Annotated in this window: 116 protein-coding genes, 1 pseudogene and 2 riboswitches (2 of these 119 only partly in view); of the genes and pseudogenes, 62 read left to right on the forward strand and 55 right to left on the reverse strand. The window is 62.8% G+C overall.

The features are described 5' to 3' along the window. A protein-coding gene (locus ASE60_RS25055) for an MBL fold metallo-hydrolase (RefSeq protein ID WP_057254016.1) crosses the window boundary here: on the forward strand, positions 1 to 408 show its 3' end. The gene continues 558 nt to the left of window position 1, outside the view; only the last 408 of its 966 coding nucleotides appear in the window; its start codon lies beyond the left edge, outside the window; its stop codon occupies positions 406 to 408. Positions 409 to 487: 79 nt separating this feature from the next. On the opposite strand, the gene ASE60_RS25060 is transcribed toward ASE60_RS25055, so the two are convergent. Genes ASE60_RS25060 through ASE60_RS25070 form a run of 3 tightly spaced genes read right to left on the reverse strand, consistent with a single transcriptional unit; the run spans position 488 to position 2,428 of the window. Continuing rightward, positions 488 to 1,600, reverse strand: coding sequence for an NADH:flavin oxidoreductase (locus ASE60_RS25060; RefSeq protein WP_057254018.1), 1,113 nt, complete (start codon positions 1,598 to 1,600; stop codon positions 488 to 490). Position 1,601: 1 nt separating this feature from the next. Further along, complete coding sequence (locus tag ASE60_RS25065) at positions 1,602 to 1,994, reverse strand: RidA family protein (RefSeq protein WP_057254020.1); 393 nt, start codon at positions 1,992 to 1,994, stop codon at positions 1,602 to 1,604. Between the two features lie 41 nt (positions 1,995 to 2,035). Further along, complete coding sequence (locus tag ASE60_RS25070; protein ID WP_057254022.1) at positions 2,036 to 2,428, reverse strand: RidA family protein; 393 nt, start codon at positions 2,426 to 2,428, stop codon at positions 2,036 to 2,038. A gap of 141 nt (positions 2,429 to 2,569) precedes the next feature. On the opposite strand from ASE60_RS25070, the gene ASE60_RS25075 reads away from it, so the two are divergent. Next, positions 2,570 to 3,478, forward strand: a complete 909-nt coding sequence (locus ASE60_RS25075; protein ID WP_057254024.1) for a LysR substrate-binding domain-containing protein — start codon at positions 2,570 to 2,572, stop codon at positions 3,476 to 3,478. Positions 3,479 to 3,495: 17 nt separating this feature from the next. Here the strand turns inward: ASE60_RS25075 and ASE60_RS25080 are convergent, their stop codons facing one another. Further along, the gene (locus ASE60_RS25080) at positions 3,496 to 3,792 is read right to left on the reverse strand and encodes a hypothetical protein (RefSeq protein WP_057254026.1); all 297 of its coding nucleotides are present in this window, start codon (positions 3,790 to 3,792) and stop codon (positions 3,496 to 3,498) included. A 483-nt stretch (positions 3,793 to 4,275) separates the two neighbouring features. On the opposite strand from ASE60_RS25080, the gene ASE60_RS25085 reads away from it, so the two are divergent. Further along, positions 4,276 to 6,051: an SLC13 family permease gene (locus tag ASE60_RS25085; protein WP_057254028.1), complete on the forward strand. Its 1,776-nt coding sequence runs from the start codon at positions 4,276 to 4,278 to the stop codon at positions 6,049 to 6,051. Positions 6,052 to 6,132: 81 nt separating this feature from the next. Here the strand turns inward: ASE60_RS25085 and aspT (ASE60_RS25090) are convergent, their stop codons facing one another. The 4 genes from aspT (ASE60_RS25090) to ASE60_RS25105 all read right to left on the reverse strand — a co-directional run bounded on the left by aspT (ASE60_RS25090) (position 6,133) and on the right by ASE60_RS25105 (position 12,296). After that, positions 6,133 to 7,812 carry an aspartate-alanine antiporter gene (aspT, locus tag ASE60_RS25090; protein ID WP_057254030.1) on the reverse strand — a complete coding sequence of 560 codons (1,680 nt, stop codon included), beginning with the start codon at positions 7,810 to 7,812 and terminating at the stop codon, positions 6,133 to 6,135. A gap of 268 nt (positions 7,813 to 8,080) precedes the next feature. Further along, positions 8,081 to 9,733, reverse strand: a complete 1,653-nt coding sequence (locus ASE60_RS25095; protein WP_057254032.1) for a bifunctional aspartate transaminase/aspartate 4-decarboxylase — start codon at positions 9,731 to 9,733, stop codon at positions 8,081 to 8,083. 60 nt (positions 9,734 to 9,793) lie between these two features. Beyond that, positions 9,794 to 11,482 (reverse strand): aspartate-alanine antiporter, encoded by a 1,689-nt coding sequence (gene aspT / locus ASE60_RS25100; protein ID WP_244495700.1) that lies wholly within the window; start codon positions 11,480 to 11,482, stop codon positions 9,794 to 9,796. A gap of 520 nt (positions 11,483 to 12,002) precedes the next feature. Beyond that, positions 12,003 to 12,296 (reverse strand): DUF1330 domain-containing protein, encoded by a 294-nt coding sequence (locus tag ASE60_RS25105; protein WP_057254033.1) that lies wholly within the window; start codon positions 12,294 to 12,296, stop codon positions 12,003 to 12,005. A 215-nt stretch (positions 12,297 to 12,511) separates the two neighbouring features. Next, a riboswitch (cobalamin riboswitch) is annotated at positions 12,512 to 12,728 on the forward strand. Positions 12,729 to 12,832: 104 nt separating this feature from the next. Here ASE60_RS25105 and ASE60_RS25110 point away from each other — a divergent pair. From ASE60_RS25110 to ASE60_RS25150, 9 genes are all read left to right on the forward strand, one after another. Then, complete coding sequence (locus ASE60_RS25110; protein ID WP_057254035.1) at positions 12,833 to 13,246, forward strand: DUF1636 domain-containing protein; 414 nt, start codon at positions 12,833 to 12,835, stop codon at positions 13,244 to 13,246. Positions 13,247 to 13,322: 76 nt separating this feature from the next. Continuing rightward, positions 13,323 to 14,129, forward strand: a complete 807-nt coding sequence (locus tag ASE60_RS25115) for an ABC transporter ATP-binding protein (RefSeq protein ID WP_057254451.1) — start codon at positions 13,323 to 13,325, stop codon at positions 14,127 to 14,129. Then, a complete protein-coding gene (locus ASE60_RS25120) occupies positions 14,126 to 15,079 on the forward strand; it encodes an ABC transporter substrate-binding protein (protein ID WP_057254037.1) in 954 nt (317 codons plus the stop codon). The genes ASE60_RS25115 and ASE60_RS25120 overlap by 4 nt, the downstream gene beginning before the upstream one ends. A gap of 3 nt (positions 15,080 to 15,082) precedes the next feature. Continuing rightward, on the forward strand, positions 15,083 to 16,150 hold the full coding sequence (locus tag ASE60_RS25125; protein ID WP_082616066.1) for an iron ABC transporter permease: 1,068 nt from the start codon (positions 15,083 to 15,085) through the stop codon (positions 16,148 to 16,150). 229 nt (positions 16,151 to 16,379) lie between these two features. Next, positions 16,380 to 16,940, forward strand: coding sequence for a DUF924 family protein (locus tag ASE60_RS25130; protein ID WP_057254039.1), 561 nt, complete (start codon positions 16,380 to 16,382; stop codon positions 16,938 to 16,940). A gap of 201 nt (positions 16,941 to 17,141) precedes the next feature. After that, entirely contained in the window at positions 17,142 to 19,880 is a 2,739-nt protein-coding gene (locus ASE60_RS25135; RefSeq protein WP_082616118.1) for a mechanosensitive ion channel domain-containing protein, read from the forward strand. Between the two features lie 167 nt (positions 19,881 to 20,047). Continuing rightward, entirely contained in the window at positions 20,048 to 20,326 is a 279-nt protein-coding gene (locus tag ASE60_RS25140; RefSeq protein ID WP_057254041.1) for a hypothetical protein, read from the forward strand. 451 nt (positions 20,327 to 20,777) lie between these two features. Beyond that, positions 20,778 to 22,334, forward strand: coding sequence for a caspase family protein (locus ASE60_RS25145; protein ID WP_057254043.1), 1,557 nt, complete (start codon positions 20,778 to 20,780; stop codon positions 22,332 to 22,334). A 190-nt stretch (positions 22,335 to 22,524) separates the two neighbouring features. Then, positions 22,525 to 23,286, forward strand: a complete 762-nt coding sequence (locus tag ASE60_RS25150; protein ID WP_057254045.1) for an MBL fold metallo-hydrolase — start codon at positions 22,525 to 22,527, stop codon at positions 23,284 to 23,286. Positions 23,287 to 23,496: 210 nt separating this feature from the next. On the opposite strand, the gene ASE60_RS25155 is transcribed toward ASE60_RS25150, so the two are convergent. The 4 genes from ASE60_RS25155 to ASE60_RS25170 form a co-directional block, all read right to left on the reverse strand. Further along, the gene (locus tag ASE60_RS25155) at positions 23,497 to 24,726 is read right to left on the reverse strand and encodes a sigma-70 family RNA polymerase sigma factor (RefSeq protein WP_082616068.1); all 1,230 of its coding nucleotides are present in this window, start codon (positions 24,724 to 24,726) and stop codon (positions 23,497 to 23,499) included. Continuing rightward, positions 24,723 to 25,070, reverse strand: coding sequence for a YciI family protein (locus tag ASE60_RS25160; protein WP_057254047.1), 348 nt, complete (start codon positions 25,068 to 25,070; stop codon positions 24,723 to 24,725). The genes ASE60_RS25155 and ASE60_RS25160 overlap by 4 nt, the downstream gene beginning before the upstream one ends. A 284-nt stretch (positions 25,071 to 25,354) precedes the next feature. Further along, on the reverse strand, positions 25,355 to 26,764 hold the full coding sequence (locus tag ASE60_RS25165) for an adenylate/guanylate cyclase domain-containing protein (RefSeq protein WP_057254049.1): 1,410 nt from the start codon (positions 26,762 to 26,764) through the stop codon (positions 25,355 to 25,357). Positions 26,765 to 26,920: 156 nt separating this feature from the next. Beyond that, positions 26,921 to 27,337: a nuclear transport factor 2 family protein gene (locus tag ASE60_RS25170; RefSeq protein ID WP_057254051.1), complete on the reverse strand. Its 417-nt coding sequence runs from the start codon at positions 27,335 to 27,337 to the stop codon at positions 26,921 to 26,923. Positions 27,338 to 27,526: 189 nt separating this feature from the next. Here ASE60_RS25170 and ASE60_RS25175 point away from each other — a divergent pair, with 189 nt between their 5' ends. From ASE60_RS25175 to ASE60_RS25200, 6 genes are all read left to right on the forward strand, one after another. Further along, complete coding sequence (locus ASE60_RS25175) at positions 27,527 to 27,937, forward strand: GFA family protein (protein WP_057254052.1); 411 nt, start codon at positions 27,527 to 27,529, stop codon at positions 27,935 to 27,937. A gap of 141 nt (positions 27,938 to 28,078) precedes the next feature. Beyond that, positions 28,079 to 29,152, forward strand: a complete 1,074-nt coding sequence (locus ASE60_RS25180) for a cyclic nucleotide-gated ion channel (protein ID WP_057254054.1) — start codon at positions 28,079 to 28,081, stop codon at positions 29,150 to 29,152. Between the two features lie 185 nt (positions 29,153 to 29,337). Continuing rightward, complete coding sequence (locus tag ASE60_RS25185) at positions 29,338 to 30,183, forward strand: response regulator (protein ID WP_057254056.1); 846 nt, start codon at positions 29,338 to 29,340, stop codon at positions 30,181 to 30,183. Between the two features lie 306 nt (positions 30,184 to 30,489). Continuing rightward, positions 30,490 to 31,758 carry a diguanylate cyclase gene (locus ASE60_RS25190; protein WP_093234663.1) on the forward strand — a complete coding sequence of 423 codons (1,269 nt, stop codon included), beginning with the start codon at positions 30,490 to 30,492 and terminating at the stop codon, positions 31,756 to 31,758. 123 nt (positions 31,759 to 31,881) lie between these two features. Beyond that, positions 31,882 to 32,358, forward strand: a complete 477-nt coding sequence (locus ASE60_RS25195; RefSeq protein ID WP_057254061.1) for a VOC family protein — start codon at positions 31,882 to 31,884, stop codon at positions 32,356 to 32,358. 226 nt (positions 32,359 to 32,584) lie between these two features. After that, a complete protein-coding gene (locus ASE60_RS25200; RefSeq protein ID WP_057254064.1) occupies positions 32,585 to 32,992 on the forward strand; it encodes a DUF805 domain-containing protein in 408 nt (135 codons plus the stop codon). A gap of 36 nt (positions 32,993 to 33,028) precedes the next feature. Here the strand turns inward: ASE60_RS25200 and ASE60_RS25205 are convergent, their stop codons facing one another. Both ASE60_RS25205 and ASE60_RS25210 read right to left on the reverse strand, forming a co-directional pair. Beyond that, positions 33,029 to 33,628 carry a YdeI/OmpD-associated family protein gene (locus tag ASE60_RS25205; RefSeq protein ID WP_057254066.1) on the reverse strand — a complete coding sequence of 200 codons (600 nt, stop codon included), beginning with the start codon at positions 33,626 to 33,628 and terminating at the stop codon, positions 33,029 to 33,031. 150 nt (positions 33,629 to 33,778) lie between these two features. Next, the gene (locus tag ASE60_RS25210; protein ID WP_057254457.1) at positions 33,779 to 34,783 is read right to left on the reverse strand and encodes a GlxA family transcriptional regulator; all 1,005 of its coding nucleotides are present in this window, start codon (positions 34,781 to 34,783) and stop codon (positions 33,779 to 33,781) included. Positions 34,784 to 35,285: 502 nt separating this feature from the next. On the opposite strand from ASE60_RS25210, the gene ASE60_RS25215 reads away from it, so the two are divergent. Beyond that, positions 35,286 to 36,041 carry a hypothetical protein gene (locus ASE60_RS25215; protein ID WP_156414720.1) on the forward strand — a complete coding sequence of 252 codons (756 nt, stop codon included), beginning with the start codon at positions 35,286 to 35,288 and terminating at the stop codon, positions 36,039 to 36,041. 129 nt (positions 36,042 to 36,170) lie between these two features. On the opposite strand, the gene ASE60_RS25220 is transcribed toward ASE60_RS25215, so the two are convergent. Together ASE60_RS25220 and ASE60_RS25225 are read right to left on the reverse strand one after the other, a co-directional pair. Continuing rightward, positions 36,171 to 36,374 carry a hypothetical protein gene (locus ASE60_RS25220; protein ID WP_057254070.1) on the reverse strand — a complete coding sequence of 68 codons (204 nt, stop codon included), beginning with the start codon at positions 36,372 to 36,374 and terminating at the stop codon, positions 36,171 to 36,173. Positions 36,375 to 36,473: 99 nt separating this feature from the next. Beyond that, positions 36,474 to 36,752: a hypothetical protein gene (locus tag ASE60_RS25225; protein WP_057254072.1), complete on the reverse strand. Its 279-nt coding sequence runs from the start codon at positions 36,750 to 36,752 to the stop codon at positions 36,474 to 36,476. 112 nt (positions 36,753 to 36,864) lie between these two features. Between ASE60_RS25225 and ASE60_RS25230 the strand changes: the two genes are divergently transcribed. The 4 genes from ASE60_RS25230 (at position 36,865) to ASE60_RS25245 (ending at position 39,613) form a co-directional block, all read left to right on the forward strand. Further along, the gene (locus ASE60_RS25230) at positions 36,865 to 37,755 is read left to right on the forward strand and encodes a LysR substrate-binding domain-containing protein (RefSeq protein WP_057254074.1); all 891 of its coding nucleotides are present in this window, start codon (positions 36,865 to 36,867) and stop codon (positions 37,753 to 37,755) included. A 74-nt stretch (positions 37,756 to 37,829) separates the two neighbouring features. Next, positions 37,830 to 38,477, forward strand: coding sequence for a VIT1/CCC1 transporter family protein (locus tag ASE60_RS25235; RefSeq protein WP_057254076.1), 648 nt, complete (start codon positions 37,830 to 37,832; stop codon positions 38,475 to 38,477). 164 nt (positions 38,478 to 38,641) lie between these two features. Continuing rightward, positions 38,642 to 38,998: a VOC family protein gene (locus ASE60_RS25240; RefSeq protein WP_244495701.1), complete on the forward strand. Its 357-nt coding sequence runs from the start codon at positions 38,642 to 38,644 to the stop codon at positions 38,996 to 38,998. Positions 38,999 to 39,376: 378 nt separating this feature from the next. Continuing rightward, positions 39,377 to 39,613, forward strand: a complete 237-nt coding sequence (locus tag ASE60_RS25245) for a hypothetical protein (protein ID WP_082616074.1) — start codon at positions 39,377 to 39,379, stop codon at positions 39,611 to 39,613. Between the two features lie 252 nt (positions 39,614 to 39,865). On the opposite strand, the gene ASE60_RS25250 is transcribed toward ASE60_RS25245, so the two are convergent. Together ASE60_RS25250 and ASE60_RS25255 are read right to left on the reverse strand one after the other, a co-directional pair. Continuing rightward, positions 39,866 to 40,105, reverse strand: coding sequence for a hypothetical protein (locus ASE60_RS25250; RefSeq protein WP_156414721.1), 240 nt, complete (start codon positions 40,103 to 40,105; stop codon positions 39,866 to 39,868). Positions 40,106 to 40,326: 221 nt separating this feature from the next. Then, complete coding sequence (locus ASE60_RS25255; RefSeq protein ID WP_057254082.1) at positions 40,327 to 40,983, reverse strand: GntR family transcriptional regulator; 657 nt, start codon at positions 40,981 to 40,983, stop codon at positions 40,327 to 40,329. Positions 40,984 to 41,281: 298 nt separating this feature from the next. Between ASE60_RS25255 and ASE60_RS25260 the strand changes: the two genes are divergently transcribed. From ASE60_RS25260 to ASE60_RS34140, 8 genes are all read left to right on the forward strand, one after another. Continuing rightward, a complete protein-coding gene (locus ASE60_RS25260) occupies positions 41,282 to 42,706 on the forward strand; it encodes a M20 family metallopeptidase (RefSeq protein WP_057254084.1) in 1,425 nt (474 codons plus the stop codon). 33 nt (positions 42,707 to 42,739) lie between these two features. Further along, a complete protein-coding gene (locus tag ASE60_RS25265) occupies positions 42,740 to 43,459 on the forward strand; it encodes an ABC transporter permease subunit (protein WP_057254087.1) in 720 nt (239 codons plus the stop codon). After that, positions 43,459 to 44,181 carry an ABC transporter permease gene (locus tag ASE60_RS25270; protein WP_057254089.1) on the forward strand — a complete coding sequence of 241 codons (723 nt, stop codon included), beginning with the start codon at positions 43,459 to 43,461 and terminating at the stop codon, positions 44,179 to 44,181. The genes ASE60_RS25265 and ASE60_RS25270 overlap by 1 nt, the downstream gene beginning before the upstream one ends. A 2-nt stretch (positions 44,182 to 44,183) precedes the next feature. Further along, the gene (locus ASE60_RS25275) at positions 44,184 to 44,960 is read left to right on the forward strand and encodes an ATP-binding cassette domain-containing protein (protein WP_057254091.1); all 777 of its coding nucleotides are present in this window, start codon (positions 44,184 to 44,186) and stop codon (positions 44,958 to 44,960) included. 131 nt (positions 44,961 to 45,091) lie between these two features. Further along, the gene (locus tag ASE60_RS25280) at positions 45,092 to 45,949 is read left to right on the forward strand and encodes a transporter substrate-binding domain-containing protein (RefSeq protein ID WP_057254093.1); all 858 of its coding nucleotides are present in this window, start codon (positions 45,092 to 45,094) and stop codon (positions 45,947 to 45,949) included. Positions 45,950 to 46,063: 114 nt separating this feature from the next. Continuing rightward, positions 46,064 to 46,402 (forward strand): metalloregulator ArsR/SmtB family transcription factor, encoded by a 339-nt coding sequence (locus tag ASE60_RS25285; RefSeq protein ID WP_057254095.1) that lies wholly within the window; start codon positions 46,064 to 46,066, stop codon positions 46,400 to 46,402. A 64-nt stretch (positions 46,403 to 46,466) separates the two neighbouring features. Continuing rightward, positions 46,467 to 46,934, forward strand: a complete 468-nt coding sequence (locus ASE60_RS25290; protein WP_057254097.1) for an SRPBCC family protein — start codon at positions 46,467 to 46,469, stop codon at positions 46,932 to 46,934. A 376-nt stretch (positions 46,935 to 47,310) separates the two neighbouring features. Beyond that, complete coding sequence (locus ASE60_RS34140; protein WP_082616076.1) at positions 47,311 to 47,796, forward strand: BA14K family protein; 486 nt, start codon at positions 47,311 to 47,313, stop codon at positions 47,794 to 47,796. Between the two features lie 217 nt (positions 47,797 to 48,013). On the opposite strand, the gene ASE60_RS25295 is transcribed toward ASE60_RS34140, so the two are convergent. Then, complete coding sequence (locus ASE60_RS25295) at positions 48,014 to 48,325, reverse strand: hypothetical protein (RefSeq protein WP_057254099.1); 312 nt, start codon at positions 48,323 to 48,325, stop codon at positions 48,014 to 48,016. A gap of 148 nt (positions 48,326 to 48,473) precedes the next feature. Between ASE60_RS25295 and ASE60_RS25300 the strand changes: the two genes are divergently transcribed. Continuing rightward, complete coding sequence (locus ASE60_RS25300) at positions 48,474 to 48,929, forward strand: hypothetical protein (RefSeq protein ID WP_244495702.1); 456 nt, start codon at positions 48,474 to 48,476, stop codon at positions 48,927 to 48,929. Positions 48,930 to 48,961: 32 nt separating this feature from the next. On the opposite strand, the gene ASE60_RS25305 is transcribed toward ASE60_RS25300, so the two are convergent. From ASE60_RS25305 to ASE60_RS25345, 9 genes are all read right to left on the reverse strand, one after another. Beyond that, positions 48,962 to 51,034 (reverse strand): ASKHA domain-containing protein, encoded by a 2,073-nt coding sequence (locus ASE60_RS25305; protein WP_057254101.1) that lies wholly within the window; start codon positions 51,032 to 51,034, stop codon positions 48,962 to 48,964. Positions 51,035 to 51,188: 154 nt separating this feature from the next. After that, a complete protein-coding gene (locus ASE60_RS25310; protein WP_057254103.1) occupies positions 51,189 to 51,521 on the reverse strand; it encodes a hypothetical protein in 333 nt (110 codons plus the stop codon). A gap of 47 nt (positions 51,522 to 51,568) precedes the next feature. After that, entirely contained in the window at positions 51,569 to 51,709 is a 141-nt protein-coding gene (locus tag ASE60_RS35075) for a hypothetical protein (protein WP_162261326.1), read from the reverse strand. Positions 51,710 to 51,911: 202 nt separating this feature from the next. Then, a complete protein-coding gene (locus ASE60_RS25320) occupies positions 51,912 to 52,874 on the reverse strand; it encodes a methyltetrahydrofolate cobalamin methyltransferase (RefSeq protein ID WP_057254106.1) in 963 nt (320 codons plus the stop codon). A 98-nt stretch (positions 52,875 to 52,972) separates the two neighbouring features. Further along, positions 52,973 to 54,064, reverse strand: coding sequence for a methylenetetrahydrofolate reductase (locus tag ASE60_RS25325; RefSeq protein ID WP_057254108.1), 1,092 nt, complete (start codon positions 54,062 to 54,064; stop codon positions 52,973 to 52,975). After that, complete coding sequence (locus tag ASE60_RS25330; protein WP_112995614.1) at positions 54,061 to 54,627, reverse strand: methylenetetrahydrofolate reductase C-terminal domain-containing protein; 567 nt, start codon at positions 54,625 to 54,627, stop codon at positions 54,061 to 54,063. The genes ASE60_RS25325 and ASE60_RS25330 overlap by 4 nt, the downstream gene beginning before the upstream one ends. A 28-nt stretch (positions 54,628 to 54,655) precedes the next feature. After that, positions 54,656 to 54,958, reverse strand: coding sequence for a virulence factor (locus ASE60_RS25335; protein WP_057254112.1), 303 nt, complete (start codon positions 54,956 to 54,958; stop codon positions 54,656 to 54,658). A 340-nt stretch (positions 54,959 to 55,298) separates the two neighbouring features. Further along, the gene (locus ASE60_RS25340) at positions 55,299 to 56,102 is read right to left on the reverse strand and encodes a formyl transferase (protein ID WP_057254113.1); all 804 of its coding nucleotides are present in this window, start codon (positions 56,100 to 56,102) and stop codon (positions 55,299 to 55,301) included. Positions 56,103 to 56,147: 45 nt separating this feature from the next. Beyond that, positions 56,148 to 56,327 (reverse strand): hypothetical protein, encoded by a 180-nt coding sequence (locus ASE60_RS25345; protein WP_057254115.1) that lies wholly within the window; start codon positions 56,325 to 56,327, stop codon positions 56,148 to 56,150. 203 nt (positions 56,328 to 56,530) lie between these two features. On the opposite strand from ASE60_RS25345, the gene ASE60_RS25350 reads away from it, so the two are divergent. Then, entirely contained in the window at positions 56,531 to 56,956 is a 426-nt protein-coding gene (locus tag ASE60_RS25350; protein ID WP_057254117.1) for a pyridoxamine 5'-phosphate oxidase family protein, read from the forward strand. 19 nt (positions 56,957 to 56,975) lie between these two features. Here the strand turns inward: ASE60_RS25350 and ASE60_RS25355 are convergent, their stop codons facing one another. From ASE60_RS25355 to ASE60_RS25365, 4 genes are all read right to left on the reverse strand, one after another. Beyond that, complete coding sequence (locus ASE60_RS25355; protein ID WP_057254119.1) at positions 56,976 to 57,749, reverse strand: pyrroline-5-carboxylate reductase; 774 nt, start codon at positions 57,747 to 57,749, stop codon at positions 56,976 to 56,978. A 313-nt stretch (positions 57,750 to 58,062) separates the two neighbouring features. After that, positions 58,063 to 58,326, reverse strand: coding sequence for a DUF1488 domain-containing protein (locus ASE60_RS25360; protein WP_057254121.1), 264 nt, complete (start codon positions 58,324 to 58,326; stop codon positions 58,063 to 58,065). Between the two features lie 92 nt (positions 58,327 to 58,418). Beyond that, the gene (locus tag ASE60_RS36090) at positions 58,419 to 58,541 is read right to left on the reverse strand and encodes a hypothetical protein (RefSeq protein ID WP_093234627.1); all 123 of its coding nucleotides are present in this window, start codon (positions 58,539 to 58,541) and stop codon (positions 58,419 to 58,421) included. 45 nt (positions 58,542 to 58,586) lie between these two features. Continuing rightward, entirely contained in the window at positions 58,587 to 58,892 is a 306-nt protein-coding gene (locus ASE60_RS25365) for a hypothetical protein (protein WP_082616078.1), read from the reverse strand. A gap of 550 nt (positions 58,893 to 59,442) precedes the next feature. On the opposite strand from ASE60_RS25365, the gene ASE60_RS34860 reads away from it, so the two are divergent. Further along, entirely contained in the window at positions 59,443 to 59,601 is a 159-nt protein-coding gene (locus ASE60_RS34860; RefSeq protein ID WP_156414722.1) for a hypothetical protein, read from the forward strand. A gap of 12 nt (positions 59,602 to 59,613) precedes the next feature. Here the strand turns inward: ASE60_RS34860 and ASE60_RS34865 are convergent, their stop codons facing one another. Further along, positions 59,614 to 59,868 (reverse strand): hypothetical protein, encoded by a 255-nt coding sequence (locus tag ASE60_RS34865; protein ID WP_143032969.1) that lies wholly within the window; start codon positions 59,866 to 59,868, stop codon positions 59,614 to 59,616. Positions 59,869 to 60,004: 136 nt separating this feature from the next. Between ASE60_RS34865 and ASE60_RS25375 the strand changes: the two genes are divergently transcribed. Next, positions 60,005 to 60,376, forward strand: a complete 372-nt coding sequence (locus tag ASE60_RS25375) for a hypothetical protein (RefSeq protein ID WP_057254125.1) — start codon at positions 60,005 to 60,007, stop codon at positions 60,374 to 60,376. 493 nt (positions 60,377 to 60,869) lie between these two features. Further along, a complete protein-coding gene (locus tag ASE60_RS25380) occupies positions 60,870 to 61,982 on the forward strand; it encodes an AI-2E family transporter (RefSeq protein WP_057254127.1) in 1,113 nt (370 codons plus the stop codon). 259 nt (positions 61,983 to 62,241) lie between these two features. Here the strand turns inward: ASE60_RS25380 and ASE60_RS25385 are convergent, their stop codons facing one another. The 8 genes and pseudogenes from ASE60_RS25385 to ASE60_RS25420 form a co-directional block, all read right to left on the reverse strand. Further along, positions 62,242 to 62,517 carry a metal/formaldehyde-sensitive transcriptional repressor gene (locus ASE60_RS25385; RefSeq protein WP_043619696.1) on the reverse strand — a complete coding sequence of 92 codons (276 nt, stop codon included), beginning with the start codon at positions 62,515 to 62,517 and terminating at the stop codon, positions 62,242 to 62,244. A 27-nt stretch (positions 62,518 to 62,544) separates the two neighbouring features. Then, the gene (gene dmeF, locus ASE60_RS25390; RefSeq protein WP_082616080.1) at positions 62,545 to 63,534 is read right to left on the reverse strand and encodes a CDF family Co(II)/Ni(II) efflux transporter DmeF; all 990 of its coding nucleotides are present in this window, start codon (positions 63,532 to 63,534) and stop codon (positions 62,545 to 62,547) included. A gap of 137 nt (positions 63,535 to 63,671) precedes the next feature. Beyond that, entirely contained in the window at positions 63,672 to 64,265 is a 594-nt protein-coding gene (locus tag ASE60_RS25395; RefSeq protein WP_057254131.1) for a hypothetical protein, read from the reverse strand. A gap of 197 nt (positions 64,266 to 64,462) precedes the next feature. Next, positions 64,463 to 64,839, reverse strand: a pseudogene (locus ASE60_RS25400) (DUF1638 domain-containing protein); the annotation flags it as partial. A 46-nt stretch (positions 64,840 to 64,885) separates the two neighbouring features. Then, positions 64,886 to 65,389, reverse strand: coding sequence for a DUF892 family protein (locus ASE60_RS25405; RefSeq protein ID WP_057254133.1), 504 nt, complete (start codon positions 65,387 to 65,389; stop codon positions 64,886 to 64,888). Between the two features lie 173 nt (positions 65,390 to 65,562). Continuing rightward, positions 65,563 to 65,856 (reverse strand): hypothetical protein, encoded by a 294-nt coding sequence (locus ASE60_RS25410; protein WP_057254136.1) that lies wholly within the window; start codon positions 65,854 to 65,856, stop codon positions 65,563 to 65,565. Between the two features lie 62 nt (positions 65,857 to 65,918). Then, positions 65,919 to 66,236 (reverse strand): hypothetical protein, encoded by a 318-nt coding sequence (locus ASE60_RS34870; RefSeq protein WP_057254138.1) that lies wholly within the window; start codon positions 66,234 to 66,236, stop codon positions 65,919 to 65,921. 118 nt (positions 66,237 to 66,354) lie between these two features. Next, the gene (locus ASE60_RS25420; protein WP_057254139.1) at positions 66,355 to 66,573 is read right to left on the reverse strand and encodes a hypothetical protein; all 219 of its coding nucleotides are present in this window, start codon (positions 66,571 to 66,573) and stop codon (positions 66,355 to 66,357) included. A gap of 357 nt (positions 66,574 to 66,930) precedes the next feature. Between ASE60_RS25420 and ASE60_RS36095 the strand changes: the two genes are divergently transcribed. Both ASE60_RS36095 and ASE60_RS36100 read left to right on the forward strand, forming a co-directional pair. Then, entirely contained in the window at positions 66,931 to 67,173 is a 243-nt protein-coding gene (locus ASE60_RS36095; RefSeq protein WP_280137726.1) for a LysE family transporter, read from the forward strand. A 17-nt stretch (positions 67,174 to 67,190) separates the two neighbouring features. After that, positions 67,191 to 67,538, forward strand: coding sequence for a LysE family transporter (locus tag ASE60_RS36100; RefSeq protein WP_280137727.1), 348 nt, complete (start codon positions 67,191 to 67,193; stop codon positions 67,536 to 67,538). A 31-nt stretch (positions 67,539 to 67,569) separates the two neighbouring features. On the opposite strand, the gene ASE60_RS25430 is transcribed toward ASE60_RS36100, so the two are convergent. Then, positions 67,570 to 68,190 carry a DUF1638 domain-containing protein gene (locus ASE60_RS25430; protein ID WP_057254141.1) on the reverse strand — a complete coding sequence of 207 codons (621 nt, stop codon included), beginning with the start codon at positions 68,188 to 68,190 and terminating at the stop codon, positions 67,570 to 67,572. A gap of 39 nt (positions 68,191 to 68,229) precedes the next feature. Between ASE60_RS25430 and ASE60_RS25435 the strand changes: the two genes are divergently transcribed. After that, a complete protein-coding gene (locus ASE60_RS25435; RefSeq protein ID WP_057254143.1) occupies positions 68,230 to 68,388 on the forward strand; it encodes a hypothetical protein in 159 nt (52 codons plus the stop codon). 120 nt (positions 68,389 to 68,508) lie between these two features. Here ASE60_RS25435 and ASE60_RS25440 read toward each other — a convergent pair whose 3' ends face one another. Then, positions 68,509 to 69,207, reverse strand: a complete 699-nt coding sequence (locus ASE60_RS25440; RefSeq protein ID WP_057254147.1) for a B12-binding domain-containing protein — start codon at positions 69,205 to 69,207, stop codon at positions 68,509 to 68,511. A gap of 334 nt (positions 69,208 to 69,541) precedes the next feature. Between ASE60_RS25440 and ASE60_RS25445 the strand changes: the two genes are divergently transcribed. The 6 genes from ASE60_RS25445 to ASE60_RS25470 all read left to right on the forward strand — a co-directional run bounded on the left by ASE60_RS25445 (position 69,542) and on the right by ASE60_RS25470 (position 76,717). Further along, the gene (locus ASE60_RS25445; RefSeq protein ID WP_057254149.1) at positions 69,542 to 71,116 is read left to right on the forward strand and encodes a trimethylamine methyltransferase family protein; all 1,575 of its coding nucleotides are present in this window, start codon (positions 69,542 to 69,544) and stop codon (positions 71,114 to 71,116) included. Between the two features lie 107 nt (positions 71,117 to 71,223). Beyond that, positions 71,224 to 71,925 carry a 4Fe-4S dicluster domain-containing protein gene (locus ASE60_RS25450; RefSeq protein ID WP_057254151.1) on the forward strand — a complete coding sequence of 234 codons (702 nt, stop codon included), beginning with the start codon at positions 71,224 to 71,226 and terminating at the stop codon, positions 71,923 to 71,925. A gap of 262 nt (positions 71,926 to 72,187) precedes the next feature. Then, the gene (locus tag ASE60_RS25455; protein WP_156414723.1) at positions 72,188 to 72,715 is read left to right on the forward strand and encodes a hypothetical protein; all 528 of its coding nucleotides are present in this window, start codon (positions 72,188 to 72,190) and stop codon (positions 72,713 to 72,715) included. A gap of 548 nt (positions 72,716 to 73,263) precedes the next feature. Next, positions 73,264 to 74,013, forward strand: coding sequence for a phosphodiester glycosidase family protein (locus tag ASE60_RS25460; protein WP_057254462.1), 750 nt, complete (start codon positions 73,264 to 73,266; stop codon positions 74,011 to 74,013). Between the two features lie 137 nt (positions 74,014 to 74,150). After that, positions 74,151 to 74,678 carry an RNA polymerase sigma factor gene (locus ASE60_RS25465; RefSeq protein WP_057254155.1) on the forward strand — a complete coding sequence of 176 codons (528 nt, stop codon included), beginning with the start codon at positions 74,151 to 74,153 and terminating at the stop codon, positions 74,676 to 74,678. Beyond that, positions 74,675 to 76,717, forward strand: a complete 2,043-nt coding sequence (locus ASE60_RS25470) for a VWA domain-containing protein (RefSeq protein WP_057254157.1) — start codon at positions 74,675 to 74,677, stop codon at positions 76,715 to 76,717. The genes ASE60_RS25465 and ASE60_RS25470 overlap by 4 nt, the downstream gene beginning before the upstream one ends. Positions 76,718 to 77,023: 306 nt before the next feature. Here ASE60_RS25470 and ASE60_RS25475 read toward each other — a convergent pair whose 3' ends face one another. Beyond that, complete coding sequence (locus tag ASE60_RS25475; protein WP_057254159.1) at positions 77,024 to 77,371, reverse strand: hypothetical protein; 348 nt, start codon at positions 77,369 to 77,371, stop codon at positions 77,024 to 77,026. A gap of 241 nt (positions 77,372 to 77,612) precedes the next feature. On the opposite strand from ASE60_RS25475, the gene ASE60_RS25480 reads away from it, so the two are divergent. The 3 genes from ASE60_RS25480 (at position 77,613) to ASE60_RS25490 (ending at position 81,648) form a co-directional block, all read left to right on the forward strand. Next, entirely contained in the window at positions 77,613 to 78,248 is a 636-nt protein-coding gene (locus ASE60_RS25480) for a PAS domain-containing protein (protein WP_057254161.1), read from the forward strand. 106 nt (positions 78,249 to 78,354) lie between these two features. Next, entirely contained in the window at positions 78,355 to 79,500 is a 1,146-nt protein-coding gene (locus ASE60_RS25485) for a pyridoxal phosphate-dependent aminotransferase (RefSeq protein WP_057254163.1), read from the forward strand. 177 nt (positions 79,501 to 79,677) lie between these two features. Beyond that, the gene (locus ASE60_RS25490) at positions 79,678 to 81,648 is read left to right on the forward strand and encodes an acyltransferase family protein (protein ID WP_057254165.1); all 1,971 of its coding nucleotides are present in this window, start codon (positions 79,678 to 79,680) and stop codon (positions 81,646 to 81,648) included. 103 nt (positions 81,649 to 81,751) lie between these two features. On the opposite strand, the gene bmt is transcribed toward ASE60_RS25490, so the two are convergent. Next, on the reverse strand, positions 81,752 to 82,768 hold the full coding sequence (bmt, locus tag ASE60_RS25495; protein ID WP_057254167.1) for a betaine--homocysteine S-methyltransferase: 1,017 nt from the start codon (positions 82,766 to 82,768) through the stop codon (positions 81,752 to 81,754). A 65-nt stretch (positions 82,769 to 82,833) separates the two neighbouring features. Beyond that, a complete protein-coding gene (locus tag ASE60_RS25500) occupies positions 82,834 to 84,192 on the reverse strand; it encodes an O-antigen ligase (protein WP_082616082.1) in 1,359 nt (452 codons plus the stop codon). 371 nt (positions 84,193 to 84,563) lie between these two features. Here ASE60_RS25500 and ASE60_RS25505 point away from each other — a divergent pair, with 371 nt between their 5' ends. Beyond that, positions 84,564 to 85,433 carry a D-alanyl-D-alanine carboxypeptidase family protein gene (locus ASE60_RS25505; RefSeq protein ID WP_057254171.1) on the forward strand — a complete coding sequence of 290 codons (870 nt, stop codon included), beginning with the start codon at positions 84,564 to 84,566 and terminating at the stop codon, positions 85,431 to 85,433. A 325-nt stretch (positions 85,434 to 85,758) separates the two neighbouring features. On the opposite strand, the gene ASE60_RS25510 is transcribed toward ASE60_RS25505, so the two are convergent. From ASE60_RS25510 to ASE60_RS35305, 5 genes are all read right to left on the reverse strand, one after another. Beyond that, positions 85,759 to 86,805: a glycine betaine/L-proline ABC transporter ATP-binding protein gene (locus ASE60_RS25510; protein WP_057254173.1), complete on the reverse strand. Its 1,047-nt coding sequence runs from the start codon at positions 86,803 to 86,805 to the stop codon at positions 85,759 to 85,761. Further along, complete coding sequence (locus ASE60_RS25515) at positions 86,798 to 87,709, reverse strand: proline/glycine betaine ABC transporter permease (RefSeq protein WP_057254175.1); 912 nt, start codon at positions 87,707 to 87,709, stop codon at positions 86,798 to 86,800. The genes ASE60_RS25510 and ASE60_RS25515 overlap by 8 nt, the downstream gene beginning before the upstream one ends. A gap of 294 nt (positions 87,710 to 88,003) precedes the next feature. Further along, on the reverse strand, positions 88,004 to 89,002 hold the full coding sequence (locus ASE60_RS25520) for an ABC transporter substrate-binding protein (protein ID WP_057254177.1): 999 nt from the start codon (positions 89,000 to 89,002) through the stop codon (positions 88,004 to 88,006). Positions 89,003 to 89,342: 340 nt separating this feature from the next. Continuing rightward, entirely contained in the window at positions 89,343 to 89,603 is a 261-nt protein-coding gene (locus ASE60_RS34875) for a hypothetical protein (protein ID WP_210178392.1), read from the reverse strand. 188 nt (positions 89,604 to 89,791) lie between these two features. Beyond that, positions 89,792 to 89,935 carry a hypothetical protein gene (locus ASE60_RS35305; protein ID WP_093234608.1) on the reverse strand — a complete coding sequence of 48 codons (144 nt, stop codon included), beginning with the start codon at positions 89,933 to 89,935 and terminating at the stop codon, positions 89,792 to 89,794. 252 nt (positions 89,936 to 90,187) lie between these two features. Here ASE60_RS35305 and ASE60_RS25525 point away from each other — a divergent pair, with 252 nt between their 5' ends. Then, positions 90,188 to 91,645, forward strand: coding sequence for a cobyric acid synthase (locus ASE60_RS25525; RefSeq protein WP_057254464.1), 1,458 nt, complete (start codon positions 90,188 to 90,190; stop codon positions 91,643 to 91,645). Between the two features lie 152 nt (positions 91,646 to 91,797). Next, positions 91,798 to 92,424, forward strand: a complete 627-nt coding sequence (locus ASE60_RS25530) for a class I SAM-dependent methyltransferase (RefSeq protein ID WP_057254179.1) — start codon at positions 91,798 to 91,800, stop codon at positions 92,422 to 92,424. 40 nt (positions 92,425 to 92,464) lie between these two features. Here ASE60_RS25530 and ASE60_RS25535 read toward each other — a convergent pair whose 3' ends face one another. Beyond that, complete coding sequence (locus ASE60_RS25535) at positions 92,465 to 94,696, reverse strand: adenylate/guanylate cyclase domain-containing protein (RefSeq protein ID WP_057254181.1); 2,232 nt, start codon at positions 94,694 to 94,696, stop codon at positions 92,465 to 92,467. Between the two features lie 243 nt (positions 94,697 to 94,939). Then, positions 94,940 to 95,397: riboswitch (cobalamin riboswitch) on the forward strand. Between the two features lie 127 nt (positions 95,398 to 95,524). On the opposite strand from ASE60_RS25535, the gene cobU reads away from it, so the two are divergent. The 5 genes from cobU (at position 95,525) to ASE60_RS25560 (ending at position 102,209) form a co-directional block, all read left to right on the forward strand. Beyond that, complete coding sequence (gene cobU, locus ASE60_RS25540; RefSeq protein WP_057254183.1) at positions 95,525 to 96,049, forward strand: bifunctional adenosylcobinamide kinase/adenosylcobinamide-phosphate guanylyltransferase; 525 nt, start codon at positions 95,525 to 95,527, stop codon at positions 96,047 to 96,049. 3 nt (positions 96,050 to 96,052) lie between these two features. After that, positions 96,053 to 97,117 (forward strand): cobalamin biosynthesis protein CobW, encoded by a 1,065-nt coding sequence (cobW, locus tag ASE60_RS25545; RefSeq protein ID WP_057254185.1) that lies wholly within the window; start codon positions 96,053 to 96,055, stop codon positions 97,115 to 97,117. 101 nt (positions 97,118 to 97,218) lie between these two features. Beyond that, positions 97,219 to 100,986, forward strand: coding sequence for a cobaltochelatase subunit CobN (cobN, locus tag ASE60_RS25550; protein WP_057254186.1), 3,768 nt, complete (start codon positions 97,219 to 97,221; stop codon positions 100,984 to 100,986). A 153-nt stretch (positions 100,987 to 101,139) separates the two neighbouring features. Then, on the forward strand, positions 101,140 to 101,784 hold the full coding sequence (gene cobO, locus ASE60_RS25555; RefSeq protein ID WP_057254188.1) for a cob(I)yrinic acid a,c-diamide adenosyltransferase: 645 nt from the start codon (positions 101,140 to 101,142) through the stop codon (positions 101,782 to 101,784). After that, entirely contained in the window at positions 101,784 to 102,209 is a 426-nt protein-coding gene (locus ASE60_RS25560; protein ID WP_057254189.1) for an EamA family transporter, read from the forward strand. Before cobO ends, ASE60_RS25560 begins: the two co-directional genes overlap by 1 nt. Positions 102,210 to 102,254: 45 nt before the next feature. Here the strand turns inward: ASE60_RS25560 and ASE60_RS25565 are convergent, their stop codons facing one another. The 3 genes from ASE60_RS25565 to ASE60_RS25570 all read right to left on the reverse strand — a co-directional run bounded on the left by ASE60_RS25565 (position 102,255) and on the right by ASE60_RS25570 (position 104,832). Beyond that, positions 102,255 to 102,848: an isoprenylcysteine carboxylmethyltransferase family protein gene (locus tag ASE60_RS25565; protein ID WP_057254191.1), complete on the reverse strand. Its 594-nt coding sequence runs from the start codon at positions 102,846 to 102,848 to the stop codon at positions 102,255 to 102,257. 345 nt (positions 102,849 to 103,193) lie between these two features. Further along, positions 103,194 to 103,316: a hypothetical protein gene (locus ASE60_RS36105; RefSeq protein ID WP_280137728.1), complete on the reverse strand. Its 123-nt coding sequence runs from the start codon at positions 103,314 to 103,316 to the stop codon at positions 103,194 to 103,196. A gap of 730 nt (positions 103,317 to 104,046) precedes the next feature. After that, on the reverse strand, positions 104,047 to 104,832 hold the full coding sequence (locus ASE60_RS25570) for a TSUP family transporter (protein WP_057254193.1): 786 nt from the start codon (positions 104,830 to 104,832) through the stop codon (positions 104,047 to 104,049). A 550-nt stretch (positions 104,833 to 105,382) separates the two neighbouring features. Between ASE60_RS25570 and ASE60_RS25575 the strand changes: the two genes are divergently transcribed. From ASE60_RS25575 to ASE60_RS25600, 6 genes are all read left to right on the forward strand, one after another. Continuing rightward, positions 105,383 to 105,817 (forward strand): cobalamin biosynthesis protein, encoded by a 435-nt coding sequence (locus ASE60_RS25575; RefSeq protein ID WP_057254195.1) that lies wholly within the window; start codon positions 105,383 to 105,385, stop codon positions 105,815 to 105,817. A 127-nt stretch (positions 105,818 to 105,944) separates the two neighbouring features. After that, positions 105,945 to 106,787 carry a uroporphyrinogen-III C-methyltransferase gene (gene cobA, locus ASE60_RS25580; protein ID WP_057254198.1) on the forward strand — a complete coding sequence of 281 codons (843 nt, stop codon included), beginning with the start codon at positions 105,945 to 105,947 and terminating at the stop codon, positions 106,785 to 106,787. Then, a complete protein-coding gene (locus ASE60_RS25585) occupies positions 106,784 to 108,085 on the forward strand; it encodes a cobyrinate a,c-diamide synthase (RefSeq protein WP_057254199.1) in 1,302 nt (433 codons plus the stop codon). Before cobA ends, ASE60_RS25585 begins: the two co-directional genes overlap by 4 nt. Continuing rightward, positions 108,082 to 109,101 (forward strand): threonine-phosphate decarboxylase CobD, encoded by a 1,020-nt coding sequence (gene cobD, locus ASE60_RS25590; RefSeq protein ID WP_057254202.1) that lies wholly within the window; start codon positions 108,082 to 108,084, stop codon positions 109,099 to 109,101. Before ASE60_RS25585 ends, cobD begins: the two co-directional genes overlap by 4 nt. Then, positions 109,102 to 110,073, forward strand: a complete 972-nt coding sequence (cbiB, locus tag ASE60_RS25595) for an adenosylcobinamide-phosphate synthase CbiB (RefSeq protein WP_057254204.1) — start codon at positions 109,102 to 109,104, stop codon at positions 110,071 to 110,073. Between the two features lie 148 nt (positions 110,074 to 110,221). Then, positions 110,222 to 110,592, forward strand: partial view of a L,D-transpeptidase gene (locus tag ASE60_RS25600; protein WP_057254207.1) — the 5' portion only. It continues 58 nt past the right edge of the window; only the first 371 of its 429 coding nucleotides appear in the window; it begins with the start codon at positions 110,222 to 110,224; its stop codon lies off the right edge, out of view.

The following is a 110,592-nucleotide window of genomic DNA, read 5'->3' on the forward strand; positions in this document are numbered from 1 at the left end:
GCGTTGCATGGCTTTGCCAAGGGCGCGCAGCGCGATCTTTTCGCGGTGCAAGATCGTCTGACCCTGGTCAAGCCCGGCGACGAGATCGTCAGCGGCATGCAGGTGCTCGATACGCGCGGCCATACGCCCGGCCACATCTCGCTTCAGCTTGCCGGTGGCGACGGCGCCGGGCATGAGGGCATGGTGATAACGGGCGATGCGGTGACCAGCAATGCCGTCTTTTTCGAACATCCCGACTGGCATTTCGGCTTCGACACGGATGCGGAACTGGCCTTGAAGAACCGCAAGGCCCTGATCGACAGGGCGGCATCGGAGCGGCTGGCGTTGCTTGGCTATCACTGGGCCTATCCGGGGATCGGGCGCGCCGAGCGGAACGGCTCAGCCTATCGTTTCGTCGCGGCCTCGTAACCGCGGAGAGCAGTCTTCAACGAGCGCGAGCGACGCAACCGACGGGCGCCTTCTCAAGCGCCCGTCGGTCCTTTCTTTCTCAGAGAGCGAGTTCGCTGGCCTTGATGTCGCTGATCGGCGCGAGGAACGGCAGGTCGAACGGGCGAAGATCGTTGCGTTCGACTGTCAGCCGCGGCCAGTCGGGATTGACAAGCGCGCCGCGGCCAAGCGCGATCATGTCGGCTCCGGCTTCCATCACCTCCTCTGCGCGTGCGAGATCGTGCAGACTGCCATTGGCGATGAGGAACAGGCGCGGCGCGTGGCGATGGGCAAGCGCCACGAGCGAGGCGTCGCCGCCGTCGAAGGCCGGCTTCCAAGCTTCGAACTCGGTCACGTGAACGAAATCGGCCGGACTTTCGGCCAGCGTCTTGAACACGCGCGCTGCACCCGGTTCGCGTTCGGCCCATTTGTGCCTGAAGTCGTTGACCTTGCCCTGGGAGAGGCGCAGTCCGAGCGGGACGTTGGGGCCTATCGCCGCGCGCACAGCCTTCAGCACCTCGAGCGACAGACCGAGCCGCTGCACGATATCGCCGCCCCAGCGGTCTGTCCGCCGGTTCGAGAAATCGGTGAAGAACTGATCGAGCAGGTAGCCGTTGGCGCCGTGGATCTCGATGCCGTCGAAGCCGGCGACCTCGATGGCCAAGCGAGCGGCATTAGCGAAGCCCTCGATCGCTTCGGCAATCTCGACCTCGCTGATCTCGCGCGGCAAAGGATAGGGGCCGTCGCCATGGTAGCCGGTCATCTGGGTGCCCTTCGGACGTATGGCCGAGGGGCCTACCGTATCCGGGCGGTAGGGGTTGCCCTGTGCCAATGCGCCGCCATGCATGAGCTGCGCGAAGATGCGGCCACCAGCGGCGTGGACTGTATCGACGACGCGGCGCCAGGCAGCCGCCTGTTCCCTGTCGGTCAGGCCGGGCTGGTCCCTGTAGGTCTGGGAATAGGCATTGTCGGTGTAGATGCCTTCGGTCGTGATCAGGCTGAAGCCGCCGCGGGCGAAGCGTTCGTAGTAGTGCTGCATGCGTTCGCCTGGAACGCCTGCAGCCGAAGCGCTGATGCGGGTCATCGGCGCGACCGACAGGCGGTTGGTGAAATCGAGCCCCTTGAGGGTGATGCCAGTGAAAACGGGAGATGGAAGGATCTGTGGCGCGTTCATCTCAGCGGTCTCCGTCAAGCGCGATCGCTTCGATCTCGATCAGTACATCGGGTGAATAGAGAGAAGAAACCTCGATCATGCTTTCAGCCGGGTAGGGTGCCGAAAGCCACTTGCGGCGAAGGTCGACCATCTTTCCCGCGTTCTCGGTGGAACGCAGGAAGATCGTGGTCTTGACGACCTTGTCGAGCCCGGAGCCGGCCGACTTCAAGGCGCGGTCGAGATTGCGAAAAGCCTGGTTGGCCTGGCGGTCGAAATCGCCAATGCCGACGATTTCGCCGTCGTCACCGATTGCCGCCTGGCCGGAGACAAAGACGAAGCCATTGGCCCCGATTGCCTGGGAGAGCAGGAACGGCGCGTAGGGATCCGGCGTGGTGACGACCTGTTCAAGATGCATGGAATGTCCTTTCGATGCCGGAACGATTTCCGGCGCTCATCTCAACGGCCTGCGTCGAGCGCGATCGCCTCGATCTCGATCAGCGCGTCAGGCGAGTAGAGCGAGGAGACCTCGATGATGCTGTCGGCGGGGTAGGGTGCCGAAAACCATTTGCGACGGAGTTCGATGATCTTCCCGAAATTCTCCATGGAGCGCAGGAAGATCGTAACCTTGACGATCTTGTCGAGGCCGGAACCGGCGGCCTTCAGGGCCCGGTCGAGGTTGCGGAAGGCCTGTTCGGCCTGGCGGTCGAAATCGCCTTCGCCGACGAGCTCGCCGTCATCGCCGATCGCCGCCTGCCCTGAGACGAAGACGAAGCCGTTGGCCTTGATCGCCTGGGAAAGCAGGAAGGGCGCGTAAGGATCCGGCTTGGTGATGACCTGTTCGAGAGACATGCTTTGTCCTTTCATGCTTGAGTTTTTCTCAGCTTGGCGCTGTTGCCTTGGCTGTTGAACTCAATATGCTGAGGAGATAGCAGGCTGACAAAGAGTGATTTCTCAGCTGATAGATGAGATGAATTCTTCCATGAGGATGCGATGAGGAAGCTGCCGCCGCTCGGCGCCTTGCGGGTCTTCGAAGCGGCCGCCCGCCGACTGAGCTTCAAGCATGCGGCGGAAGAGCTGAACGTTTCGGCGACCGCCGTCAGCCACCAGATCCGGCAGCTGGAGGAGATGCTGGAGGTCAAGCTCTTCGAGCGCGAGACGCGACAGGTGCATCTGACGGCTGCCGGCAAGGCGCTGTTTCCGGTGCTGCGCGATGGTCTCGATCGCTTCGAGCAGGCGATTGCCGACGTGCGCCGCCAGCAGGGGAGCAAGGTCGCGCGGCTGACCTCCACCGTCGCCTTCGTCGCCAAGCGTCTGGCGCCGCTCGCCGGCTCGTTTCGCGAAGCCTATCCGGACTGGACGCTGAGGCTCGACGCTTCCAACCGGACGATCGACCTGGAGGCGGACGCGGACGCCGCAATCCGTCTCGGTGGCGGACACTACCCGGGTCTCATAACCGAGCCGCTCTTTGCCGATCGTTTCGCCCCGGTCTGCGCGCCGCGACTGGTGCCGGCAAGTGCTGCGGATCTCAAACGCTCAACGCTCATTCATTTCGATTGGGGTGTGGCGCGCCGAGACGAGCCGCGTGCGCCGGTCTGGCGGCAATGGCTGGAGCGGGCTGGCATCGCAGATGTCGATGCGAACGCGGGTCTTTCGTTTACCGATGAAATCCATGCCGTTCAGGCCGCCGTAGCCGGGCAGGGCATCGGCCTTTTGAGCCTGACGCTGGTCGCCGAGGAACTCGCCTCGGGCATTCTCGTCCAGCCTTTTCCTGTGACGCTCGAAAGCGACCGCTACGATCTCGTCTATAGCCCACGGATGGCAGATCGACCGGCGACGCAGTTGTTGCGCGATTGGGTGATCGCGCAATTCGGCAGCGGCGACTGCCGCTCGCTCCCATAGTCGCCCCACGAAATGCGTCAGTCAAAATCGAAAATATCATCCGGCTGCCAGCGCCGGCTGGTGAGGCGCAACGACCGGTCCGGCTCGATGATATAGGTTTCGTAGACCTTGCGGCCGTACTGGTCGATGAACTGGTGCGGCACGATGCTGCCGACAGGCGACTTCGTGAGCTTGGTGCGCGGCTGGCCGCCATAGGTGATGCTGCCGGGGATCGGCTCGAGGTTCGACGAATAGCCGTAATAGCTTGAGCCGCCGCTTGCGGTACAGCCGCTCAGAAGCAGAACGACGGAGAGGGCGGCAAGGGCGTTTTTCATGTCGGCGATCCTCGGTTACGGGTGCGCTTGGTAGGGGAGGCGCAGTCAGGTTCCTCGCCTTCAAATGGACTACGGAACGCGCTGCAACACTTTGATCTATTGTACAATTTCCTGATGCAAATCCAAGGGCTCGCAATTATCTAGGCAAGCCTAGCGCCTGCTTCGAGCAAGCCTGGGGCGACGCGGTGGAGGAAGCAGATGGTCCGCTGGCACCGGCGGCAAAAGCGGCGGCCAAGGCGCTCCAACACCCTTTGCTAAAGTGTAGGGCGGCAACGGTGTTTTCCAAGTCGGCAACGTCGCGTGAATGCCTTGCGGTCGCTGGAGAATTTCGCCTTCGTACCCAGATTTGTCGCTGAGCCGGATTCCGGTGCGGAGAAAGATGCGTTACTTCTCTCGTGAACGTTCCGGCGGATCGCGCGTTTCGGCCTTGCGCCAACTGCACGTTCCGTCCCGCCCAGTCCTTTCGCCGAACCCGGGTATTGCATGACCGCCGAACAGTCTCTCGCGTTTATCGTCATCGGCGCCATGATGGTCTTCTTCATCTGGGGGCGGTTTCGATACGACGTGATCGCCTGTTCTGCGCTGATGCTGGCGGTGGCCGTCGGCATCGTGCCTTACGATCATGCCTTCGACGGTTTCAGCGACGACATCGTCATCATCGTCGGCAGTGCCTTGATCGTCAGCGCCGGCGTGGCGCGCTCAGGCGTGGTGGATGCGGCGATCCAGCGCTTCCTGCCCAATATCTCGTCGGTCCGGGCCCAGCTTGCGCTGCTGGTCATCACGGTGACGGTGCTTTCCGCCTTCATCAAGAATATCGGGGCGCTGGCGATCATGCTGCCGGTCGCCTTCCAGTTCGCCCGGCGGTCGAATGTCCAGCCTTCGGTCTTCCTGATGCCGATGGCCTTCGGTTCGCTGATTGGCGGGCTGATGACGCAGGTCGGCACCTCGCCGAATATCGTCGTGTCGCGCGTGCGTCAGGAACTGACCGGCGAGAGTTTTACGATGTTCGACTTCACGCCCGTCGGCGCGACCTTGGCGCTGGTCGGCTGCATCTTCCTGCTCTTTGCCTACAAGCTCGTGCCGCAACGGACCAGCAGCCAAGTTTCGGTTCATTCGGCGATCGAGATTACCGACTATACGTCGGAGGCCGTCGTTGCTGCCGGATCTCCCGCGATTGGCAAGTCACTCAGCGCTCTGGTCAAGCTCGGCGATGGCGGTGCCGTCGTCATCGCCATTTTTCGCCGCGGCCTGCATCTGGCGCCGCTGCCCGACATCACGCTTGAAGCCGACGACATCCTGCTGCTTGAAGGCGGGCCGGGGGCGCTCGATCGGATTGTCTCGCAGGCCAAGCTGAAGATCGCCGGAGACCGCTCGCCGGGTAGCCGCGAGAAGGCAGGGTCCGAAATCGAGGCGGTGGAGGCGGTCGTCGGCAGCGGTTCGCCGATCGAAGGCATGTCGGCGCAGCGCCTGGCGCTGTTCAACACCCACAATATCAACCTGCTCGCCGTCAGCCGCCAGGGCGAAAGGCTGAAGCAGCGGCTCGGCAGCATTCGTCTGAGAGCCGGCGACGTCATTGTGTTGCAAGGCGCGCGGCGCGAATTGACGTCTTTTCTGCAGGACTTCGGCTGCCTGCCGCTCGCGCAGCGCGAGATCCTGCTCGGCACCACGCGCAAAGCGCCGTTGCCGCTTCTGGTCCTGGCCGCCGCCATGGGCTCGACGGCAGTCGGCCTCGTGCCGGTGCCGATCGCCTTTTTCGCAGCGGCCCTTGCCATGGTCATCTTCCGCATTATTCCGTTGCGCGACGTCTACCGTTCCGTCGACGGGCCGATCCTCGTGATGCTGGCGGCGCTGATCCCGGTCAGTGATTCCCTGCGCACGACCGGGGGGACGGAAGTCATTGCAGGGTGGCTCGGTACGGTTGCCGCCGGCTTGCCGCCGGCAGGCGCGCTGACCATCATCCTGATTGCGGCAATGGCGGTCACACCGTTCCTCAACAACGCCGCGACCGTGCTGGTCATGGCGCCGATCGCCGCGAGCTTTGCCGGTGCGCTCGGCTATCGGCCGGAAGCCTTCCTGATGGCGACCGCCATCGGCGCCGGCTGCGATTTCCTGACGCCGATCGGCCACCAGTGCAACACGCTGGTCATGGGTCCGGGCGGCTACCGGTTCAGCGACTATCCGCGCCTCGGCCTGCCGCTCTCGCTCGTGATTGTCATCGTCAGCATACCGACGCTGATGGTGGTCTGGCCGCTGCGGTAGTTTCCTGACCTAAAGTCAGGCCGCTCCGTGCATGACGCAGCAATCGGCCGGCACGGCATGCTGACGTCGGCGGTTTAGACGCTACCCAAGAACCGTGACAAGCACAGCCCCCCAGAGCGCCAGGAGCACGTTGCCGATCGCATAGCCAAGGCCGTAGCCGAGGGTTGGCACTGGGCTGCCGGCAGCCTCCTGCACGGCGGCGAGCGCCGGCGCCGAGGTTCCAGCGCCGCAGCAGGTGCCGGCGAGCACGCCTTCGTTCATGCGGAAGACCCAACGGCCAAGCGCAAGTGCTGCGAGGTGCGAAATCAGGCAGATCAGCAGACTGGCGATCACGAGCGCCGGACCGGACTGAACGAGGCCCGTGACGAAGCTCGGGCCGGCCGAGATGCCGACGCAGGCGATGAAGGCGCAGAGCCCGACGCTGTCGAAGAACCAGAGGGTTGCCTCCGGCACGAAGCCGAAGGTGCGCCGGACCGAGCGCAGCCAGCCGGCGACGAGACCCGCGATCAGGACGCCGACCGCAACGCCGAGGCCGATTTCAAGGGCTCCGAGTTTCAGCGCGGGTATGCCGATGAGGCCGCCGAGGAAAATGAAGACGCCGACATAGACCATGTCGGTCGCCGTCGTCTTGCGATCCGCATAGCCGAGCCGGGCAGCGACATCCTCCACATGGCGCCTGGCACCGGCGATCGACATCACGTCACCCCGGCGGATTGTCAGCCCGGGGAAAATCGGGATCGGCTGGCCGGCACGCAGGATGCCGCGCAGGAAGACCGAGCGCGCCTCGGGCTGCTGCTTGAGCTGCCAAAGGCGTTTGCCGGCGACGTCCTTGTTGGTCACCACCACGTCGAGAATTTCGACCGGAATGTCGAGAAGCTCGCGGTCATCGATCTCGGTGCCGATCCGGCTGGCATATTCCACCAGGAAACCGCGAAGCCCGGCGACCGCAATAATGTCCCCGGCCTGCAGTCGCTCTTGCGGGGCGGGGGAGATGATCTCATTGCCCCTGCGAATCTGCTCGATATAGGCCTTCTGATGCTCCGGGACTCGCGCCTCCGCTTCCGCCACGGTCAGGCCGACCAGATTATCGGCGATCTCAAAGGCGCGCGCTTCGATCTCGCGGCGGGCGGTATCGCCGCTGTTCTCCGGGGCGATGTTGAGTTCGGCTTCGAGCTCGGCGCAGGCTTCCTTCAGGCTGCGGCCGAACATGCGCGGTGCGAGCTGCGACTGGACGAGGATCGCGGTGACGACGCCGACGAGATAGGCGACCGCAAAGCCGGTGGCCACGGCGGATTCGAATTGGGTGACGGCTTCGGGTGTTGGCGCCGTCTTGCGGAAGGTGTCGATGGCGACGCCGACGGTCGCCGATTCCGTTGCCCCGCCCGCAAGGACGCCTGCGGCCGTGCCGAGATCGAAACCGAACAGGATCGAAAGAAGGATCGCCGCCGCGAGCGCCGCGACGCAGAGCGTCACCGTGACGGCGATCTGGGGCAGGGCATCGGCATTGAGGCTCTGGAAGAATTGCGGGCCGGTGCGGTAGCCGATGGCGAAGAGGAACAGCAGGAAGAACGCCTGCTTCACGTCGTTCGACAACACGGCGCCCGTCTGTCCGATCAGCACGCCCGCCAGCAGGCAGCCGGTAACGGCGCCGATGGTCACGCCGAAGATGGTGATCTTGCCGACGGCGTAGCCGATGCCGAGCGCGAGGAAGAGGGCGAGCTCCGGATGCGCTCTGAGGATGCCGAACAGGTGATCGATCACGCCGCTTTACTCCCAACTCCATGCCGAAGGGGCGCCTTCAGCCTGATGATGCGCTGCTCACTTGCCGGCAGGACCCTGCCGGAAAATCCGGGGTGGCTGGGTAACAGGGCGTCTGCTCACGCCCTTCTGCATGTGTCCTTCAATCGTCGCCGCTTGAAGGACAAAACATGCAGCATTCGAAAATGCTACAGCGACCGTTGCGCGTCTAATTGGACGCGCGGCGCTGCAGGGGGAGGCGGCCGACGGGTTTGCCGGCCGCTTTGCTCGGCTAGCTGATCTTCAGGCCCTTGGCCGCCTGGTAGGTCTGCACGTAGCCACGCGCCACGGAGCGCACGGCACGGCCGATCTGCGAATAGGCGTCGTCATTGAGGTTGGCGAAGGAAACGCGCGCCGACCAGTTTGGCGCGTCGAAGCCGGAGCCGTTCAAGAGAACGATGCCGTGATCCTCGGCCAGTCGGAAGGGAATGTCGAGCGGATGGATGTTGTCCTTCACCCATTCGACGACATCCTGCCCGACATATTTGCGCAGCCAGAACTCGAAATCGATGATGCCGTAATAGTGGTCGAAATAGATGCCCGGGTTGGACTCGACGCCCATGCCGTTTACGAGGTTCCAGAACCGCTTCGTGCAGATGGCGATGCAGGCCTTCTGGTAGGCCTTCTCGACATCCATCAGCTCGACCAGGCTGAAGAGCGACATCATCACCTGCTGGGGAAGCGACAGGCCGGCGGTGTGGTTCAGCGCCACGTCGCGGCTGTCGGCGACGATGCGGTCGATGAACTTCACCTCGCGCGGCTTCGGCGTCATCGCCTTGTAGCGCTTTTCCAGAAGCTTTTGGATCGGCTCGGGATGCGCCTTGATCCTCTCGTCGAAGATATTGTCCTGGGCAACGGCCACCACGCCGAGGCGCCAGCCGGTGCAGCCGAAGTACTTCGAATAGGAATAGACGCCGATGGTGTTGCGCGGCAGATGGCCGAGCAATGACTGGAACCCCGGGACGAAGGTGCCGTAGACGTCATCGGTAAGGATGATCAGATCGGGACGCTTGTTGTTGACGAGATCGACAAGGCGCTTGATCGAATCCGGATCCATCGCGACGGCGGACGGGTTGCCGGGGTTGACCAGGAACAGCGCCTTCACCTCGGGGTTTTCCAGCGCCTTGATGTCATCGTCGGTGAACTGGAAGCGGTCTTCCTGCTCGGCGCTGACATTGATGGTCTTCAGCGTGTAATCCTCGAGCTGCGGCATCTCGAGATAGGGCGTGAAGATCGGCGTTCCGAGCGCGATCGTGTCGCCGGCGTTGAGGATGCGGGCGTTCTTCAAGGCCTTGAAGATGTAGCACATGGCGGCGGTGCCGCCTTCGACCGGGTAGAGGTCGAATTTCACGCTTGGCCGGTGGCCGGCGCACATCGCCCACATCAGATATTCGTGGGTGATGATCTCGTTGTGATGCAGCGCCCGATCGGGGACCGGATAGTTGTCGCCGATGATCGAGTCGGTCAGCTCATGCACGAATCCATCCGGGTCGAAGCCGAAGGTGTTGATGGCATAGGCGACGGCGTCACCGAGGGTTTTGGCGGCCGGGACGCCTTCGTCTTCCTCGTCCACGGTTTCCGTGCTTTGAAGCTGTTTCTTGATCCACTTCTGGAACCGCGCATGCGCTCCGTCCTGGGGCGGCATGCCGGCGACACCCGCCTTCGGATCGTAGTAGGCGCGTTTCGCCTCCGTCAGGGCGAACTGGCCGAGCAGGAAGAAGGCTTCGCGGGCCCGCGTTGCCGTCCAGTTCGGGTTGCCGCGGCCGGCATTGAGGAAGGCCTTGGCGGATTTCTGCGAGCTCGTCTTGGCGAGCTTGATCAGTTCGTCCTTGATCTCGAACGGGCTGAGATCGGAAATGCTGTCGTAGAATTTTCTGTCCAACATGATCCACACTCCCTGTGATCTATGAAATTGGAACAATGGTCTCGGTTCTGCCTGCCCGCCTCAGGCAAGCATGATGACGATGACGAGGCCGAAGATGGTGAGCAGCGTGTTGCCGATGGCGTAGGGCATGCCGTAGCCGAGTGCCGGCACCTTGCTCTTGGCCGCCTCCTGGATCATGCCGAGTGCGGCCGTCGTGGTTCTGACGCCGGCGCAGGCGCCAAACAGGATCGCCGGGTGGAACTTGAAGACATAGTGGCCGATGAGCACCGAGGCGATCATCGGGATGGAGGTTGCAACGACTCCCCAGATGAACAGCGAAATGCCAACCTCCTGGAGGCCTGCGACGAAGCCCGGTCCGGCGCCGATACCGACCACGGCGATGAAGATGTTGAGGCCGAGCGTGTTCAACAGCCACAGCGCCGGCGACGGGATGCGGCCGAAGGCGGGGTAGGTGGTGCGCAGCCAGCCGAGCACGAGACCGGCAAGCAGGGCGCCGCCTGACGTGGATAGCCCGATCGGAATACCGCCGATCGTTATCGTCAGCGCCCCGATCATCGCGCCGATGAACAGACCCCAGCCGAGGAAGGCGATGTCGGTGGTTTCGACCGGGCGATCGGCAAAGCCGAGAGCCTTGATCGCCGCTTCGACGTGCCTCCTGGCGCCGCCGATGGTGACGATGTCGCCACGCTCGACGGTCGTGCCGGGAAGGACCGGGATCTCGACCAGCGAGCGCACGATCTTGCGGGCATAGACGCCGCGCGCCCAATCCATCGTGCTGACTTCGGCGAGTGTCTTTCCGGCCAGCGCCTTGCTGGTCACGTAGACGTCGACGATCTCGGCCTCCGCGTTCAGAAGCTCCTTGTCCTCGACCTCCGTCAGCTTGCTGTCCAGGTTTTCGACGAGCAGGGCGCGCCTGCCCGAGAAGGCGACGACGTCGCCCGGCTGCAGCACGGTGTTGCCATCCGCTTCGATGATCCGATCGCCTCTTCGCAGGCGCTCGACGAAGACGCGAATGCCGGGAAGCAGGTTCTTGACCGGCGTTCCGGTTAGCCCGCTTGCTTCGTCGATCCGATAGGCCCGAAGGCCGAAATCATGATAGGCGCGGGTGATGCCGGGTTCGCTGCTCTCGGTGCCGCCGCCGAGCTTGGCCTCATACTCCTTGCAGGCCGCCGGAAGATCGATGCCGAGAAGTTTTGGGCCAAGCTGGGCGAGGATGATGGCAGAGCCGATCGTGCCCCAGATGTAGGTGACCGCATAGGCAATCGGAATCTGGTCGGCAAAGGTCTTGGCCTGCTCCGGCGTCAGCCCGAGCGAATTGATCTGGTCCGTGGCAACGCCGATCGCAGCCGAGATCGTCTGCGACCCGGCATACATGCCGGCGCCGTAGCCAAGCGGAAGCCCGGCGATCAGCGCGCAGAGATAGGGAACGATGAGGCACAGCACCAGGACAGACAGCGCAAAGGCAATCTGCTTCGGCCCATCGGTGCTCAAGCCGCGCACGAATTGCGGGCCGACACCGTAGCCGACGGCGAACAGGAAGATCAGGAACAAGGTGGACTTCAGATCACCGGAAACCTGGATGCCCAGCTGCCCGATGAGGACGCCCGCCAGGAGCGTGGCGGTGACGTTTCCGAGATTGAACCCCGCGACCTTGATGGGTCCGATCAGGAAACCGATGCCGAGGGCGAGGAAGACAGCGACCGGAGGATAGGTCCGAAGCGTCTCGACGAAGAAGTCAATTGGATTCACTGCCATCCCCTTTAGAAAGTTGCGTTGCCATCACTTCATTTCGGGACCTGCGCGGCTAAGTTGATTTTATCGGTGGCTTGTCGATGCCCAATCCTAGCTTTGGCAATTGTCGCTTCGGCTGCTGATTTTCTCAACGGCCTTGGGGTTACGTGAGCGTAACGTACGTTAAATTTCCGGCTTTTGCGCGCAGTGGGGGCTGATGAGCGCTGCGCGGCACCGGTCCGAAAGCGTCGGGCCGGGCGGTCGTGCGAAGGCAAGTTCGAGAGGGTGGCGGCGCGCCGGTCGCGATGAAGGTACACGGTCCCACCACGGCGGATTTCGCCGGCTATTCAACTCTGACGTTGTATTTTTATGTTATCGCATAACGGATGGACATGACGAAACGCCGCATGTCGATGGACCCGGAGCACATGCCCCGCAGTTGCTTCATCCGCGCGCCGCGAAGCTTGAAGTGACGGGGGCGCTCATCCGTTCGTTTCACGAGCAAGGCCGGCAATTGCGGCCAGTCTTGCGCTCCGCTTCAGATGGCGACGCCTTCGAGTGCTATGATCCGTGTCCTGGCACAGCGCTCACGGATCGTCTTCAGGCGCTGATACTCCGGCGATTGGTACCAGGAGAGCAAGGCTTGCATGTCCGGGAACTCGAGGATGACGAGCCGGTGCGGTTCCCAGTCGCCTTCAAGCACCCGGGTTGCGCCACCGCGGCCGAGATAGCGCCCGCCATAGCGGGCCTCCGTCGCCGGCACCTCTCTTTTGTATTCCTCGAAGGTCGCTGCATCGGTGATATCGACATCGGCGATCAAATAGGCAGCCATGGCAGAGCTCCTTTCCCGACAAGCCAAGGAGCAAGGATACGCCGGTCGTCGCCGTCAGGCGAGACTCTCGCCCGCGGCGGCCGGCAGGGTGACTTAGGATCATTACCTTGTTGGTTGTTGTTATGTTATGTTATAACAGTCAGTACATGACGAAACGCCGCATGTTGATAGATCCCGGCCGCCCGACCCCATCGGTTGTATCCGCTGCCGATTCATGCGAGGAAGAGCGCGATGGTGCTGCGTCCGCGACAATGCGGAGGCGGCTGAAAAGGGAACACGGAACGGACGACCCTGACGGGACCGAAACCGTGGCTGCCCCCGCAACTGTGAGCGGACAGCGCATTCACACCATGTCACTGGCCAATGGCCGGGAAGACGTGGATGCGCCGCGACCCGCGAGCCAGGAGACCTGCCATCGAACCGATCAACCACAACGGACGGGGTGTTCCGATGGAAAAGAACTGGCTTTCGCGCGACGGTCATCCGTCATCCTGCCGCTTCGCCATCTCTTGCCGTCAGTCCGGCGGAGAGAGAAAATGGCTGAGCCGACTTCCCGACAGCATAAGATAACGGTCTGCACCGATTGCCGTTTTACCGGCGGCCCCTGCATGCCGGGCGCCGAGCTGATAAAGCGTCTTAACCGCAGCATTGCCGCCCTCGGCGCGCCGCTCGATCGTGATTTCTCGATTGCCGGCACGGTCTGCATGGCGGCATGCACGCGCCCCTGCACCATCGCCTTCCAGGCGACGGGCAAGGCGACCTATCTCTTTGGCGACATTTCGCCGGAAGAGGACATCGACGATCTCGTCCGCTTTGCCGCCACCTATGTGGAGCGCGGCGACGGCATGACGCGGGCTGCCGAACGGCCGCGCGGGCTGAAGGGCAAGACGCTCGCCCGCATCCCGGCGGCCATGCTCGTCTCCGAAGACGTTGCGGGCCATTTCCAATGAGCGCGACACGCATGCGCTCAAGCGCGTTTGGTGCGTCGGGGATGGACGCGTGGCGCTGCCGGGGTGGGATCAGACCATGACCTGCACCGCAACAGGAGCCGCCCTTCGCGTTAAGGGGCTTTGCTGGGGGCCGCGCCCGGGGCTGACCCTGGTCGACGACATGGACTTCGCGATCGAGGCGGGCAGCCGGCTTGCGATCCTCGGGCCGAACGGGGCCGGCAAGACCTCGCTCTTACGCTGCCTTTACCGGGCGGTGCAGCCGAATGCGGGCCGCATCGAGGTCGACGGCGTCGACCTGTGGTCGATTTCGGCGCGCGAAGCGGCGAAAACGATCGCCGTCGTGCTTCAGGAAATGCCCGGCGATTTTCCCTTCAGCGTGCGCGACGTGGTGATGATGGGCCGCATCCCGCGGCGGGAGGGGCTCAACGGCTGGACGGACACCGACCGCGAGCGGGTGCAGCATGCACTCTCCCATCTCGATCTCGCCCATCTGGCCGGCCGCCAGTTCTCGACGCTCTCGGGCGGCGAGAAACAGCGGGTGCTGATTGCCCGGGCGCTTGCCCAGGAGCCGCGCATCATCATCCTCGATGAGCCGACCAACCATCTCGACATCCGCCACCAGCTCGAAATCCTCGAGCTGTTGCAGACGTTGAAGCTGACGATCGTATCGACGCTGCACGACATCAATCTCGCCGCCGAATTCGCGACTGACGTGGCGATCGTGACGGCGGGGCGGCTCATCGCCTTTGGCACACCCGACGCGGTGCTGAGCCCGCGGGCGCTGTCCTCCGCCTTCGGTGTCACCGCCACCGCCCACAGCACCGCCGTTGCCGGCACCGCCCGTTTCTCCTTTTCACTTCCTCGACAGGGATCCATTTCATGAAGATCAACATTGCCTCCTCTGCCTTCCTGTTTCTCATCGCCCCTGCTGTGCCGGCGCTCGCCTATCCGGTTACCGTCAAGAGCTGCAACCGCGAGGTGACCTTCGATGCTGCGCCGAAGCGGGCGATCGCCAACGACGTCAATCTGATCGAGATGATGCTGGCGCTGAAGCTGCAGGACCACATGGTCGGCTACACCGGCGTTTCCGGCTGGAAGACGCTGGATGAAAAGCTGCGCGAAGGTGTGAAGGAACTGCCGGAGCTTGCGGAGAAATATCCGACCAAGGAAGTGCTCCTCAACGCCGACGCCGATTTCTTCTTCGCCGGCTGGAACTACGGCATGAAGGTCGGCGGCGAGGTGACGCCCGAGACCTTGGCGCCGTTCAAGATCGGCGTCTACGAACTGACCGAATCCTGCATCCATGTCATGGCCAGGGAAAAGCCTACGATGGACGACATGTTCGTCGATCTCCTCAACCTCGGCCGCATCTTCGGGGTCGAGGATCGCGCCGAGGCGCTGGTCGACGGCTACCGCCGCCAACTGGCCGCGATCACCGAGGCAAATGCCGGCCGTGAAAAGCCGACGCGCGTCTTCGTCTATGATTCCGGCGAGGAAAAGCCCTTCACATCAGGCCGCTTCGGCATCCCGACGGCGATGATCGAGGCGGCCGGTGGCGCCAACATCATGGACGACGTCGACAAGAGCTGGGTGGAGGTCTCCTGGGAGCCGGTGATCGATCGCAATCCGGAGGTCGTGGTGATCGTCAACTACGGCGAGGTGAAAGCCGAGGACAAGATCGCCTTCATGAAGAACAATCCGGCCTTCGCCACTATCGATGCGGTGAAAAACGACCGCTTCGTGGTGCTCGATTATGTCGAGGCGACGCCGGGGCCGCGCAACATCGACGCCATCGCCCGGCTCGCCAAGGTCTTTCACGGCGAGGGCCTGTAACCGATGCTGGCTGAGGATACGTCGCCTGGTCCCGCTGCCGTTTCGCGGGTTGTTCCCGTTCGGGTGATCCGCGGCGGGGTCGGGGTGTTTGCGGCGTTGCTGCTGCTTCTCCTGACCGTGACCGCGGGCGTGTCGCTCGGCTCGGCGCCGATCCCGGTCACCACCGTCTGGTCGATCGTCGCAAGCAAGCTCGCGCCCGGCAGCGTCGAGGCCTTCTGGTCGGCGGGGCGCGAAAGCATCGTCTGGGACGTGCGCCTGCCGCGGGTCATGCTGGCGGGGCTTGTCGGCGCCGGATTGGCGCTGACAGGCGCCGTGCTGCAATCGGTCACGCGCAATCCGCTTGCCGATCCGCATCTGCTCGGCGTCTCCTCGGGCGGCGCGCTCGGGGCGATCGTCGCACTGCTCCACACCGGAATGATCCTCGGTCTTCTCACGGTGCCGCTCTTTGCCTTTGGCGGCGCGCTGCTGGCAACCGTGCTGGTCGCTTTCGTTTCCCGCGCTCTAGGCACCAGTGCCGATCGCCTGGTGCTTGCCGGCGTCGCCGTCGCCTTCGTGCTGACGTCGATCGGCAATCTCATGATCTTCCTGGGGGATCCGCGGGCGACGCACACGGTGATCTTCTGGATGCTCGGCGGCCTGGGTCTCGCGCAATGGCCGCATCTCATCTATCCGGCGCTCGTGCTGTCAGTCTCGCTCGGCTGGCTGGTCGTCCGATCGCGGGAAATCAACGCGCTTGCCATGGGCGACGAGACGGCGATGACGCTCGGCATTCCCGTGCGCCGCTTCCGTCTGACGCTCTTCGTCGTCACCGCGCTCCTGACCGGGGTCATGGTGGCCTTTTCCGGAGCGATCGGCTTCGTCGGGCTGATGGTGCCGCATTTCGTGCGGCTCTTTGCCGGCAGCGACAATGTCCGGGTCATCCCGTTTTCGGCCTTCTTTGGCGCCTTGACGCTGATCATGGCCGACCTCGTGGCCCGCGTCATCATGGCGCCGGAGGACATGCCGATCGGCGTCGTTACCGGCATTGTCGGCGGCATCGCCTTTGTTGCCATCCTCACGCGGCGCGCGTAAGGCGTGCATCGACATTGGGCATGCATGGAAATGGGCCGGTCCGCGCCTATGTCTTAGCGCATGTCTCCTTGAATCGAACTCGATTTAAGGACAAAGACATGCAGAAAATCAAAGTGCTACAGCGACCATTGCGCGTCTGATAAGACGCGCGGCGCTGTAGCGCATGCATGGCTGCCCGATCAGGCCTCGAAAGGGGCAGGACCGGCAGAAGAGCGGTGCGAGGGAGCAAATGACGAACGAAGTTGAAATCTGCACGCCGGATGACGTTTTGAGCTTCTGGTTCGGCGAGCTCACCTATGACGACTGGTTCACGATGAGCGGCGAACTGGATAAGGCCTGCATTCGTCGTTTCCAGGCATCGCACCTGGCGCTTGCCCGCGGGGTCAGCGAGATCTGGCGCGCAACGCCGGAGAACCGGCTGGCGGCGATCATCCTGCTCGACCAGATGCCGCGCAACATGTATCGCGGCACGCCGCTTGCCTTCGCGACCGATTGCCTGGCACTGCACGAGGCGAAGCTTGCCGTCGGCATCGGTGCCGACATGGCGATCAAGCCGGAAGCGCGCGCCTTCGTCTATCTGCCGTTCGAGCATTCGGAAAACCTGACCGACCAGACCATGTCGGTGAAGCTTTTCACCGAACTCGGCGATGCCGACTATCTCGACTATGCCATCCGCCACCGCGAGGTGATCGAACAATTCGGCCGCTTCCCGCACCGAAATGCGCTCCTGGCCCGCGTCTCGACAGACGCCGAGCTTGCCTATCTGGCACAGCCCGGCGCCGGCTTCTGACGAAAAATCCGGCGCTGGAGCGCAATTGGCGGCGTCTTTTGCATCTTTCCGCCGTCTTTCGTATTCACACCGCATTGTGACGACCACTGACGCGATTCCGCACCATGGTCTCAACCTGCAAGGATCATGAAATTGCGTTCTGTCGGAAAATTGCCTGCCATTCTCGTCTGCCTGCTGGCGCTTGCCGCCGCCGGCCCGGTCATGGCGCAAGGCACGACGCAACCGGCACAAGGTACGACCCAGAGCGCAACTCAGCCAGAGCAGAAGGCGACGCCGGCTCAGCCGGCCCAGACCGCAACGCAACCAGCCGGCAAGGCGGCGGCACCCGCGCAGGATGGTGCGCAGCCCGCTGACAAAGGCGCGGCACCCGGCGGCGCGACACCCGGCGCTGCCACCCAGCCGGCCGCGACGGCGGTTCAGCCGGCGCAGACGGCAACCCCGCCGGCCGGCGAGGCGGTTCCGGAGGATGCCACGCCGCCGGCCCAGAGCCAGGCGGCCGATCAGCTTTCCAAGGCCGCCGAGGATCTCAAGCGGCTGACGGACCTCGTCGACAAGGCCAAGGACGACGACATCGTGCTTGCCGACCTCAAGGTTCAGGTCGACGCGCTCGCCAAGCAAATCATCGGCGTGTCGGTCTCGACCCGGCCGCGCCTCGACGAAATCAAGGGGCGGCTCACCGAACTCGGCGATCCGCCGGCCGAGGGACAGCCGCCCGAAGCCGACATCGTGACCGCAGAGCGCAAACGGCTGATGGCCGAGCGCGGCGCCATCAACGCGCTCACCGGCGAGGCCGAGGGTCTTTCGATCCAGGCGACGAAGCTTTCCAACACCATTACCGCGACAAGGCGGGCGCTGTTTTCCAACACGCTGCTGAAGAACACCGAAGTCTCGACCGGCATGTTCGACGACGCTCTGACGGCGACGGCGGACGAAACCCGCGTGCTCTCGCGCAGTGTCGGGAGCTGGCTGAGTTTTGCCTGGAACTACAAGCGCGTGCCGCTTTTGACGGCGCTGTTCCTGTCGCTGCTGGCGGCGCTCGTGTTCCTTGCCGGCAGCCGCAGGCTCTTTCGCCCGCTGATCCAGCATGACATTACCGATGAGGAACCGAGCTACTTCCGCCGCCTGTCGGTCGCCTTCTGGTCCACGCTGATCCCGACGATCGCCTCGGCCGCCTTCGCGATTTCAAGCTTCCTGTTCCTGCGCGGCTTCAACGTGCTGCGCTCCGACATCGCACCGATCATTGCCATTACGCTGGGGGTGGCGGTGGTGGTGTTCTTCGTGACAAGGCTCGCCCAGGCGGTGTTGTCGCCGCGCGATGCGCGCTGGCGGCTCGTCAGGGTTTCCGATCGCGGCGCCAGGATGCTGATGATCGCGATCTTCGCCATGGCGCTGGTCAACGGTCTTGATTACCTGTTCGGCGGCGTCAGCGAGGCGCTCGGCTCGCCGGTGGTGCTGACCGTCGTCAAGAGCTACATCGCCTCCATCGTCATCGGGCTCATCATCATGGCGTCGGCCTGGATCAAGCCGACGCTCAGAAAGGACGAGTCCTTCGATGCTCATGGCCGCGCCTGGCCGCGGCTGGTGTCGTTCGCGCTGCTTGCGACCGGGGCCTTGCTGATCATTGCGGCCGTCTCCGGCTATGTCGGTCTCGCCCGCTTCATCGCCACGCAGATCATCATCACCGGCGCGATCCTGGTGACGATGTATATCGGCATTCTCACCGGCCGGGCCGTGGCCAAGCAGGGTGCGTTTGCCGAGACGGCGGCCGGGCGCTATCTCGAGCGCCGCTACAATCTGGAACAGGTGGCGCTCGACCAGATCGGTCTTGCCGCGGGCCTCAGCATCTATGCCCTGGTCGTGATGGTCTTCATCCCGCTGATCCTCTTGCAGTGGGGCTTCCAGGTCGCCGACATCGAGTCCTGGGCCTACCGGATGGTGACCGAGATCAGGATCGGCTCGATCACCATCTCGCTGGTCGGCATCCTCGCGGGCGTCCTGTTCTTCGCGCTCGGTTTTGCGGTCACCCGCTTCGTGCAGCGCTGGATCGACGGCAACATCATGGCGAGAAGCCGGGTCGATGCCGGCGTGCGCAACTCGATCCGCACCGGCATCGGCTATACCGGCGTCGGCCTTGCGTGCCTCATCGGCCTCTCGGCAGCGGGCATCGATCTCTCGAACCTCGCGCTCGTCGCCGGTGCTCTCTCGCTCGGCGTCGGTTTCGGTCTGCAGAACATCGTTTCGAATTTCGTGTCGGGTCTGATCCTGCTCGTCGAGCGGCCGTTCAAGGTGGGCGACTGGATCGTCAGTGGTACGACGGAAGGCTTCGTCAAGCGCATCTCGGTACGCGCGACCGAGATCGAGACCTTCCAGCATCAGTCGATCATGATGCCGAACTCGCTGCTGATCAACGCCTCGGTCGGCAACTGGACGCACCGCAACAAGCTCGGCCGCTCCGAGATCGCCGTCACCGTCACCTATGCCAGCGATCCGCGCCGGATCATGGAACTGCTGTCCGAGATCGCCGCCGCCCATCCGATGGTCTTGAAAAACCCTTCGCCGACCGTCGGTTTTACCGCCTTTGGCGACGAGCGCATGACCTTCGAGCTCCGGATTTACGTCGCCGACGTCTTGACCGGCGGCGGCGTGCGCAACGACCTGCGCGTGTCGATCTACGAGCGTTTCCGCGACGAGCGGATCGGCGAGCCGTTCCCGGTCAAGATCGAGGACGTGCCGGTCGAGGACCAGACCGGCATCGAAAGCCACCACCCGGAAGAGGTGGGCGAACCGAAGGGCGCCACCTCCGCCGAGGCAAGAGCGTCGGCCAAGGCGACGGCTTCAGGCAAACCGGCTGCTTCCGCAGCGCCGCTCAACGAGGAACGCGAGGCAGAAGAAACGGGCAGTCGCCGAACCGCCAGCCGCCGCGCAAACCCGAACCGCTGATAAACGGAGCGTTCAGCCGCTATTCAGCCGGCGTGCCATAAAAAGCATGCAATTCTTCTGGTGACCGATTACGTTGTCATCGGCTGAAGAGGTGGCCGGCGCAGCGTCGCGAAACCGACGGGGCGGCCGGCTCGGCGAGAGGGCGGCGCTTCGCGCGCCGATGGGCAATGAAGAAATCTGTGATTGCTTTGCTTTCCGGCGTACTGGTGGCCTACGTGCCTATGGCAGGCGCGGCCAGTGCCGCGACGGTCACGAACAAGGACAGCGAGACCGCCGTCCTGGTCGTCGTCGAGGGCGAAAGCCGCATGGAAGTGGCGATCGCCGCAGGCGCCACGGAGATGATCTGCCCGAGCGGCTGTTTCGTGACGGCGCCGAGCGGCGACCGCATCGGCCTGCAGGGCGACGAGAATGTCGAGATCGTCAACGGCAATGTCGTGGTGAAGTAACCGGAAACCAGCCACTGAAGGGCGCGGACTCTTCCGCGCCCCTAGAGCGCCGTGCGTTCAGACGAACGCGCAAAGGACGCTCTAGTACTTTGATCGTAGAGCATCTTTCCGCTTCAAGTGATTCCACTCGGACGCTCTATAGCGCAGCAGTTTCAGACGAACGCACAAAGACGCTCTGGCTCTTGAAGTCGAGAGCAGTTTTCCGCTCTCAATGTTTCCACTTGAGAGCGGAATGCATTGGCGCCCACAGCTAATCACGGCGCGCCAATCCCATTGGATGGCGAATGAACCGGCACTCCCGCCCGTCAATACGACGAGAGACGGGGTGGCCCCGGCGAATGCCTTTGCCATCCCATCGAAGCGCATTGACACGACCCATGCCCGGTAGCACGCTCGGCTGTTCGGCCGACGTTGCTCGCCACGGTCGTTCGCGCATTGCGGGAGGGGAACCATGCCATTCCTTCGCATCGCCTTGGCCGTCCTATTGGTGTTTTGCGCCACGCAAGCGTTTGCCGAGAAGCGCGTGGCGCTGGTCATCGGCAATTCCGCCTATCAGCATGTGGCGGCGTTGCCCAATCCCGGCAATGACGCTGCCGACATGGCGGCCAAGCTCGAAGGGCTCGGCTTCGAGGTGGTGACCGGTGTGGATCTCGACCTCTCGGGCGTGCGGCGCGTATTGCGCGATTTCGTCGACCGTCTCGATGGCGCCGATCTGGCGCTTTTCTACTATGCCGGCCATGGTCTTCAGGTGGACGGCGAAAATTATCTTGCCCCTGTCGACGCCAAGCTCGCCTCCCATGTCGATCTCGATTTCGAGGCGGTGCCGATGAACCTGATCCTGTCGGCGATGGAGCGCAGCACCAGGGTCAATGTCGTGCTGCTTGATGCCTGTCGCGACAATCCGCTCGCGGTCAATCTCGCCCGCTCCATGGGCACCCGATCGGCCTCGGTCGGCCGCGGACTTGCCAAGGTCGGCACCGGCATCGGCACGCTGATCGCCTTTGCCACCCAGCCCGGCAATGTCGCGCTCGACGGCAGCGGGCGAAACTCGCCCTTTACATCGGCGCTGCTCAAGCATCTCGGCCAGCCGGGACGCGACATCACCCGCGAGCTGATCGAGGTGCGCCGCGACGTTCTTGCGGCAACCGGCGGCAAGCAGGTGCCCTGGGACAATTCCTCGCTGACCGGCGAGGTGGTGCTGAAGCCTGCCGATGGCGGCCAACCGGCGTCGGTCAGGGAGCCGGCGACGGACCAGACTGCTGAGCTTGCCTATTGGGAAACGATCAAGGATGGGACGGAGCGCGATCTGTTCGACGCCTATCTGCAGCAATATCCCGATGGTGCTTTCGCATCCCTGGCGAAGGCCAAGATCCGCATCATCGAGCGGGTCTCCGCCCCGGCAACGGAGGGCGTTACCGACGTGCCCGCCGGCCAGGCCGTGGCGGCCGTTGATCCGGCCGCAGCCGCAGCGGGTACCGACGATCGCGCCTTGACCCGATCGATCCAGCAGCAGCTGAACCGGCTCGGCTGTCGGGCCGGCAGCGAGGATGGGCTGTGGGGCGCCGGCAGCCGCAAGGCGCTGGAGGCATTTGCCAGGCACAGCAAGGCTGAACTCGCAACGCTCGAACCTTCCAGCGACGTGCTCGAGCGCCTGAAGGCCGAGAAGGCGCGGATCTGCCCGCTTGCCTGCGCGCGAAACCAGGAGGCAAAAGACGGCCGTTGCGTGACGATCCGGCGCGAGGCCAAACTGCCCGAGCCGAGCGCGACCCAGGGCACCGCCAAGACACCGGCGAAGAGCACCGGCACGCGAGCGATCAGCCCGCCGGCCGAGCTGAAAAAGAAGAGCTTTGCCGGCTGCCCCGACAATGCGGACGTCGCCTTCCGGCAGATGTTTTCCCGCGGCTCTGGCCGCGGCAGGACGACGATAGCCGCCACGCACTCCTGCGGTCGTGCCTTCGCCTGTTACCGGGCGGCAAGGGGCCAGCCGTGGGATTGCGGCTGGCGGTGAGGCTGCGTGTGGCAAGCGGCGATCCGGGCGCTGCGGCGTTAGCTGGAGCGTCTCAGGTCCGCCGGCCGAAAGCCGTCGCGCGCCTTTTGGCGGCGTGGCAGAGGGCAAATTTCGGCTCTTGATTTTACCGCCGCCTCAGCAAGGATCACGGCGACATCCGTCACCGCTTTCCGGCAAGGGAGGACTCCCCATGAAACTCCAGCTTATCCGCAACGCCACGCTCAAGCTCGACTATGCCGGCCATACCGTGCTCATCGATCCCTTTCTCGGGCCGAAAGACAGCCTGCCGTCCTTTGCCGGGCGCTCGCCCAATCCGACGGTCGAGCTGCCGGTCGATATCGACACCATCCTGGCCGGTGTCGAACTCGTCATCATCTCGCATCTGCATGAGGATCACTTCGACGACACCGCCAAGGAGCGGGTGCCGAAGGGGCTGCCGATCCTCTGCCAGCCGGGCGACGAGGAGGCGATCCGCGCCGCCGGCTTTCGCGACGTGACGCCGCTTTCCGACAAGGCCAGCTGGCAGGGGCTGACGCTGACCCGGCGTGACGGCAGCCATGGGCTCGGTCCGGTCGTCCAGGACATGGGGCCTGTCATCGGCTTCAGCCTTGAGGCGAAGGGCGAGCCGACGGTCTACTGGGCCGGCGACACGGTCTTCTATCCAGCAATCGAGAAGACGATCCGCGAAACGAAGCCTGACATCATCGTCACCCATTCCTGCGGAGCGAAGTGGAATGGCGATCTCATCGTCATGGATGCCGAGCAGACGATCAAGGTCTGCGAGATGGCGAAAAACAGCACCGTCATTGCAACGCATATGGAGGCGCTGGATCACGCGACGGTCAGCCGAAGGGAGCTCAGGGCAGCCACCGATGCCCATGGCATCCCCTTGACGAAGCTGGTGATCCCTGATGACGGCGACGTGCTGACGCTGATACCGCCGGTGGTCTGATTTCTTCAGATGGCGCAAGCCCGGAAGAGAGGCGTTTTGTACCTTGGCTGCGGGTCGGTCCGCGGAGGCGCCGGGCGAGCTTACGGGATCGAGAAGATGCTGATCTCGTTGGTGATGCCGCGCAGAGCCACATTGTGCGACTGCGGATTGAGGCCGCGGTCTTTGAGCAGGCTGCCACGCCGCTGCGTCGTTGACGCTTCGCCCTCCGGCTCAATGCTCGAGCGTCGCCAGACATTTCTCCAGCCACAATCGCTCGGCCGACGGCGGGGCGAGCGCGAGCAGGCGCCGATAGGCATCGCGCGCCTCCACCTTCCTTCCCACCTTAGTAAGGAGCGCGGCACGGACGGCGTGGTAGGGGCGAAAGGCTGCGAGTCCAGCGCCGTTTAGCGCTTCGATCTCGGCAAGCGCCGCAGCCGCGCCCATGACCTCGTTGAGGGCCACTGCCCGGTTGAGCCGCACCACGGGATCGTCGCCAAGCGTCAGCAGCGCGTCGTAGAGGCGCAACACGGCCGGCCAGGGCGCCGGTTCTTCCAGGCTGCACCTCGCGCACCAGGCGCTGTGGATGGCGGCATGAAGTGCGCGTGGGCCGGCCGGGTTCAAGCGGGCGGCCTGATGCAGGTAAGCTTCCGCCTCGGCAATCCGCGCCCGGTCAAAGAAGCGCGGATCCTGTTCGGCAAGCGGCACCATCACGCCGCCGTCGTCAAGCCGTGCCGGCCGGCGCGCTTCGGCATAGCGGACCGTTGCGGCGAGCGCGAGCACTTCCGGCTCGCGCGGCAGCAGTTCGGCCAGCACCCGTGTCGCGCCCAGCATCTCCTCGGCATAGGCGGCATGTGGGCCAGCGCCGGCGGCATCCTCATGGGCTTTGGAGTAGGCGATTTCAATTGTCGACAGGACCGCTTCGAGACGCTCAGGCCAGGCATCCGGGCCCGGAATTTCGAAGGGCACTCCGGCTTCGGCGATCTTGCGTTTGGCGCGCACGAGCCGCTGGGCGAGCGTTGCTTCCGTCAGCAGGAACGCCTCGGCGATCTCCAGGGTCGAAAGCCCGCAGACAAGCCGCAGCGTCAACGCGGCGCGCGCCTCGGGCGCCACGGCCGGGTGACAGCAGACGAAGATGAGCCGCAGGCGCTCGTCGGGAATGAGGCTGGCATCGTCCGACATCTCGTCCTCCACGGTCGGCGTCGGTGGCGGCGGGTCCGGCCGCAACCGTTGCCGTACCTGCCGGCGTCGCAGCCAGTCGAGCGCACAGCGCTCTGCGGTCCGGTAGAGCCAGGCGGCGGCATCGCGGGGCGGTTCCTCGCGGCTCCAGGCCCCTGCGGCACGCGCGCAGGCTTCGGCGAAGGCCTCCTCGGCGAGATCGAGATCGCGATAGCGGGCGGCGAGCGCGGCGACGATGCGCCCGCCTGCCTGCCTGACCGCCGCCGCCAGCAGGTCCGCGCTCACGCGCCGCCCAGCAGCGGGCCGATCTCGATCGCGCCGTCCTGCAGCACGGGAACCTTTCGGGCAATGGCGATCGCCGCATCGAGGTCCGGTGCCTCGATCAAGTAGAACCCGCCCAGTTGCTCCTTCGCCTCGGCATAGGGTCCGTCATGGACGCTCTTTGCGCCGTTCTTCGTGCGAATGGTCGTCGCGCTCACCGTGCCCTTCAATCCGGCGCCGCCGATGCGGGCCGAACCGAGTTCCCTGTTGAACGCCATATGGCAACTGACGATCTCCTCCATGGCCGGCCCTGCCTTGTCAGGGCCATAGATTGCTTCGTCTTCATAGATCAGCAACGCATATTGCATCGTCATGCCTCCCGGGAATGATGGCCACGCCCATCGCAGCCATCCGACCACATAGACGCTTGAGCCTCTGCGGAATCGACCATGGCGGAAAAATTACTTCTCGCCGGTATTCGCCCGGCCACGATATCATCAGCGCTCCCCGCGTTTCGAGCGCGAAAAGCAGCAGGTCGTCACTGCTGCATGTGTCCTCAAAAACGGGGTGGAATTGCGCGGTCGCTGGGAAGCGGTGCGGATGGACGCCGCCGGCGGGCGACGGCTGCATGCCGCAAGCAGGTCATGACCGTTCACGGGATCGAGAAGATACTGATCTCGTTGGTGATGCCGCGAAGAGCGACATTGTGCGACTGCGGATTGAGGCCGCGGTCGCTGAGCAGGCCGGAGGTGCGCGGGTCGTCGAGCACGGAGCTGGTGGCGAAGATCTCGCGCGAACTCGCGAGATGCTGGACGCGCGAAGCGATGTTGACCGTCTGGCCGAAATAATCCTGGCGCTCGTTGAGGTTGACGGCGATGCACGGCCCCTCGTGGATGCCGATTTTCAACAGCAGATCCTCGGAGCCCCGGTCCTCGTTGAGCTGTCGCATCGCCTCGCGCATGCGCATGGCCGCCGCAACCGCTCGGTCTGGCGTCGGGAAGGTTGCCATGACCGCGTCGCCGATCGTCTTGACCACGGCGCCCGCCTCGGCGGCAACGATCTCGTTGACTGCGCTGAAATGGGTCTTCACCAGATCGAAGGCTGCGAGATCGCCGACCCGCTCGTAAAGTTCGGTGGAGCCGCGCAGATCCGAGAAGAGGAAGGTGAGGCTGGTGATCTTCAGCCGCTGGTCTACGTCGATCGTGTCGGTGCGGTAGATATCGCGGAAGGTCTGGTTGGAAAGCAGCCGCTTGGCGGTGAGGAACGGACGCCGGCGGCCGAGGATATCGTGCAGGGTGTCATTGGCGATACAGACCGAGGGCAGGGTGCGCACATCCGTATGGTTTTCCACCTGGATGCGCAGCGGACCCGGCTGCATGGTCAACGCCTCGTCGTGCCGGTGGCCGCGATCGAAGACGAGCGACAGCGTCCGCCGCTCCTTGGTCGGCTCGCCCTTGACGTCGATGAATTGCGCGGCATGGGTCACCGGCTCGAAGACGATGATGAATTCCGCCGGCATCTGCAGCGAGATGACCGCCTTTTCGCCGGGCGGCAGTTCGAGCGCCTCGATCATGAAATCGTCGACCTGGGCCTCGTAGTCGTCCTCGGGCAAATCTATGCCGGAGCCCCAGTAGACCTGGCGGAAATATTCGAGCGGCGGCAGCTCGTGCGGGTTGTGGGCCTCGATGTGGCGTACCCGCGGGTTGACGGTGAAGGTCACTTCCACCATCTCGTCGAGCGTCGGCTCATAGCCGGCGGCGCAGAGCGAGCAGGTATAGGTGTCGCTCTGCACGGTCTTCAGCGAGGTATTGCTGTCAAGCACACCGCCGCACCCGGGGCAGAGCACATTCCACGACAGCTCGAAGAGCCCGAGGCGTGAGGCATGCAGGAAGGCGGCGATGACCTTTTCTTCGTCGAGCCGATGCTCGGCGGCAAAGGCGAGCGCATTGACGCGGCAGAGCTTGCGGTCCGGCGCTTCCCGGACAAATCGCTCCAATACGCCGGCGATGTCAGGCTGCACGTTTTGGCGCAGCATGTCGAAGAGAGGCTGAGCGTCACTCATGATTGCATCCTACACCGAAAAGAACCGGCGGGGCAGCCAGTTTGTCGGTGTGGGTTCGCGTGCCGGAGATTGGCCCTAGCCGGCTTTCCCGCCACTTTAATCCGCCTTGGCGACGAGGCTGAAATAGCCTCGCCGCACATGGGTCGATCGCGTGCTCTACGCCGCCTTGCGGTCGCGGCCGAAGGGATCGCCGAGCACCGATTCCGTGTGCAAGGAGGCCAGCCATCCACCGTCCTTGCGGATCCAGGTGGTGGCGTCGGCCGCCTTTATCGTCAAAGGCTCTCCCTCGACTTCCATCTCTTCCGTCACCGTGTAGGCGATGACGGCGACGTCCTCGCGCGGAAAGATGACGCTGACGTCGTCGAGGCGAAACGCGTTGAGCTTCCAGGAACCTTCGGCCTGGTCGGCCATCCTGCGATAGTCATCGCGGGTAAGAATGGCCGCCCCTTGCGCCCCCACGACGATCGACCGTTCGGGCAGCATGGCCACGGACGCCTCGGTATCCTTCTCCAGGATGGTTCGCCAGAATTCCTGTTCGAGATCGATGATCTCCTGTTCGTCGGCATGTGCCATGGTTTGATTCCTCCGTTTACAATTTGCAGAAGCCATGGGACGGACAAAGGTTCCGACCAAAAAGACCTCGCCGCATAGCGCGCATTTTTTGCGCGACCGCGTGAGATCGAAGCCGAACCGCCCCGCGGGAACCCAACACCCGCCTCTGTCGTTTTCCGGATCCAGCAGTTGCGAAGCAGGATGAGACACATGAGGATCTTCTCGGGAAAATGCCTCTGCGGCCAGGTGCAAGTATCGCTTCGTGGCGAACCTCTGCGCGTCGGTATCTGCCACTGCATGGATTGCCGGAAGGAAAGCGGTTCGGCCTTCACCTTCTATGGCATCTGGCCCGCGGATCAATTTGAACGTACCGGCGACACGTCGGAGTTTCAGGGACGGTGTTTCTGTCCCGGTTGCGGGTCGCGGGTTTTTTCGGTCGATGCGCGTGAGGCGGAGGTCAAGCTCGGTATCCTGTCCGACGCGCCGACCTCGCTTAAGCCGAGCTACGAGCTCTGGATCAAGCGGCGCGAGCCATGGCTAAGGCCGGTCGAGGGGGCCGAACAGTACCAGGAGGATCGCGAACGGGCAGCCGACGAAGGGCCGGTCGACACGCGCTACTAGAGCGCGCGTCACTGTCAATCTACCATCCCTTAATTAAGCGTCGATTCATCGATGGAATTGTGCTTAAGATCAAAGCGTTACTGCGCTGCTGGCATGTCGGGCCGAGGTATCGCCTGAGAGCGCGGGTCGCTGGGGGAGTGAATGTCGGCACGGCCTTTCCTGAAAATCTCCGCGCCGCTCAACGGGCTGTTGGCGGCGGCGGGGCTTATTACGGTCGCGGCGCTGACGGCGCGGGATATTGGCCTGACGGCCAAGCTGTCGCTGGAGCTTGTGCTTGCCGGTATCTGGGCCATCTATGTTCTGCAACTGGCCGATACGGTGATCCGGCAGCGGGCGAAGGACGATCGCGGGCGGACGCCCGAACTCATCATCGATCTGCTTGCCGTCGTGGTTCCGCTTGCCGGATTTCTTCTCGCTGGCCCGCGTGACCAGAGCCTTTATTGCGGTATCTGGCTGTTGAAGCCGCTGCGTCATTTCACCTTCTTCCGGCTGCTTGGCCGGGTGGTGGCGCGGGCGGCACCCAATCTCGTCGGTGTCACCTCGGTCTTCGGCATCGTTCTCTTCGGCGCATCGCTTTTTGCCTATCTCATCGAGCGCGATATCCAGCCGGACAAGTTCGGCAGCATTCCCCAGGCCATGTGGTGGGCGGTGGTGACACTTTCGACCACGGGCTATGGCGACGAGATTCCGATGAGCTTTGCCGGTCGGGTGCTGGCGGGCCTCGTCATGATGTGCGGCATTGGCATCTTCGCGCTGTGGGCCGGCATTCTTGCCACCGGCTTCTTCGAGGAGGTGCGCCGCCAGGATTTTGTGCGCAACTGGCAGCTGGTTGCGGCCGTGCCGTTGTTCCAGAAGCTCGGCTCGGCCGCCTTCGTCGAGATCGTGCGGGCACTGCGCCCGCGGGTGGTTCCGGCGGGTGCCATCATCTGCCGCAAGGGCGAGGCGGGCGACCAGATGTTCTTCATCGTCGAGGGCCGCGTCAGCATTACGACCCCTTCGCCGACACCCATCGAACTCGGCCCCGGCAGCTTCTTCGGCGAAATGGCGCTGATCACGGGCGAGCCGCGCTCGGCGACCGTCAGCGCAGCCACGGAGGTCTCGCTGCTGTCGCTCTATGCGGAGGACTTCCAGATGCTGTCGAGCAGCAATCCGGAGATCGCCGAAGTCATCCGCAAGACGGCGGAGGCGCGGCGTGGCGGGACGTCCAGGGATTGACGGGATGGTGGCATCCGGCGGCAAGACGCGCCATGGTGGCACACGACCTCGTTATTTCGCCGGTCGCTCATTAACACCAGAGAAAGCCTTTCTCCTCTAGCATGGCGGCTGCAAGTTACAGTGACTTTGCGGGCACGAAGAACGCTTGGGCGCTGTAGGGGAACACTCTTTCACATAGGCGTTCAATGTCGTTTTTTGGCATTTCCGGAATGTATTATTCCGGCGAATCCCTTGCCCAGCACCGTATCGTGCTCGCCGAGGACTCCAACCTCTTCTCGTCGATGGTTTCGAAGCGGCTGAAAGAGCTGTTCGACATCGATGTCATCGTCTGCCGCGACTATGACGATTTGCAGTTCGCGGTCGAAAACGCGACTTTTCCGGCGTCGCTCGCCATCTCCAACATCAACCTGCCGGGGGCGGAGAACGGCGAGGCGCTCAACTATCTGATCGACATGAGCGTGCCGACCGTCGTCTTTACCGGCTCGTTCCAGGAGTCGACGCGCGAAAAGATCCTCGCCAAGGAGATCGTCGACTACGTTATCAAGGATAGCGTCTTCGCCGTCGACATGTTGGCGGAATCGGTCTGCCGCTTCCTCACCAACCACAAGCACCACGTGCTGATCGTCGACGACAGCCCGACGGCGCGCGCACTTCTGACGACACAGCTGAAGCGCTACAATTTCCGCACCAGCTCGGCCGACAGCGGCGCAGCCGCGCTCGAACTTCTCAAGAGCAATCCCGATATCGGCCTCGTCATCACCGACTACAACATGCCCGATATCGACGGATTCGAGCTGACGCGGCGCATCCGCGGTTCCTACGGGCCGCATCAGCTGCGCATCATCGGCGTCTCGTCCTCCACCAACCGGCTTTTGTCGGCGCGTTTCCTGAAAGCGGGCGGCAACGACTTCATCGTCCGCCCCTTCGTCAATGAGGAATTCTACTGCCGCGTCAACCAGAACCTGGACACACTGACGAAGATCCGCACCCTCAGCGAAAAGGTTAGGGTTCCGGCGCAAGCTTCGGCCTGATACGAGAAATAATCCCCAAAATTTTGTGGCAATCTGCGCGAAATCCCGCGCGCAGGTTGCTCCATTAACGAAATTGCAATCCGATCGGTCTTCAATCCGCCCCAGCAGGAGCGGGGAGCCCGGTCACACCAGACCACGCCGGCCAGTGGGTCGGTGCGGTCAGTGGCAGGTCTATTCATATATTCGGAGCCAGCGTCACCCCCTTCAAGGGAAGCACGCCTGCGGCTCGAGAGGGGTTGCAGGGACGTGAGATTGCGCCGCACGCCAGGCCGGCTGAATTCTGTGCAAAAGCACAGCGACAAGCGCATGCTCCTTGTCGAAGATTCCCGGATGTTCGCGACGGCGCTGAAATACGGGCTCGAGTCCGTCCACGGCATCCGCGTCACCCATTGCAGCTCGCTTGCGGCGCTCAGGGAAACGCTGGAGCAGGCGCCGGAAAGCTTCTCGCTCGCCGTGCTCGACCTCAACCTGCCGGACGCGCCCAATTGCGAGGCGCTCGAATTCGTTCTTGCCCATCAGGTGCCGGCCGTCGTCTTCACCGCAGCCTTCAACGACCAAACGCGCGAAGAGATCCTCGGGCGCGGCGTGCTCGATTGCGTCATCAAGCATCAGCCTGAATCGATCAACCTCCTGATCGGCGCCGTCGACCGTGCGCTGACCAATGGCAAGACGACGGTGCTGCTTGCCGATTCCGATGCCGCCTCGCGCAGCGAGCTTGCCGGCATTCTGAGAAAGCAGCGGATTTCCGTCTGCGAGGTCGCGTCCGCTGCCGATGCGCTGCAGGTGCTCGACAGCGGCGAGGCGGTCGATCTGGTCGTCACCGATCTCGATCTCGCCGACATGACCGGGGCAGCACTTCTTGCCGAAGTGGAACGCCGGCAGGGCGATGGCGCGCTGCCGGTGATCGGGCTTTCCGACAGCGGCGACCGAAGGGCGGGCGCCCGCTTTCTCGAAGCAGGCGGTACCGACTTCATCCAGAAACCGTTCCTCGAAGCGGAGTTCAACGGCCGCATCGCGCAAGCCGCCAGCATCCAGAAGCGCCTGCAGACGCTGCAGCGGCAGGCGGCCAGCGACTATCTCACCGATCTCTACAACCGCCGCCATTTCTTTCTTGCAGGCCCGCGCCTGGTGGAGCAGTGCCTGAGGCGCGGCGAGCCGACGGCGATCGCCATACTCGATATCGACCATTTCAAGCGGCTCAACGACACCTACGGCCACGAGATCGGCGATATCGTGCTGAGACACGTGGCCAAGCGCCTGGCGGTGCTGGTGGGCGAGGAGCACCTGCTTGCCCGCCTGGGCGGCGAGGAGTTCGGCATCCTCTTCAACGGCTGCGATGTGCGCCGCGCCTTCGCCTTCTGCGATGCGCTCAGGCTGGAGCTGGCGAAATCGCGGATCGTCGCCGACGACGAGGAACTGACGATCACCGTGTCGATCGGCCTTGCCACCATCGAGACGTCGGAAGCTTTCGAAAACTACCTGCACGCTGCCGACCAGTTTCTCTATATGGCCAAGCACGCTGGCCGGAACCGGGTGATCTCGGAACTGGCACTGCTCGACGCGCTGGCGTCGTAAGCTCCCGGCCCGAGCCGCAGGCCTGCCTTCAGAAAAAAGATGCGCCACGTGTCGGCTTGGAACGAAGTCGAACGTCCTTTGGTTACCCGCACATGATCAAGCGGTACGAAGAGGAGCCGACAGATGACGAATGTTGTTTCAAATCTCTGGTTTGCGAAGGAAGCGCGCGAGGCGGTCGACTTCTATATTTCCCTCGTTCCCAACTCGGCGATCACGCGCATCACCACCTTGCCGGCGGAAAGCCCGAGCGGACCGCCCGGCAGCGTTCAGGTCATCGAGTTCATGCTTGGCAATCAGCAGTTCATGGCCCTCGAAGCCGGGCCGCTCGACCCGTTCAACCATGCCTTCTCGATCATGATCCAGTGCGACAGCCAGGAGGAAATCGACCGGCTGTGGAGCGGGATCCTCGATAACGGCGGAGAGCCCGAGCAATGCGGCTGGATCCGGGATCGCTGGGGCCTCTGCTGGCAGATCGCGCCACGGGTGCTTGGCGACATGGTCGCCCATTCGGACCGCGAGCGCGCCAAGCGGGCGACGGAGGCGATGCTGGGCATGATCAAACTCGACATCGCCGAACTGGAGCGCGCCTTCCACGGTTAGGGTCGCACTCGTTTGTGGGGCTGGTCCTTGAGCGGAGGGAGCGGAGAGCGAGGCGCTTCCAACGGCTCCGGAGGGCAGCTCCGAGGCGACTTGTTTACGCAACCATGAAGCGCTTTCTGTCGCCATGACATCTACGCGTTTATTAGCGAATCTTCTATATGAGGGGAAGGGCAGGCCAGCGCGGAGGCGCGCCTGGATGCGGAGAAGCCGATGGGGAGGGGACGACGTGAATTCGCAGACTTTTACGAGTTTTGATGGTCGTATCGGACGCCAGACCTGGTGGTTGGCGCAGATCGTTGTCTGGATTGCGACGGTGGCGGCAATGTTCGCCGGAGCGGCGCTGTTGGCGCTTTCGGGCGTCGATAACTATGCGGCGGGCTTCAGCCTCATGCATTCGCTTGTCTTCATTATCCTCATCGCAAACCTCTATTTCAGCTTCACCGTCAACACCAAGCGCTGGCACGACCACGGTCGCTCCGGATGGTGGAACCTTGCGCTGTTTGTCCCGGTCGTCGGGCCGCTCCTGGGCCTTGTGATGCTGGGCTTCCTTGCGGGAGAAGAGGGCGACAACCGCTTCGGTCCGCCGGCCGTCACAGGCGCCGAAGAGCCGAGCCAGCGGTTCGGGCGCGCTTAGCCATAGCGTGAAGTTGGCAGGCGCGGCTGCGGCGTTCTATTTCAGCTTCTGCGGATAGATCGTCTCGCCGCGCTTCAGCATCTCGACGAAGGCCTCGATCTTCTTTTTGCGACCGGCCTCGGTCTTCATGTTGTGGGTGCGGAAGGCGAGCGCGAAGCGGTTCTGGGCGCTGAGCTTGGCGAGCATTTCTTTCGCCTTGGGCTCGGCATCGATCGCCGCCTGCAGGTCGTCGGGGATTTGCATGTCCTTGCCGCTGGCATAGGCCCGATCCCAGCGGCCATCAGCCTTGGCTGCTTCCACCTGGCGCAGGCCAAACTCGGTCATACGGCCTTCTTCGATCAGCCGGGCGACATTGTCGACGTTGATCTTGCTCCAGATGCTCTTCTTGCCGCGCGGCGAATAGCGCTGCAGGAAGCTCTTGTCGTCCAGCCCCTTGCGCACGCCATCGATCCAGCCCCAGCAAAGCACCACATCGATCGCTTCCTTGGGCGTGATCGAGGCTAGCCCGGAGTTCACCTTGTGCGTCTTGATCCAGACCTCGTCCTCGCTCTGATGATGGGCGCCGAGCCAGTCGTAGAAGCACTGCAAATCCCTGAATTCGTGGACTTTGGCAGGATTGATTTCGACGGGTGCCATAGGAAGCATTGCCTCTTGTTCTGAAACGCCAGCCATTCAACCCAAAAAGAAGGAGCGTGCAAGCGGCGCGACGACGCAAGCCAAACGTGTCACAGGCAAAACGAAAAAGGGCGGATCGCTCCGCCCTTCGACTGGTCTTTATGTCGGTCTTTACCGCGCCATCTGCAGCGTCAGCTTGCGGTCGGCGCGCTCCTGCTGCGGCGAGCGGTTGTAGAGTTCGCGATAACACTTCGAGAAATGCGAGGCGGAGACGAAGCCGCAGGCAACCGCCACTTCGACGACCGGCATCGACGACTGGATGAGCAGGTGCCGGGCGCGGTCGAGGCGGATCTCCAGGTAGTAGCGGGCCGGCGACCGGCCCATTTCCTGGCGGAAAAGCCGTTCGATCTGGCGGCGCGAGAGATCGGCGCCCTCGGCGATTTCGAGCAGCGACAGCGGCTCGGCGAGATTTGCCTCCATGAGCTCGATGATCGACAGCACCTTGGCGTTCTGCACGCCGAGGCGGGCGCGCAGCGGCAGGCGCTGGCGGTCATGGGGCCCGCGCACGCGGTCGGTCAGCGCCTGTTCGCAGACGCGGTTGACGAGGTTCTCGCCGAAATCCTGGTCGATCAGGTTCAGCATCATGTCGAGCGAGGCGGTGCCGCCGGCGCAGGTGTAGATGTTGCTGTCGATCTCGTAGAGGTCGGCATAGACGTCGACCTGCGGGAAGCTTTCGGAAAAGCCCGGAAGGTTTTCCCAGTGGATGGCGCAGCGCTTGCCCGTCAAAAGGCCGGCAGACGCCAGCACATGGGCGCCGGTACAGAGGCTGCCGACGGCGACGCCGCGGTTATAGACCTCGCGCAGCCAGGCATTGACCGACTTGTTGTTGAAATCCTCGACATAGATGCCGGAACAGACCAGCACCATCGACGGGCGGTTCTCGCCGCCGAGGAACTTGCGCTCGTCGGCGAGCGACGAGTTGACCTCGAGCGCGATCCCGCTCGACGACAGGACCTTTTCGCCGTCGGACGAAGCGAGGCGCCAGGTATAGGCCTCGTAGCCGAGCATGCGGTTGGCGATGCGGAGCGTTTCGATCGCCGCCGAAAAGGGCAGCATGGAAAAGTTCGGCACCAGGAAGAAGACGAGAGAACGCTTTTTGGTCAGTGGCTTGTTCATGAGGCTTCCCATGCTTGGCGATGGCGTATATTCGTCGCTTGGAAGATACTCTTCGGCTTGTCTGTTTGCGACATTGGCATGGAAAGCAGCGACCGCAAAGAGATTTCGCATTGCGACATCGGGCGGCAAAAGGCGGTTCCGCCGGTCTTTCAGGTTTTTGTAAGGAAAGCGACGGTTTTTCCAGCACAGTTGACGTTATCTGACAAGAACTGCCAGAGATACGCAACAATCACAAAGCGCGCTCCAGGGTTGTGTTTGCCGATTGCGACTCTTTCGGCACGGAGGCGGGTGTCGGTATAAGACAAGTCTCGCTCAGCTGGCGATGTATTGGACGTGTCGCAACGACAACCCTAGTCCCGCGCAGGAGAATCCGCCGACAGCACTCTCAGCCTGTTGCCGGTCTCCGGAGAGCGGATCAAATCAAATCGCTGACTTGAAATCCTCCGCGATTCAATCAGATCGGGTTCTGTGTGGAGGCAGCAGGCAGCGATTGTATTAGTAAGTGTTAAATGGTAGTGATCCTCATTGGGCACAATCACCGATGGCGCCAGACCGTTTCACAGCTTGGCAATGCATCGCGCTTTGCCAGGAGGGGCTCTGTACGCATGTGGCTCGAATTGCAGGAGGCTATGCCGCTATGCCGCAATCGGAAAACGTACGGGTCTGGGCCAGCCGCGCCTTCATGGACTCATCACGGATCAAGGGGTTTACGGCTGATCCATTGCCGACGGGGATGGGCCTCGGCCAGATGGCCGAATTGAATGAAGCCGGCGAACGGATGTCTGCGGAGCATTTCCCGAAGGAGATCTTTGCCGAATATCCGGACAAGAAGGAAAAGAAGCAGGCGGATCTCGTGCTTGCCGCAGGAGTGGTGGTGGTTTCGGCGGCCTGCGCCGAGGTGCTGCGGCAATTCGATCTCGGCCATTCCTCGCTCTATCCGATCAAGCTTTTCCAGCATGACCGCACGACGCTGGTGGAGGGAGAGTACTTTTGTCTGAACATCGGCGAGCGCAAGGATACGTTCCTGCGTAGTCAATCGCAAAAGGTCATCGAATTCGACAATGGCCTTTTGACAATGAGGCCGCATCTTCTCGATGGCGATGTGGCCGTCAGTCCACTTGAGGGCTCTGATCTGTGGGTGAGCCCACCCTTGATCCGCCTATTCTTTCTCAGTGACCGGCTTACCCAGGCTCTGCGCGCGGCAAAGATGGGCCGGGTCTTTGGCTTCCGCACCTGCCGCATTGTCGAAGCCGTTTAAACCATCGGCGGGGCAGCTCTCGCTCAAGAAAGATGGGGTGGGCGCAAAGAAAAAGGGCACCGCCTTCTCGGCAATGCCCTTCATCGTATCCGGCTGCTTCGACCGGCCCGGGGCCGGTCAAGCCGTCATTCATTGTTCGGTCTTATGCACCGCATCGTCCACCGACGGGAAGCCGATGTCCTTCAGCGTGTCATAGGACAGGTTTTCCAGTGCGCGTTCCTGGCGATGACGCTTCCACGCTGCCCAGGCACGGACGCGCAGGTTGAAGAGACCCGGAAGGGACGAGTGGGAGGATGCCCGTTCCGAGGCCGATGAAAACTGAATGTTGGACATTTCATGGCTCCTTCTGAGTGTCTCAGCAGGTCGCGACCATAATCGTATATATGGCGCAACCCGATCTATCATTCCAACGAATATGTTTGATGCTTTCCATCAAACTTGGTGATTGATTAGCGGGTCCGCAAACATCACGTCGTCGCGGACTCTCTTCGGCAGTTTTGCCAGTTCGCGCCGGGCTTCCACCCGATTTCGTGCGATCTGCTTTTCGCGTCTCTGCCGGACAACGCCGTCGAGTACGGCGATCACTTGGGTAAGGGTGTTGAGGACCATGTCGTTGCTCCTTCGATCCTGAATCTGTACCACTACCTGCGACGCGGGGCTGTTACACAGGGAACTCTTCGAAGCGGCGATAACAAGCGCGGCGGCGGACATGGGCTTCTCCTTCCTTCGTCGTCCTTGAGCTTGACTATCGGTCATTGCTGATGTTCAATCAAACGAAATGAAGTGAACTTATCTTTCAGTTTTTCTGATCGAGGATGCCGCCATGAACATGATGATGCGCCACGCGCTTCCGCTTCTTGAAATGGACGTGCTGAAGACCTTTGTCGCCATCGCCGAGACCGGCAATTTCACCACCGCGGCCGAAACCGTCTATCGCACGCCGTCTGCGGTCTCGATGCAGATCAAGAAGCTCGAGGAAATGCTCGGCAGCACGCTCTTCCTACGTGACGCGCGCTCGGTGACGCTGACGCCGAAAGGGGAAATGCTGCTCGGCTTTGCCCGCCGGCTGCTGTCGCTCAACAATGAAACGGTGTCGCGCTTCCTGCTGCCGGACATGAATGGCGTCGTGCGTGTCGGTGCGCCCGAGGATGTCGGCGAACGCATCCTGCCTGAAGTGCTGAAGCGTTTTGCGGAGTCCTATCCGAACGTGACGATCGACGTGTCGATCGGCATGAGCAATGCCATGCGCAAGAAGGTCGACGAGCACCGGCTCGACATTGCCATCTTCAACAGCCTCACCGAGGGAACGCCGAGAAACGGCGAAATCCTGATGCAGGAGAAGCTGGTCTGGGCCGGCGCCAAGTGCGGCAACGCGCATCTGAAGGATCCGCTGCCGGTATCGATGTGGGAGGATGGCTGTGTCTGGCGGGCCGATGCGGTGGAGAAGCTGTCGCGCGCGGGCCGCAAGTTCCGCATCGCTTTCTTGAGCGCCTATACTACCGGCCAGCGCGCCGCCGTTCTCGCCGGCCTCGCGATCGCGCCGCTGCCGCGCTACCTCGTTCAGGGCGAAATGGTGCAGCTCGGCGAGCGCGACGGCCTGCCGGATCTCGGCCACTACAATATCGGCCTGCAGGTGATTACTGACGCGCCGGCACCGGTACTGGCCGTTGCCGATCATGTGCGTGACGCTTTCGCCGACCTGCAGATGCAATAGGGAGGTCGCATGCGGTTCGCCGCCTTCCGCCCCCTGTCTTCCACCCTTCGGTTCTTCTCGCGGGGCGAACAACCTTGAGCGACCATCCACGCCCCGTTCTCGATCCAATCGATCGCCTCTCGGAAATCATCTTCGGGCTGCTGATGGCGCTTTCCTTCACGGGAACGATGAGCACGGTCACGGGCAGCGAGGGTGGGGTCAATGCCGTGCTCGTCGCCGCCCTCGGCTGCAACATCGCCTGGGGTATCGTCGATGGCGTCATGTATGTGCTGACGACGGCTGTCGAGCGGGTGCGCCGCCGCGGCTTCCTTGACGCCCTCCGGCGCGAGCCGCTTGCCCGCGCCCGCGAAATGTTCCTGGAAAGCCTGCCGGACGACGTTCGCCGCGTGTCCTCACCAAAGGAGACCGAGGCGCTGCTGCTCCGGGTGAGGGCGCTTTCCTCCGATCCCAGGCACAGGGCGGTGACGGGGCATGACCTGAAAGCGGCTTTCGCCATCTTCCTGCTCGTCGTCACCTCGACGCTGCCGCCCAGCATTCCCTTCCTGTTGATCGACGATGTCGCGCTGGCGATGCGCGTTTCGAACGGTATTGCGCTCGTCATGCTCTTCGTCGTCGGCGCGCGGCTCGGGCAATATATGGGGCGCAGCCCCTGGCCGATGGCCTTTGCGATGACGACGATCGGCGCGGTGCTGGTGGCGGTGACGATCCTGTTTGGCGGTTAGCTTTCGCCGCGCTCCGGTCAATCGCAACCGGCGTTCCAATTCATGGAGTCCTATACTCCGTGGGTGTGCGTGCCCAGCGTGCCCAAGGACCACAGTCGGCCGACCGCAGCCCCTTCTGCTTTCCCGACCAATCTGTACGATTGCCTCCTCACCAGGATAGCCGCATGAAGCTCGCACACATCAACTTGGTCGCCCGCGACGCGGATGCGCTCGCCGCGTTTTACATGAACGTCTTGAAATGCGAGCCCCTTCGCGAACCCAGGATGTTGTCCGGAGAAAAAGTGTCGAGAGGCAATGGGATTGAGAACTCCGAGATCTACTCGATCTGGCTCAAATTCCCCGCACTCGACCGCCCTTTCCTGGAAATTCATGAGCACAAGGTCATGCATGATCGGGGCCAGCCAAGGGTGAACGAGCCTGGCCTTGGGCACCTGTCATTCCAGATGGGCGATATTCGCGCCGTACATTCAGGCAGGTGGAAGCCAGATTGGCGACATCACGGACTTTGGGATGAAGGATAAGCCGTATCTCATCGTCTATGCACGCGATCCCGAGGGGAACATTCTTGAGCTTGAGCAGGCCTGAAACGGGCCGAGCAGATCGCCATCTCTGGCGAGAAGCGGCCGTGCCGTCTCGATCGAAGGGAGCTACTGCATGTTTCCTTTAATCGTAGCCGGTTAAAGGACAAAAACATGCAGCACTTCAAAGTGCTACAGCGACCTTTGCGCGTCTGATAAGACGCGCGGCGCTGTAGTTCCTGGTCTGCTTCCGGTGCCGCATTATCGAAAGCGGACGCGATGCTCCAATCCATCGTCACCCATTGACGTGGGCATTTTTCTTCACAATAGGGTCAAGCCGACGAATGTGGCTACCGCCAGCCACGCAGCAACAGGAGTATAATAGTGAGCGAACCGACCGTAGCAGATGCAACAAACCGCATTTATGAATCGCTCCAGGCGGACAATGCCGACATTGACATGCATATTGCGACCCTCAAGGCAGCGTTGGCGCGGGAGGGTTTGAAAGAAGCCGTATTCGACCCGGCCAGGCTCGTGCAGAACAATCGTTCCGGCAGGAAGCTGATGCAGGCATACTTTCGGCAGCGCGGAGTGACGGTGAAATTCGCGGCTTCGTGAAGCCTTCGCATGACGTCAAACGGGGCCAGTATGACGGCTGACCTGATCACCCTCGCTGCCCCGCGCCCGCGAGAGGTTTCTCGATAACCTACCGGACGACGCGCCGCGTATCCTCACCCAAGGAAACCGAGGTGCTGCTTTTGAGGGTGAGGGCGCTTAGCCACGATCCCAGGCACAAGGCCGTCACGGGCTGCGACCTGAAGGCGGCTTTCGCCATGTCCGCGATCGGCGCGGTACTGGTGGCGGTTACGATCAGGATCGTGAAAACAGCAGTCTTTTTATCTCTTGATAGAAAATAATGTTGAGCAGGAGGATTATGCTGTACTGGCTGACGTCCTTGATCGAGCCACCTTGTGCCTCCCTCTCCATGAAGAAAATGCCGAGAAAACTGATGGCGGTCAGCACCCAGGATAATGTTCTTACCGCGACGCGGAATCCCTTATCGTTAAGCCTCCCAAAGTGTAATGAAAATTTTTTGTCGTCAGCAAACATCGCGCATCCGAGGTAACTGAATAGAAATATACAGTACTGCGGTAAATATGAATGGTAGTTTTTGTAATAATTTATTAAGTAAATATTTATTGCTGAGGCTAATGTATAAAGCGCAATTATCGACATAAGCGTTTTGCTTTTGCTGCCGTTGATAATTTACATTTTCTATCCTGCTTGGTTCGCAATAGGTAAGTACACATCGTCAAGTGCCGAGCTGAGGCTCACGCCCTGATCGGCGCCTGGCGGATGTGGATCTCGATCAGCCGCTTCAATTCGGCAAGATCGCGGGCTTCGAGCGCATCGACCATCAAATGATGTTCGCGCGCCGATTGTTCGATGCGCGCCCGCGTGCGCCATTGCGAGACGGGGGCCGATACGGTTCGCTGGCGGATTTCGGCGACGACGTCGACGAGCTCGGAATTGCCGGCAAGAAGCAGAAGCGCGCGGTGAAAGGCGAGGTTGGCGTCGTAATGCTCCATGATGGAGCCGCGGAACGACATTTCGTCGAACTGCCGGGCGAGCCCGCGCAACTCGGCAATGGCCGCCGGCGTGACATTGGCGATCATCCGGTCGGCGACGCCGGTCTCGAGGATCACGCGGATATCGCTGATCTCCCGCGTGCGCTGGTCGTCAAGTTCGTAGACCTGGTAGCCGCGGTTGGGATTGTGCTGCACCAGCCGGCGCTGCGATAGCCGGTCGAGCGCCCGGCGCACCTCCGGCCGCGTACAATCGTAGCGGCGTTCCAGGTCGATCTGCTTGAGCCAGGTGCCCGCCGGCAATGTCCCGGTCAGGATGTCGTGCAGCAACAGGTCGGTGACATCCTTCTTCTCCTCGGGCCTTTCCTCGGGCGCCAGCATTTCCGTCAGATCGTCGCTCATTCCTGCCTTACACTCTCTCTCTTGCTGCGTGGCGTCTGCCTCGTGCCGGACGTCGCCCGCGTGTGGCTCACGTCGCCAGCGAGTCTCGCACGTCGCCTGCTGCGGCGAAATTGGCTCCATTTTTGGAGAAACTATGATGCTGTCCTAGATAATTCAATGCGCCAGAACGGCTTTCCTTGCCCGCCTCTCGCTGTTGGGCACATCGGTGGAAATGTTTCAGGACCCTCTTGTGTATCCAAAAATGTTATCATAAATTGGTGCCAATTCTGGTTACTATTGTTGCGGAAGTTAGTAAACGATGAAAAATGCCGATGCCGTCTGGGATCTCCTCGAAGCCAAGCGCGAGCGGTTTTTCGTGCTCAGCGATCGGGTCTGGGATACGCCCGAAACCAACTACGAGGAGTTTCGCTCGTCGGCCGAGCATGCGCGTCTTCTGGAGGCTGAGGGCTTCCGCGTGTCGCGTGGCATTGCCGGCATGCCGACGGCGGTCATGGGCGAGGCGGGCGAGGGCGGACCGGTCATTGCCATCCTCGGCGAGTTCGATGCGCTGCCGGGGCTGAGCCAGGAGGCAGGTGTTGCCGAGGAGCGGCCGCTTACCGAGGGCGGCAACGGCCACGGCTGCGGCCACAACCTGCTCGGCGCCGGTTCGATGATGGCGGCCACCGCCGTCAAGGATTATCTTGCTGCCAACGGTATCAAGGGGCGGGTGCGCTATTACGGCTGTCCGGCGGAAGAGGGCGGCTCGTCCAAGGGCTTCATGGTGCGCGCCGGCGTGTTCGACGATGTCGATATCGCGATTTCCTGGCATCCGGCACCCTTTGCCGGTGTCAACAACCCGATTTCGCTGGCCTGCAACGAGCTCGACTTCCGCTTCAGCGGCCGGGCGTCGCATGCATCCGCAGCACCCCATCTCGGCCGCAGTGCGCTCGATGCGCTTGAGCTGATGAATGTCGGGGTCAACTATCTGCGTGAACACATGCCGTCTTCGGCGCGGATCCACTATGCGGTGACGGATACCGGCGGCAATGCGCCGAACGTGGTGCAGGCACGGGCGAAGGCGCGTTACCTCGTTCGCGCCCGCAGCCTGCCGGAACTGCTTGATCTCGTCGAACGGGTCCGCAGCGTGGCCAAGGGTGCGGCGCTGATGACGGGAACCACGGTCACGGACGAGATCGTCAGCGGTGACGCCAACCTGATCGGCAACACGCCGCTCGAGGCGCTGATGCATCGCCAACTCGAGCATCTGGGACCGCCTCAGTTCGATGAGGACGACCGCAGGATGGCGGCAAAATTCCAGGAGACTTTCACCCGCGAGGACATCGCCTCCGCCTTCGAGCGCTTCGGGCTGAAACTGCGGCGCGGCATTTCCCTCTGCGACACGATCTTCCCACCGGAAAACGGCGCCGGCACGCTCGTCGGCTCCACCGATGTCGGAACGGTCAGCTGGGTGGTGCCAACCGTGCAACTGCGCGGCGCAACTTACGCGATCGGCACGCCGGGCCATTCCTGGCAACTGGTCGCGCAAGGCAAACTGCCGGCCGCCCACAAGGGCATGGAGCATGCGGCCAAGGTGATGGCGAGCACGGCGATCGAGCTGATCCTCGATCCGGCGCTGATCGCAGCCGCCAAGGCCGACCACGCGGCGCGGCTGAAGGGCACGCCCTTCGTCAATCCCATTCCAGACGATGTCGACCCGCCGATCCCCGGGGGCGGTCATGGTTAAGTCATCGGTCGACAAGCGAAGGGAGGCGCTGCGATGACTGGGCCCGGTTTCCTTGACATCATTAGCTTCGGGCCTGACGGCTGGGGGCCGGCGCTTGCCGCCGGCGCGTGGATGACGATCCTGATCGCGATCGCAGGTTTTGCGATCGGCGGCGTCATAGGCACCTTCGGTGCCTGGGCGAAAATTTCAGGTGGTCCGCTGCTTTGCTCACTTGCCGAAGCCTACACAACCATCCTGCGCGGCATTCCCGACCTGCTGGTCATCTATCTCTTCTATTTCGGCGGCAGTGCCGTGGTGACGGCCGTTGGCCAATTGTTCGGCGCGGAGGGCTTCGTCAGCTTCCCGGGTTTCCTCGCCGGCGCACTTGCGGTCGGCATCACCTCGGGCGCCCAGCAGACCGAGGTCTATCGTGGCGCCTTTCGCGCCGTCCATCCGGGTGAAGTGGAGGCCGCGACCGCCTGCGGCATGGGGCGGCTGCTCAAGTTCCGTCGCATCACCGCGCCTCTGACGCTGCGTTACGCGCTGCCCGGCCTCGGCAATGTCTGGCAGGTGGTGCTGAAGGAATCGGCGCTGGTCTCGGTCACGGGCGTCGTCGAACTGCTGCGCCAGGCGCAGATCGGCGCCGGATCGACCAGCCGCCCGTTCGACTTCTTCTTCATCGCGGCGATGATCTATCTCGCGATTTCCACGGTCTCGGGCCTCGTTCTTCAGGTCACCGAACGCCGGTTCTCGCGCGGCGTCAGGAGGGGCTGATGGATATCAAATTTGCCCTCGAAACCTTCTGGAGCTTGGCGGCGGCCCTGCCGCTGACGCTTGAGCTTGCCGCCACGTCGATCGTGCTCGGCTCGGTGCTGGCCCTGGGGCTGGCGCTCGCGCGTCTGTCAGGCATTCTCGCGCTCGATCTCTTTGCCCGCGTCTATGTGTTCCTGTTTCGCGGAACGCCGCTGCTCGTGCAGATCTTCCTGATCTATTACGGTCTCAGCCAGTTTCCGGCCGTGCGCCACAGCATTTTCTGGCCGATCCTCCGTGAACCCTACTGGTGCGCGGTGCTGGCGCTGATGCTGAACACGGCCGCCTATGCCAGCGAGATCATCCGCGGCGGGCTGCTTTCGGTCCCGCACGGCCAGGTCGAGGCGGCGCGGGCCTGTGGCATGGGGCGCTTCATGATCTTCCGCCGCATCGTCATGCCGCAAGCGCTTCGCCAGGCGCTGCCCGGCTACGGCAACGAGATGATCTCCATGGTCAAGGCGACCTCGCTCGCCTCGATCATCACGCTGATGGAAATCACTGGCGTCGCCGCCAAGCTCATTTCGGAGAGCTACCGGGTGATCGAGGTCTTCGTCGTCGCGGGGGTCATCTATCTCGCCATCAATTTCGCGCTGACCCGGCTCGTCGCTTTCGCCGAGCACCGGCTGAACCCACAACTGCGCGCGCCGTTGGCGATCTCTGCCGAACTCAAGGGAGAAGCCCATTGAACATGTCCGCCGCCGTCACCGCACCGGTCGCCATCCGCGTGCACGATCTTCACAAGAGCTTCGGCCCGCTCGAGGTCCTGAAAGGCGTGTCGCTCGATGCACGCGAGGGCGAAGTGATTTCCATTCTCGGATCGTCCGGCTCCGGCAAGTCGACGCTGCTTCGTTGCATCAACATGCTGGAGGTGCCGAATTCGGGCACGATCGAGGTCGCCGGCGAGGCGATCCGGCTGAAGACGCTGAGCGACGGGCGCAGCCGTCCGGCCGATCAGAAGCAGGTGGACCGCATCCGCTCCGAACTCGGCATGGTGTTCCAGAGCTTCAATCTCTGGTCCCACAAGACCGTGCTCGAAAACGTCATCGAGGCGCCGGTGCATGTGCTGAAGCGTCCGCGCGCCGAGGCGGTGGAAGAGGCCGAGGCGCTGCTTGCCAAGGTCGGCATCGCCGACAAGCGCAACCACTATCCCTCGCATCTCTCCGGCGGCCAGCAGCAGCGCGCGGCGATTGCCCGCGCGCTTGCCATGCGCCCGAAGGCGATGCTGTTCGACGAACCCACCTCGGCGCTCGACCCGGAACTGGTGGGCGAGGTGCTGCGCGTCATGCGGGGGCTCGCCGAGGAAGGGCGGACCATGCTGGTCGTGACCCACGAGATGGGCTTTGCCCGCGACGTCTCGAGCCGCGTCGTGTTCGTGCACAAGGGAACGATCGAGGAGGAGGGGCCGCCGCACGAGGTCTTCACCCGTTCGAAGTCGGAGCGCTTCCGCCAGTTCATCAAGAGTTGAGATCTGCCGCGAGCGGATGAGGAAAGGTGCATGCGGTTTTTCGCCCGCATCCGCTCCAATCATCATGATCCTCGGCAGGCCGCGCACTAACCACCAAACCAATCAACATCCACAAAAAGGGGAATGCTGTAATGAAAAAGATGACCGCAATCATGGCTTCGGCGCTTGCCGTTGCCGCGGGGCTGATGTCCATGCCGGCTCAGGCCGAAGACAAGAAGTGGACCAAGATCACGATCGCCACCGAAGGCGCCTTTCCGCCCTATAACCTGACCAAGGCGGACGGCACGCTCGACGGTTACGAGATCGAGCTCAGCAAATATCTCTGCGACCATATGAAGGTCGAATGCACTATCATCGCCCAATCCTTCGACGGCCTGATCCCGGCGCTCAACGCCGGCAAGTTCGACGCGATCATGGCCGGCATGTCGGCGACCGAGAAGCGCAAGGAAGTCATCGACTTCTCGATGTCCTATGGCAGCACCGGCCAGGCCTTTGCCACGCTGAAGGGTGGCGATCTCGAAACGCTGCCGATGAAGGGCGAACTGTTCTCGCTCGCCTCCAACGAGGCAGGCGCGCGCAAGGCGGTCGATGAATTGAAGCCGCTGGTCGAAGGCAAGACCGTCGGCGTCCAGACCGCCTCGATCGCCGCGCGCTTCATCGACGAATACCTCAAGGACGTCGTCGAGGTGCGCGAGTACAAGACGACCGAGCAGCACGACCTCGATCTCGTCGCCGGCCGCGTCGACCTCGTCATGGCATCGATGGGCTATCTGAAGACCGCGGTCGAAAAGCCCGCAAATAGCGACATGGTCATCGTCGGCCCCCGTTTCCAGGGCGGCTTCCTCGGCGCCGGCAGCTCCGTCGGCTTGCGCAAGAGCGATACCGAGCTGAAGGCGCTGTTTGACGACGCCATCGCCGCAGCCAAGGCCGACGGCACCATCAAGCGCCTGTCGGAAAAGTGGTTCGGCTTCGACCTGACACCGCAATAATTCGCGGTCCGCCACCGCTCTCAACCCAAGCGCCGCGTGTTCCGCCGAACGCGCGGCGCTTTTGCGTGGCGGCGCCAGCGGTTGACTCTCATAAGCAGTGCCTTATGATAAGTCATGGCTTATGAAGGAAAAGTGCTCACAGCGCTCGCGGACCCGACACGCCGGGCGATCTTCGAGAAGCTTGCCAAAGGACGTTCCTCGGTTGCTGATGTCGCCCGGTCCTTGCCGGTCTCGCAGCCGGCGATCTCGCAGCATCTGAAGGTGCTGAAGGAGGCGGGGCTGGTCACCGACGAGCCTCAGGGCCAGAGGCGCATCTATTCGATCGATCCGGCGGGCCTCGGGCCGCTCAGGCAATGGCTGGACCGCTTCTGGGAGGATCAGCTGGCCGCCTTTAAGGCGCTGGCCGACAGCGACGAGGCTTCGGGAACTGAGCCGAGGGAACCGGAGCGATAGGGGGCGGAAGCCCTACGGTCGACACGCCTCCGCCGCGACCATGTCAGCAATGGGAGGAAAGGATATGCATATGATCGAGCCGGCGCCGGTGCGCAAATCCGTAACCGTCAGCGCTCCTCCGGAGCGCGCCTTCGAGATCTTCGTCGCGCGCATGGGCGACTGGTGGCTGAAGACCCACAGCCTGACGGCGAGCGGCCAGAGGGCTGTTATCGTCGAGCCCGCCGCCGGCGGCCGTTGGTATGAGGTGGGCACCTCGGGCGAGGAAAAGGACTGGGGCCGGGTGCTCGCTTACGAGCCGCCGAAGCGGATCCTCTTCGCCTGGCAGCTCAATGCCGAATGGACCTTCGATGCCGATTTCGAGACCGAGGTGGAGGTGACCTTCGAACCGACGCCGGAAGGCGGCACCACCGTGCGGCTCGAACATCGCGACCTCGCCAACTACGGCGCGAAGGCGGAGGTAGCCCGTGCCTCGCTTGATTCCGACGGTGGCTGGGCAGGGCTGCTCGCAGCGTTTGCGGCGAAGGTGGGGTGAAGCGTCGAGCCCGGTTGGTTTGGCGTCGCATCGAAGGCGGCGCGCTTCCAACCTTGTTTCGAACACAATCGCCCCGTATACACCCGGCCATCGGCATTGCTTATGAGCGCTGAAAATTCTCGCCGCTCGCAATCGCCGCGTCGCATTAGACTTTTGACCACGGATGTACTGGCACTGGTGTAAGAGCGATGATGAGGAAGGTCGGTGCGGTTTCGCCCCGGCCTTTTTTGTTGGCCCCACTACGGAATGATGATCTTCATCTGGTCATGGGCTCCCGCTGCTTTGAGGTTCGACGCTGCGCCAAGCTGCGCACGTTCATCTGAGGTTCATGACGGGTGCCGGAAAATGACCCGACGAACAACAGTTGGACGATGCCATGAAAAGAATAGGTGCAGTACTCGTAGCCGCGGCTACGGCACTGTCGGCGGTCTCGGCGCAGGCCGTGCCCATGTCTCCCGTTTCGGTGGGGCAGTCAGTTTCCCAGCCTGTCGAGTTGATCCACCACAAGCCAGGTCATTACGGCGGACCGCCGCACAAACGCGGGTATAACGGCTACCGTTACGGCGGCAACCGTTACAATGCGGCTCCACGATACGGCTATTACAATGGCTACGAGGGCTACCGCTACCGTCGCGACGGTTACCGTCGGCACAGTGACGGATGGTGGTATCCTCTGGCGGCATTCGGGGCAGGAGTGGTTATCGGTGGCGCGATCGCGCAGCCACCTCGCAGGGTCTATTCCAACGCGCCGTCTGCGCATGTCGAATGGTGCTATGACCGCTACCGCTCGTACAACGCCTACGACAACACTTTCCAGCCCTATTACGGGCCGCGCCAGGAATGCGTGTCGCCGTATTACTGATCAGCACGCCTGCTTGACGGTGGCCATGGGTTCGAAGCCTTGATGGCCATCGATGCCCCGTGGCCGCCTTCGTCCGCCGCCAGTTTGCCCTTTGGCAATGACGGCGGCCGAAAGCTTCGGGACGGCCGTCGTCTCCACCTTCCGACCAGTCTGGTGGGTTGCCCGATTTAGCGCGAGGAGCGGCAGGGTTGGCGGCCGAGAGCGTTGCGGCGAACCTTTATTTTGTTGGTGTCGGCCGCACCAGCGTGACGACGCGTGGCTTTGATGGCGCATCCAGCCATTCGATCCACTTGTCCCGTTCCTCGATCGTGTCGAAGAACCGCCAGAGCTTGTAATCTTCTTCGGTCGTCTGCAGCATCTCGCCGAGCGAGACGAGCTCCATCGGCAGCTCCACCTCGTTGCCGTCGTAGCGAATGAAATAGATGCCTTCGGCGGCGAGACGGACCACCTGGCCGGTGCCATAGGTGCCATCGGGATCGTCGACGGTGAAGTACATGCCGGTCAGGGTATCGAGAATCTTGTCGTTCATGGGTTTTGGATGCCAGTTCAAAGAATACGATTCATCAGACCGTCGCCCGCCGCCGGAATTAAGGCAAGCCGAAATATCGAGTGTCCACGTCTGGTGAAGAGGTCAGGCAGCGTTCCAGACGGTGCGAGACGGCAGAAGAGTTGACAAAGTGGCGGCTGACCGGAACCATCTCGTCGTCAACAGAAACAGTGCCCACAATCAAATCATGCAGATATCGATACCGCAGGAGGCTTTTCCCGCGTTGGGAACTGTCGCAAATCCCGCTGTGCTCTACGATGGGCTCAGCGCTTTTGTCTGTTATGAAGCTGCTCCGAGCGCTGGCGGCGGTAATGTCGTTCTCAAGTTCGGCGACGTTATCGATTTCCGGATTACGCCGATGAATGTCGATGGCCTGCCGGAGTGCAGGTACCCAATCCGTCCATGGGCGTTCAATGAAGTCGTGGACGGTGACGAAGCGGCCAAATGGAAAGTCCTCAATCCGCGTTTCTGGCTCATATCCTTTAACGACGTAACGATCGAGGTTCTGTTCGAGACGGCCTCGCTCGAGCTTCATGACGAGCGAGGCGGGCCGCTGCCCAGGACGCTGATGAGCGCCTTGAGATGACGGTCTGAAGACGGCAGCTTAGCCGACTCACTCTACTCCCGGCTTCTTCTCCGCCGACGACCGCCACCCTCGCCATCATCGCCCGTCACCTTGCGCTCCGGCAAAGTCACGACTGCAGAAAGCTTCGGGAAGGCGTCGACCTTGTTCGGCATCGCCATGGCGTTGACGAAGTGCTCCTGAAACTTTGATTCAAGCGCCGTCTCTATCTTCTCGATTTTGCTGACGGTTTGCTCGATCTCGCGACGGTGGCCGCGGTTAAGCAGCGCCATCAGCGCGCCGGTGCCGGCGGCGTTGCCGACGGCCTTGACCTCGTCGAGGTCGCAGTCCGGAATGAGGCCCAGGACCATCGCGTATTTCGGGTCGATGAAGGAGCCGAAGGCGCCGGCAAAGCGGATGGTGTCGACATGCTCGATATCGAGCTTCTCCATCAACAGCTTGATGCCGGCATAGAGGGCAGCTTTCGCAAGCTGGATGGCGCGGATGTCGTTCTGCGTCACGGTAATGCGCTGTTCGCCCTCGTGCAGCAGATAGGAGAAGGTGCGGCCGTTGGGGATGATGCGCGGGCTTTTCGCCGCCATCGCGCCATCGACGACGCCATCCTGCGAGATGATGCCGGAAAGGTACATCTCGGCGACGATCTCGATGATCGCCGAGCCGCAGATGCCTGTCACGCCGACGGAGGCGGCCGCCTCGGCAAAACCTTCCTCGTCCGACCACTTGTCGACGCCGATCACCCGGAAGCGCGGTTCCAGCGTTTCGGGGTCGATACGCACGCGCTCGATGGCGCCGGGGGCGGCGCGCTGGCCCGAGGAGATTTCAGCACCCTCGAAGGCTGGGCCTGTCGGTGACGAGGCGGCGACGACGCGGTCCTTGTTGCCGAGCACGATCTCGGCATTGGTGCCGACATCGACGAGCAGCATCATCTTGTCCTGGCGATAGGGACCTTCGGCGAGCGTGGCACCCGCCGCATCGGCGCCGACGTGGCCGGCGATGCAGGGCAGCATATAGAGCCGCGCGCCGCGGTTGACGTCGATGTCGATCTCGTGCGCCCAATATTGCAGCGCGCCGGAGACGGCGAGCGCAAACGGCGCCTGGCCGAGTTCCGTCGGGTCGATGCCGAGGAACAGGTGGTGCATGATCGGGTTGCCAACGAAGACCATGTCGAGAATGTCGTGGCGGTCGACTTCGCCCTCGGCGCAGACCTTGCCGATCAGGCCGTTGACCGCCTCGCGCACCGCCTTGGTCATGGCTTCCCGGCCGTCCGGGTTCATCATCACGTAGGAAACGCGGCTCATCAGGTCTTCGCCGAAGCGGATCTGCGGGTTGGAGGCGCCCGAGGAGCCGACGATGCGGCCGGAAAGCAGCGACACCAGATGCATGGCGATGGTGGTCGAACCGATGTCGCAGGCAACGCCATAGGCCTCGTTCTTCAGACCCGGCCACAGGCCGACGATGAAGGGGCGGGATGAATCCATGTCGCGGTGGATGGCGGCGGTGACGGCCCAGTTGCCCTTGCGCAGAATGGTCTGCACCTGCGGGATCAGGTGCGGCGCAATCAGGAGATCCTTCCAGCCCCAGTCCTTCTCCAGCATCACCTTCAGCCGGTCGAGGTCGCCGAGCGGCTTGTGCATGTCGGGCTCGTCCACCTCGACATAGCAGAGCTGGACGGCGGCATTGCGCTCGATCACCCGATCGGTCGCGGCCTTGCGCACCACCTGCGCGTTGATGACGGTATCCTGCGGCACGTCGATGACGAGATCACCGAGGATCTGGGCGGAACAGGAGAGGCGTCGGCCATCGGGCAGGCCGCGGATCTTTTCGTAGCGATCTTCCTTGGCGCCCTTTTCCGAGATGTGCTCGTTGGAGGAAACGATCTTGTGCTTGGCGAAGTTACCTTCCTGCACCACGATCTGACAGCGCCCGCAGGTGGCGCGGCCGCCGCACACACTTTCGACATAGACGCCGAGCTTGCGGGCGGCATCGAGAACCGGGGTGCCGACCGGGAAGCGGCCGCGTTTGCCCGAAGGCATGAACAGCACCAGAGGTTCCTTTTGCGCGGCTTCGGTCATGTTGATCTCGATCTCGGAAGTGCCTTCGATGCGCATGCTCTAGTCTTTCGTCAGGTCCGCTTCAACAGGTGAGCGAAGCACGGCTAAACGGTTTCAGACTGCACCGGAACGCCGCCCGATAGTTGTCCAATCCCGACATGGAAGCATCTGTTTCAAACAGTTAAGGCGTGAGGCTTGGCGGCCGGTCAGGTTACTTGCGCGACAGACGCCGGGCGTTGCTGCGCACCCGCTTGCCATAGGGCCTGAGCGCTGCGGACGCAATCGCCGTTCCGTGGCCGGAGGCCGTGCCGCCGGCCATCAGCCGCAGCGTGTTGTCGAAGGCAGCTTTCCAAAGGGCCATGTTCACGGCCATGACGCTTTCCGCTGAGGCCGCGATCTTCTCGGAGATCATGCGGTGAAGCTCGGTTACGTCGTGGGACTTGCCCGTTAGCGCCGCCATCTGCATTTCCTGCAGCCGGACGGCGATGACGAAGGGCGCTTCAAACCAGAGGGTCGCGGCATCGAGGCGAAGGCGGCGTGTCATGGTGATCTCCACTTTGCGTTGGCGGATGGATGAACCGACGTGCGTTGCTACGGCGCCCCGGCAAGTTTTACGACTGCGAGTGCATACACAAGAGCCGCTCCGAGCACGGCCGAACTGCCCCAGAGGCGGGCCTTGATGACCCGTTCCTCCGGACCGAGATAGACCTTCTTTGTGACGGTGGCGATCATTATTGCTCCAAGCACGACAGCCGTCACGATGATCACAGGCACAACATAGGTCCGGAGTACTGCGTAAAACCGCTGAAACTCCGCCGCATCGTCAAACAACGTGTACCGGGCGATAACGACCAAAGGGAGAACGACGGCGAGGAGGCGCAGTTGGCTTCCGATCGTCTTTCTCCCTTCGATTGCTTCAGGGTCGAACCAAGAACTATTCGCTCGCAGCCGCACCGCCGGTGCGGGCCGCGCGACCGCCGCGGCGTCCACCGCTGGCGGCTGCCGGTGCGGCCGCAACGACGTGACCGCCTTCGGCCGGCTTGTGGTCGCGATAGGTCTTGATCCAGTGGGTGCAGTTCGGATCGGTGCCGTTCAGAACGTTGGCGGCGCGCACGGCTTCCATTTCCTGCGGGCGGCAGGGGTTCATGATCGCCGACGTCATGCCGGCGCCGATGACCATCGGGATGAAGCCGGCATTGATGCCGTGGCGGTGCGGCAGGCCGAAGGAGATGTTGGAGAGGCCGCAGGTGGTGTTGACCTTGAGCTCCTCGCGGAGCCGCCGCAGGAGCGCGAAGACCTGCCGGCCAGCGTCGCCCAGGGCTCCGATCGGCATGACCAGCGGATCGACAACGATGTCGTGTGGCTTGATGCCGTGATCCAGGGCGCGCTCGACGATCTTCTTGGCGACGGCGAAGCGCACGTCCGGGTCCATCGAGATTCCGGTTTCATCGTTGGAGATAGCCACCACCGGTACGTCGTATTTCTTGACGAGCGGCAGAATCGCTTCGAGCTTCTCCTCTTCGCCGGTGACGGAATTGACCAGCGGGCGGCCCTTGGCAACGCGCAGTGCCGCCTCGATCGCGGCGGTGACGGAACTGTCGATCGCCAGCGGTACATCGACGAGGCCCTGGACGATTTCGAGCGTCTTGACGAGCAGCGGCGGCTCGGTCTCGTTCGGGTTGACGGCGGTGACGCCGGCGTTAACGTCGAGCATCGTCGCGCCCGCTGCCACCTGCTCCAGCGCATCCTTGATCACCGTGTCGAAGTTGCCCTCGATCATTTCGGCGGCGAGTTTCTTGCGGCCGGTCGGGTTGATGCGTTCGCCGATGACGCAGAACGGCTGGTCGAAGCCGATGATGATCTCGCGGGTGGCGGAAGCGACGATGGTCCGGGTCATGCAGGGTCCTTTGTCAATTGGCGTCGGGCTATGTAATCACGCCCAGGAAGTCGATGATAGGCGCCTTCTGATAGGCGCCGGTTTTGTCTGCGGTCTGGTCAGTGCGGATGATGGGCTGCGGCTTCGGCCATCTCCTGCTGGTTTTCTTCCTTGCCTTCGCGAATATGCTCCAGCCGCTCGGCAACGAGCGCATCCTCAGGCAGCGTCTCGTGCTTCCAGGGCCGGCGGCCCTTCAGCACGCCCGATTCATGCACGATCTCTGCGACATATTCTTCCTGGCGATAGGCCATCACGTGGATGCCGGAGACACCTTCGATCTCCTTCACCTCGTTGATGATGTCGATGCAGAGCTGCTTGCCTTCCTTCTTCTGGTCCTGCGCGCCTTCCAGGCGGGTAATGACGCTGTCGGGGATATGGATGCCCGGAACGTTGGAGCGGATCCAGCGGGCGGTCTTGGCCGATGCCATCGGCCCGACGCCGACGAGGATATAGCACTTCTCGTGCAAGCCGAGGTCGCGCACCTTCTTCATGTATTCGCGGAACATCGGCACGTCGAAGCAGTACTGGCTCTGCACGAACTGCGCGCCGGCCTCGATCTTCTTGGCCAGCCGGTAGGGGCGGAAATCGTAAGGCGGGGCAAAGGGGTTGATGGCAGCACCCAGGAACACCTGCGGCGGCGTCGTCAGCTTGCGGCCGGAAAGGAACTTCGAGTTGTCGCGCATGATGCGCACGGTTTCGAGCAGCGACATGCAGTCGAGGTCGAAGACCGGCTTTGCGCCCGGCTGGTCGCCGGCCTGCACGCCGTCGCCGGTCAGGCACATGATGTTCTGCACGCCCATGGCCGAAGCGCCGAGCACGTCGCCCTGGATGGCGATGCGATTCTTGTCGCGGCAGGCGATCTGCATGATCGGCGCATAGCCCATGCGGGTCAAAAGCGCGCAGATGCCGACCGAGGACATGTGGCAGTTGGCGCCGGATGCATCCACCGCGTTGATGCCGTCGACCCAGCCGTCGAAGACCGCAGCGCGTTCGTAGACGTCCTGCGGGTTGGCGCTGTCGGGCGGGTTGAGCTCGGCGGTGACGGCAAATTCGCCGCGACGCAGAACACGCTCCAGACGGCCGCGGGAGGAATGGCCGGGCAGGGGCTCAAGCGGCGCGCCGGGATCGAAGGGATTGATATCGGGGCTCATGCCTGGCCTTCCTTGGATGCCGCTTCACGCTGCGCTGCGGCTTCCGCCGTAACGCGCAGCCAGGACGAAGTTTCGCGCAGCGACTGGTTGACCGGCTTCTGCACGTTCATGATCGCATTGCCCTTCTCCATGTTCTGCGAGCCCTTCCAGGCCTGCACCCAGACGCAGGGCATATCCGGCTCGACCTCGCAATTGCCGTTGGCGCGCACGCCGCCGCAGGGGCCATTGCGCAGCTGCTTCGGACAGTTCATCGGGCAGGACATGCCGGTTGAAGACAGCGCGCACTGGCCGCACATGCGACAGTCGAACAGGAAGCCCTTGACGTGACGCTCGACGAAGGTCACCGGCCGCTCGACCCGTCCGTAGCCGATCGCGTTCCACAGCGGATGCAAGAGCAGGAATACATCGGCGAAGCGGTTGTAGAACCACTCGAGGAAACGGGAGTTGCGCACGGCCCAGAGGCGAACCGTATATTTGTGGCGCGACCGGCGGCTCGGAGAAACCCCGGTCGGGGTATAGGCGCCGGTCGCAGCCTTTGCCCCAGGTGCTGCGTTGCCCTTCATGATCTTCTGTTCGCCTGCAGGTTTGGCATCAGCCATTGTCGCGGCCTCCGGCCTTGACCAGTGCGACGAGCCGCTCGCGGTCATAGGCGGCTTCGAGTTCGGCGGCAGCGCTGTCGGCTTCCGCTTCCAGATCGTCCGACACCGGCACCGGATCGGCCTTGCGCCATTCTGCGAGATAGTCGTCGGTTTCGGCGGCACCGGTGCGCATCGCGCACATGTCGATCGCCTCGGTGAAACGCAGCGACAGCTCGCGCTTCGCCGTCGTGCGGCCCTTCTTGATGATGATCTGGGCCGGAATGTCGCGCCAGTAGACGATAATGCGATCTGCCATCGGGTGTCGTTCTCCTCCCCTGCATGTTTCCTTTAATCGGAGCCGATTAAGGATCAAAAACATGCAGCACTCTAAAGCGCTACAGCGACCTTTGCGCGCCTGATACGACGCGCGGCGCTGTAGGTGCGACAATGCGCATGTACAGGCGTCCGGGCTCATCTCGCCACGACGTCGGATATGTCCAAAAACGACGCTGGGCGACGAGCCGCCGCGGGCGCGCTTCAGGAGACGCGCGAGCGTCGGCCGGGTGGTCCGGCGCGTCAATGCCGTTCGGAGCGGATTGCCCACAGTTTCAGGCTTTTAGCGCGCATGCGACAGGACCGATAACCCTTTGCACCGCCTACCAGATACGACGTGTGAGCCCGTTCCACACCCAGGTCCAGATCGGGGGGTGGTACCATTGCCGTGACGGGCCTGCGACATCGGTGGGTCGTAAGTTTCCCTCAAGCGCGTCCTCGACGGCAGCGATCGCGATTTCAGTGGAAGCAGCCGTCTGCAGCAGCGGATAGGTGTGCATCGTGTCGCTTTGGCTCGGCCTTTGGCGTGACTGGTAGAGCACACCGCCGGTGTCGACGCCGGCATCGACCAGATGCACGGTCGCGCCGAAATTCTCCGCATCGTCGCTGACCAGCGCCCAGTAGCCGCCCATCAGGCCGCGATAGGTGGGGTTGATACCGGCATGGAAATTGAGGACCGGGCAGGGGATCGCGGCAAGGGTTCCGGCCTTCAGCATGCGGCAACTGATGAGGAAGACGACGCCCGGGTCCAGCGCGCGGATGTGCACCAGAGTTTCGGCGTCGTTGATCGAGGCGACCGGTTTGATGGTAATTGATGGATCGGGCGTGCCCGAAACCTTGTAGGTCTTCAGAATTTCTTTGGCGCGGCTACGGGTAAAGCGCTTGCCGAAGCGCGAGGCGATCATGGTGGCAAGCTGCCCCAGCGCCGTCGGCCAGCCGAGCTTGCGGGCGCGGCGGCGCAGGAACACAGCTTTCGATTCCGGCTGTTCCTCGATGACGGTGATGTCGGAAAAGCGCGCGGCGAGCGCATTGATCATGATCCACGGGTTCTCACCGCCCGCCGTGACCACGACGATACGGCCCGGGCGCTTGCCTGCGGCTTGATTCGGACTGGCGATGTCGGTCATGGCGGCCCCGCGGATGAACAGGGCCGAGTTATGAAGGCTTGCCCGTTACCGGCGGCTTAACTTGTTCCAGTACCATTCGGCCACGCCGCCGCCGAGCACGACCAATGCCACGGACTCGAGCATCGCTACGTCTTCCGTCAGGTTGCAGACCGCACCGATCAGCAGAGCCAGAAGCAGGCCGGCCGCACATCCAAGCGCATAGGGCAGGTATTCGAGGAATTTCACTGCTGTCTCCTCCGACAGGCGTGGCGATCTTCTTCAATATGGCCTCACGGCAAGGGCGCCGCGCTGCTGATGGTTCGCCGCATGGTTGCCGATGGCTATGAGATCACCTTGACTCCCTCCATCGCCTTGTCAAGCTGAGCTTGGCAGGAAAGCCTGAATTCGTTCCGCCGGCAACGCACCCAGCCATCCGGGAAGATGAAGCAATGGGCGACATTCAAGCCAGACGCATGATCCTCGACTTCTTGAGGCAGCACACCTTGGCCGTGATCGCGACCTGCGGCCGGGATGGCAGGCCTGAAGCGGCGGCTATCGATTTCTCGGTGCGAGACGACCTGGAAATCGTGTTCGACACGTTCGAACATACCCGCAAGTTCGTCAATCTCTCCGAGCAGAGCCGTGTCGCGCTCGTCATCGGCTGGGACAACAACATCACCGTTCAATATGAAGGCGACGCGACGAAGGTCTCCGCCGATGATCTCGAGCGATACCAGGAAGCGCATGTGAAAAGCGTTCCGGCCGAAAGAGAGTTTGTCGAGAAGGGTGCCGTGGTGTTCCGGGTCGAACCGCGCTGGATTCGCTACTCCGATTACAGCAAGACTCCTCCCGACGTGATCGAGCTTCGCTTCTGAGGTTGTACCGTGGCCAACGCTATGAAGCCGCGGTGATGCGGCGGTGAATACCGCCGAGACTTTCCTTGAACCGCTCGAACGTCCCGTGCTCCGTCAGCTCTCGCAGCACCTGTTCGTTGATTCCGCCGCGGGTCGCATAGTCCTGAGCCAGATGCGCGAAGCTGGCATTCGGCGTCGTTGCCGGTGCCTGTCCCAACGCGGCAAACAGCGAGGCCACATAGTCACGCCCCTTGGCGTCCTCCACGCCGTTGTCTTTCAGCCAGCCATGGATCGTTTCGAGATATTTGAAGTAGCTGGCATAGGTGGCAGTCGCCACGCTCAGCACATCGAACTCGCTCTCGCTTTCAACCTCGATCGCCTTGCCGAGCCTGCCGAAAAACGCTGCCATTTCCGGATCCGGCGGGAAAATGATCGTCGGCCCCTGGCGGATCGCGATCATCGGCATCGGCAATGCCTTGGTCACCCGCTTCACCGGGCCGACCATGGCGGCGATCTCATTGCAGGAGAAGGTCGCGATCAGGCTGACCACGTGATGGTCTGGCCGGAAGCGTAACAGCGGCAGCACTTCGCGGGCGATCTGTGGCCGGACGGCAAGCATGACCGTGTCGCAATCGTCCAGGACCGCCTGATTGTCGGCCGCCACCCGCACATCGGGAAACCGCGCGGCAAGGCCCGCCGCGATCTCTTCGTTGCGTGGCGACAGCACGACCGGCGTGGTTTCGCCCGGAAGCGATTTGAGCCCGGTGACGATCGCAGACGAGAGTGCGCCGGTGCCGATGAAGCCGAGTTTCATGAGAAGTCCTGTCGCTTGGTGATTTCAGCAGATCCGTGAAACTGCCGGGTGCCGCATGCACGGGTCCTGGTTTGTGGTTCGCGGAACAATAATACCAAAGGCGCTGGCGACAAGCGGTCGCGACAGCGTCGCCCACAGGGTAGCGGGACGCATTTCAACAACGGAGTTGAGGTTGCCACACCCTGTCGCCGCCTGCGGGGAGAGGGGACGTGGACAGTGAAGTCGCCGAACAGGGCGGCGATCCTGTGAGACCAAGGGGTGTTGGGCGCGAGCGGGTGCCGCGGGTTTCCTTCCGAGATCTAGCGGCCGAGATCTAGCGGAAGTCCGCGGCTGTGAGGATATAGATTGTCCGGCGCCCGTTGGCATAGGCTGCCCTTGCGACTTCGTAGATCGAGTTGCGTGCGGCGTCGAATGCCTGGAGGCAGGCCGCCTCGGTCGTCCGGGTGGGCGCGCCACGGGCCAGAGCCGCCGCCTCGACATAGAAGGGCACTTCGAACATGCCGTCGTGGCCAAGGAAGCGAACGGCGTTCCTCGCACCATCGAAGCTTCGGGATTGGTTTGGGAAGCTCAGTGGCATGGTGTGATCCTTTTAGCGGTAAGCCAAGTTGGCCAGCGGTGGGTCGGCCGGGTGGACGCGTGAAGACGTGCATTCATCTTCGCGCCGCGCCATCACAAGATCCGCCCGAAGAGGATTGTGGTAACGACGACGGCGATCGCGAGCGAAAGGGCAATCCAGGCAAGCAGACCGCGATAGTCGAAGAGATAGATCTGAGCCGGTATGTGGTACTTCATGATCGCCTCCTGTGGCTGATCTGTTCGGACCGCTTGGCTTGGTGTTTACAAGATGTGTGCAGTTCTGAACGCCCGTTCGGCCCGTGCGATCGCGTCGTTGCCGGCATTGGCGAGTTCGAGATTGCCTTCATCGGTTACCCGCTCATGGCATTCGCCGTTGCTGCGTATGCGGTACTGGAGCGCATTGTCGCGGATCGGCAGCGTCGCGGTAATGCGATATGTTTCTCCGACAATTGACTCCCTCGTCAGCGCCCCTCTGGAGCGAACGAGCTGGCCAACGTGAAAACGGTGGACAGGCGACTGGTCGCGCGGACTGCGGATGATGCGTTTGGTGAACGTTAGCGTGTTCATGATGGTCTCAGTCCTCTAAAAATGTGCTTGGGCACGGTCGGCCGGACAGCTGCTCAAAGATGGCTTGGCTCGGGCGAACAGATGTCCCGAAGCGAGATGTGCTTCGAGACGAAGCGTTGGCCCAAGCACTGGAACCGAAGCTTGCGTATCTGTCGAAAATTTAGGAGATCGGGGCGGTTCGAAGTTCTGATACCGCGAAAGCCACATCGGCCAAATCTACTTGGCTTAATATAGCGCGTCGATTGAGTTTCAATTGAGGCGGTTGTGTCTGCTGGTGGGGATGCGCGCTCCTGTTGGCGGGCTTGCCGGTGGTTCTCCGGATGTCGGGGCTCATCAACCGTCACTCCATCACGGTTTTCCGTTGTCCGCTCGATAAAGCCCCGCGTCAATTGCGGATGTGGTAAGCTCATCGTTTGGAATTGGAGACTGCGATCGAAGGGGCCTTGAACCGAACGGCTGCCGACACCTTGCAAAAGGCGCTTGCACGTTTCCTTACTCAAGCCTGATGACGCCCGGCCGCGATGATCTCATTCGAAGAAGGAGAGGCGCAATGTCCTCCCGTTTGGTCTTCTGCCTGCTTCTGGTTGCCCTGTCGGTTGTCCTTGTCTGGGCCTTCAGACCGCCTCAGGGCAACGCCGATGGTCGCTCAGCCATGCCGCATCTGGCGGATCAGGGCCAGGTCGTGAACCCCGATTGTGGACTGGGCTGAACCATGGCAACGCTACGGTACGGTCTCAAGGTCGAAGCCAACAATGTCTGGGCGGTGGTCGATGTCTTCACCGGGCAGCCGGTCGTTCTTCACGGCTCTCTGCTGTCGAACTTGCCGCGCGATGAAGCGGATGATCTTCTGGATATTCTCAATCTCAAAGACGGCATACGCAGGGGCACGATAAAGGTTCCGCCCCGCGCGCCGGAAGATGAGAGCTAGTTCCGCCGCACCAAGGCAGCCGCCACGGCGGTTGACGTTGTCGGTCAAGGTTCCGCTCTTGTCCGAGCCGATAGACGCCTCCAACTTCGCGCGTTCATGGAACCGCAATCGAAGCGACACGTTTGCATGTGTTAGACTTCGGGGCACTACTGGCATTCCGCCGGCATCCCCGATGGGAAAAATCATGAAAACCTTTCTGATCGCATTGGGCGTGGCTGCCGCTACGTCATGGACGGCCTTTGCCGCAGAACCAGGCAAGATGGTCGACACGAAGATGGGCAAGGTCATGGCGACGGATACGGGCATGACCCTCTACACGTTCGACAAGGACACCAAGGGCAAGTCGAACTGCGACGCCGATTGCCTGAAGAAATGGCCGGCCTTCCACGCCGCAGCGAATGCAAAGGCAGATGGCGAATGGTCGTTGGTCAAGGACACCGCCGGCAAGCAGATGTGGGCCTACGACGGAAAGCCGCTTTACACCTATGCCGAAGACACGAAGGCTGGCGACGTCAAGGGTGACGGCGTCAACGGCGTCTGGCACCGCGCCAAATAACACCCCAAACGACGGCGGGCGGCCCGCCCGCCTCTGGGCGCCGGAACGAAGGCTCATCTGGCGCGTTACATCCTACGTTGGAGTACAGCAAAAAATAGCATCGTCCATCATCTTGATCGACGATAACCAGGGTACTCCCAGGAGACCCAAATGGATATCACCACACTACTCATCATCGTTCTCATCGTTCTCTTGCTCGGCGGCGGCGGCTGGTACGGTCGCGGTCGCTGGTATTGAGCCATTCGTCTACGGACGGACACGTAGGCCCTTTCTGAATGGATCGGGTTGTCCGAGGGAGACCTAGCAAGGCGGGCAATCGCCCGACATTGCGTCGTATGAGTTCGTGAGCGAGCCACGTTGCGGTCACTCAAATCTCTAGCCTCGTCGGACCTGCGCCGGCAGTCCATCGGATGCCGGCCTAGGCTCGTCGTCTGCTCGATCCGGCGAGTGTGTCGTCTGTGAAAAGGTGCCCCTGGAGGAGGCGGATCGGGCAATGTCAGATTCTCGCAGATGGATAGGGCCTGTTCTCGGTACGGGCGCGCTTGCCCTGCTGGTGATCGGTTGCGCCCTGGTCCTCTGGCCCTTCCTGTCGGCTTTGTTGTGGGCTGCGGTGATCTGTTTCTCGACCTGGCCGCTCTACCGCCAATGCGAACGTGCCGTCGGAGGATATCGCCCAGCTGCCGCGGCGATAATGACGATGCTGGTCGTCTTTGTCTTGGCAGCACCCCTGGCGTTCCTTGTGACCGCGCTCGTGGACGATATAAAGACTGTTGCCGAAGCGATTGCGCACGTCCTGGAAGAGGGGCCGTCGGTGCCGCCCAACTGGGTCAAGGGCCTGCCGATCATTGGCGAAGGCGTTGCGGCCTACTGGGAGAACCTCGCTCATGACGCCCCAGCGTTCATAGCTGAACTTAAGAAACTGACGGGACCCGTCACCGATATGGCGCTTGCAGGCGGAGCGGCCCTCGGGGCCGTCCTGCTTGAGCTCGCACTCAGCATCTTCATCACCTTCTTTTTGTTCCTGCATGGTCGCCGCATGATCGGCTTCATGCGCCAGATCAGCGAGCGCGTTGCCGGTCCCCGCGCCAAGAGATTGCTGATGGTCATCGGTATGACCGTGAAGGGTGTCGTCTACGGCATGATCGGAACTGCCCTTGCACAGGGCTTGCTGGCCGGCACCGGTTTCTGGATCGCCGGTGTGCCCCAACCGATATTGTTGGGCGGCCTGACCTTTGCGCTGTCATTCGTGCCGGGAGGCCCGCCGTTTCTCTGGGTACCGGTGGCGCTTTGGTTGCTGTTGCAAGGTTCCATGGGCTGGGCGATCTTCGTCGCCGTCTGGGGGCTCCTGCTCGTCAGCAGCATTGACAACTTTCTTCGGCCGTATCTGCTCAACCAAAACAGCAACCTGCCGGTGTTGCTCGGCTTGTTTGGACTCGTCGGCGGAGTGCTTGCCTTTGGGCTGATCGGGCTCTTTCTCGGACCCACCCTGTTGGCGGTCGCTTACAACTTGTTTCTCGAGTGGGTCGCAGCCGAGCTCGAAGAACGGGCGCAAACAGCGTCCCCTTCCGGCGTGCCCGAGGATACGAGAACCACGGCAAGGAACTGAGCTCCGATCAATGGAACGTTCCAGGTGTTGCGGCGCGATCAAACGCCATGCCGCCACCCTGATTTTCCCCATCGGTCCAATTCTTCAGACGAAAAAGGCGAGGTGAGCATTTGCGGTCTGATTGACGACCTTGGTGGCGATGGCGATCGCGGTCAGGGCAATGTCCGTCGCCTGCTCTTCGTCGAGCGTCGCGTCTGAAGCAGCTTGGCGGGGGATGCCGCTGATTCCGGCGGCGGAGGCGGTGTGCTTTCCGCCCGGCCTATTTCATATAGGCGCGCACCACGTCGACCAGTTCGGCCGCCGCTTCATCCCGATCCTTTTGCGACAGGTCGGCCGCGGCCAGATGCATGTGGATGTGGTCCTCGACAACCTCCGCCATCAGGCCGTTGACCGCGCCGCGGATGCCGGCGATCACCTGCATGACCTCGGCGCAGCCCTTTTCCTCCTCAAGCATCCGTTCGACCGCCTCCATCTGGCCCCGGAGCCGCCGGACCCGGTTGATGAGCTTCTGTTTTTCACGGATGGTATGGGTCATCGGTCACTCCGGTTTCGGGCGCCGTCACTATGCGGCCCGTGCTTCCACCTCCACGGTGACATGCGACAAATCGTGAATGGCGGCAAGCTTCTCACGATAATAGGACGGTGCCCGCGGGTTGTCGGCGACAATCGAGACGATCGCGCCGTGGTGACCCGGTCCGAGCTGCCAGACGTGCAGATCGACAATCTCGGCATCTTCCTTGGCGACGATCTCGCCGATTTCTTCGGGCAGGTCTTCGCCTTCGGGAAGGTAATCCAGCAAGGTTGCGCCGGTGTCGCGGATGAGACCGAAGGACCAGCGCGCAATGACGATTGCGCCGACGATACCCATGGCGGGATCGAGCCACAGCCAGCCATAGATCGCGCCCAGACCGAGCGCGACAATTGCGAGAACCGAGGTCAGCGCATCGGCGAGGACGTGCAGATAGGCGGCGCGCAGGTTTCGATCCTGCCCGCCATGGTGTCCATGATGCGACCCGTGGTGATCATGATGGTGATGGGCGTGGTCGTCCTTCAGCAGCCAGGCGCACACGAGGTTGACGATGAGGCCGGCGACGGCGACGAGAATCGCCTCGCTAAAATCGATCGCCACCGGAGCGTTGAGGCGGCGCAGGCTTTCCCAGCCGATCAGCAGAGCGATGAGCGCCAGCACGATGGCGCTGGAAAAACCGGCCAGGTCGCCAAGCTTTCCGGTGCCGAAGGTGAAACGGCGATTGTTCGAATGCTTGCGCGCATAGAGATAGGCAAGCGCGGCGATCAGCATCGCGGCCGCATGGGTCGACATGTGCCAACCATCGGCAACGAGCGCCATCGACCCGAAGACCTGCCCGGCCACGATCTCGATCACCATCATCGTTGCGGTGATCGCGATGACGATCCAGGTCCGCCGCTCGTTGCGCTCGTGATTGCCGCCAAGGAAGACGTGATCGTGGCGCGCCGCGAGCACGCGTCCTTCGCCATGCGAATGCCCGTGGTGACTGTGGTGGTGATGATGGTCGTGTTGGTGATTGCTCATGCCGCTGGCTCCAATATTATATAGGGGGGTACCCTATAAGCTCGCCGTAAAGTGCTCGGTTCCTGCTTCCGCCGCCGTCAGACAATGTCGTTGCCGGCGGCAATGGGCGCTGGCGGCATCAGCCTCCGTGATCGGCTCTAGCCGGCTCGACCGAGGGCGATGGCCGAGCCCGTGAACGGCAGCACCCGCTTGTAGCCCACCGGCGTCGGCTCGATCTGCGTGGCGGCGGACGTGCCGAATTGCGTGATGCCCGCGCCGAGATAGTGTGCCACATCATGGCGGAGACCGCCGAAATCAAACGGTGCGCTTGCAATCAGGCGGGCCGAAAACACATTGGTGCCGAACAGCACGGCCGTCGTCCCAGCGATGGTGTCGGAGACCGTCGTCCCCACCACCAGGCTGGTCCGCCGGAACGTGGCGATGCATTCTCCCTTGGCGAAGGAGGTGGGGTCATCGAAGGTTCCAGCCGGCTTGCGCTGAAGATAAAGCGAAAATTCGCCGACCGGGTCGAGGCCGAGGGACAGGACACCGTTTGCTGCCGCTTGCGCCTTGAAAGGCTTGGCGGCGAAGGTGAAATGGGCAGTCGTTTCGCCCGGTTCTCCATCAAACATCTGGGCATCAAGAAAAGGCAGGTGCAGGAAATAGCCGTAGTCGGCCAACGTGCCGTCGTTCGCCTCGTAGAAGCGGCCGGTGGCGTACCAGGCGAGTTCGGCGGAAAGCAGTGCGCTCATGACGGGCAATCCTGTGGTCAGCGGTGGAGTTGCAGCCAGCAGGTTGTGCAGCGTTCTGTCCTATGCGGGAAGGCCCATCGTGGCGCGTGTGCCGGTCGGAGCGCCCAATCAGCCGATAGAGTAAATGCGCGCTAGCAGGGCCAGCGTGTGATGCCCCAACCTGCGACACCGCGCGCCATGCGCGACAAGTCGCATACTCACGCCCTGATCAGCGAGGTCGCGAGATCGCCATAGCCGGTGAAGCGGTACTCGTATTCAAGCCCGAGATAGTCCGCCGCCTTCTTCGCCTTTTCCTGCAGGGCCAGATCCTCCTGCTGCGAGAGATAGACCAGCTTGCGGTAATGGCCGAAATACATGTCCCTCAGCTCCGGATGCCGGTCCAGGCCGAGCGGTTCGATGACGAAGGTTTCGAACTGGCGGGCGAGGAAATCGGTGAGGAAAAAGGCGGTGATGTCGTCGTCCCGGCGGCGGGCGAAATCCCTGTTGCGGGCGAAGAAGGAATAACGGTGCGGGCCGGGGATGCGCTCGACCTCTTCAATTCGCAGAGAGGGTCGAGATGGCCGCCGGAACCGCAGCCTTTGCCCGGCTCGATAAAGGATCAAGCCGGGCTGGTGCTTGTGTCAGGCCGCTTTTTCGGCGGACTGATTGACGACCTTGGTGGCGATCGCGGTCAGGGCAATGTCCGTCGCCTGCTCTTCGTCGAGCGTCGTCTGAAGCAGCTTGGCGGCGTCTTTCATGCCCAGTTCCAGCGCCCAGGTCCTCAGCGTGCCATAGCGTGACATTTCGTAGTGTTCGACAGCCTGTGCGGCTGCAAGCAGTCCGGCGTCGAGCGCGGGCGAGCCTTGATACGCTTCCATGATCGAGGCGCCTTCCTTGGTGATGCCCATGATCGCGTCACAGGTCTTCTTCTCAGGCTTCTTGCCGATGATCTTGAACACTTCGTCCAACCGCTCGACATGGACCTTTGTCTCTGCGAGATGCTTGATAAACGCGTCCTTGAGCGGCTTGCTCTTGGCGGCATCGCGCATCTTCGGCAGTGTGTCGACGATCTTGTTCTCGGCGAAGTAAACGTCCTTCAACGTATCGTGAAAAAGCACGTCCAGTGTCTTGATGTCCTTGGCCATGATGGCTCCTGTTGTTCGAGGGCTCACTGTCATGTTCCAGGCGACGCGCCTGGCCGTGCTGGCTGCCCGTGAGCGGCGGCCAGATAGCAGAAATCGGACGGTTGGAACGGCGGTTACAGTTCGACGGGTAGAGCGACGACTGAGCGTCTCGACCGCAAATCTGTTGCCTGTGTTCAGCCGAGATCGTGGTTCTCTCGGGGCAATGCTGTTCGCATGTCAACGATCGAGTCGCGCTTCGCCTCGGGCAAGATGCCCCGTGTTTCATGCCATAGGGCACATTCAAGGAGCGAAGCCTCGTCGGTATTGCCGAACCGAAACTCATCCATAATGAATCTGGCCAGGCGGTCGGCATGGTCGCCGGGACGCTGAATACATATTTTCGAGTAGGTCGCTTCAAAAACCCTCCGGACCACCACGATGTCGTGGGGGCTGAGATTATGGCCCGTCAGGTTGGGCAGCGTGTACATCGAATTCTCCCTTCCGGCGCCGGAATAGCGCACGCGATCAATCGGTTAGCCGCAAGCGGCGGTCAGGCCGCAGGCTTGGCGACGACATCCGAAACGGCGCCGCCCTCGTCATCCCATCGGTCAATCGCCTCGGCTTTTAACTGTGCCGGCGTCTGATGTTCGCCGTTTGAGGCATCCGCACGCTCTACAAGTGCTGCGGCGAGCGTCGCACTGGTGTCGATGCCGCTTTCGAGAGCAGTCATCAGGAAGCGTGCCGCGGCAAGCCGTCCGGCCGGATCTGCCGTCGCTGTCGTTCCGTAGAAACCGGCAACGGTAAGCACCTCGACCAACAGGCTGAGGTCGTCTGAATCAAGATAGTGTTCTGGATTGCTGGAAGACATTACGTCCTCCTTTGGTTGGGGCGCAGGCACGGAAAGGCCTGTTTGCGACAGCGCCCGCTTCAATCGCTGTCGATGGAGCACCCTGCACGCGTTGTCGCGCCAGCGCAAAGAACTTCACTCAAGCACCTTGAGTGTGTTTCGACTGGTCCCGGGGCGCCATTATGTCTCGTGCGTCCATCGCATTTGCCAGATCGAGCCGGCGGGGGCCGGCCTTTGCGAAGATTTCGCGCGCGGCAAGCGGTGGCAGGCGATAGGCCACAATGAACTCTTCGAGATCGTAGACTGCGTCCCAGCCACGAAGCAGGGCCTCTTTGTCATACTTGAAATGCCTGGTCACTGGAGACGCTCCCGCGTGTTGGATCGGTGCTTGGCGCAAAGACGGCCAATTGTCAGGCGGCAGAGGAAGCGTCAGGGGTGGAGATATGATCTGGTAGCTAAACGAGGTGGAGCGCACATGGTTCCAAAATAAATTCTGAAGTCGACGAGATTTAAATTGAATAGTTACAGATCGTGAGGCCTGGTTTTTCTCGAGATATGTTTTCGAGTGTTTCTTCTCTTGAAGATTGTTTCGGTTTGTCTTGCGCATGTCATTGTATATGCGCGTGGATCCAATTTTTTGTGTGTTTGTCTATTTGTGTAGGTCGAGCGATCGTGCCTATATGCTTGGATCGAGGAATTTTCCCAGGCCTTAGCCATGACCCTTGCTGTTATCTCCACATATGCTCTGGCACTGTTCCTGGCCGCGGTCACTCCGGGGCCTGCCATGTTCGCGGTCATTTCCACCAGCATCAGCCGCGGTGTTGGCCCGGCGCTGGCCTGTGGCTTCGGTATCGCGCTCAGCGATATGGTGCTCGTAAGCGTCGCACTTGCTGGCGGTCATTGCACAGACGTTCGGCTGGATTTCTTGCCATCAAATATGCTGGCGCCGGCTATCTGATTTTCCTCGGATATCGGATGTGGCGCGCGGCTGCGACGGTTGAGGCGGAGGTGGCATCGGGCGAGCGCAGATGGATGCGCTCGCTGGCGCTTGGCGCTGCCATCGGCTTCGGCAATCCGAAGGCGATCCTCTTTCATGCCAGCCTGATGCCGCTGATCCTCGACCTCGAAAGCCTTGATCGCTTCGGGATCGGGACGGTGCTTGCCGTCGTTTTCGCGGTCAATGTTGTCACGATGGGTGGCTATGCGCTCTTGTCTGCGGCATCGTCACGGTGGTTCCGCACCACCCGGGCGGTCCGGGCGCTGAACCGGGTGGCCGGCAGCGCCATGATTGCCACCGGCCTCGCGATCGCCGCGCGCAGCTAGATCTGCCGCGGCCACTTCGGCCGCCGTTCCATCACGCCCTGATCAGCGACGTCGCCAGATCGCCGTAACCGGTGAAGCGATATTCGTATTCCAATCCGAGCGTTTCGGCTGCCTTCTTCGCTTTTTCCTGCAGGGCTTTGTCCTCCTGCTGCGAGAGATAGACCAGCTTGCGGTAATGGCCGAAATACATGTCGCGCAGCTCCGGATGCCGGTCCAGGCCGAGCGGTTCGATGACGAAGGCTTCGAACTGGCGGGCGAGGAAATCGGTGAGGAAAAAGGCGGTGATGTCGTCGTCCCGGCGGCGGGCGAAATCCGCGTTGCCGGCAAAGAAGGAATAACAGTGCGGGCCGGGGATGCGATCGACCTTTTCCTCCTCGCATAGCCGGTCGAGATGGCCGCCGGTGCCGCAATCAGCATAGGCGACGAAAATGCGCTCGAAGCCTTCGGCGCGCGCCTTGGCGATCGCGTCACGAATGCCCGGCGTGATCTTTTCAGGCGTGTTGTGCCAGATGGCGGGCAGACAGTTGAGGTCGATATGGGCGAGCCCGTTTGCCTCGCAGATCGCCAGGATTTCGCGCGCGATGGCGCCACAACCGATCACGTGAACTTTTTTCGGTTGTGCACGTTCTATTGCCGGCGATATTTTTTCCATCTTGATTCCATGTGGCTATAAGCGGGAAGGAACCTGACCATGACAGTAAAGACCCTTGCAACCGTCGGCGCCGTTCTCGTCGCCCTGTCAACGCTCACCGCCTGCGGCAACACCATCCGCGGCATCGGGCAGGATACTGCAAACACGGTCAACGCGACACAGTCGGCCGGCAAGAAGGTGGCACACTCCGTCAACTAAGCCTGACGGCGAACGACTGGGCACGGCCTCCGTCACCCACGCCGAACCAGCCAGACATAAGAAAGCCCGCCGCGGATTTCACCCCTGCGGCCGGCTTCGTCATTTCATGGCCTTCGGAGCTTAGCCAGCTGCCAGCCGGTTGTGCTTGCGCTTCATGAAGTCCTTGGCGGTTTCGACGGCGATCGCCGCGTCGCGGCAATAGGCGTCGGCGCCGACGGCCTTGCCGAATTCCTCGTTCAGCGGCGCACCGCCGACGAGAACGACGTAGTCGTCGCGCAGTCCCTTTTCCTTCAGCGTGTCGATCACGACCTTCATATAGGGCATGGTGGTGGTCAAAAGCGCCGACATGCCGAGAATGTCCGGCTGCTCGCGCTCGATCGCTTCGAGGTAGTTCTCGACCGGGTTGTTGATGCCGAGGTCGACGACGTCGAAGCCGGCACCTTCCATCATCATGCCGACGAGGTTCTTGCCGATGTCGTGAATGTCGCCCTTAACGGTGCCGATCACCATCTTGCCGAGCTTCGGCGCGCCGGTTTCGGCGAGAAGCGGGCGCAGGATCGTCATGCCGGCCTTCATGGCGTTTGCCGACAAAAGCACTTCCGGCACGAACAGGATGCCGTCGCGGAAGTCGATGCCGACGATGCGCATGCCTTCGACCAGCGCCTGGGTCAGGACATCGTAGGGCGTCCAGCCGCGCTTGAGCAGGATGTGGGTCCCGTCCTCGATTTCTTCCTTCAGACCGTCATAGAGGTCGTCGTGCATCTGCTGCACAAGTTCTTCGTCGGAAAGGTCCTCGAGAATGATTTCATCGTCTGCCATATTGGGGTTCCTCGGTTCCTGGCACGGCCGCGCAAATATTCCGGGCGCGTCCATCAATCCATAGCGTTCGATTTCTAAAAATCTGTTTTCGAAAGCGACGTCGCATATGACAAAAAGCGACGGGAGGCAGCTTCTTTTGACGCCTGCATATTCTTAACAAAAACAATATATTCGCGCCACGCGGTTTTTGGCGTCCTGTGGTCGCTTCTCGGTAGTGTTCGAGTTGCGCCACTCCTTGGCGCATTGAGACCCGCAAGGCCCCCTATGCTTGGTAGCATTAGGACCAATTGATGCTTGAAGGCGCAAAAAGTGATGCGCGGGAGAGGAAAAGCGAATGAGCGACGTGACAGATCAGGGCGCGGGTGAAGGCGGCGGTCGCCGCTCGCGTGGCGAGGGACGGGGAGCGGCAGCACGGCGTGCGTCGCGCACCGGGGGCGGTCCGGGACCGTCTCTGCCCTATATCCAGCGCAAGATTCGCGAATATGAGGTCCTCGACGAGGAAGGCCTGCAGCTCATCGAGCGCAATGCCGACACGATCCTTGAGGAAATCGGCATCGAATTCCGCGACGACGCCGAGGCGCTCGAACTCTGGAAAGAGGCCGGTGCCGACGTGCGCGGCCAGCGCGTGCATTTTCCCAAGGGGCTCTGCCGCGAACTCCTGAAGACGGCGCCTTCAGAATTCACCTGGCATGCCCGCAATCCGGAGCGTAGCGCCCAGGTCGGCGGCAAGGCGACGATCTTCGCGCCGGTTTACGGCCCGCCCTTCGTGCGCGATCTCGAGGGCAACCGCCGCTATGCGACGATCGAGGATTTCCGCAATTTCGTGAAGCTCGCCTATATGGCGCCGTCGATACATTCGTCGGGCGGCACGGTCTGCGAGCCGGTCGATATCCCGGTCAACAAGCGCCATCTCGATATGGTCTACAGCCATATCAAATATTCCGACAAACCCTTCATGGGCTCGGTCACGGCGCCGGAGCGCGCGGAAGACACGATCGCCATGGCGAAGATCGTCTTCGGCGATGAGTTCGTCGAAAACAATTGCGTCACGCTGAACCTGATCAACGCCAACTCGCCGATGGTCTTCGACGAGACCATGGTCGGCGCGCTGAAGGTCTATGCCCGCCACAACCAGGCCTGCGTCCTTTCGCCGTTCATCCTGTCGGGCGCCATGAGCCCGGTGACGGTTGCCGGCACGCTGACGCAGATCCTTGCCGAAGTTCTCGCCGGCGCCTCGTTCACCCAGCTGATCCGCAAGGGCGCGCCGGTTCTGTTCGGCACCTTCGCCGCCTCGATCTCGATGCAGTCGGGCGCACCGACCTTCGGCACGCCGGAGCCGTCGCTGGTTTCCTATGGCGCGGCCCAGCTCGCGCGTCGCCTGAAGCTGCCGTTCCGTACCGGCGGCTCGCTCTGCGGATCCAAGGTTCCGGATGCGCAGGCCGCGCACGAATCGGCGAGCACCCTGAACATGACGCTGCTTGCCGGCACCAACTTCGTGCTGCATGCGGCCGGCTGGCTCGAAGGCGGTCTCGTCTCGTCCTATGAGAAATTCATGATCGACCAGGACCAGCTCGGCATGATGCAGAAGATGGCCGAGGGCATCGATCTCTCCGAAGAAGCCCAGGCGCTCGACGCAATCCGCGAAGTAGGCCCCGGCAGCCATTATCTCGGCTGCGCCCATACCCAGGCCAACTTCCAGACCGCGTTCTATCGCTCGCCGCTCGCCGACAACAATTCCTACGAACAGTGGGAAGTGGAAGGCGAAAAGCGCATCGAGCAGCGCGCCAATGCGCTCGCCCGCACGTGGCTGGAACACTACGAGGCGCCTTATCTCGATCCCGCGATCGACGAGGCGCTCAAGGACTACATTGCCAAGCGCAAGGACTCGATGCCGGACGCTTTCACCTGAAAGGGTCCCGAGCGAGCCAGGGAGCAAGGCGGCGCGGCGCAGGTGGCCGACATGATCCAGAAGGAGGTCTGGCGCCCGCATTACGAACACCAGGGGCCGAAACCGAAATGACGGCGCCTTCCGCGACAGCGGACAAGATTGTCGAGATGGTCCGTGCGGCGCTGGCGCCGCACGGACTTTTTTTGCGCGGAACGGTGAACGTCTCTTCCGCAGAGGCGGCACCGCTGCTGACCGATGGGCGACCGGCGGCAAGCGTGCTGCTGATCGGCAATATCGGCGGCTCGCTCTGGCAGGCCTTCAGTGCCTGGCGGGAGGGCCTGCCGGATCGTGGCGGCACTGATCCGCTCGACACCTGGTCGAAGGTGGTGATCGGGCCGGTTGCCGCAGCCTGCGGGGCGACCGCCTATTTCCCATCCGATCCGCCCTGGCAGCCTTTCCAGCAATGGGGGATGCGGGCCGAGGACCTCAAGGCTTCGCCGCTCGGCATCCTCATCCATCCGCGTTACGGGCTCTGGCACGGTTATCGTGGCGCCCTTGCTTTCGACAGGCCGCTTCCCGAAACCGGCGAGCGGGCGGCGCAGCACCCTTGCGATCGTTGTGCCGCAAAGCCCTGCATGTCAGCCTGTCCAGCAAATGCGCTTGTCGAAGAGCGCTTCGATGTCGGCCTCTGCCGCGGGCATCTGCGCAGCGAAGCGGCCAGGGGTTGCCTGTCGGCAGGCTGTCTTTCGCGCGATGCCTGTCCTGTCGGGAGTGACTATCGCTATCGTCAGGAACAGCTTCGCTTCCATATGGCAGCGCTTAGCCTCTAAAGCTTGATCCCGGTGGGTCCGCAGTTTTCCTCTGCATCACGCTCTAACTTACGAGAATCGATCACCTTTATGACTGGGGTCGGCGCCCCAAAATCGCTGTGGTCTCGGCCGCCCGGCTGACCTCCTTGTCTGCAAAGATGGTGCAAATCTCCAAAATGACTAAAATTGGAGATGTCTTGGAAAGATAATATTATCGAATTTACACCGATCTGGACGGCGTGGCGTTGGAGTCCATCGTATGAGAGGTAGCCCAGTCGTATCCGTGAGTAACTATCCTCCGCACCTTTCGCGTGAGGAGGTGGAAGCGCAGATCTCTCGCCTTAACAGCATCCACGCCGCAAACAGCCAGGTCCTCGATGAAGCCTTCAAGCGCCTGCTGGCGATCGGCGCCGGCCATGCCGCCGTCATTGCCGCCTGCATCACCGGCTTCGATGCGCTGGTGGACCGTTCGGTGTTTTCGGGCGGTTTCCTTCCCGATGCCATCGACCTGCTCCGGAAATTCGCACTGACCGTCAGCGCCCTTGGCCTGTTCCTGACCTTCCTGGCGATCGGCAACAATTTCGGCGAGGTGCAGAAGGAAGCGAAGCGCCATGCGGTGAAGCTCGCAACAACGCTCAGGGAAAAGCGCCTGCTGCTTTCGCTGTCGCAGGATGTGCTGAACCGCGATCCCAAATCCTATTTGCTCGCAGGCGTCGGCGGCTTTGCCTGCCTCTGCGTGATCTTCGGGCTGGCGGCCGCGGCCGGGTGCTACGGGCTTGTGATTGCTATGGGTTTTCTGGTCAGCGGCTGACGGCATACGGTGATTGCCTTAGTCAAGTCGCATCAATCGTTCTGATCTGACCGCTGACGGTAGTTTCTATAGGAAAGCGAAAGGACCGAAGTTTGCGAGTAAACCGGAGGACAGCGGTTACTGTTGTTGTGTGTATCGCATTCGCAGCCTTCCTTGTTTGGCTCGAGCGCACGCGAAGAACTGCTTTCCTTTCCCTCATTTGCTGCGCGGGCGAAAGTGAATTCAGTCGGAGATTTTGTCGAAAGAGCGGATTGGGTGGTAATTGTACGGAAGCCGCAGTCGAGGCTGGAGGCTGATTCTGAATACGACATGGTCAAGTATGAAGCGATTGCAAACTTAAACGAAAGAAAATTCACTGTTCTCTATGGTTCATGCCGAAATGTTATTAATGTTGGTGACGAAACACTTTGATTTGTCCGTGGACATTTTCTGAATATTTATCCTGAAGGCAGCGATAGCTGCTGCCTCCGTACATCGTTTCCGACCCCGCGCCAGAACCGCCGCAATCTCCGTCATGCTTGGTGGCTGATTCGATTGGACCTTTCGCCATGCCGCTTTTTCCAAAACCTTTTCTCGTAGGTGCCGTTCTTTCCGCTGGTCTTGCCGGTCCGGCGGCTGGCGCCTGCCGTGACGTCAGCCATCTCGGGCAGGACTATGTCGCCTGCAGCTTCGATCCGGCGACAAGCGATATTCGCCTCTACAATAAAGACCAGGCGGGCGTGCCCTTTCGCTCCTTCCGGGCGCTGTCACTCGAACTGCGCCACCGTGAGGAGTACATGGCCTTCGCCATGAACGGCGGCATGTATCACGACGACCTGTCGCCCGTCGGCCTGCACATCGAGGAGGGGCGCGAGCAGGCGCCGCTCAACACCAATACCGGCTGGGGCAATTTCCATCTGCTGCCGAATGGGGTGTTCTACATCGACGACGGCAAGGCGGGGGTGATGGCGGCGGAAGCCTATCGTGATGCCGGGATCACACCGCGCTTCGCCACGCAATCCGGGCCGATGCTGGTGATCGACGGAAAGCTGCATCCGCGCTTGCTGCCCGATAGCACCAGTTTCAAGACCCGCAACGGCGTCGGCGTGACGGACAAGGGCGAGGTGGTCTTCGTCATCTCGAAACGCCCGGTGCGTTTCCACGATTTCGCGACGCTCTTTCGTGACACGCTTGATTGCCCCAATGCGCTTTTCCTCGACGGCACGATTTCCAGCGTCTACGCGCCCGAGATCAATCGTCACGACCGGCTGTTTCCGATGGGGCCGATGATCGCCGTCGTCGGGAAGTTTCCCCGCTGATTTTCTCTGGACGCGGGATGCGGGCGGAAAACCGCACGCACTTTTCCTCATCCCGCTCGAAAAAAATATGTCTTCCACCCAAGGATCGGGCAGCCTGCAACGTCTAAGGTTCAAATGAGGTGAGGGCGGGCACGGATTTGGACGCTGAACTCGTCGAAAAGGCGGTAAGTGGAGACCGGCAGGCTTTTGGCCAGCTGGTCGAGCGACACTACGATTTTGTCCATGCGGTCGCCTGGCGCTGGTCCGGCAATGTGTCGGATGCCGAGGATATCGCCCAGGATGTCTGCCTGCGCTTAGGGGGCGCGATCCGTGGTTTTCGCGGCACCAGCCGGTTTCGCACCTGGCTCTATACGCTGACTTTGAATGCCGCCCGCGATCACAAGAGACGGCAGGCGCGCGATGACCGGCGCATGCAGGCCTATGCCAGCGAACAGGCGACGATCGCTCCGCCCGAGGATCCCGATGAGGAGCAGCGCGAGGCGCTGTGGGCGGCGGTGCGGGACCTGCCGGAAAAGCAGTGCGATGCGGTGCTGCTCGTTTACGCCGAGGGGCTGAGCCATGCGGCTGCCGCCGACGTGCTCGGATGCTCGGAAGCAACCATATCCTGGCATGTGCACGAGGCGCGCAAGCGACTGAAGACATTGCTCGGCAAGGAGGCCGTGTGACGATGAGCGACGATTTCGAAAAGCTCTCCGGGCTCACCCCGCCGAAGGCTTCCGCGGAAGCGCGCGCCCGCGCGCTCACTGCCGCCATGCAGGCCTTCGACGAGCGGCAAGAAAATTCGACTGCCACCCAAGGATCGGTCCAGCCGGTTCGTCAAAGCTCCATCTTCAACCGGATATGGAGCCCTATCATGAACCGGAAACTGCTTGCCGGATCGGCACTCGCCACCCTGCTCGTCGTGCCCGCCGCAGCCTTTCTGACGCTCGAACTGACGCGCAACGGTGCGCCCTTCGGCGAGAGCGCGCAGGAGATCGCGCTGAAGGACGAGGCGAAGAAGGAAGTGCAAAGGCAAAGGCCCGAGCCGCAGATGGCGGCCAAAAAGGCGGCCACAGATGAACTCGCGCGCCAGCGGGAGGCAAAAACCCTGGAGGCGCCCGCCAGCGCAGCGGTGGAGAGCGAGGCCGCAGCGCCCGCTGCGGATGCAATGGCCAACGGCGTTGCGCGCGACAGCGCCGCCCCGCTGTCGGCCGTCGGTGGCATGCAGCCGCAGATGACTTATCAGCCTGCGCCGATCGCCCAGGAGAAGAGCCTGATCGCACCGCCGGAAAACCGCGAGCGCTTCGGCAAGGCCGACAGCAATCCGGTGAAAAGTGTTGTGACTGACCCGGTCTCGACCTTCTCGGTCGATGTCGACACGGCAGCCTACGCCTTCGTGCGCCGCTCGCTGATGGAAGGGCAGATGCCGGAGCGTGACGCCGTGCGCGTCGAGGAGATGCTCAATTACTTCCCCTATGATTGGCCGCGCCCGGAAACCGCCGCCGAGCCGTTCAAGGCGACGGTGACGGTGACGCCGACGCCTTGGAACGGCGGCACGCGGCTGATGCATGTGGCGATCAAGGGCTACGACGTCGTGCCAGCGCAAGCGCCGAAGGCAAACCTCGTTTTCCTGATCGACGTCTCCGGCTCCATGGACGAGCCGGACAAGCTGCCATTGTTGAAGAGCGCCTTCCGGCTGCTCGTCGAGAGATTGAAGCCTGAAGATACGGTTTCGATCGTCACCTATGCCGGCAATGCCGGAACGGTGCTGGAGCCGACAGCGGTGAAGGACAAGGCGAAGATCCTTTCGGCGATCGATACCTTGCAGCCGGGCGGTTCGACCGCCGGCGCCGAAGGTATCGATGCGGCCTATGCGCTCGCCGAGAAAGCCTTCGTCAAGGGCGGGGTCAACCGCGTCATGCTGGCGACGGATGGCGACTTCAATGTCGGTCCGTCGAGCGACGACGACCTGAAGCGGCTGATCGAAGACAAGCGCCAGAGCGGCATCTTCCTGTCGGTGCTCGGCTTCGGCCGCGGCAACTACAACGACGCGCTGATGCAGACGATCGCCCAGAACGGCAACGGCACGGCGGCCTATATCGACACGCTCGCCGAGGCACAGAAGACGCTGGTGGAGGAGGCGGGCTCGTCGCTCTTCCCGATCGCCAAGGACGTCAAGCTGCAGGTGGAGTTCAACCCGGCGGCGATCGCCGAATACCGGCTGATCGGCTACGAGACGCGCGCCTTGAAGCGTGAAGACTTCAACAACGACAAGGTGGACGCCGGCGATATCGGCTCCGGCCATAGCGTCACGGCGATCTACGAGGTGACGCCGACGGGCAGCCCCGCGGTGCTGAACGACGACCTGCGCTATGCGGAGGCACAGAAGCCGGCGGCAGAGGCAAGCCCGCATGGCGGCGAGCTCGCCTTCCTGAAGATCCGCTACAAGAAGCCTGACGGCGACAGGAGCGAGCTGATCACCACGCCGGTGACCGAGGCCAATGCAGTGCCGGCGCTCGCTGAGGCGCCCAACGATGTCCGCTTCTCCGTCGCGGTTGCGGCCTTCGGGCAGAAGCTCTCGGGCGTAACGGCCCTCAACGACTATGCCTATGACGCCGTCATCGACCTCGCATCGGCTGCCAAGGGCGCCGATCCGTTCGGCTACCGCGCCGAGTTCGTCAATCTGGTGAGGTTGGCGAAGGGGCTCGGCGGTTCCCGCAACTGAGTGGCAGTCCGCTTATCTCCGCGCTCAGGGAAGCCCCTCATCCGCCTGCCGGCACTTCTCCCCGTCATTACGGGGAGAAGGGACGAGCGGTGACGGTTTTGCCCATCGCGAGGCGGAGATTGAACGACGAAACGTTTGAGGTCTGGCACTGGAGCGGGCGCCTAGCTGTTCTCTCCCCGCCTGCGGGGAGAGATGTCCGTCAGGATAGTGAGGGGCAATCATTAGAGGCAGGCGCCGCGCTGCACCAATTGCCTGCCGCGCTCGATATCTCTCCCTGCTTGCGGGGTGAGAGGCAGCGCCGCGTGCTCACGCCTTCGGAAAAGCGCGGTCCAGGCCGCCGGCCTTCGAAAGCCCGGCCTTGAACGCCTGGTAGGCGGCGTGCTGGCTGGAGCGGCCGGCTTCCATCAGGCGCATCTGCAGGCGGGCGGGTGCGGTGTTGCCCAGCCACTCGCCGAGCTTTTCCAGTTTCAGCGAGTTCAGGAACTTGGCCTCCGAGGCGAGGTCGAGGTGGCGATAGAGGCCGTCCATCAGACGCTCGTCCTGCTCGGGGTTTTCCATCAGCAGGCGCAGGAAGGACTGGTCGGCTTCGGCGAAAGCCCCAAGCTTCTCGGCGACCGTATCCCGGTCGGGAAAGGAGGCTGGGCCGGCGTTCATGTAAGTCTCCCGTCTGCGTTTCCGACCGCGCGGCGCGTCTTGTGAGGCGCGCATGGGGTCGCTGTAGCACGTTGAATTGCTGCATGTTTTCGTCCGTTTCCGGTACGAACAGGCGAGCAGCGAATCTTCCTGTCATCGGGGATAGGCCAGCGGCTATCGGTACGCAAGCTGCAGCGCATATGTCATTCCTGAGCAAATCGTCCAATATTGACAATAAATCCAAATTCAGAAATAAGCGGGCATGACCATTGCACCCGCCTTCGCCTCCATCCTCGCCACGCATGCGCCGACGGCCGCTGCGATCAGCGCCTTCCTCTATCCGCATGGAGAGGTCGTGCTGCATGACCTCAGGACGGGTACGATCGCGGGGATCTGGAACTGTTTCTCCGGTCGCGCAGTCGGCGAAGATTCGCTGATTGAAGACGAATTCGCCGCGGTCGGCAGCGCCGACGCCGTGCTCGGTCCTTATGAAAAAACCGGCACGGATGGCCGCCGCTTCAAGTCGATCTCCGCCGTGCTGCGTGACGGGGCGGGCGAAGCGGTCGGCCTGCTTTGCATCAATCTCGACATGTCGATGATCGATACGGCGGTGAAGCTGCTTTCGGCTTTCGCCGGCGCCGAGCAGCCGAGGCCACAGGCGCTCTTTGCGCGCGATTGGCGCGAGGAGATCAATGCGACGCTGCATGGCTGGCTGAAAGAGCGGGGGCTGGCACTTTCGGCGTTGAAGCGGAGCGATCGCGTGGCGCTGGTCGCCGCGCTCGACGCGCGCGGGCTGTTCCAGACGCGCAATGCCGTCGATCACCTGGCAAGCCTCATCGGCGCCTCGCGTGCCTCGATCTACAATTATCTTGCTGCGGCACGCGGCGAGGCACCCTGATTTGAAACACGCGCAATTCCGGACGGAGACCGCTTCGCGTCTCTCGGCAGTTGCCTGATCTGCAACCGTTTCGCGCGCCACCAGGCGCCGAGAGGAGGAGACTTCCATGACGACCTTGCCCGATTTCCGGCTTGAAACCCATTTCTCTCGCTGGGAGTTCAATGCCCGCCACCATATGACGGCGAGCGACAGCCAGACGATAAGCATGAGCGATCTGCTCGCACTTGCCGACGACGGGGACCGCGCCGCCTGGGACAGCGTGACGCTCGGCTACACCGAGACCTATGGCGCGCCGGCGTTGAGAGCGGCGATCGCTGCCACCTATGAAGGGCTTTCGGCCGCAGACATCCTCTGCTTCGCCGGCGCGGAGGAGGGGCTCTATTGCGCCATGCTGGCGCTGCTCGGGCCGGGTGACCACGCTATCGTGACAGTGCCGAACTACCAGTCGATGGAAACTTTGCCGGTAACGATCGCCGGTGCCGTCACCGGCGTGCCGCTCCGGCCGGAAAACAACTGGCGGCTCGATATCGCCGATGTCAGGGCGGCGTTGCGCCCGAACACCCGGCTGATCTGCATCAACTTCCCCAACAACCCGACCGGTGCCATCGCCGACCAGGCAACGTTCCGGGCTCTGGTGGCGCTCTGCGCCGAGCGCGGCATCCATCTCTTCAGCGACGAGGTCTATCGCGGCCTGGAACGCGATCCCTCGCTTCGGCTGCCGCAGGCGGCCGAGTGCTTCGAGCGCGGCATCTCGCTGAACGTCATGTCCAAGGCATACGGGCTTCCGGGCCTCAGGATCGGCTGGATCGCCTGTCGCGACCACGCGCTGCTCGAGCGCATGGAGAAGATGAAGCACTACCTGTCGATCTGCAATTCGCGACCGTCGGAAGTGCTGGCGACGATCGCGCTCAAGGCCCGCGCTGTTATCCTCGATCGCAACCGGGCGCTGGTCGCTGCCAATCTCGAAAAGCTCGGTACCTTCTTCGCCGAGTTTCCCGATCTCTACGAATGGCGGGCACCTGACGGAGGCTGCGTCGGATTTGCCCGCTATCTCGGCGCCGACGGTGTCGAGACCCATTGCCGGCGTCTCGTGGAGGAGTCGGGCGTCTTGCTCCTTCCTTCGAGCCTCTTCGTTTCGGATCTTCTTCCGGTCGCAACCGATCGCTTCCGTGTCGGTTTCGGCCGCAAGGATATCGAGACCGGGCTCGATGCCTGGCGCCGGCATCTCACAGGGCTTCGTGCATCGGTCTGACACCCGCGAGCCGAAGGATATCTCGTGTGCTCCCGCGGCGGCCTTCGGTCGCCGCGGCGCCGGTTGGCGGCCTGTGCCCAGAAATCGCGCGAATGTGGATATAGACCGGGCAGCAATGGTCCTGTCGTTAGGGCCGTGTTAACCAGCGGCCCCTGCCACCGAGTGTTCCCCCTGCTGATGCATTACAGACCCGAAATCGATGGACTGCGCGCGCTTGCCGTGGTGCCAGTCCTCCTGTTCCATGCCGGTTTCGGCCTTGTTGCCGGCGGTTTTGCCGGCGTCGACGTCTTCTTCGTCATTAGCGGCTTTCTGATCACCTCGATCATTCATCGCGAAATCCGCGACGGAAGCTTCAGCATCGTCCGCTTTTACGAGCGGCGGGCCCGCCGAATTGCACCTGCGCTCCTGCTGGTTTGTGCCGTTTCGATCCCTTTCGCGCTTCTGTGGATGTTGCCGCAGGAGCTCAACACTTTTGGCAAGAGCCTCTATGCCGTGAATTTCTTCGCCTCGAATTTCCTGTTCTGGGATCAGACGGGATATTTCGAGCCGAGCACCGAGCTGATGCCGCTGCTGCACACCTGGTCGCTGGCGGTCGAGGAGCAGTTCTATCTCGTCTTTCCGCTGCTCCTGCTTGTGCTGCGCCGCGTGTCTGCGGCAACGGCGCTGAAGGTCGTGCTGGCGCTCGTCGGCTTGAGTTTTGCGATGACGCAGCTGCTGGCGCGGGTCGATCCGGCCGCGAATTTCTACCTTCTGCCCAGCCGCTTCTGGGAGCTTGGCATCGGTGCGGCTCTGGCGCTTGTGGGCGCCGAGAGGCTCGATCTGGCAAAAGGCCGCCGCGAACTGCTCTCAGGCCTGGGCCTGGCAGCGATCATCGCGAGCTACCTCTTCGTGCCGGAATCGGCCTTCTATCCCGGCTTTACGACGGTGCCCGTGGTGCTCGGAACGGCGCTGGTTCTTGCCTTTGCACACGGCGACACTGCCGTCGGACGGCTGCTGTCGCTGAAGCCGCTGGTCGCGATCGGCCTCATCAGCTACAGCCTTTACCTCTGGCACCAGCCGGTCTTCGCCTTCGCGCGGCTGAGGGCGATCGACGGCATCCCGGCCGAGGGCTATGCGCTCTTGATCGTGCTGTGTTTCGCGCTCGCCTATCTCAGCTGGCGTTTTGTCGAGCAGCCCTTCCGCAATCCCAAGCGCTTCGGGCGCGGCGCGGTCTTCGGCGCAACGCTTGCCGCCGGATCGGCGGCGATCGCACTCGGCTTCGGCTTCGATGGTTCGGACGGACTGGTTGCCCGGAACCGCGAGCTCGCGCGGTTGACACAGCCGAGCGTCGGTCTCGGCAAGAAATGCGATGCCGTCGCCGATCTCGCATGCGCCACCAGCCCGAAGCCGGAAGTCGCGGTCTGGGGCGATTCCTTTGCCCGCCATCTCGTCGATGGCGTCATCGCCTCGAAGCCGGATGTGCGGCTGGTGCAGCTTGCCAAGAACAATTGCGGTCCGTTCCTGAACCTGGCGCCCGTCGTTTCCCGGCTCGGTCGCAACTGGCCGCAGGACTGCGCGCGCTACAACGACGACGTCCGCCGCTTTCTGCTTGCCAACCGGTCGATCCGCTACGTCGTTCTGTCCTCGCAGCTCAGCCAGTATCTGCAGCAGGAGACGGTGCTCGTCGACGGCCGCAAGGAAATGCCGTCGGAAGTCAGCCTTCTCAGCGACGGCCTGCGCACGACGCTCGCCTGGCTGAAGGCCAACGGCTTCGAAGCCGTCTTCGTGGCGCCGACGCCGCATGACGGCCGCGACACGGGGCTCTGCGTGGCCAGGGCACGGTTGCTCGGCGAACCGGATCAGCGCTGCGAGCCGGCGCTGAAGGACGTGCGCAAATATGATCAGGACGTGCTCAAGGTGGTCGCCGATATCGCCGACGAATATCCGGTCGTCAGCTTCATGAACTATCTCTGCGATGCGGATAGCTGCAAGGTCGAGGACAAGGGTGTCTCGCTCTTCGAGGACTTCGGGCATTTCTCCGAGCAAGGATCTCGCCAGATGGGCCGAGCCTTCGACTTCTACCGCTCCTTCATCCAGGCGGCGGAGCGCGATGCTCTTTCCTGGCGTGAGCCGGGCACTCTGCCGCTCTTCGGGAGCGCCGATCTTTAACGGCGTGTGCCACTACCGGGCGCTGTCCATCAATCTCCAAAAACAAACGCCCCGGATCATGCGATGCCGGGGCGTTTGCTTTTGATTTGGCTTGTCGCTCAGATCAGGCGCGGCGGCTGCGACGCTCGCGGGCCGGCGCGGCTGCCGTTTCGTTGGCGGTCTTGTTGCGCATGGGGCCGATCTTTTCGATGATCAGCTCCAGCGTCGGGCGCTCGCGGCGCACATGCTCGTCCAGCGCCACGCGCATGGCGGCGAGGTGGTCGCAGGTGGTGCCGCAGCAGCCGCCGATGATCTTGGCGCCGGCATCGGCCGCAAGCCGTACATATTCGGCCATCAGCGGCGGCGTGCCGGAATAGTGGATCTCGGAGCCGCGGAATTCCGGAATGCCGCAATTGCCCTTGACGATCACGGTCGCCTCAGGGGCGGCTTCGGTCATGTCGAGCAGCGAGGAAAGGATGTCCGAAGCGCCGACGCCGCAATTGGCGCCAACGGCCACGGGCCCGTTGCCGAGATCGCTGACGACACCGTGGATATCCTTCGGATGCAGGCCCATCATCGTCTTGCCGGCGGTGTCGAAGGAGCCGGTATAGACGTAGGGCAGGCCCACCTTGGCAGCGGCTTCGGCGGCGGCGCGGATTTCGTCCGGCGAGGACATGGTTTCGATCCAGGCGACTTCGGCGCCTCCGGCCTTCAGGCCTTCGATCTGCTCGATGAAGGCGACAACCGCGTCCTCATAGGAAAGCGCGCCGAGCGGAATCAGCAGTTCGCCGGTCGGGCCGACGGAGCCGGCCGTGATGACCTTGCGCGGTGCCTTGTCGGCAACGGCGCGGGCGATCTCGGCGGCGCGCTTGTTCAGCGCATGCACGCGGTCGTCCGCCTGGTGCAGTTTCAGGCGATGGCGGTTGCCGCCGAAGGTGTTGGTGAGGATGATGTCGGCGCCGGCGTCGACGAAATCCTGGTGCAGCTTGGTGATGTTCTCCGGCTTGCTCTCGTTCCAGAGTTCCGGCGCTTCGCCGGCCTCCAGGCCCATGGCGAAGAGCGACGTGCCGGTGGCGCCGTCGGCGAGAAGAATGCCTTTTTCGGCGAGGAGAGAGGAGAGGACATTGGATGCTGCGGTCATCGGTTTTTCCCGGCTAGAAGAGATTACACTAAGATATAAAGATATCTTTATGTCTTGGCAAGCGTTCAGCGTCGGGAGGCTGGCGCTTCCGCGCGCATGCTCATGCGGCCGGCAAGCCCGAGCCCGAAGACGGCAAGCGCGGTCAGCAGCCACATCGGGTCGGCACGATTGAGGAAGAAGCTTTCGAGCATGGCATTATAGGTCATGAAGATGACCACCATCACGCAGAAGTCGGCAAGGATCCGCGCCTGCGGGCGACGATAGGCGCGGATGTAATCGAAGAGCGGTTTGACGAAGAGGAGGGCCGTCATGAGGATGCCGCCCGGCACGCCGAACATCAGCACCGCGTCGAGATAGCTGTTGTGACCGGTAACGATGCCGCGCACGTCCCAGCTCGCCTCGAAATTCGCTTCCATTCCCATGATCACGGGCGATAGCCAGAAACTCGCATAGCCCTGGCCGAGCCACGGGCGCTCGGCGATGCTGGCACTGGCGAATTTCCAGATGTCGTCGCGGCCGGTAAATGTCGGATCGTCGATCAGGGCCTTGGTGATCGAAAGCAGCGTGTCGGAATAGATGCTGCCAAGCGTCAGGCCGAAGATCAGAGCCGACATGGCGAGGTGGGCGAGGATCATCAGGCTGGGGCTGCGCACGGCGCGCCCGGCAAAGACGAGGCCGATCGCGATCGGCAGGAAGCCGATCGTCGTCTTCGACCCGGTATGAAGCACGAAATTGGCCGCAAGAAGCGTGATTGCCCAGCCGCGCAGCGGCGCACCGGCACGCAGGCAATAGATGCCGAACATGCAGAGGATGGAAAAGACCGGCGCCGAGACGTTCTTGTGCAGCAGGTGGCCGCGCCAGAAGCCGGCGTGCCAAGGTTCGTCGCCGAAGGCCGAATGGATGGCGCGGTCGGGCGCCACGAAGAGCGCGGCATAGTCGATCAGGATCAGAAGCAGGATGGCGTTGGCGCCGGCATTGACGAAATCTCGCTCGCTCCTCGGCAGCACCAGCACGCCCGCCACCATGATCATCGCAATGAGGCTCAGCGTCAGGCCGCGGGCGGAAGCCGCAGGGTCATAGGACTGCAGGCAGGAGAGATAGGCGATCGCGAAGATCGCGATCCAGCTCGGCGAGACCAGGCGGGCCAATATCCGCCTGTCGACCGTAAGCAGCATGGCGAACAAATAGACCGCGCCGAGCACCAGGTAGCCGACCTGGTTGATGATATTGCCTTCGTTGGCGGCGTTGGGGTCCGTGGTTACCGCACCCTCAAACGGGATCAGCGTGAAGACGATGAGGAACAGGCCAAGGCCCGAGAGCAGCGCGGCAAGACCGTGGACGAGCTCCGCCAGGCCGGCATCGAAGGCAGCCGGCACCCGCTGACGCTCGGTGGATAGGTTTGCCGTGGCTGAGTTCGGGTGCATGGCCTGCCGAAACGGGTGGAAGTTTGCCGCGCCGCGGGCGACGCCTTCGTTTGTGAACCCACGCCGGTGTCGCCGTTGAGGCTGGCCGGGCAGGGGAGACGGTCACCTTGGCGCAATCAGGTTAAACCTCGGTGAAGCGCGAGATGGTCCTGCCCGCGGTGACGGTTTGGTGCCTCGGTCGCCGGGACTGTGATATTTGCAGACGGATTGCCGCAGGTGCTTGCCGCGCGGGCCTCCTACCCATAAAAAGGCGGGGATGTCTCGGCCGTGGAAAACGCGGCCGCTGCCGTATTGAGCGGCATGTCTTCCATAATTCGATCACGATTTTCGTCCCGAGGTCGTTCGATAGCGTCGAAACGAGAAAACACGATATGCAGTCCCTTATCCGTATGGTCGCGTCCGCCGCGGTCTCCGTGAGCCTGCTCATTGGCAGCGCCTCCTTTGCCGCTGCCGGGCAGGCGCATTTTGTCGTCAACGCCGAGACCGGCTCGATTCTCGAAGCCGACAATGCGGACGAGCTGAACTTTCCGGCCTCGCTGACGAAGATGATGACGATCTATCTCGCCTTCGAAGCGCTGAAGAACGGCACCCTGCAATGGGACCAGAAGCTGACGGTTTCCGAACATGCCAACGGCCTCGAGCCGTTCAAGCTTGCCGTCGGCGCTGGCCGCCAGATCACCGTGCGCGAAGCGGTCATGGGCATGGTCGTGCTTTCGGCCAACGACGCAGCCGTCGTGATCGGCGAGACGCTTGCCGGCAACGAGCCGGCCTTCGGCGAGATGATGACCCGGAAGGCCAAGGCACTCGGCATGAGCCGCACGGTATTCAAGAACGCCAACGGCCTGCCGGACCCGGCCCAGGTGACGACGGCGCGCGACATGGCGACGCTTGGTCTCGCGCTGATGCGCGACTTTCCTCAGGAGTTCCAGCTTTTCGCCAACAAGACGATCGAGTTTCGCGGCATGAAGCTGCGCGGCCATAACGGCGTGATGAAGCGCTACGAAGGCGTCGACGGCATCAAGACCGGTTATACGGACGCCTCCGGCTACAACCTGGTGACGTCTGCCAAGCGCGGCGGCACCCGCCTCGTCGCCGTCGTCATGGGCGGCAAGACTGCACAGGCGCGCGACGACGACATGATCGCTCTGCTCGACAAGTTCCTGCCGCCGAAGGAAGACGCGAGTGCTGCAAGCGTCGCCGAGCCGGTTGCAGCGGCAACGGCAGCGAACACGACGAACTAACACGCGTTTCGATTTCGATTGCCGGGGGGCAGACTCGCCTTCCGATACAGGTTCAATCCGCCTCTAAGCCGAATCTTCGGTTCTTGTGATTGATCATCGGCGAGAAAGTCTGCCCCTCACCCTAACCCTCTCCCCGCAGGCGGAGCGAGGGGACGTGCCCGGCCGCCAACCGCCAGCCATTGGCTGGGGAGCTGGATGATCTTGTCAGGTTAGGGAATTCGGCCTTGCCGCGAGTCCCTTCTCCCCGTCAGAACGGGGAGAAGGTGCCGGCAGGCGGATGAGGGGCGCCTCGTCAGCTGGCGCGGCTGACCCCGATCATCCCGTTTCAAGCCGCCGCGCGATCCTCGTGGCTCGTTGGCGTGACCATGGCGGAGATGACGGTGGAAAGGTCGAGTGCACCGATCGGGCGGCCGTTGACGTCGACCACATGGGCGCTTGTGACTCGGGCAGCGGTCATCATGCGGGCGGCCGATTCCAGCACGGTGCCGGTCACGAGCGGTACGCCTTCGGCATTGCCCGAGAGCGGGCGCATGATCGTTTCGACATTGATCACCCGCCCACGGTTCACTTCCTTGACGAAAGCGGTGATGTAGTCGTCGGCCGGCGAAAGCACGATCTCCTGGCCGGTGCCCTGCTGCACCACGCGTCCGTCGCGCAGGATGGCGATCTTGTCGCCGAGGCGCAGCGCCTCGTCGAGGTCGTGGGTGATGAAGACGACGGTCTTCTTCAGTTCCTTCTGCAGGTCGAGAAGCACGGTCTGCATGTCGACGCGGATCAGCGGATCGAGCGCCGAATAGGCTTCGTCCATCAAGAGGATATCGGCATCGTTGGTGAGCGCGCGGGCAAGGCCGACGCGCTGCTGCATGCCGCCCGAAAGCTGGTTCGGATAGTGGTTCTCGAAGCCCTTGAGGCCGACGCGCTCGATCCAGCCGCGCGCACGCTTCTCGCTCTCCTTGCGCTCGATGCCCTGGATTTCGAGGCCGTAGACGGTGTTGTCGAGCACGGTACGGTGTGGCAGCAACGCGAATTTCTGGAACACCATCGCCGTCTTGTGGCGGCGGAATTCCCGGAGAGCGTCGTCGTTCATCTTGCAGACATCGACACCGTCATAAAGCACTTCGCCCGAGGTCGGGTCGATCAGCCGGTTGATGTGGCGGATCAGCGTCGACTTGCCGGAGCCGGAGAGACCCATGACCACCATGACGCCGCCGGCGGGCATGGAGATGTTGATGTCCTGCAGGCCGAGCACGTGGCCGTGCTTCTCGTTGAGCTCGGCCTTGCCCAAGCCTTTCTTGACGGCGTCGACAAAGTCGCCGCCGCGGGGTCCGAAGATCTTGTAGAGGTTCTTCACCTCGATCGCGTGACTAGCCATGGATAACCTCCGAGTGCTTTTGCAGCCGCTTGCCGAAGGCCTGGCTGGTACGGTCGAAAATGATGGCTATGCCGACAAGGGCAAAGCCGTTGAGGAAGCCGACGGTGAAGAACTGGTTGGCGATCGCCTGCAGCACGTTCTTGCCGAGGCCGCCGACGCCGATCATCGAAGCGACGACAACCATCGCCAGCGACATCATGATCGTCTGGTTGATGCCGGCCATGATGGTCGGCAAGGCGAGCGGCATCTGCACATTCTTCAGTTTCTGCCAGGACGACGAGCCGAAGGCGTCGGCCGCTTCCATCACTTCCTTGTCGACGAGACGAATGCCGAGATTGGTCAGCCGGATCATCGGCGGCACGGCGTAGATGACGACCGCGATGAGGCCCGGCACCTTGCCGAGGCCGAAGACCATGACGACAGGGATCAGGTAGACGAAACTCGGCATCGTCTGCATGACGTCGAGGATCGGGTTGATAAAGGCCTGCACCCGGTCCGAGCGCGCCATCAGAATGCCGATCGGAATGCCGATGACGATCGAGATGAGCGTGCAGACTGTGACCATCGCAAGCGTGACCATCGTGTCGTTCCAAAGCCCGACAAGGCCGATGGCGATCATCGACAGCGCCGTCCCGATGGTGACGTTGATGTTGCGGCTGCCGAAATAGACGACCGCCACCATGAGCACCAGGACCAGGATCCAGGGCGAGCCGACGAACAGGCTTTCGAGGTAGTTCAGGAACCATTGAAGCGGCTGGACCATCCTGTCGATGATGTCGCCATAGGACCGCACGAATCCCTTGAAGCCGTCATCGACGGTCTTGCGAGCGAGCCGGATCGTGCCTTCGTCAATGGCAGGGAACTTGCAGAGCAAAGCTGGCAAGACACTGCAGATGGATGCCATATGTATCCCCTTCTTGGCCGGAAGTCTTTTATCTCGCCGGTTGCGTCTCGGCATCGATTTGCGTCGATGCCTGCGCACACTGCTGGTGGCCTCTTTGGGCCCGGCTCTTGAACTGTGTCAGCGAAATGTGGCGTCCGCTTTACTGTTTGCGACGCGGACGGCCTCGCTTCGCCGCCTCTGGAACGACGCGCGCTCGAACGGAACCCGCAAGAGCGCTGCATTGTCCCCGTTCCGGCATCACAACCGGAACGGACAGGCGGCCGTCAGGGACGGCGCGCCTGCCCTTGTGTCGTGTCAGAGTGCCGCCTTGACCTTTTCGGCCACTTCCGGGCTCACCCACTGGGTCCACATGTCCGGGAACTCGGCGAGGAAGTGCTTGGCGCCATCCTCGTTGGTACCCTGGTTCTGGTCCATCCAGGCGAGAACCTTGTTGACGGTGCCGTTGTCCCACTTGCGCGCCTTGACGTAATCCATGGCGACGCCGGCCTTCTCGGAGAAGGACTTGGTCACGACCGTGTAGACGTCGGAAACCGGGTAGGAGTTGACCTTCGGTGTCGGGCAGTCAGGAACGGCGGTGCAGGCGTCCCAGTCGGCCTTGTCGTGGTCGACGCCGAAGGAGAGGCGGGTCATTTCGTACTTGCCGAGAATGGCGGTCGGCGCCCAGTAGTAGCCGAGCCAGCCGGTCTTCTTTTCGAAGGCGTTGGCGATCGAGCCATCGAGGCCGGCGGCCGAACCGGTATCGACCAGCAGGAAGCCGGCTTTTTCCGCGTCCAGTGCCCGATAGAGATTGGCGGTCGAGACCTGGCAGTTCCAGCCCGACGGGCAATTGTGAACGGCGGCCTTCGACGAATCTTCCGGCGACGGGAAGAGTTCCGGATGCTTCAGGGCGTCCTGCACCGTCTTGATGTCAGGATGCGCGTCTGCGAGGAATTTCGGGATCCACCAGCCCTCGATGCCGCCTTCGCTCAAGATCTTGGCGGCTTCGATCAGCCGGCCTTCCTTGATCGCGGCGTCGAGCGGCGTGCGCACGGCGTTGACCCAGAGTTCCGGCGCCATGTCGGGTTGCGACTTTTCGTTCATGGAAGCGAAGGTCGGCATGGTGTCGCCGGTGACCAGCGTCACGGTGCAGCCGTAACCGTTTTCGAGAATGAACTTGTCCACCTGGGCGGCGACGCCGGCGGAAGCCCAGTTCATTTCGGCAATGCTGACTTCACCGCATTCCGCAGCCTGTGCGGAACCCGCCAGAGCATAGAGGCCCGCGGCGAGAATGGTGGAAGCGAGGAGTTTCTTCATGTTGCAAGACCTCCCAGTCTTTATTTGCAGCCAATATCCAAACGGGAACCCACGGCGGATGCCGAGCATCCTCCGTCACCCGGAGCAACTATGCAGCCTGGGGTTCGGCATCAAATCAAGCCAAGGTTCACCCTTGCTGCGGACGGTGCGGGAGTTCGTTTTCAGCCCTGGCCGCGGAACCCTGTCGCCAGCCAATCTCCTCTTATACCGCCAGCCAAGCCTAAGTATTCTCGTTGAGAAATCAACCTCTTCAATCGGAACGTCGGGTTGCCGCCGCTCTTTACGCGTTCTGTCTGCGACATCGCTGACGGGCGCTTTTTGAGCATGAGAAAGGCCGAATTTAAGCAATGCCGACAATTCCTGCCGCAAAAAATGGCGCTATGCGCCACATCGATCGAATCCCTGTCGAGATACTGACGTTTCCTGTCGTGATTGCGTCACGGCGATTGTCGCGCATGTCGCGAAAAAAATTCAAAAAATGCCGAAATTCATCTTTGGTTAAATCCTCAATAACCATCCGGTAACGATGTCCAGCTAATTGTTCTTCTCGCGGCGAGGGACTGCCGCGGGTCCGGATCAGGTAGTGCGTCCCGGATTTCAAGCGAACCTTCGGTGCGTTACCCCGAAGTGACCAGGCGTTTTTTGGGCGGCCGCATCCCTCTTTTCGAGGTTGATGCGGCCTTCGCATTTCAGCACCAGCGTCGGACATAAAAAAACCGCCCCGGATGGGGCGGTGGAGGAGGCTCTGGGAGGAGAGCTGGAAGGGGCATCTGCGCCCCGATCGCGGACCTAGCCGACGTTCGACGTACGGATGAAGCCGAGCGGACCGAAGGGAGCGTCGACGACGAGGTTGCGCACGCGCGACTGGCTGGTCGGAACCTTGGAGTTCCAGGCGATCTGGACGAAGTTGGGCTTGCTGAAGATGTACAGCATGGACGTGAACCTTGAGAGGCCGGAGGCCTATCCTCCGGGGGGCTTGTTGCTATGCCGCTGATATAGGTGTGCGCTGCAATAGAATGAATGCCAAACTCGCCATGCGATGTCGCAATTTGGCTACCGGCCGCGGCATTTTCGACAAGCCTTGCGATAGGCCGAAACAATGCGTGAGAAGCCTCGCTCGATTGCGGCGAAATCGTGTCGAAACAGACCTTTGCCGCTGACCGTTTCAGTGTTACCGATGGCCGCATGACACGCAGGATCATGTTGCAGGGAACCGGCTCGGATGTCGGAAAATCGGTACTGGTGGCGGGGCTCTGTCGGCTCGCCGCCAATCGGGGCTTAAAGGTCCGGCCGTTCAAGCCGCAGAACATGTCGAACAACGCCGCCGTTTCCGACGACGGCGGCGAGATCGGCCGGGCGCAATGGCTGCAGGCGCTGGCCGCGCGCGTGCCGTCGTCCGTGCACATGAATCCCGTGCTTTTGAAGCCGCAGTCCGACGTCGGCAGCCAGATCGTCGTGCAGGGCAAGGTGACGGGGCAGGCCAAGGGCCGGGAGTACCAGGCGCTGAAACCGAAGCTGCTTGGCGCCGTGCTGGAAAGCTTCGAACAGATCTCGGCCGGCGCCGATCTCGTGGTGGTGGAGGGCGCGGGCTCGCCGGCGGAGATCAACCTCAGGGCCGGCGATATCGCCAATATGGGCTTTGCGACACGCGCCGACGTGCCGGTCGTGCTCGTGGGCGATATCGACCGCGGCGGGGTGATCGCCTCGCTCGTCGGCACCCATGCGATCCTTTCGGACGAGGACCGGCGCATGGTCACCGGGTACCTTATCAACAAGTTCCGCGGCGACGTCACGCTGTTCGATGATGGCATCGCCGCCGTCAACCGCTTCACCGGCTGGCCTTGTTTTGGCGTCGTGCCGTGGTTGAAGGCGGCGGCCAGGCTGCCGGCAGAAGATTCGGTCGTGCTGGAGAAACTGACGCGCGGCGAGGGGCGGGCGCTGAAGGTCGCCGTACCGGTGCTGTCGCGCATCGCCAATTTCGACGATCTCGATCCGCTGGCCGCCGAGCCGGAGGTCGATCTCGTCTTCGTCCGGCCGGGCAACCCGATCCCCGCTGACGCAAGCCTCGTCGTCATCCCTGGGTCGAAATCGACCATCGGTGACCTCATCGATTTTCGGGCTCAAGGCTGGGATCGCGATCTTGAGCGCCATGTGCGCCGAGGTGGACGGGTCATCGGCATTTGCGGCGGCTACCAGATGCTCGGCCGGCGCGTGACCGATCCGCTCGGTATCGAGGGCGGCGAGCGCGCCGTCGAGGGCCTCGGGCTTCTCGACGTCGAGACCGAGATGGCGCCGGAAAAGACGGTGCGCAACAGCCGCGCCTGGTCGCTGGAGCATGACGTGGCGCTTGAGGGCTACGAGATCCACCTGGGCAAGACGCAAGGGGCCGATTGCGACCGGCCTTCGGTGCGCATCGACAACCGTGCGGATGGCGCGCTTTCTGCCGACGGCCGGGTGATGGGCACCTATCTGCACGGGCTGTTCACGAGCGACGCCTATCGCACAGCACTTTTGCAGAGTTTCGGCATCGAAGGCGGGGCGAGCAACTACCGCCAGTCGGTGGACGCGGCGCTTGACGATGTCGCCGGCGAGCTGGAGGCGGTACTCGACCGGCGCTGGCTGGACGGGCTGCTTGGCAGATAGCCGAAGAAGGGGGCGTCAGCGGAGATCGTCGGGATCCGGGCGACAGAAGGGACCAGCCTCAAACCCCAGCATCTTCCACCGTTCCGCTGTAGAATTCACTGGGAAGAAAGGAGCGCTCAACTACGGCCGCGCGCTCGGAGACAGGTGTTGCAATGCAGGACGAAACCAGACGAGCCCATTGGGACAAAGCCTATCAATCGAAAGGCGAAGCGGGGGTCAGCTGGTTCGAAGATGCGCCCGCCGTTTCGCTCGATCTCATCCGCAGGCACGTGACGATCGCCACCGCGTCGCTGATCGATGTCGGCGGCGGCGCCTCGCGGCTGGTGGATGCGCTGCTCGACGAGGGCATGAAATCAGTTACGGTGCTCGATCTGTCGCCGGCGGCGCTCGATGCCGCCAGGGCAAGGCTCGGGCTGCGGGCCGACGCGGTCCACTGGGTTGCGGCCGATGTGACCGCTTGGCGGCCGGATCGGACCTACGACATCTGGCACGACCGCGCCGCCTTTCATTTCCTGACCAATCCGGACGACCGGGCGGCCTATATCGAACGCCTGACGGCGGCCGTCGTTCCGGGCGGACACGCCGTTATCGCCACCTTCGCGCCCGATGGTCCGGAGCGCTGCAGCGGTCTGCCCGTGGCGCGTTACGACCCGGCGGCGCTGGCCGAAGTGATCGGACCGTCCTTCCGGCTTGTCGAGCATATCATGCACCAGCACACGACGCCGTGGAACTCGACGCAGGCCTTCCAGTTCAGCGTGCTGGAGCGGGTGACGCACTAGGGCCGCAACCGGTTTGGCGCCTGCGTCGCTTCTGCCGTGGCTAGCGCACCTGCGAGAAGGTGAAGGCTCTGTCGCCGTGGTACCAGATGAACTCGTTTTCTCGGGCGCTCAGTCCTCCGGGGTTCCGCGAGACCATCCCACAAAGGTTCGTCGTTTTCAGCCACAGGAAACAAACCTCGTCCTTCTCGAACCGGACCTCGACGTTGCTCATCCTGCCGGCGCCGAGCGAAGCCCAGTCTCCCGTCAAGGTGGCGATGCCCTCGGGCGAAACGACAGCTTCATGTTCCTCGCCCGAATCCAGCATGCGTCCACGCAACCGGTGCCCGAAGAACAACGAACGGAGCTCATCGGCTGGCAGCCTGTCGCGAATGCTGACGTCGGTGTTCATCAGGGTCTCAGGCACGCCCGCCAGGCGCAGTCCCTGATAGAGCTTCTCGCTGGCATGCGGCTGCGCCAGGTCCAGCGGCGGGCGCTCTGAAATGCAGACGGGCGTTCCGCCACGGCTGATGCGAAGCGCGTCGTAGCGGGCGACTGCCGCCTCAGCCTCCGCGCGGTGACCGAGATGTCCGGCGGCAGAGGCAAGGAGAAGGAAAGGACCGTCATCCTGGGGGTTGAGTGCGATACTGCTTTTCGCCGCTGCCGCTGCCGCTTCGAAATCCTCCAGGCTGAACTGCGTCAGGCCGAGGACGTACAGGAAGAAGGACGGGGAGTGCGGATCGAGGCGGATCGCCGTGCGGATATAGGGCAGAGCCTCCGCCGGCCGGCCGGCGGATGTCAGGACGAAGGCCGTCAATGCGTAGCTCCAGGAGTCGCCGGGTTCCAGCGCGATCGCTTCCTTGAGGTCTGCGAGCGCGTCGGCATGCCGCCAGTCCACTTCGGCAAGGAGGGCCGCTGCCTGATAGGCGAGTGCCGTCTTATGTTTCTGCGCCATCCGCAGAAACTGCCGCGCCTTGGCTCGCGCCTCGAAGCGCGTGATGCCCAGCTGATAGTGCCAGCGCCACAGGTAAATGCGCGCATAGACCATGGCTGCGGCGGCATAGGCACGTCCATAGGCGGGATCGAGCGCAATCGCCTGGTCGAAGTAGGGCAGGGCCTTCGCGAAGTCTTCGGGCGTGGTGCGCCGGTGATGCTCCCAGCCGCGCAGGAACGCATCGAAGGCCGCTGGCACGGCCGTTTCCTTGCGCCCGAAGGCCATCTGCTGGTCAGGGTCCAGCCGCAACGCAAGCGCTTCGGCAATGCCGCGCATCACTTCGTCCTGCAGCGCAAAGGCATCGGTGAGCGATCCGTCGAACTTTCCGGCCCAGACGTGTCCGCCATCAAGGGAATCTATGAGCTGCGCATTGATGCGAAGCTGCTCTCCGGCACGCTGGACGCTGCCTTCAAGCACATATCGGACACCGAGCTCTTCCGACACCTGCCTGGCTGTCACCGATCTCCCCTTGTAGGTGAAGGTCGAGTTGCGCGCGATGACGAACAGGCCGGAGATCTGGGCCAGTTCGGTGACAAGGCCGTCGGTCATGCCATTGGCGAAGAATTCCTGCTTGGGGTCATCGCTGACATTGGCAAACGGAAGCACGGCGATCGAGGGCTTGTCTGCCTGGCTGAAGTCCACCGCCTGAGGCGGTCGGATGTCGGCAGGCGGCTGCCACGGGCGCCACCAGGCGGCGCCGGCGGCGGCTGCGAATGCCAGGGCAGATGCCGCTGCCAGGGCGACCCAGCGTCTTCCACGGTGCGCCCTGGCCTTCGGCTTGCCGGCGTGGGCTTCGTCCAGCCAGAGACGGTAGGTCCGAACCGGTTTTCCGACGTGTTTCAGGCGCTGCTCGCCGAGAAAGACGAAACCGACATCGAGGTGCTTCTCGACCTGGTCGTAGGCGGTGCCGGAGATGACGATGCCGCCCGGTTCGGCCAGGCTCTGCAGGCGCTCGGCGATGATGACGCCATCGCCGTGAATGTCGTCGCCCTCGACGATCACGTCGCCAAGATTGATGCCGATGCGGAATTGCAGCCGCCCCGCGTCCACGCCGCGACTTTCAGATTTGGCGCGCTGCACCTCGACCGCACATCGGACCGCCTCGACGACGCTGTGGAACTCGACCAGCAGGCCGTCGCCCATGGTCTTGATCAGCCGGCCGCGATGCGCCTCGATGCTTTGTTCGAATAGTTCGTGCAGGTCGGCCTGAAAGCGGGCGCAGGTACCCTCCTCGTCGGCCTGGGTAAGCAGCCCATAGCCGCAAACGTCGGCAATCATCACGGCGGCGAGCCTGCGTTCCATGTGCCTACCGGATAAACGAAGCCCCTCGGGTCGGTTGCGGGATGGTTCAGCGACCTTTGCGCGTCCATAGGACGCGCGGCGCTGCAGTTTAACGCAACATCTGTAATTGCTAAAATATGTTCGTTCGCGATCTGCCATTCGCCTCATGTCCGGTGCGGCTTCGCGCTCGACAAATCGTCGCGCGACGCAAGTCGGCCGGGGAGGTGTCGCAAGCGTCGATTGACTTTGCGGCGCCCGCTTCCTAATCATCGGATGTTGGATGGTTCCCCCTTGTCGTGGCGATTGGGGGGAATAATTGGGAATGTGACGGATGGACCCAAACCGGGCATCCTTATCGCAGCCGACCCCGCGACTGTAGAACGGTCAGGGTTCGCCATCGGGCTCAAATTCAGAGCTGCCAGCCGGTTGCATGGGGCAATCGAGGCAGTGCGGAATCGAGCCGGAAAAGCCACTGGCGTGGCATCGTGATCAGCCGGGTTGGACGCCTCTTCTTCTACGAATCGTCCGCCTTTCATGATGTCGCCCACAGCGCCCATGCGTCGGAGACGACGCGCAAAGGTTCGCTGTGGCACTGGAAAGCGCCGGGAAGGTGAGGCGGGCCGCTCGGGTCCTGACATCGGAACCTCGTCCATTCGGGGCGAGGCGATGTGGGGCCTGTGACGCCGTGAGCCAGGAGACCTGCCACCCGACATGGGCATTCCGCCCGAGGAGATGTGTCGTCTCCAACGCCATCACGGAGGTTGTTTTGGCTCTCAGATACTTTCCCGAACGCGCCGCCGGCGCGTCGAACGGCTGTTGCCATCTGCCGCTGACCATGGCGCGGTCGCGATGAGCAATCCCAGCGCCGGACCGGTCCTGGTCCTCGGCGGCGCCCGCTCCGGCAAGTCCAGCTTTTCCGAGAAGCTCGTCGAAGCGTCCGGTCTCGCCAAACATTATGTCGCCACTGGCCGCGCCTGGGACGACGAAATGCGCGCGCGCATCGATCATCACAGGACGCGCCGCGGCGAAGGCTGGACGACGCACGAGGAGCCGGTCGATCTCGTCGGCATTCTGCGGCGCATCGACGACCCCACCCATGTCGTTTTGATCGACTGCCTGACGCTGTGGGTCACCAATCTCATGCTTGAGGAGCGCGACATCGAGGCGGAGTTCGCAGCGCTCGCCGCCTTCCTGCCGCAGGCGCGGACGCGCCTCGTTTTCGTTTCCAACGAGGTCGGCCTCGGCATCGTGCCCGAGAACCGCATGGCCCGCGAGTTTCGCGACCATGCCGGCCGGCTTCACCAGATCGTTGCGGAGAAATCCGCTGAAGTTTACTTTGTCGCGGCCGGTTTGCCGCTGAAAATGAAGGGTTGAATAATGACCACTGCGAGAACCAGCCACGGCAAGATCCCGGCGACCGTCATCACCGGCTTCCTCGGCGCCGGCAAGACGACGATGATCCGCAATCTGCTGCAGAACGCCGACGGCAAGCGCATCGCGCTGATCATCAACGAGTTCGGCGATCTCGGCGTCGACGGCGACGTCTTGAAGGGCTGCGGCGCGGAGGCCTGCACCGAGGACGACATCATCGAACTTACCAATGGCTGCATCTGCTGCACCGTTGCCGATGATTTCATCCCGACCATGACCAAGTTGCTCGAACGCGAAAACCGCCCGGACCATATCATCATCGAGACCTCGGGCCTGGCGCTGCCGCAGCCGCTGATCGCCGCCTTCAACTGGCCGGACATCCGCAGCGAAGTCACCGTCGATGGCGTCGTCACCGTGGTCGACAGCGCTGCTGTTGCCGCCGGCCGCTTTGCCGACGACCATGACAAGGTCGATGCGCTGCGCGTCGAGGACGACAATCTCGACCATGAAAGCCCGATCGAGGAACTGTTCGAGGATCAGCTGACCGCTGCCGACCTCATCGTGCTCAACAAGACCGATCTGATCGACGCGTCCGGCCTCAAGGCCGTGCGCGACGAGGTTTCCTCGCGCACCAGCCGCAAGCCGACCATGATCGAGGCAAAGAACGGCGAAGTGGCCGCCGCCATCCTGCTCGGCCTCGGCGTCGGCACCGAAAGCGATATCGCCAACCGCAAGTCGCACCACGAGATGGAGCATGAAACGGGCGAGGAGCACGACCATGACGAGTTCGACAGCTTCGTCGTCGAGCTCGGCGCCATCGCCGATCCGGCCGCCTTCATCGATCGCCTCAAGGGCGTCATCGCCGAGCACGACGTGCTGCGCCTCAAGGGTTTTGCCGATGTGCCCGGCAAGCCGATGCGCCTGCTGATCCAGGCCGTCGGTGCCCGCATCGACCAGTATTACGACCGGGCCTGGGCGGCCGGCGAAAAGCGCGGCACGCGCCTCGTCGTCATCGGCCTGCACGACATGGACGAGGCGGCGGTGCGCGCTGCGATTGCTGCGCTCGTCTGATCGTTCATTGAATGAAATGATCTAACGCATTGAAATAACGCAATTCCGGACGGAAGCCGCTTCACGCGTTTCCGTTCGGAATTGCCCGAACGGACAAGATCATGCATCTGCTTCTCGCCCAGAAAGGAACGATCGCCGACGGCAACGAGGCGATCGACCTTGGGCAAACGCCGGCCGATATCCTCTTCCTGTCGGCCGCCGACACCGAGCTTTCCTCGATCGCTGCGGCCCACGGCCGGCGCGACGGAGGCCTGAGTCTGCGCATTGCCAGCCTGATGAGCCTGATGCACCCGATGTCGGTCGACACCTATGTCGAGCGCACGGCACGTCATGCGAAGCTGATCGTCGTCCGGCCGCTCGGTGGCGCCAGCTATTTCCGCTATCTGCTCGAAGCCTTGCATGCGGCGGCCGTCACTCACCGTTTCCAGATCGCGGTGCTGCCGGGCGACGACAAGCCGGACCCGGGCCTTGAACCGTTTTCTACGGTTGAGGCCGATGACCGCCAGCGGCTCTGGGCCTATTTCAACGAGGGCGGCGCCGACAATGCCGGCCTGTTCCTCGACTATGCCGAGGCGCTGGTTTCAGGCGCCGAGAAACCGCAGCCGGCCAAGCCTTTGCTGAAAGCCGGCATCTGGTGGCCGGGGCGGGGCGTGATCGGGGTTTCGGATTGGTTGAGTGTTGTGGGGGCTGGAGCCCCCGCATGCGCAAATCCCACCATCGCCATCTGCTTCTACCGCGCGCTGGTCCAGAGTGGCGAGACACGGCCGGTGGAGGCGCTGATCGATGCGCTGGCGGCGCAAGGGGTTCGGGTACTGCCGGTGTTCGTGTCGAGCCTCAAGGATGCCGTGTCCGTCGGCACGCTGCAGGCGATTTTTTCCGAGGCCGCACCCGATGTGGTGATGAACGCCACCGGTTTTGCCGTTTCCTCGCCCGGTGCCGACCGGCAGCCGACGGTACTGGAATCAACCGGCGCGCCGGTGCTGCAGGTGATCTTCTCCGGCTCGTCGCGGGCGCAATGGGAGACATCGCCGCAAGGGCTGATGGCGCGCGATCTGGCGATGAACGTTGCGCTGCCGGAGGTCGACGGCCGCATTCTCGCGCGCGCCGTCTCGTTCAAGGCGGCGTCGATCTACGATGCGAAAGTCGAGGCTAACATTGTCGGCCATGAGCCGCTTGAAGACCGGGTGTGTTTTTCCGCAAGCCTCGCCGTCAACTGGGCGAAGCTGCGTCGCACGAAGCCCGCCGAGCGGCGGATCGCCATCGTCATGGCCAACTATCCGAACCGCGACGGCCGCCTCGGCAATGGCGTCGGACTCGACACGCCGGCCGGCACCGTCGAGGTGCTCGGCGCCATGGCGCGAGAAGGTTATGTGGTAGGGGCGGTGCCGGCGGATGGCGACGCGCTGATGCGTTACCTGATGGCCGGGCCGACCAATGCGGCAGGCCGTGATCGTGAAATTAGAGAAACAATTTCGCTCAGCGATTACAACGCCTTCTTTGATTCGCTTCCGAAACAGATTCAGGATGAAGTTGGCGGCCGTTGGGGCGCGCCCGAGGCCGATCCGTTCTTCCAAGACGGCGGCTTCGCGCTGCCGCTCGCCCGCTTCGGCGATGTCATCGTCGGCATCCAGCCGACGCGCGGCTACAACATCGATCCGAAGGAAAGCTACCACTCGCCGGACCTGGTGCCGCCGCATGGCTATCTCGCCTTCTATGCCTTACTGCGCCATCAGTTCGGCGCGCAGGCCATCGTGCATATGGGCAAGCACGGCAATCTCGAATGGCTGCCGGGCAAGGCCTTGGCGCTGTCCGAGACCTGTTATCCCGAGGCGATCTTCGGGCCGCTGCCGCATGTCTATCCGTTCATCGTCAACGATCCGGGCGAAGGCACACAGGCCAAGCGCCGCACCAGCGCCGTCATCATCGACCATCTGACGCCACCGCTCACGCGCGCCGAATCCTACGGGCCGCTCAAGGATCTGGAGGCGCTGGTCGACGAATATTACGACGCTGCCGGCGGCGACCCGCGACGGCTGCGGCTGCTCAGCCGCCAGATCCTCGACCTCGTGCGCGACATCGGCCTCGACAGCGATGCCGGTATCGACAAGGGCGACAGCGACGACAAGGCGCTGGAAAAGCTCGATGCCTATCTCTGCGACCTCAAGGAAATGCAGATCCGCGACGGCCTGCATATCTTCGGCGTGGCGCCGGACGGGCGCTTGCTGACGGACTTGACCGTGGCTCTGGCGCGCGTCCCACGCGGGCTTGGCGAAGGCGGCGACCAAAGCCTGCAGCGGGCGATCGCGGCGGATGCGGGACTCGCCTTCGATCCGCTCGATTGCGTGATGTCGGACGTGTGGACAGGCCCGAAACCGGCTATCCTCGCCGACATCTCCGACGCCCCCTGGCGCACTGCCGGCGACACGGTCGAACGCATCGAGCTGCTGGCGGCAAGCCTCGTCTCGGGTGAGCAGCCTTGCCCGGCGGACTGGACGAACACGCAAGCCGTACTCGACGAGATCGAAACCCGCCTCAAGCCCTCGATCACGGGCTCTGGTGCTGCGGAAATGGCCGGCTTTCTCACCGGCCTCGATGGCCGCTTCGTCGCCCCCGGTCCCTCTGGAGCGCCGACACGAGGCCGGCCGGACGTGCTGCCGACCGGCCGCAACTTCTATTCCGTCGACAGCCGCTCGGTGCCGACGCCGGCCGCCTACGAGCTCGGCAAGAAGTCCGCCGAACTGCTGATCCGCCGCTATCTGCAGGATCACGGCGAATGGCCGTCGTCCTTTGGGCTCACCGCCTGGGGCACGGCGAACATGCGCACCGGCGGCGACGACATCGCCCAGGCGCTGGCGCTGATCGGCGCCAAGCCCGTCTGGGACATGGTTTCACGCCGGGTCACGGGCTACGAGATCGTGCCGCTTGCCATGCTCGGCCGGCCGCGCGTCGACGTAACGCTGCGCATTTCCGGTTTCTTCCGCGATGCCTTCCCGGACCAGATCGCCCTCTTCGACAAGGCGATCCGCGCCGTCGGCGCGCTGGAGGAGGACGATGCCGACAACATGATCGCCGCGCGCATGCGGGCGGAAAGCCAGCGGCTGGAGGCAGAAGGCGTCGAGGCTCAAGAGGCCGCGCGTCGCGCCTCCTATCGCATCTTCGGCGCCAAGCCCGGAGCCTATGGCGCAGGCCTGCAGGCGCTGATCGATGAGAAAGGCTGGGACAGCAGAGCCGATCTCGCCGAGGCCTATCTCGCCTGGGGCGCCTATGCCTATGGCGCCGGCGAGGAGGGCAAGGCCGAGCGCGATCTCTTCGAGGAGCGCCTGCGCTCGATCGAGGCGGTGGTGCAGAACCAGGACAACCGCGAGCATGACCTGCTCGACAGCGACGACTATTACCAGTTCGAAGGCGGCATGAGCGCTGCCGCCGAGCATCTTGGCGGCACCAGGCCGGCGATCTATCACAACGATCATTCCCGGCCGGAAAAGCCTGTCATCCGCTCGCTGGAGGAAGAGATCGGCCGCGTCGTTCGGGCGCGCGTCGTCAATCCCAAGTGGATCGATGGCGTCATGCGCCACGGCTATAAGGGCGCCTTCGAGATCGCCGCCACCGTCGACTACATGTTCGCCTTTGCCGCGACCACGGGTGCGGTGCGCGACCATCACTTCGAGGCCGCCTATCAGGCCTTCGTCGTCGACGAGCGGGTGGCGGAGTTTCTGCGCGACAAGAACCCCGCCGCCTTTGCCGAGCTTGCCGAGCGGCTGCTGGAAGCGATCGACCGCAATCTCTGGACCCCGCGCTCGAACTCGGCGCGGTTTGAACTTGGTGGCATCAGCGGCGCCGCCACCCGGCTTCGCGCCGGCAACGAATAGAGCAGCTCCGGGCACGGTTTTCCGTCCGGAATTGCCTGGAAGCAAAGACTTGGGTTCCGTTTCGCGTTCAGTGAAATACGGAAAAGGAACAGATGCGGGATCAGAGCTGCGGTTTTGCATCCATCCCGCCAACCGGAAATCGAGGGAGTTATCATGAGCGACGAGACGACAAACAGCGGCGAACCTGTTGCCGAGAAGGACGATGCCCGCCACGCCATGAAGATGGCGAAGAAGAAGGCCGCCCGCGAAAAGATCATGGCGACGAAGACCGACGAGAAGGGCCTGATCATCGTCAATACCGGCAAGGGCAAGGGCAAGTCGACCGCCGGTTTCGGCATGATCTTCCGCCATATCGCCCACGGCATGCCCTGCGCCGTCGTGCAGTTCATCAAGGGCGCCATGGCGACGGGCGAGCGCGAACTGATCGAAAAGCATTTCGGCGACGTCTGCCAGTTCTACACGCTCGGCGAAGGCTTTACCTGGGAAACGCAGGACCGCGCGCGTGATGTGGCGATGGCGGAAAAGGCCTGGGAAAAGGCGAAGGAACTGATCCGCGACGAGCGCAACTCGATGGTGCTGCTCGACGAGATCAACATCGCGCTGCGCTACGACTATATCGACGTCGCCGAAGTCGTGCGCTTTCTGAAGGAAGAGAAGCCGCACATGACCCACGTGGTCCTGACCGGCCGCAACGCCAAGGAAGACCTGATCGAGATTGCCGATCTCGTCACCGAGATGGAGCTGATCAAGCATCCGTTCCGCTCCGGCATCAAGGCGCAGCAGGGCGTCGAGTTCTGATGAGCCAGAGCTGGCAGTTCTGGGCGCTGCTTTCGGCAGCCTTCGCTGCCCTGACGGCCGTGTTCGCCAAGGTCGGGGTCGCGCAGATCAACTCCGACTTCGCGACGCTGATCCGCACCGTCGTCATCCTCTGCGTGCTCGCCGGCATTGTGGCTGCGACCGGGCAGTGGCAGAAACCTTCGGAAATCCCGGGGCGCACCTGGCTGTTCCTGGCACTGTCCGGCCTTGCCACGGGCGCTTCGTGGCTTGCCTATTTCCGGGCGCTGAAACTCGGAGACGCCGCCCGCGTCGCGCCGATCGACAAGCTGTCGATCGTCATGGTCGCGATCTTCGGCGTTCTCTTCCTCGGCGAAAAACTCAACCTGATGAACTGGCTCGGCGTCGTGTTGATTGCCGCTGGGGCGCTGCTTTTGGCGGTGTTTTAAAGTCCGGCCGCGTTCGCACAATGTGAGCCGCGCGAATGGTCGAAGTCAGATCCACCGGCGGACACGCCCGCAATAGGCACTGTATGCCTCGCCAAAAACGCGGGAGAGGTGGGTTTCCTCCATGCGGATCTGGTAGGAGATCGAGATCCAGGCGGAACGCGCCAGCGCCACCGAGACGACGTTGGGCACCGCCAGCACCGTGCCGATCAGCTCCGTGACCATGCCGACATAGATCGGGTTGCGCGAGAAGGCGTAGAGGCCTGAGGTCACGAGCGGCGCGTCCTGTTTCTCAGGGATGCCGATCTTCCAGGAATGGCGCATCGCCCATTGCGACAGCATCGTCAGCCCGCCGCCGAGGGCCATCAGCACGAGGCCGATCGCGGCGATGGACGGCGTGTCCAGGGCCGGGATGCGGCCGAATCCCGCGTCGACAACCTGCGGAAAGGCGGCGACCGCCAGCAGGTGAACCACCAGCGCCGCCACGATCACGCGAAAGAGTTTGCCTGCAAATCCCTCGGCATCGTCGCCATAGGTCAGCACGACGGGTGAGCGGCCGGATTGAACGCGGCGCAGCGCTGCCAGCGCCAGCGTGAACAGGCCGACGATAAGCATCAGGATGGCGGGCAGGGTGGTGAACATTGGAACCTCTGGGCAACGACAGGGGGACGCTTGCGGCCGGGCGCCTGTCTCACAGTCTCTGGCTCGCCCGACTTCCGCGACGCATTTCCTGCAAGTTGCAATCTCTAGCGGCTAGAGGTTCAAGGGGGTGCGCACTCGACTTTCGTTTTGGTTAGCGCATTTTGTATCAGCGAGTGTCGATGACAGGGAATGCTCGTCAGGCCCTAGGGAGGATTTCACCGCCATATCCGCACATTGCCTAGATTCAGACATCGCCCCATGACCACCCAATGACCGACATCTATGCGCAGGGTGGTCGCCTTCAGTTTCCAGGAAGCGATCCTGCGTTGGCCGTCCTGATCGTTCTTAGTGGTCCGAGAGTTCCTCGGCCGTTGCGGCAATCTCGGAGTTGCCGAACGTGCCGTCGACATACTTGAAAACAAGTATACTCATGATCGAGGCGACTATTGCAATCACGACTATACGCATTCGGCTTTCCCGGTGGTCGTTGCGATCTACAGCAACACCCGGCGAAGGCCTTGGTTCCCCCATCTAGTCTAGTTGGCAGGAACAATTGCAGGCGTCGGCGATGGGGCGGTCTCCAAATCCGGCCGAACCGCCAGAATGCTTATTACGAGAGCGACGAGAACGCAGATGAGCATGAGGAAGGCGATACCAGCTTTGTCCATGCCCCGACATCAGACGTTTAATGTGGGCAAATCGAGGCGGCGGCACAGCCGCGTTTAGGGTTGCCCTCTGTGCGGGGGGCCTTGATGAGGCTTCTGGAAGCACGCATATAGATGCCCACATTGTTTAGATCGCGGGTGTACCTTGAAGACCGTTGCTAGAGTTGCGTTTGCTATCGCATCGCTTTTGATAATCGCATCATGCAGTGAAACCGGCCCAGCCCAGACGACCAAGGCGAGCGCATCCGCGGTCCAGCTGGCAGCCAAAGCAAAGGCGGCTCCCACGCCGAAGATGAGCCGAAAGCAGAGAGCCGCAGTGGAAGCTGAGGCAAAGGCGCGTGCTGAAGCGCGCAGTCCTCGGCAATGCAAGACCCCTAAGCAGATATGTGGTTACGGCGCCGGGCCAGCAGGCGAAGAATGCTCATGCTGGTCAACCACAGGCGCGCCCGACGTTGGTCTGACAGTCAAGTGACGTTCACCTAAGTCGCGGCATCTGGTTAGAGTCTCGGCGAGCGGGGAATGCGCGCCGGGACTCAAAGCCCCAGCCAGATCCTGAGCGGATGCGTCGGATCGGCGAGTAGCCGGATGGCGAGCGCGATCGAGACGATGACCAGCAGCGGCTTGATGATCTTGGCGCCCTTGGCCATGGCATAGCGCGAGCCGACCTGGGCGCCGAGAAACTGGCCGACGCCCATCATCAGGCCGACCTTCCAGAGGATGGCGCCGAAGAAGAGAAATACGCCAAAGGCGCCGACGTTGGAGCCGAAGTTGAGGAACTTCGTATGCGCTGTCGCCTTCAAGACGCCGAAGCCGGCCAGGGTGACGAAGCCGAGCATGAAGAAGGAGCCGGTGCCGGGACCAAAGACGCCGTCGTAAAAGCCGATCAACGGCACAAGCGTCAGCGTGAAGACGAAGGGCGTGATCCGACGGTGCTGGTCGACGTCGCCCATGTTCGGCTTGAGCCCGAAATAGAGTGCAATGGCGATCAGCAGGAAGGGCAGCACGGCCTTCAGGACGTCGCCTGGAACGATGGTTGCAAGCAGCGCCCCCAGCACGGAGCCTGCCGCCGACATCAGCGCCATCGGCAATTGCTCTTTCAGGTTCACGTGACCGCGCCGCGCATAGGAAAGGCTTGCCGAACCCGAGCCGAACAGCCCCTGCAGCTTGTTGGTGCCGAGCGTCTGCAAGGGCGGAATGCCGGCGATCAGCATGGCGGGAATGGTGATCATGCCGCCGCCGCCGGCGATCGAATCGATGAAGCCGGCGATGAAGGCGGCAACGAACAAGAAGGCGAGCAGGTGGAAGGCGAGATCTTGCACGGGAGGGACTCGGGGAGAGGGAGACGTATGGAGGTTTTGCCGCCTTGTGTCAGAGCCGGCCACGATTTGCAAAGCCTTCTGTTGCGGCGTTGTTGGCCGCCCGGGCGGACGACCTTCGAATCTTTCACGGAATCAAAACCTTGTCCTGAGTCGCTGTGTTTCTGGATGGAGGCGCCGGCGATCGAATGGCGGCCGACACAGGCGGCTATAGCGATCCGCCGGGCAACTGTGCGCCTTCGTCAATCGCGACATGGCGATGGCGCAATCCGGTTTGACCGGTCTCACGCGCTCCGGTAAAAATGACGGATATGCGACGGCGTCCGCTTCGGCGGACTGAAAGAGCGTCCGGTGCGGCCGACCCAGCCAGGGGGCCATCAGCCGGTGCTGTCCAGATCGGCCGGAACGGTTCGTTCCAGCCGGCGCTTCGTTAAGGAAAACCGACGAAGGGAGCCGGCCGCCGATGCCATCGGTTAGCGGATCAAAGCAATTCCAGCAAAAGTGCGCAGCGGTTTTGCGTCCGGAATCGCGTGAAAATAACGTTCTGGCACAAATGAAAGAAGAGGCCGGGCTGGTGCTCGGGCTCGGCTGCGAGCGCCGCACGCCGGCCGAAGAGGTGATCGCGCTTGCCGAACGCGCTTTGGCTGACGCCGGTGCCAGTGCCGGCGATCTGAGGCTGGTCGCCTCGCTCGACGCCCGCGCCGAGGAACCGGCGATCCTTGCGGCCGCGAAGCATTTCTCCGTTCCTGCAGTCTTCTACGACGCGGCCACGCTAGAGGCCGAAGCCTCCCGGCTCGCCAATCCGTCCAAGATCGTCTTTGCCCACACCGGCTGTCACGGCGTGGCCGAAGGGGCAGCGCTTGTTGGCGCCGGACGCGAAGCGGTGCTGATCGTGCCGAAGATCGTCTCCGCGCATGCGACGGCGGCGCTTGCCGGGCCGGCGGCATTGCGTGTTGAAGGGTGCCGTCAGGCGGCGGGAGTCGTCTGATGCGCTTCTATGTTGTTGAATTGAATCAATCTTTTGTCCGGGTTTGCTCTGAAATGGGATCCGGTTCTTCGCAGGTCGAGTTAGGCGCACCGTCAGGTGGAGCCGGTATACAGGTGAGGCAGCACGCATGATCGACGACCTCTTTGCCGGATTGCCGGCGCTCGAGAAAGGTTCGGTCTGGCTCGTCGGCGCCGGTCCGGGAGACCCGGGCCTTTTGACGCTGCATGCGGCCAATGCGCTGCGCCAGGCGGATGTGATCGTGCATGATGCGCTGGTCAACGAGGATTGCCTGAAGCTCGCCAGACCGGGCGCCGTGCTTGAGTTTGCGGGAAAACGTGGCGGCAAGCCGTCGCCGAAGCAGCGCGACATCTCGCTGCGGTTGGTCGAGCTTGCGCGCGCCGGCAACCGGGTGCTGCGGCTGAAGGGGGGCGATCCCTTCGTCTTCGGCCGCGGCGGCGAGGAGGCGCTGACGCTGGTCGAGCACCAGATCCCGTTCCGCATCGTGCCTGGAATCACCGCCGGCATCGGCGGCCTCGCCTATGCCGGCATTCCCGTTACCCATCGTGAGGTCAACCACGCCGTCACCTTCCTCACCGGCCACGATTCCTCCGGCCTGGTGCCCGATCGCATCAACTGGCAGGGCATCGCCAGCGGCTCGCCCGTGATCGTCATGTACATGGCGATGAAACATATCGGCGCGATCACCGCCAACCTCATTGCCGGCGGCCGTTCGCCGGACGAGCCGGTCGCCTTTGTCTGCAATGCGGCGACGGCGAACCAGACGGTGCTCGAAACGACGCTTTCGCGCGCCGAGGCCGATGTCGAGGCGGCAGGGCTCGAGCCGCCGGCGATTGTCGTCGTCGGCGAGGTGGTGCGGCTCCGGGCAGCGCTCGACTGGATCGGTGCGCTTGATGGCCGCAAGCTCTCGGCCGACCCCTTCGCCAACCGCATTCTCAGGAACCCGGCATGAGCGGACTGCTGATCGCCGCACCGTCGTCGGGCTCGGGCAAGACGACGGTGACGCTCGGGCTGATGCGGGCGCTGAAGAAGCGCGGTGTTGCGATTGCGCCCGGCAAGGCGGGACCTGACTATATCGATCCCGCCTTCCATGCGGCCGCGACCGGCGAGCCCTGTTTCAACTTCGACCCCTGGGCAATGCGGCCGGAACTGCTGCTTGCGAACGCTTCGCATGCCACGACCGGTGGCCGCACGCTGATCGTCGAGGCGATGATGGGCCTGCATGACGGCGCCGCCGACGGCTCCGGTTCGCCCGCCGATCTCGCAGCGACGCTCGATCTCGCCGTCATCCTCGTTGTCGATTGCGCCCGCCTGTCCCATTCGGTCGCCGCACTCGTTCGCGGTTATGCGGACCATCGCGACGATATTCGGGTGGTTGGCGTCATCCTCAACAAGGTCGGCAGTGACCGGCACGAGATGATGCTGCGCGATGCGCTGGAGCGGGTGAGCATGCCGGTTTTCGGTGTCTTGCGGCAGGACAGTGCGCTGCAACTGCCGGAGCGCCATCTCGGCCTCGTGCAGGCGGGCGAGCATGGGGCGCTCGAAGGTTTCATCGGGGCTGCTGCCGAACGCGTGGAGGCGAACTGCGACCTCGATGCCGTCGGCCGCGCTGCGACGATCTTTCCGCACGGGTCGGTCACGAGGATCGAGCGGTTCCGGCCGCTCGGGCAACGCATCGCCGTGGCGCGCGATATCGCCTTTGCCTTCTCTTACGAGCATCTGTTGTTCGACTGGCAGCGGGGCGGCGCCGAAATCTCGTTCTTCTCGCCGCTCGCCGACGAAGCGCCGGATCCTTCGGCCGACGCCGTCTATCTGCCGGGCGGTTATCCGGAGCTGCATGCGGGGCACTTAAGTGCTGCTTCAACCTTCCGTACCGGCATGCAATCCGCGGCGGAACGCGGCGCCCGGATCTTCGGCGAATGCGGCGGCTACATGGTGCTCGGCGAAGGGCTTGTCGCCGCTGATGGCGCACGCTACGACATGCTCGGCCTGCTGCCGCTGACGACCAGTTTTGCCGAGCGCAGGCGGCACCTCGGCTATCGCCGTGTCGTGCCTGTCGACAACGCCTTCTTCGATGGACCCATGACGGCGCACGAATTCCACTATGCGACCATCGTTGCCGAAGGCGCGGCCGAACGCTTGTTTTCGGTGAGCGACGCTGCGGGCGAAGATCTCGGCCACGCGGGCCTCAGGCGCGGCAATGTCGCCGGCTCCTTCATGCATCTCATCGACATCGCAGGCGCGCCATGAGCGCACCGATCGTTCACGGTGGCGGCATCACCGAAGCCGCAGCCCGCTTTGGCGGCCGCTTCGAAGACTGGCTCGATCTTTCGACCGGTATCAATCCTTGCCCCGTCGCCGTGCCGGCGGTGCCGGAACGCGCGTGGCACCGGCTGCCGGATCGGCAGACGGTGGATGACGCACGCCTGGCAGCGGCAGATTATTACCGCACCAATGGCGTGCTGCCGTTTCCGGTGCCGGGCACCCAGTCGGCGATCCAGCTTTTGCCGCGTCTCATAAATGAAAACGGGAAGGTGCCGGCGAACAGGCGCGTCGCGATCTTCGGGCCGACCTATGGCGAATATGCCCGTGTGCTGTCGGCAGCCGGCTTTGCCGTCGATCGCGTCGAAGATGCCGCTGCGCTCAGCGCCGAGCATGCCCTGGTCATCGTGGTAAACCCCAACAACCCGACTGGCCGTGCCTTCGCGTCCGCCGAACTTCTGGCGATGGCGGCGAGGCAGAAGGCAAACGGCGGGCTGCTGCTGGTTGACGAAGCCTTCGGCGATCTTGAGCCGGAGTTGAGCGTCGCCGGCCATGTGCGCGATGAAGGCAACCTCATCGTCTTCCGCTCCTTCGGCAAGTTCTTCGGGCTCGCCGGTCTGCGCCTCGGCTTCGTCGTCGCGACGGAGCCTGTGCTTGCGTCCTTTGCCGATTGGCTCGGTCCCTGGGCCGTCTCCGGCCCGGCGCTGACCATCTCGAAAGCGTTGATGCAGGGCGACACCAGGGCGATTGCGGCCGGTATCCTCGAGCGGCGAGCCGGCCTCGATACGGCGCTTGATGGAGCAGGGCTCAAGCGGATCGGTGGAACAGGGCTCTTCGTGCTGGTCGAGCATCCGAGGGCCGCTCTGTTGCAGCAGCGGCTCTGCGAGGCGCATATCCTCACGCGCAAGTTCGACTATGCGCCGGAGTGGCTGAGGATCGGTCTGGCACCGGATGCGGTGGGTGACCGGCGACTGGCGGATGCGCTTGCGCGGATGGAGCTCTGAATGTCGGAGACCATCCTTCTCATCCTCGCGCTGGCGCTGGTGATCGACCGCGTCGTCGGTGACCCGGACTGGCTCTGGGCGCGTCTGCCGCATCCGGTCGTCTTCTTCGGCAAGGCGATCGGCTTCCTCGATGACAGGTTGAACCGCGAGAATCTGGAGGACGGCGCGGCCAGGTTTCGTGGCGTTGTCACCATCGTGCTGCTGCTTGCCGTCAGCGCCTGGTTCGGCCACCTGCTGCACCGCTTGTTCGCCGCTCTCGGTCCGGTCGGCTTCCTGCTGGAGGCGGCGCTGGTCGCGGTTTTCCTGGCGCAGAAGAGCCTTGCCGATCATGTGCGCCGCGTTGCCGAGGGCTTGCGGCAAGGGGGGCTCGAAGGCGGGCGGGCGGCCGTTTCGATGATCGTCGGCCGCGATCCGAAGACGCTCAACGAACCGGCGGTCTGCCGCGCGGCGATCGAAAGCCTCGCCGAAAACTTCTCCGACGGCGTCGTGGCGCCGGCCTTCTGGTATGCGATCGCCGGTCTGCCCGGTCTGCTCGCCTACAAGATGCTGAACACGGCCGACTCGATGATCGGCCACAAATCGCCGAAATATCTGCACTTCGGCTGGGCTTCGGCGCGGCTCGACGATCTTGCCAACCTGCCGGCAGCACGGCTCTCGATCCTGCTGATCGCCGCTGGCGCGCTGATCCACCGTGGCACGCGCGCCGCCAAGGATGCGTTGACGGCAGCCCTTCGTGATCACGGCCTGCACCGCTCGCCGAATTCCGGCTGGCCGGAAGCGGCGATGGCAGGGGCGCTCGATCTGCAGCTTGCCGGCCCGCGCATCTATGGCGGCGTCAAGGTCAGCGAGCCGATGATCAATGGTCCGGGCCGTGCGGTGGCGACGAGCGAAGATATCGATGCCGGCATCGCCGTGTTCTATGGCGCCTGCACGGTAATGACCGTTTTTGTTCTTGCCGTCGCGATGATTTGATCGTTTCGGCAGCTCCCGTCTTGCGAATCCGAGCTTCGCATTAAGACTTTGCTTTCCATATGTATTAAGATTGCTTCATACTCGGCCGGTTATTCTCTTCGGACGTTTGGTTCCACCGGTAAGTGTTCGTCATCCCGGAGAGAGAAGCATGCGGAATGCGTTTTTGACTGTGCTCGTTGCCGCATTGATGCAGTTTTCCGTTCAGCCGGCGAACGCCGCCAATCTCATTGCCAATATCAGCCTGTCGTCGCAGACCATGACCGTCAAACAGAACGGCGTCGTCATGTATCGCTGGAAGGTGTCTACCGCCCGCAGGGGCTATGTCACGCCGCGCGGCAGCTGGAGGGCCAAATGGCTCTCACGCTACCATCGCTCGAGCAAATACGACGACGCGCCGATGCCCTATGCGGTGTTCTTCAATGGCGGTTACGCCATTCATGCCACCTATGACATCAAGCGCCTCGGCCGCCCGGCATCGCATGGCTGCGTGCGGCTGCATCCGAACAACGCCGCCGAGTT

This window comes from Ensifer sp. Root278 (assembly GCF_001429285.1).
Lineage (GTDB): Bacteria > Pseudomonadota > Alphaproteobacteria > Rhizobiales > Rhizobiaceae > Ensifer.

Bases quoted from the DNA above. Each gene is read 5' to 3' on its own strand.
- ASE60_RS25520 (WP_057254177.1), bottom strand. From the start codon at position 89,002: ATGAAGAAACTCCTCGCTTCCACCATTCTCGCCGCGGGCCTCTATGCT.
- ASE60_RS25460 (WP_057254462.1), top strand. From the start codon at position 73,264: ATGCCGCTTTTTCCAAAACCTTTTCTCGTAGGTGCCGTTCTTTCCGCT.
- ASE60_RS25145 (WP_057254043.1), top strand. From the start codon at position 20,778: ATGCCATTCCTTCGCATCGCCTTGGCCGTCCTATTGGTGTTTTGCGCC.
- ASE60_RS25445 (WP_057254149.1), top strand. From the start codon at position 69,542: ATGAGCGACGTGACAGATCAGGGCGCGGGTGAAGGCGGCGGTCGCCGC.
- ASE60_RS25440 (WP_057254147.1), bottom strand. From the start codon at position 69,207: ATGGCAGACGATGAAATCATTCTCGAGGACCTTTCCGACGAAGAACTT.
- ASE60_RS25285 (WP_057254095.1), top strand. From the start codon at position 46,064: ATGGCTTATGAAGGAAAAGTGCTCACAGCGCTCGCGGACCCGACACGC.
- ASE60_RS25210 (WP_057254457.1), bottom strand. From the start codon at position 34,783: ATGAACAAGCCACTGACCAAAAAGCGTTCTCTCGTCTTCTTCCTGGTG.
- ASE60_RS25225 (WP_057254072.1), bottom strand. From the start codon at position 36,752: ATGTCCGCCGCCGCGCTTGTTATCGCCGCTTCGAAGAGTTCCCTGTGT.
- ASE60_RS25230 (WP_057254074.1), top strand. From the start codon at position 36,865: ATGAACATGATGATGCGCCACGCGCTTCCGCTTCTTGAAATGGACGTG.
- ASE60_RS25325 (WP_057254108.1), bottom strand. From the start codon at position 54,064: ATGAGCCCCGATATCAATCCCTTCGATCCCGGCGCGCCGCTTGAGCCC.
- ASE60_RS25140 (WP_057254041.1), top strand. From the start codon at position 20,048: ATGAAGAAATCTGTGATTGCTTTGCTTTCCGGCGTACTGGTGGCCTAC.
- cobU (WP_057254183.1), top strand. From the start codon at position 95,525: ATGAGCAATCCCAGCGCCGGACCGGTCCTGGTCCTCGGCGGCGCCCGC.
- ASE60_RS25450 (WP_057254151.1), top strand. From the start codon at position 71,224: ATGACGGCGCCTTCCGCGACAGCGGACAAGATTGTCGAGATGGTCCGT.
- ASE60_RS25385 (WP_043619696.1), bottom strand. From the start codon at position 62,517: ATGACCCATACCATCCGTGAAAAACAGAAGCTCATCAACCGGGTCCGG.
- ASE60_RS35305 (WP_093234608.1), bottom strand. From the start codon at position 89,935: ATGCTGTACATCTTCAGCAAGCCCAACTTCGTCCAGATCGCCTGGAAC.
- ASE60_RS34870 (WP_057254138.1), bottom strand. From the start codon at position 66,236: ATGTCTTCCAGCAATCCAGAACACTATCTTGATTCAGACGACCTCAGC.
- ASE60_RS25310 (WP_057254103.1), bottom strand. From the start codon at position 51,521: ATGACACGCCGCCTTCGCCTCGATGCCGCGACCCTCTGGTTTGAAGCG.
- ASE60_RS25350 (WP_057254117.1), top strand. From the start codon at position 56,531: ATGGGCGACATTCAAGCCAGACGCATGATCCTCGACTTCTTGAGGCAG.
- cbiB (WP_057254204.1), top strand. From the start codon at position 109,102: ATGTCGGAGACCATCCTTCTCATCCTCGCGCTGGCGCTGGTGATCGAC.
- ASE60_RS25365 (WP_082616078.1), bottom strand. From the start codon at position 58,892: ATGAACACGCTAACGTTCACCAAACGCATCATCCGCAGTCCGCGCGAC.
- ASE60_RS25585 (WP_057254199.1), top strand. From the start codon at position 106,784: ATGAGCGGACTGCTGATCGCCGCACCGTCGTCGGGCTCGGGCAAGACG.
- ASE60_RS25410 (WP_057254136.1), bottom strand. From the start codon at position 65,856: ATGTACACGCTGCCCAACCTGACGGGCCATAATCTCAGCCCCCACGAC.
- ASE60_RS25270 (WP_057254089.1), top strand. From the start codon at position 43,459: ATGGATATCAAATTTGCCCTCGAAACCTTCTGGAGCTTGGCGGCGGCC.
- ASE60_RS25250 (WP_156414721.1), bottom strand. From the start codon at position 40,105: ATGTTTGCTGACGACAAAAAATTTTCATTACACTTTGGGAGGCTTAAC.
- ASE60_RS25480 (WP_057254161.1), top strand. From the start codon at position 77,613: ATGACCATTGCACCCGCCTTCGCCTCCATCCTCGCCACGCATGCGCCG.
- ASE60_RS34860 (WP_156414722.1), top strand. From the start codon at position 59,443: ATGTCCTCCCGTTTGGTCTTCTGCCTGCTTCTGGTTGCCCTGTCGGTT.
- ASE60_RS25475 (WP_057254159.1), bottom strand. From the start codon at position 77,371: ATGAACGCCGGCCCAGCCTCCTTTCCCGACCGGGATACGGTCGCCGAG.
- ASE60_RS25080 (WP_057254026.1), bottom strand. From the start codon at position 3,792: ATGAAAAACGCCCTTGCCGCCCTCTCCGTCGTTCTGCTTCTGAGCGGC.
- cobD (WP_057254202.1), top strand. From the start codon at position 108,082: ATGAGCGCACCGATCGTTCACGGTGGCGGCATCACCGAAGCCGCAGCC.
- ASE60_RS25150 (WP_057254045.1), top strand. From the start codon at position 22,525: ATGAAACTCCAGCTTATCCGCAACGCCACGCTCAAGCTCGACTATGCC.
- ASE60_RS25295 (WP_057254099.1), bottom strand. From the start codon at position 48,325: ATGAACGACAAGATTCTCGATACCCTGACCGGCATGTACTTCACCGTC.
- ASE60_RS25535 (WP_057254181.1), bottom strand. From the start codon at position 94,696: ATGGAACGCAGGCTCGCCGCCGTGATGATTGCCGACGTTTGCGGCTAT.
- ASE60_RS25275 (WP_057254091.1), top strand. From the start codon at position 44,184: ATGTCCGCCGCCGTCACCGCACCGGTCGCCATCCGCGTGCACGATCTT.
- ASE60_RS25405 (WP_057254133.1), bottom strand. From the start codon at position 65,389: ATGGCCAAGGACATCAAGACACTGGACGTGCTTTTTCACGATACGTTG.
- ASE60_RS25430 (WP_057254141.1), bottom strand. From the start codon at position 68,190: ATGGAAAAAATATCGCCGGCAATAGAACGTGCACAACCGAAAAAAGTT.
- ASE60_RS25260 (WP_057254084.1), top strand. From the start codon at position 41,282: ATGAAAAATGCCGATGCCGTCTGGGATCTCCTCGAAGCCAAGCGCGAG.
- ASE60_RS25265 (WP_057254087.1), top strand. From the start codon at position 42,740: ATGACTGGGCCCGGTTTCCTTGACATCATTAGCTTCGGGCCTGACGGC.
- ASE60_RS25575 (WP_057254195.1), top strand. From the start codon at position 105,383: ATGAAAGAAGAGGCCGGGCTGGTGCTCGGGCTCGGCTGCGAGCGCCGC.
- ASE60_RS35075 (WP_162261326.1), bottom strand. From the start codon at position 51,709: ATGATCGCCACCGTCACAAAGAAGGTCTATCTCGGTCCGGAGGAACGG.
- ASE60_RS25160 (WP_057254047.1), bottom strand. From the start codon at position 25,070: ATGCAATATGCGTTGCTGATCTATGAAGACGAAGCAATCTATGGCCCT.
- ASE60_RS25355 (WP_057254119.1), bottom strand. From the start codon at position 57,749: ATGAAACTCGGCTTCATCGGCACCGGCGCACTCTCGTCTGCGATCGTC.
- ASE60_RS25190 (WP_093234663.1), top strand. From the start codon at position 30,490: ATGCTCCTTGTCGAAGATTCCCGGATGTTCGCGACGGCGCTGAAATAC.
- ASE60_RS25500 (WP_082616082.1), bottom strand. From the start codon at position 84,192: ATGCACCCGAACTCAGCCACGGCAAACCTATCCACCGAGCGTCAGCGG.
- ASE60_RS36100 (WP_280137727.1), top strand. From the start codon at position 67,191: ATGTGGCGCGCGGCTGCGACGGTTGAGGCGGAGGTGGCATCGGGCGAG.
- ASE60_RS25115 (WP_057254451.1), top strand. From the start codon at position 13,323: ATGACCTGCACCGCAACAGGAGCCGCCCTTCGCGTTAAGGGGCTTTGC.
- ASE60_RS25280 (WP_057254093.1), top strand. From the start codon at position 45,092: ATGAAAAAGATGACCGCAATCATGGCTTCGGCGCTTGCCGTTGCCGCG.
- ASE60_RS25105 (WP_057254033.1), bottom strand. From the start codon at position 12,296: ATGGCTGCCTATTTGATCGCCGATGTCGATATCACCGATGCAGCGACC.
- ASE60_RS25525 (WP_057254464.1), top strand. From the start codon at position 90,188: ATGACACGCAGGATCATGTTGCAGGGAACCGGCTCGGATGTCGGAAAA.
- ASE60_RS25085 (WP_057254028.1), top strand. From the start codon at position 4,276: ATGACCGCCGAACAGTCTCTCGCGTTTATCGTCATCGGCGCCATGATG.
- ASE60_RS25195 (WP_057254061.1), top strand. From the start codon at position 31,882: ATGACGAATGTTGTTTCAAATCTCTGGTTTGCGAAGGAAGCGCGCGAG.
- ASE60_RS25485 (WP_057254163.1), top strand. From the start codon at position 78,355: ATGACGACCTTGCCCGATTTCCGGCTTGAAACCCATTTCTCTCGCTGG.
- ASE60_RS25175 (WP_057254052.1), top strand. From the start codon at position 27,527: ATGAGGATCTTCTCGGGAAAATGCCTCTGCGGCCAGGTGCAAGTATCG.
- ASE60_RS25120 (WP_057254037.1), top strand. From the start codon at position 14,126: ATGAAGATCAACATTGCCTCCTCTGCCTTCCTGTTTCTCATCGCCCCT.
- ASE60_RS25165 (WP_057254049.1), bottom strand. From the start codon at position 26,764: ATGAGTGACGCTCAGCCTCTCTTCGACATGCTGCGCCAAAACGTGCAG.
- ASE60_RS34140 (WP_082616076.1), top strand. From the start codon at position 47,311: ATGAAAAGAATAGGTGCAGTACTCGTAGCCGCGGCTACGGCACTGTCG.
- ASE60_RS25490 (WP_057254165.1), top strand. From the start codon at position 79,678: ATGCATTACAGACCCGAAATCGATGGACTGCGCGCGCTTGCCGTGGTG.
- ASE60_RS25255 (WP_057254082.1), bottom strand. From the start codon at position 40,983: ATGAGCGACGATCTGACGGAAATGCTGGCGCCCGAGGAAAGGCCCGAG.
- ASE60_RS25110 (WP_057254035.1), top strand. From the start codon at position 12,833: ATGGCTGAGCCGACTTCCCGACAGCATAAGATAACGGTCTGCACCGAT.
- cobO (WP_057254188.1), top strand. From the start codon at position 101,140: ATGAGCGACGAGACGACAAACAGCGGCGAACCTGTTGCCGAGAAGGAC.
- ASE60_RS25060 (WP_057254018.1), bottom strand. From the start codon at position 1,600: ATGAACGCGCCACAGATCCTTCCATCTCCCGTTTTCACTGGCATCACC.
- ASE60_RS25290 (WP_057254097.1), top strand. From the start codon at position 46,467: ATGCATATGATCGAGCCGGCGCCGGTGCGCAAATCCGTAACCGTCAGC.
- ASE60_RS25170 (WP_057254051.1), bottom strand. From the start codon at position 27,337: ATGGCACATGCCGACGAACAGGAGATCATCGATCTCGAACAGGAATTC.
- ASE60_RS25320 (WP_057254106.1), bottom strand. From the start codon at position 52,874: ATGACCCGGACCATCGTCGCTTCCGCCACCCGCGAGATCATCATCGGC.
- cobA (WP_057254198.1), top strand. From the start codon at position 105,945: ATGATCGACGACCTCTTTGCCGGATTGCCGGCGCTCGAGAAAGGTTCG.
- ASE60_RS25180 (WP_057254054.1), top strand. From the start codon at position 28,079: ATGTCGGCACGGCCTTTCCTGAAAATCTCCGCGCCGCTCAACGGGCTG.
- ASE60_RS25185 (WP_057254056.1), top strand. From the start codon at position 29,338: ATGTCGTTTTTTGGCATTTCCGGAATGTATTATTCCGGCGAATCCCTT.
- ASE60_RS36095 (WP_280137726.1), top strand. From the start codon at position 66,931: ATGACCCTTGCTGTTATCTCCACATATGCTCTGGCACTGTTCCTGGCC.
- ASE60_RS25305 (WP_057254101.1), bottom strand. From the start codon at position 51,034: ATGCGCATCGAAGGCACTTCCGAGATCGAGATCAACATGACCGAAGCC.
- ASE60_RS25095 (WP_057254032.1), bottom strand. From the start codon at position 9,733: ATGTTGGACAGAAAATTCTACGACAGCATTTCCGATCTCAGCCCGTTC.
- ASE60_RS25070 (WP_057254022.1), bottom strand. From the start codon at position 2,428: ATGTCTCTCGAACAGGTCATCACCAAGCCGGATCCTTACGCGCCCTTC.
- ASE60_RS25375 (WP_057254125.1), top strand. From the start codon at position 60,005: ATGAAAACCTTTCTGATCGCATTGGGCGTGGCTGCCGCTACGTCATGG.
- ASE60_RS25075 (WP_057254024.1), top strand. From the start codon at position 2,570: ATGAGGAAGCTGCCGCCGCTCGGCGCCTTGCGGGTCTTCGAAGCGGCC.
- ASE60_RS25530 (WP_057254179.1), top strand. From the start codon at position 91,798: ATGCAGGACGAAACCAGACGAGCCCATTGGGACAAAGCCTATCAATCG.
- dmeF (WP_082616080.1), bottom strand. From the start codon at position 63,534: ATGAGCAATCACCAACACGACCATCATCACCACCACAGTCACCACGGG.
- ASE60_RS36105 (WP_280137728.1), bottom strand. From the start codon at position 103,316: ATGCGTATAGTCGTGATTGCAATAGTCGCCTCGATCATGAGTATACTT.
- ASE60_RS36090 (WP_093234627.1), bottom strand. From the start codon at position 58,541: ATGAAGTACCACATACCGGCTCAGATCTATCTCTTCGACTATCGCGGT.
- bmt (WP_057254167.1), bottom strand. From the start codon at position 82,768: ATGACCGCAGCATCCAATGTCCTCTCCTCTCTCCTCGCCGAAAAAGGC.
- ASE60_RS25360 (WP_057254121.1), bottom strand. From the start codon at position 58,326: ATGCCACTGAGCTTCCCAAACCAATCCCGAAGCTTCGATGGTGCGAGG.
- ASE60_RS25380 (WP_057254127.1), top strand. From the start codon at position 60,870: ATGTCAGATTCTCGCAGATGGATAGGGCCTGTTCTCGGTACGGGCGCG.
- ASE60_RS25565 (WP_057254191.1), bottom strand. From the start codon at position 102,848: ATGTTCACCACCCTGCCCGCCATCCTGATGCTTATCGTCGGCCTGTTC.
- ASE60_RS25340 (WP_057254113.1), bottom strand. From the start codon at position 56,102: ATGACCGACATCGCCAGTCCGAATCAAGCCGCAGGCAAGCGCCCGGGC.
- ASE60_RS25130 (WP_057254039.1), top strand. From the start codon at position 16,380: ATGACGAACGAAGTTGAAATCTGCACGCCGGATGACGTTTTGAGCTTC.
- ASE60_RS25435 (WP_057254143.1), top strand. From the start codon at position 68,230: ATGACAGTAAAGACCCTTGCAACCGTCGGCGCCGTTCTCGTCGCCCTG.
- ASE60_RS25515 (WP_057254175.1), bottom strand. From the start codon at position 87,709: ATGGCATCCATCTGCAGTGTCTTGCCAGCTTTGCTCTGCAAGTTCCCT.
- ASE60_RS25510 (WP_057254173.1), bottom strand. From the start codon at position 86,805: ATGGCTAGTCACGCGATCGAGGTGAAGAACCTCTACAAGATCTTCGGA.
- ASE60_RS25065 (WP_057254020.1), bottom strand. From the start codon at position 1,994: ATGCATCTTGAACAGGTCGTCACCACGCCGGATCCCTACGCGCCGTTC.
- ASE60_RS25335 (WP_057254112.1), bottom strand. From the start codon at position 54,958: ATGGCAGATCGCATTATCGTCTACTGGCGCGACATTCCGGCCCAGATC.
- ASE60_RS25135 (WP_082616118.1), top strand. From the start codon at position 17,142: ATGGCGCAAGGCACGACGCAACCGGCACAAGGTACGACCCAGAGCGCA.
- ASE60_RS25395 (WP_057254131.1), bottom strand. From the start codon at position 64,265: ATGAGCGCACTGCTTTCCGCCGAACTCGCCTGGTACGCCACCGGCCGC.
- ASE60_RS25220 (WP_057254070.1), bottom strand. From the start codon at position 36,374: ATGTCCAACATTCAGTTTTCATCGGCCTCGGAACGGGCATCCTCCCAC.
- ASE60_RS25330 (WP_112995614.1), bottom strand. From the start codon at position 54,627: ATGAAGGGCAACGCAGCACCTGGGGCAAAGGCTGCGACCGGCGCCTAT.
- ASE60_RS25125 (WP_082616066.1), top strand. From the start codon at position 15,083: ATGCTGGCTGAGGATACGTCGCCTGGTCCCGCTGCCGTTTCGCGGGTT.
- cobN (WP_057254186.1), top strand. From the start codon at position 97,219: ATGCATCTGCTTCTCGCCCAGAAAGGAACGATCGCCGACGGCAACGAG.
- ASE60_RS25205 (WP_057254066.1), bottom strand. From the start codon at position 33,628: ATGGCACCCGTCGAAATCAATCCTGCCAAAGTCCACGAATTCAGGGAT.
- ASE60_RS25240 (WP_244495701.1), top strand. From the start codon at position 38,642: ATGAAGCTCGCACACATCAACTTGGTCGCCCGCGACGCGGATGCGCTC.
- ASE60_RS25560 (WP_057254189.1), top strand. From the start codon at position 101,784: ATGAGCCAGAGCTGGCAGTTCTGGGCGCTGCTTTCGGCAGCCTTCGCT.
- cobW (WP_057254185.1), top strand. From the start codon at position 96,053: ATGACCACTGCGAGAACCAGCCACGGCAAGATCCCGGCGACCGTCATC.
- ASE60_RS25505 (WP_057254171.1), top strand. From the start codon at position 84,564: ATGCAGTCCCTTATCCGTATGGTCGCGTCCGCCGCGGTCTCCGTGAGC.